Here is a 115,343-nt window from a genome sequence, read left to right as displayed (position 1 = left end):
CGACACGGATGCGCTCGGGCAGGGAACCCTCGCCGCTGACGCGGAACAACACGTCATCGGCGCGGGCGTCGGCGAACATCGCGCGGTACTGGGCCAACGGGCTCACCGCCTCGGCGATCTGGGCGTCGGGGCCGGCGGCGGAGCGCAGCACCTGCCGGTCGGCATCCCGCGCCACCCACGGCACGACCGCGGTCGTCGCCACCACCGCGACCCCGAGCATCGCCACCGCGAGAGCTGCGCGGCGACGGTCGGTGGCCGACCTGCCGGGCGCGACGGGAGCCGCCGACACGTCGCTCGCCCGCTGCAGCGCGCGGAGGCGCTCGTCGTGCGCGCGCCACGCCAGCCACAGCACCGCCACCAGCAGGGCGCACAGTCCGACCGCCGTCTCGACCGGTGACGCCAACGTCAGCGGACCGACGACGAGGGGCGCGCTGGTCGCGGTGCGGCCGAAGAACAGACCGAAGCCGACCATGGCCAGACCGCTCACGACGGCACCGGTCGCGCGACGGTCGCCGCGCCACGCCAGCGCGAGGGTCGCCCCCGTGCCGACCAGGAAGACGACGAGGGCGGGGACGAGCAGGTTGCGGTACGAGCCGACCGGCAGGTCGACCGTGACCAGGTCCTTCCACGCGACGACGAGCCCGGCGAGGGCCTCTCCGAGGCCGCGCAGCACGTCGAGCGGCGAGGTGAGGCGCGACGGCACGGCGAGCGGGACGGCGAGGAGCACGAACGCCCCCGCCAGACCGCCCGCGAGCGCCCACCCGCCCCCGCGCCGCCACGCGACGAGGGCGACCACCGCGGCCGCGACGATCGACGCCCCCACGACCAGCACGAGGAACGACGCCGACGCGTAGATCGGCCACGCCGCGACCGCCGCCAGCACGATGCATGCGGCGGTGAACAACGCCCCCGCGACCCGTCGCGGAACCGACGACGCCTCGCGTCGACGACGGGCCGAGGTGTCTCGGCGCCGCGCGCTCATGACGCGGCTCCCCGCGCGAGCAGTCCGGACAGATCGTCGAGGGTGCCGATGGTCAGCACCGTCAGACCCGCGATGCTCTGCATGCGCGGGTGAGCGCGTTCGTCGCAGATGACGGCGGCGACGGCCGTGTCGACCGGGAACGCCAACGCGGCCTGCCGCAGACGCCCGAGCGGGACGGCCGACCCGACGACGACGAACGCGATCGAGAGGCGCTCGTTGGCTTCGGATGCCAAACGGCAGACGTCTTCGACCGGCATCGTGTTCTCGTGCCGGTCGAGTGCGCTGAACCCGTCGAGCAGAGCACGCGGCGAGATCACCGGCACGTGGCGGATCGCGCGCAGGCGCCCCTTCACCACGCGCGGGATCTCGGACCCGGTGACGATGTCGATGTCGCGCGCGTCGCGGACCGCCCGGATACCCAGCGAGGCGGCGGCCGACACCGCGAGCTCGTACTCGTCGGCATCCGCGTACTCCTGGGTCGCGGCGGCGAGCACCACCGCCATGCGCGAGCGACGGGACTCCTCGTATTGGCGCACCATCAGCCGGCCCGTCTTCGCCGTCGACTTCCAGTGCACCTGACGCCGGGAGTCCCCCGGAACGTATTCGCGGATCGCGTGGAACGACATGTCGGCGTCGACCAGGCGGCGGGTGGCGTTGCCCTCGAGGTCGCGCATGAGGCCGGCGCTGGTGGAGGGGAGCCCCACCGTACGGGGGTGCACGAACACCTCGTGCACGTCGTCGAAGGCGTGCTCACGTCGGAGCAGACCGATCGGGTCGCTGCGCACGGTGGTGACGGGGCCGACCCGCACGACACCGCGCGGAAGCGGCGGGATCTCGAGCGGCTCGGTCGTGTCCTGACCCGGGCGGAGCAGCGGCACGCCGAACTCGACGAGCCCGCGACCGACCGGGATGTCGAGACGACCGGGGAGCGTGGGGCGCGCACTCTCGTTGCGCACGACGATCTCGCCGGTCACCCCGTGGCCCGCGACCACGCGTTCGTGGGTGAGGGCCAGGTCGACGGCGTACGCGCGCGCGCCGAACAGGAACGGCACGGCCATCACCAGCAGCAGCAGGGCGGCGCTGCCCGCGACCATCCACTCGACCCAGCCGAAGATCAGTCCGAACGCCAGCCCGAGCGAAGCGGCCACCACGACCACGGCACCGGCCGGGCGCACGGTTCTGCCCGCCCACCGCGCAGCCGCGGCCACCGCCTCGGTCGCCACGCGCCAGGCCTCGGCGACCTGCACGACCGCGCGCACGATCCGGCGCTGCCGGCGGGTCGACGTCGAGGTGATCGACGTGCGCGAGCCGGCCGCCATCGTGCCGGCCGACGTGCGCGTCAGACGCGACTCGGTGAGGTTCACATCGGGCATGACCCGACCCCCGGGGGTGCGGATGCCACGGCCACCGCCATCGTCACGCGCTTTCGCGCTGCGTGGGCGGCAGGGTGTCGAGCAGCACCTGACCCACGACGGCCTCCTGCGTCACGCCGTCGAACTCCGCCTCGGGGTGAAGGATCAGCCGGTGCGAGAGCACGGGCACGGCGAGCGCCTTCACGTCGTCGGGGGTCGCGTACGTGCGGCCCTGCGACGCCGCACGGGCGCGCGTCGCGCGGGTGAGGGCCAGCGCACCGCGGATGCTGACGCCGAGCCGCACCTCGTCGGCCGTGCGGGTGGCATCCACGAGTCGCACGATGTAGTCGAGCACGAGCGCGTCGACGTAGACGGATGCCGCGAGGTCGGCCATGCCGACGAGCGCCTGCGGCGTGATGATCGGGCGGAGGTCGGCCGTGGCGACGGCGCCGCCGTCGAGGATGCGGAGGGTCGCGGCGTGGTCGGGGTAGCCGAGAGAGGTGCGCAGGAGGAAGCGGTCGAGCTGCGCCTCGGGCAGGCGATAGGTGCCGGCCTGCTCGACGGGGTTCTGCGTCGCCAGCACGAGGAACGGCACGCCGACCTCGCGCGAGACGCCGTCGATGGTGACGCTGCCCTCTTCCATGACCTCGAGCAGCGCCGACTGCGTCTTCGGGCTCGCGCGGTTGATCTCGTCGGCGAGGACGATGTTGGCGAAGATCGGGCCGGTGTGGAACTCGAACGAGCCCGTCTTCTGGTCGTAGACCGTGATGCCGGTGATGTCGCCCGGGAGCAGGTCGGGGGTGAACTGGATGCGGGTGTTCGTGCCCTGCACCGACTGCGCGACGGCGCGCGCGAGCGAGGTCTTGCCCGTGCCGGGGACGTCTTCGAGCAGCACGTGTCCGTCGCTGAGCATGGCGGTGAGCACCAGTTCGACCACGTGCCGCTTGCCGAGGACGGCGCGCTCGACGTTGTCGGCGATCTGCGAGAAGGTCTGGGAGAACCAGGTGGCCTGCTCCTGGGTGATCGTCATGTCGGTGGTGTCTTCCTGTGGCGGGGGGGGCGGGGTGTCGGGTGCCGGACGTCGGCGGACGGGGCGTCAGTCGGGCGGGGTGTCTTTGGGAGGCTGGGAGGGCTCGGCGGCCTTGCCGGGATCGCAGGAGCCGTTGACCTCGAGAGTCGCGGATTCGAGCCCCCAGTCGCGCGACGACCAGTCGATCTTGACGGTCACGCCCGTGACGCTGACGGCGCCGCGGGGAACGGTGCGGGGATCGTCCTGGGGGTCGAGCTTCTTGCCGTTCTTGTCGCGGTAGGTCGCCCCGGCGTACGACGGGGTTCCGTTGCCGATGCCGTTGCTGGTGTCCCACTCCGCTTTCAGCTGGCTCCCGGCGACGCAGGAGTCGATGGAGGCGCGGGCCTGCACCTGGTAGGGCGCGCTGCCGGAGGCCGCGTCCACCGAGCCGCGATTCGACCGCGTCGGCCAGACCTTGTGCTGGAAGTAGACGCCTATGTTCGGGTCGCGGTCGTACACGCTGGTTCCGGGACCCCAGTTCTCGTAGACGGTCTCGTTGTTGCGCGGAGGATCGTCACCCTCCTGGATGCCGCTGATCCGCCAGTACGCCTCGTCGCCCTCCACGTCGGGGCTCGCTCCGACCCGGAAGGTGTACCCGCGCGGGGCGGTGGGGTCTTGCGTGGCGTCGACCGACTTCTCGATGGTCTCCGACCCGTACACGCGCCCGTCGTAGACCGAGTCGACGCACAGCCGCACCGTGTACGTCTGGCCGTCGTCCTTGCCGGGGAACTCGGCGCGCTTCTTCTCGCCGTCGACACGGCAGGCGCCGTCGAGGGCGAAGCCGTAGCGCAGGGTCGAGTCGTCGCCGTTGGTCGACGCGGAGCCCTCGGCGCTGATCGTGACCTTTCCGCCTCCGGTCTGCGTCGATGTGAGTTTCAGCTCCAGCTGCGTGGGCTTTCCCACCCCGTGGGCCGTGAACACCAGCGCCTGCCCGGTCTGCGATCCGCCGAGCCCGGGGGGCACCGTGAAGCGCGAGATGGGCGTGACCGACACCTCGGTGCCGGTGTTGCTGCCGACGGTGAAGCCCCGCAGCGTGACGCTGTCTTGATTGCGGCCGACGTCGACCTTCTTCGTCTCACCCGAGGCGCTCTTGACCTCGAGCGTGCCGGTCTCGGCCGATTCGATGCCGGTGATGGTCAGGTCGGCGACCTTGCCGTCGCCCCCGGTCTGCACGGGCTCGAAGCTCGCCCCCGCCGGGCGGTTGGGGGTGTCATAGGCCCAGGCGGTCGTGCGCACCGACGCAGTGGACTCCCCCACGCTGTTCACGGCGTTGACGACGTACTCGCGCTGCTCCCCGTTGGGGGCGGCGATGGTCGGGCAGGCGCCGTCGGGGCCGCACTGCGCGACGACCTCGCCGCGCCACCGCACCGTGTAGCCGGCCAGTGACGGGTAGGCGCGACGGGCCTCGCCCGGGTCGATGCGCAGGGTCACCGAGCCGTCGGAGTACGCGGTCTGCCGCACGCTCGCGGGGCCTCGAGGGTAGCCCAGCAGGTCGAGCACGACCCGCGCGTCGCGGGTGGCGGCGGTGGTGCGCCCCTGCGCGTCGCGCAGGGTGACGCTGGCGCTGCAGGTCGCACCGGGAGCATCGGCCGACCACGACGCGACGATGCTGGACGACGACGCCACCGAGAAGTTCACCCCGGTGCACGAGGCCGTCGGGCGCACGCCCAGGACCTCGAGCGGCGTGCGCGGCAGCGGGTTGACCTCACCCGTGATGCCGATGACGCCGATGCTGCAGCTCGACCCCGAGGCCTGCGAGCACTGCGACGACGTCGTGCCACCCTGCGGCAGGGTCGAGGGGGCCGCGCCCACGCGCAGCACGAGTCGGGCCGGGGCGACGGCGTTGTGGCTGGTGACCGAGATGATGGCGGCGTTGTCGGTACCCGGCACGGCGCGGTCGGTGCCGGTCACGGTGACCGTCGACCCGTCGAGCGCGACCTGGAAGGCCGAGCCCGAGTACTCCAGCGCGTAGCGGATCGCGCCCCAGTCCTCACGCCCCAGCTGCCACGAGGTCATGTTGCGCAGGTCGAAGGTCGCCGTCTCGCCCGGTCCGACGCTGAGCGCGCCCGGCCGCAACTCGGGCTGGGGATCGCGGGCGATCACACCGATCGGCACCGAGAGCACGGTCCAGTCCTGCGTGCCGGCGACCCGCACGGGCACCTGGCACGCATCGGTCCAGGGGGAACCGGTACCCGCGTCGTAGCGCACCACGGATCCGGTCACGCTGCAGCGGCCCTCGGCGCGGGCCCCGGTGGTCGTGACGTCGGGGCCGACTTCGAGGGTCGCGCGTCGAGGGAGGGCCACCAGCGAGGCCATGTCGAACTCGACCGAGGCGAGCTCGTCGACGCGCTGGGCCATGCCCGGGCGCAGCGACAGGCTCAGATCGTCGTCGCCCGGCACGCGCAGGAACGCGTACGTGGTGACGTCGGTGTCACCCGAGCGGCCCGAGACGGCGAACGGGATGACGCGGCGGGTGGCGGGCAGCTCGCCCGAGATCTTCCGCCCGTCGACGCGGAGGTCGGCGGGCTGTCCCCACAGCGCCACGTCGAGCGACCCGACGTCGCCCGCCGACCAGGTCGCCTTGCCCGCGAGCACGTCGACGCCCGAGGTGAAGTCGTCGCGGTTCTCGACGGTCAGCACGGTGTCGGCGACGACGGGGTAATCGGGCACGCTCTCGCGCACGACCTTCACCACGATGAGCCCGCGCCCGGTGTTGCCCGAGTCCGACTCGACGTCGTAGAGGAACGACATCGTGCCGGGCGACTCACCGGCGCGCAGGACCACGCCCGTGTCGGTCAGTGTCCGCACGAAACCGTTCAGGCGCGCGTACTCCGGGTTGTCGCTGCCGTCGACCAGGGTCTGCGGCAGATCGGGGCGCACCCCGGTGAGCGTGAGGCGGCCCTGCGTGGGGTCGATGTCGTTGGCCAGGGGACTGACGCGGATCTCGCTGTCGGCCCCCGCCTGCACCTGCACGTAGTCGGTGAAGGTGATGGGACTCGGGTTGGCCTCGGCGTCGAGGACTCCGATGCGCACCGTGCCCTCACCGGTCGCGCCGGAGGTGTCGGAGACCCGGTAGCGGAACGTGATCTGCCCCCGGTCGCCCGGTACCGACGAGTAGACGATCGACGAACCGTCCGGCGTCACGGATGCCGTACCCCGGTCGGGCTGGCTCACGATGCGATCGAGGGTGACGGCGTCGCCGTCGGGGTCGACGCCGAAGCCGTGGAACTCCACCGTGGTCGTCCCGCCGCTGAGGACGCGGCCCTCGAGCGTGTCGGGCAGCGGGGCGCGGTTGGCCTCGCCGCCGAGCACCGTGATGCGCACCGTCGCCTCGTCCCAGAGCGCCGGGGTGCCGGTCGTGAAGACGCGGTAGGTCACCTCGTACGACCCCGGCGCGGTGGGAGCGAGGTAGCGCAGCACCCCGGCCGACGCGAAGGCCAGCGCGTCGCTGGCCGGCTGAGCCTGCACGCTCGACGGGTCGAGGGTGGGTCGTCCCCCGGCGGGCGAGATGTCGTTGTCGAGCACGGGGATGTCGATCTGCGCGCCCGCGCGCACCGTCACGGTGTCGTCGACCGCGATGGGCGCGATCTCGGGGGCGGGCGGAAGGAGGTACACGGTGGCCTCGCCGGTCACCCGGGATCCCTCGTCGTCGGTGCCGTCGCTGACGGTGTACCCCACCGTTCCGAGCAGACCCGCGCTGCCGTCGGCCGTGCTGCCCGAGACGCGCAGATCGTTCTGCCCGACGGTGTCCACGGTCAACGACGCGCCGTCTTCGGCGGCCGGCTGCACGTCGCTGAGCAGCAGGACTCGGCCGGTGGGGTTGGACACGGCCGAGAACACGTCGAGAGTGGCGTCTTCTTGCGGTCGCACGAACGCCACGACCGGCGAGGTCGACAGCTGCGCGGGGGCATCGCCCGGGAGCAGCGTGATGCGCGCGGTGCCGTTGGCGTCGCGTCCTCCGCCGTTGACGGTGAAGTCGACGCGGTAGACCCCCGGCTGCGACGCCGAGAAATCGAACGTGGTGCTGCCGCCCACGACGGTGGCGTTGGCGGTGGCCTCGTCGAGCACGCGCACCGAGGTCAGGGTGACGTCACCGGCCGTTCCCGTCACGTGGGGCCCGACGTCGACGGTCAGCGACGAGCCGGCGGTGTCGAGCCGGGTGAACGACTGCACGGCCAGGGTGGGGTCGGGCGCCACCCGGATGATGAGCGGCTTCGTCGTGGTCGCTCCCGCGGTATCGGCCACGGTGACGTCGAGCTGGACGTTCTGCTCGCCGCCGGAGCCGTCGTCGGCGTGCTGGTAGACGACGTCGCCGGCGGGGGTCGCGGCGACCGTGCCGACGCCGCCCGGGTTGTCGACCGACAGCAGCAGCAGCGGGTCTCCGTCGGGGTCGACCCACCCGGGCAGCACCGGGACGGTGATGGTGCCCCCGCGCGCGACCTCGGGGGTCGGCCACTGCTGCAGACACGTCTCGACGCCGCACCAGACGGGGGCGGAGTTCGTGTCGGCGGGCGAGACGGAGAGGGTCACGGTGGTGGGGGGCGAGGTGAGCCCATCGGCCGTGGTGCCGTCGGTCACGGCGTACGAGAACGTCGCCGTCCCGGTCGCCCCGGGCGTCACCCGCACGGCCAGGCGCTGCCCGGCGTCGGTGACGGTGAGGGAGCCGAAGCCGGGGTCGAGACCGGTGACGCTCTCGGCCACGATGCTCAGCACGTCTTCGTTCGGGTCGTGGTCGTTCAGCAGCACCGGAAGCGTGACGAGGCGCCCGGCGCGCACGCCGAAGGAGTCGGGTTCGGCGACGGGCGGCTTCGGGTCGAGCACGACGCTGAGCTGTTCCTCGCTCTGGACGGCCGCCTGCTCGGTGCGGTCGTCGAGCGACCAGTTCTGGCTGGAGGCCACGAGGGCGCCGTCGGGCACCGTCCACACCCACCCCGATCGCGTCTCGTTGAGGATCACGGCGTGGTCGGTCGCGACGAAGACCGGTCGCCGTTGGTCGGGCATGGTCGCCCCGCCGTAGTCGAGGTCGGTCTCGCCCTGGTCGGAGCGCCACAGCGTGCCGCGCGCGTCTCCGGGCAGCAGCCATGCCGCGTACGCGACGCCCTGGTGGGTGAGCGGTCGCGCGGGCTGACCGAGCACGGCGCCGCCACCGCCCACCTCGCGACGGGGTTCCGATCCGTCGGCGGGAACGCTCCACAGCGACTGTTCGTCGGCGATGTACACCGACCGCGCATCGGCGTCGGCCTCACCGACGACCGTCTGCTCGCCCGTGTCGATGTCGACGGGGTCCGCCCCTCGGACCCAGACGCGTCCGGCGTCGGGGTCGACGAGCACCCAGGCGTCTCCCGCCGCCGACAGCACGGGGGCCGCCACGTCGACGTCGAGAACATCGCGGGCTCGAACCTCGTCGGCCTCGAGGTCGTATCGGATGACCGAGGCGTCCGCCGAGGAGTACGCGAAGAGCATTCCCCTCGCGTCGAGCGCGATGGCATCCGCGGTGTAGGACTGGGCGCCCTCGTCGCCGGCCGTTCCGAAGGGATCGAGTTCGGTCGTGCTCTGACCGGCCCGACTCAGCCGACCCGCGAACAGCGTGCCGGTGTCGGTGCGGTACACGGCGTAGTCGCCCGCCGTCACCACCGACGTCGTGCCGGCCGGGGTGTCGGGCGCGGACTCGAGCTGCTCCCGCTGCAGATCGATCGGCTGGGCCTCATCGATGCGGGTGAGCTTGCTGAAGCTGTCGGTGAAGAGGTACGCCCCGTCGCCGCTCTGGGCCACCTGGCTGGGGTTGCCCGCGGTGCGGACGGTGTCGAGCTCGCCCACCGTCGTGTTCACGCGGGCGTACCGCTGCCCCTCGCCCGTCTGCAGCGCCCACACCGACGTGTCGACCTCGGGCGTCTGCTGGGCGTCGAGACCGGGCCAGACGATGCTGGCGGTCACCACGAGGGCGACGGCCGCGAGGCTCGAGCCCAGACCGACGAGGGTACGGCGCTTCATCACAGCACCCCCGTGGCGTAGAGCGCGGCCACGGCGACGGCGCCCGCGGTCACGAGCGTGGCGCCGGCCAGCACCCAGGGCAGCACCCGGTACGTCGGCGAGGCGGGAGAGGCGATGTCGGTGTCCTCGTCGCGCGCGAGACCCGCCATGCCCGACGCGCCGCGGACCTTGCGGGATCCCTCGCGTTCGAGGCGCGAGCGCACCGGCCCGCGCTGGGTGGCGTCGGCGAAGTCGACCGTGCGCGCACCGGGCGTCCACTCGGCCGCCGGCACCTCGAGCGGAGTGGCCGGCGATCCGAGCTCGGACTGCACCCGCTGCAGGGCCTCGCCGAACGCGCGGGCACTGGGTTGGCGATCACCGGGGTTGCGCGACATCGCCGTCGCCAGCACCGCCTGCAGCGAGGGCGGGACGTCGGTGCGCGAGATGTCGGTGTACGTCGCCCGGGCGATGCGGCGGCGCAGCTGCTCGCGCGAGTTCTGCCCGCGTTCGCGGCGCTCGAAGGGGCTGTGCCCCGCCAGCAGCGAGTACACGGTGGCCCCGAGGCTCCACACCTCGCTCGCGACGGTTCCGGCGGTCTGCTCCGCGACCACCTCGGGAGCGCTCCACGGCACCGACATCGCCAGCATCTCGTCGGCACCGTGCGGCGCGAGCGACGACGAGATGCCGAAGTCGGCGAGCACCGGGGCACCGAAGGTGGTGACGAGGATGTTGCTGGGCTTGACGTCGCGGTGGATGAGCCCGGCGTGGTGGGCCGACTCGAGGGCTCCCGCCATGCGCACCCCGATCGAGAGCACCTCGGCCACGGGCATGCGCTCGACGCGGTAGCGCTGCGCCAGCGACCCCGGGCAGAACTCCATGACGATGTAGGGCCGCCCGTCGGCGGAGATGCCCGCCTGGTAGACGGTCACGATCGACGGGTGCGCCGACAGGTGCGCGAGCACGTCGGCTTCGGCGTTGAACATGCGCAGCAGGTCGGCGTCGCGCGCATCGCTGGGCAGGACCTTGACCGCGACGTCGCGGCGGGGCATGTCCTGCCCGTAGAGGAAGACGTCGGCGAAGCCGCCCGAGCCGAGCGGGCGGATGTAGGCCAGCCCGGGCAGGATGGGCGGCGACGACGGAAGCCGCTGCGGCATCGAGCCCCCTCCCGGACGACGCGCCCGCGACTCAGCGGGCGGACAACTGGAGCATGCTAACAAAAGCGCCTTTGTGTGCCCCGCAGCTCGTCCCCACCACCCCTCCCCCACAGCACGCCGCGAGCGCCGCGACCGCCTCGGGGAGCGTTTCCCGGGCCGTGAGATTCAGGATGCCGAGGGGCCCGGTTCGCGCGGATCGAACGGGGCGTCGAGCGAACGCGTCAGGTCGTCGAGCATCGCGGCGATCTGCGGTTCCACGTACTCGGCGACCGCCGCCTGGATGCGCAGCCGATGATGCAGCAACACCGTGCACACCTCGCGACCGATCATGTTGGCGTAGTCGTCGGCGAGGCCCACCTCTTGCCGCAGCGCCGCCTTCGCGGCATCCGACAGCGGGGGCAGGACCGGAAGCGACGCCTCCTCCTCGGCGGCCAGGCCCGTCAACGTGAACAGGAACGGCGAACCCGGCTCGGGGTCGGGGTCGAGCGGCATCCCCTCGAACTCCGGCTCGAGCCCCTCGGCCGGCCGATACGACCGCCGCCGGTTGCGATCGGCCTGCTGATCGAGCTCGTTCTGCAGCATGGGGAGGTTTCGGGCGGTGTAGTCGGCGACCGCGTGATCGACGATGGCCTTCACCCGCGTCGACAGGCCGTGCTGCACCCCGTGGGGCACGTCGGACCCGAGCCCCGCCGCCGAGAGCACGGGCGAACCGAAACAGCGACGGCACGGGGCGACCCGGCCGCGGTGATGCGCGGGCTCCCACCGGGGCAGCCAACGCAGCCAGGCATCCACCGCCTGACCGACCTGGCTTTCGAGCGACCGCTCCACGGCCCCTACGCTAGTGCGACACGCCCGGAGAAGTCAGGATGCCGCGACCGGGCGCGTCGGCATCCCCGGGCGGCACGACAGGCCCGCCCCGGTCGTCGACGTCTCAGCGCGTCTCGTCGTCGTCTTCCCAGCGCCACCGCGGGCCGTTCGACCGCGAGCGGACGAGCAGCACCCCGAACAGGCCCGCCAGCAGGCCCGCACCCGCGACGACCGCACCCGGGAAGCCGAGGGCGACGCTGCCGGCGGCGGCGAGCCCGCGGGCGGGGTCGGCACCCCCGACGATCGCGCCGACGACGATCCCGAGCACCTCGCCGACGTACGCGCCGACCGCACAGGGCACCGCCGTCAGGTACCCCGGCGGGTCGGCGCGCAGGCCCCACCACAGCACGCCGGCGAACGCCAGCAGCGCCAGCAGCTGCCCGATCACGCCGGGGATCGCGCCGAGCCCGCGCACGGGGATGACGTCGGCGTCGAGCACGAGGCTCATGACACCGAGCCCGCCGATCGACAACGCGATGAACGTCACCGACGCGAAAACGACCGCGACCGGCGGGGTCACCCCGGCCGGTCGCGGTTCGTTCGTCATGGCATCCGTCAGCCCGCGAGCTGAGGACCCGCTTCGAGCGTGCGCTCGTACTCGCGCTGCGCCTCGGCGTTGATCTCGGTGACGCGGCGACCGCGCGCGGCGACCCACGCACCGAACCAGATCGTCAGCTCACGGCCGAGCACGAAGGCGACGATGGCCAGGGGCACCAGCGCGTTGTCGCGGAGAAGTTCGGCCGACGCGCGCGCGGTGACCATCCAGAACGGGGCGGCCAGCAGCACGCCGAGCAGGTGCCCGAGCCACGCGATGACGCCCACGACGAGGCCCCAGACGACCCAGTGCCCCCAGCGTCCACGGTTGATGAGCGCGCCGAGGAACCAGAAACCGAAGTAGAACGCGACGGTCGGCACCCACAGGCCCCAGGTGGCCAGCGTCGACAGCGCGGCCTGGCCGAGGTCGGCGACCTGCACGTCACCGGTCAGCAGACGCAGACCGAGCGTGGCCGCCAGGTACAGCACGGCGAAGACGAGGGCGGCGAGCAGGCCGATCGCGCCGGCCGCGCCGCGGTTGCCGCGCGGGCGAGGCGCCTCGGGTGCCTGCACGAAGATGGGCTGAGGGCCCCCGACGACGCGGGTGGGCTCGTCGGCGACGGAGGACGCGACGGGGGTGGTCGCCGCGGTGGCGGCGCCGGCGGCGGTGACCCCCGCGGCGGCGGGATACGCCGTCGTGCGGTCATCGTCGTACCGGGGCGCCTCGGTGGTGGGCGTCGTGTCGGATGTGCGCGAGGTCGTGGTGGGCTCCGGCTCGGCCGACGCGGCGTAGGCGGCCCAGCGGGCGTCTTCGTCGTCGAGGTCGCCGGAGGACGAACCGGCGGATGCCGACGCGGTCACCGGCTCGACCGGAGACGCGTCGTGCACCACCGGGGCGGGGTGTTCGCCCCGCGCCGACGAGTCGCCGGCGTCCTGGTGCTCGACCGGGGCGTGCTGGCCGAGGGAGGTGGCGTCGCGCTCGTGCGCCTCGCGCTCGTCCCAGGCGGCCTCGGCGACCGCCGGGTCGACCGCGTCACGACGGGCGGCTTCGGCATCGGCGAGGCCTTCGTGGGCCTGCCCGACGACGTCGCGCGGCTCATCCTTGGGCTCGTCGACGGGGTTGCCGTACGACTGGTGGTCGCTCATCGGTGTCTCCTCACGCGGTGCTTGCGGCGCAAGGCTATCCCGGGCACCGCGCCCGAGCGCGCAGGCGTGCCGTGCGATCCGCGTCTCGACCGTGTCTGCGGCGGCGCTTAGGGTGTTCCCATGCCCCGTCGCCCGTTCCTCCAGGTCGCCACCATCGCGGTGATCGGCGTCGCCGCGCTGGCACTCAGCGCGTGCGCCCCCGAGACCGGCGGCGACGCCGCGCCCGCGAGCCCCAGCGCCGCGGCGACGAGCGCGAGCCCGACACCGATCCCCACGATCACCCCGTCCGCGAAACCCGTGACCCTTCCCACCGACTGCCGCGCCCTGCTGTCGGCCGACGTGCTGGCCCAGCTCGGATCCACGCCGCTGAACGATCCGGCGGCCGGCCCCTCGGGCACGCTCGACGACGGCACCCTCGTGTGCATCTGGCGCGACCCCGCCGCCGACACCACGGGACTCGTCACCCGCATCTCGGCGATGGACCGCGGACCCGCCCTCGACATGTTGAACGACCTCGTGGCCACGCAGGGCTTCAGTTGCTACACGCCCGACGACGGCACGCGCTGCGAGAAGACCTGGATCAACGACACCTACCCCGTCAACGACGGCCGCACCCTCTTCTGGCGCGACGGCGTGCTCATCGACACCCAGTACTCGAACCTTGCCCCCACGGGCTACACGGCGAGCGTCATCGCCTCGATCTTCCCCGCGGCGACCCCGTCGCCCACGGCATCCCCCTCACCGTCGGCCTGAGCGCCCCCTTCGCGCGCGGAGGAGTACTACTCGCCGAAGGCGTGGGATGCCACGATCGCGGCGTAGTCGGTCGGCATCCACCCCGAGAGGGTCGATGAGACCCAGCGGTCCGCGCGCAGGTCGTGCACCTCGACGAGATCCCCCACCTGCCGCTCGCAGTGCGTCGCGGCCTCGGCGGTCTCGCAGTCGAAGCCCTGTGCCGTCAAGACGGCGGGCACGGCCGTCGCCGCCTCGGGCGTCACGGTCGACACGGTCGTCTCGACGAAGCGTCCACTCTCGCCCCGCCAGTGGCACGTCACCACGACGGTCGGAGACGCCGCCGCCACGGCCTCGGGCGTCGACAGCGCCGGCGTGCGCCGCTGGGACAGCAGGGCCTCGGGCGACCAGACCAGCGACGACCAGAGGGGCTGCGAGTACAGATGCCGACAGTCTTCGGCGGGCCCGACCGGCTCGGGAGCGGCGGCGGGCGAGGACGAAGTGGCGGCGCGGAGGGTGTCACCGACGAACGTGACCAGCGCGGGGACCCCGGGGGCCGCGAGCACGAAGAGCGCGGCGACGGCGGCCGCCGACAGCAGTCCGGCCGGCCATGCGAGCCAGAGGCTCCGCCCCCCGATTCGAGCCATTCGTTCCTCCTCGACCACGGTAGGCGCACTCCCCCCGCCGAAGCGGTCCTCGACACGCCGTGGGAGCGAGCCCGACCCGCGTGCGCTTTCGCATCGACGGAACGGGGCGCGGTCGCGACCGCCGCCGTGCGCGGACATGATCCGGTCACGCACGCCATCCCCGCTGACACGACGAAGGCCCCCGGCGTGAACCGGGGGCCTTCGGGGAATCAGGATGCCGCACCGAGGTGCGGCATCCGTCGATTCAGTTGTACGTACCGGGCGTGAAGTCGTCCGACGAGAAGCTGTCGAAATCGACGTAGCTCAGGTCGGCGTCGCTGTACGCGCCGTCCGAGGCGAAGATGCGGTTGGGGTACCGCTCGCTCTTGGCCTCTTCCGTCGCCTCGACCGTGACGTTGCGGTACTTCGCAAGTCCGGTTCCGGCGGGGATGAGCTTTCCGATGATGACGTTCTCCTTGAGGCCGACGAGCGGGTCGCTCTTGCCCTCCATGGCCGCCTGCGTCAGGACGCGGGTGGTCTCCTGGAACGACGCGGCCGACAGCCACGACTCCGTCGCGAGCGACGCCTTCGTGATACCCATCAGCTCGGGACGACCCGACGCGGGGCGCTTGCCCTCGCCGACCGCCGCGCGGTTGATGTTCTGGTACCGCTTGAAGTCGACGAGCTCACCCGGGAGCAGGTCGGTGTCGGCGTGGTCGACGACGGTGACCTTGCGGAGCATCTGACGGACGATGACCTCGATGTGCTTGTCGTGGATCGGCACACCCTGCGAGCGGTACACGCCCTGGACACCGTTCACGAGGTACTTCTGCACCTCGCGGGCACCCTGCACGCGCATGACCTCCTTGGGGTCGAGCGTTCCGACCTGGAGGGGCTCACCCACCGAGACGTGCTGGCCGTCTTCGACCAGGAGCGTCGCGCGCTTCAGGACGGGGTAGACCACCGGCTCGTCGCCGTTGTCGGGCGTGAGGATGACCTTCTTGGCCTTGTCGGTTTCGTCGATCGTGATGCGGCCGTCGGCCTCGGCGATCGGCGACGCACCCTTGGGGGTACGGGCCTCGAAGAGCTCCTGCACGCGGGGCAGACCCTGCGTGATGTCGTCGGCCGACGCGGAACCACCGGTGTGGAAGGTACGCATCGTCAGCTGGGTACCGGGCTCACCGATCGACTGGGCCGCGATGATGCCGACGGCCTCGCCGATGTCGACGATCTTGCCGGTCGCGAGCGAACGGCCGTAGCACTTCGCGCACACACCGACGGCGGAGTCGCACGTCAGGACCGAGCGGACCTTGATCGACTCGATGCCACCGGCGACCAGCTTGTCGATGAGCACGTCGCCCACGTCGTCGCCGGCCTCGGCCAGAACCGTGCCCTGCGCGTCGACGACCTCGGTCGCCAGCGTGCGGGCGAACACGGAGTTCTCGACGTTGGCATCCATGACCAGCGCGCCGCTCGAGTCGGCCGCGGCGATCGGGAGCTCGAGGCCCTTCGACGTGCCGCAGTCTTCCTCGCGGATGATGACGTCCTGCGAGACGTCCACCAGACGACGGGTCAGGTAACCCGAGTCAGCGGTACGCAGAGCGGTGTCGGCCAGACCCTTACGAGCACCGTGCGTCGCGATGAAGTACTCGGCGACCGAGAGACCCTCACGGTACGACGAGATGATCGGACGCGGGATGATCTCACCCTTGGGGTTGTTCACCAGGCCGCGCATACCCGCGATGTTGCGGATCTGCAGCCAGTTACCACGGGCGCCCGACGAGACCATGCGGTTGATGGTGTTGTCGGCGGGGAAGTTGTCCCGCATCGCCTTCTGGACCTCGTCGGTCGCCTCGGTCCAGATCTTGATGAGCTCCTGACGACGCTCGGCGTCGGTGGTGAGACCCTTCTCGTACTGCGCCTGGACCTTCGCGGCCTGCTTCTCGTAGCCCGCGACGATCTCGCCCTTGTTGGGGGGCGTGAGGATGTCGCTCAGCGCCACCGTCACACCGGAGCGCGTGGCCCAGTAGAAGCCGGCGTCCTTGATGCGGTCGAGCGATGCCGCGACCTCGACCTTGGGGTACTCCTCGGCCAGCTTGTTGACGATCTGCGACAGCTTGCCCTTGTCGGCCTGCTCGCGAACGAACGGGTAGCCCTTGGGGAGGGTGTCGTTGAAGATCGCCTGACCGAGCGAGGCGTCGACGAGACCGTGCTTCTCGTAGCCCTCGGGCGCCTGGCCCTCGAGGAACGTCAGACCCGGGATGCGGATGCGCGCCTTGGCCTGCAGGTCGAGGGTGCCCTCGTCCTTGGCCAGGATCGCTTCGCCCACCGAACCGAACGCACGGCCCTCGCCCGACGCACCCTCCTTGAGGGTGGTGAGGTGGTGCAGACCGATGATCATGTCCTGCGAGGGCAGGGTGACCGGACGGCCGTCCGACGGCTTCAGGATGTTGTTCGACGCGAGCATCAGCACGCGGGCCTCGGCCTGAGCCTCGACCGACAGGGGCAGGTGGACAGCCATCTGGTCACCGTCGAAGTCGGCGTTGAACGCCGCGCACACGAGCGGGTGCAGCTGGATGGCCTTGCCCTCGACGAGCTGGGGCTCGAACGCCTGGATGCCGAGACGGTGCAGGGTGGGTGCACGGTTCAGCAGCACGGGGCGCTCGCGGATGATCTCTTCGAGCACGTCCCAGACCTCGGGACGGAAGCGCTCGACCGCACGCTTGGCGGCCTTGATGTTCTGGGAGTGACCCAGGTCGATCAGGCGCTTGATCACGAAGGGCTTGAACAGCTCGAGAGCCATCTGCTTGGGCAGACCGCACTGGTGGAGCTTGAGCTGGGGTCCGACGATGATGACCGAACGACCCGAGTAGTCGACGCGCTTGCCCAGCAGGTTCTGGCGGAAGCGACCCTGCTTTCCCTTGAGCATGTCGCTCAGGGACTTCAGGGCGCGGTTGCCGGTACCGGTGACGGGGCGACCACGGCGGCCGTTGTCGAACAGGGCGTCGACGGCCTCCTGCAGCATGCGCTTCTCGTTGTTGACGATGATCTCGGGGGCACCGAGATCGATCAGACGACGGAGGCGGTTGTTGCGGTTGATCACACGACGGTAGAGGTCGTTGAGGTCGGAGGTCGCGAAGCGGCCACCGTCGAGCTGCACCATGGGACGCAGCTCCGGCGGGATCACCGGAACGACGTCGAGCACCATGGAGGCCGGCGACATGCCGGTCTGCAGGAACGAGTTGACGACCTTGAGTCGCTTGATCGCGCGGATCTTGCGCTGGCCCTTGCCCTCGGAGATCTGCAGGTGCAGGTTCTCGCTCTCGGCGGCCAGGTCGAAGATCTCGAGGCGACGCTTGATCGACTCCGCGCCCATGTGGGCCTCGAAGTACTGACCGAAGCGGTCCTGCAGCTCGTGGAAGACGTCGTCCTCGGGCTTCAGGGCACCGACCTCGAGCGTGCGGAAGTCTTCCCACACGCGCTCCAGCTTGGCGATCTGCTCGTCGGCACCCTTGCGGGTGGCCGTCATCTCTTTCTCGGCGGCGTCCTTGACCTTCTTCTTCTGGTCGGCCTTGGCGCCTTCCGCCTCGAGGGCGGCGAGTTCCTCTTCGAGCTTGGCCAGGCGAGCGGCGATGCGGGCATCGCGGCGGTCGCCGAGCGTCTTCAGCTCGAGGCGGATGTTGTTCTCCTGCATGGCGAGGTCGCGGTGACGAGCATCTTCGTCGACCGAGATCACCATGTAGGCGGCGAAGTAGATGACCTTCTCGAGGTCCTTCGGCGCCATGTCGAGCAGGTAGCCCAAGCGCGAGGGGACGCCCTTGAAGTACCAGATGTGCGTGACGGGCGCGGCGAGCTCGATGTGGCCCATGCGCTCGCGACGAACGGAGCTCTTGGTGACCTCCACGCCGCAGCGCTCGCAGACGATGCCCTTGAAGCGCACGCGCTTGTACTTGCCGCAGGCGCACTCCCAGTCGCGGGAGGGCCCGAAGATCTGCTCGCCGAACAGGCCGTCCTTCTCGGGCTTCAGCGTGCGGTAGTTGATCGTCTCGGGCTTCTTGACCTCACCGAAGGACCAACGACGGATGTCGTCGGCGGTGGCCAGACCGATACGGATCTGATCAAAAGTGGTTGATTCGAGCACTGGTTCTCCTGTGTCGGAATTCTCTGAAATCTGAGCTGGGTCGCTGAGCTAGGAGCTCAGATCTCGTCGATCGACGAGGACTCGAAGCGGCTGGAGATGTTGATGCCGAGCTCTTCCGCAGCGCGGAAGGCGTCGTCGTCGGTGTCACGGAGGTTCACAACCGTGCCGTCGGCCGAGAGGACCTCGACGTTCAGGCAGAGCGACTGCATCTCTTTCATGAGCACCTTGAACGACTCGGGGATGCCGGGCTCCTGGATGTTCTCGCCCTTGACGATCGCCTCGTACACCTTCACGCGGCCGAGGATGTCGTCGGACTTGATCGTCAGGAGCTCCTGCAGCGCGTACGCGGCACCATAGGCCTCGAGCGCCCACACTTCCATCTCTCCGAAGCGCTGACCACCGAACTGCGCCTTACCACCGAGCGGCTGCTGGGTGATCATCGAGTACGGGCCCGTCGAACGCGCGTGGATCTTGTCGTCGACGAGGTGGTGCAGCTTCAGGATGTACATGTAGCCGACCGAGATGGGCGCCGGGAACGGCTCTCCGGAGCGGCCGTCGAACAGCAGCGTCTTTCCGGTGGAGTCGACCAGACGGTCACCGTCGCGGTTCGTGATCGTCGAGTCGAGCAGACCCGCGATCTCGGCCTCGAACGCACCGTCGAATACCGGGGTGGCGACCTTCGTGCCGGGGGCTGCTTCGCGAGCGGCCTCGGGCAGGTTCGTCGCCCACTCGGGCGTGCCCTCGACCTTCCAGCCCTGCTGCGCGATCCATCCGAGGTGCAGCTCGAGCACCTGGCCGAAGTTCATTCGACCCGGGATACCGAGCGGGTTCAGGATGATGTCGACCGGCGTGCCGTCGGACAGGAAGGGCATGTCCTCGATCGGGAGGATCTTGGCGATGACACCCTTGTTGCCGTGGCGGCCGGCGAGCTTGTCGCCCTCGGTGATCTTGCGCTTCTGGGCGATGTAGACCACGACGCGGCGGTTGACGCCCGAGCCGAGCTCGTCGTCACCGTCTTCGGCGTTGAACTCCTTGACGGCGATGATCGTGCCCTGCTCGCCGTGGGGCACCTTCAGCGAGGTGTCACGGACTTCGCGGCTCTTCTCGTTGAAGATCGCGCGGAGCAGACGCTCTTCGGCCGAGAGCTCGGTCTCGCCCTTGGGCGTGACCTTGCCGACCAGGATGTCGCCGGGGCGAACCTCGGCACCGATGCGGATGATGCCGCGGTCGTCGAGGTCCTTCAGCAGGTCGGGGCTGACGTTGGGGAGGTCACGGGTGATCTCCTCTTTACCGAGCTTGGTGTCGCGCGCGTCGACCTCGTACTCCTCGATGTGGATCGACGACAGCGTGTCGTCCTTCACGAGGTCCTGGCTGAGGATGATCGCGTCCTCGAAGTTGTGGCCTTCCCAGGTCATGAACGCCACGAGGAGGTTCTTGCCGAGGGCGAGCTCGCCGTTCTCGGTCGCGGGACCGTCGGCGATGACCTCGCCGGCCTCGATGCGCTCGCCGGCCGAGACGACCACGCGCTGGTTGTACGACGTGCCCTGGTTGGAGCGGTCGAACTTGCGGAGGAAGTAGTCCTGCGTGCCACCCTCGTCGAGCTGGACGGTCACGACGTCGGCCGAGACCTCGAGCACCACACCGGCCTTGTCGGCGGTGACGACGTCACCGGCGTCGATGGCGGCGAAGCCCTCCATACCGGTTCCGACGATGGGCGATTCACTGCGCACGAGCGGCACGGCCTGACGCTGCATGTTCGCACCCATGAGGGCGCGGTTGGCATCGTCGTGCTCGAGGAACGGGATGAGCGAGGTCGCCACCGACACCATCTGGCGCGGCGAGACGTCCATGTAGCCGATCTCGTCGTTCGGGAACAGGTCGACCTCGCCACCCTGACCGCGGCGGGCCAGGATGCGGTCCTCCACGAAGTGACCGTCGGCCTGCAGCGCGACACCGGCCTGAGCGACGATGTGGTCGCTCTCTTCGCTGGCGGTCAGGTAGTCGATCTGGTCGGTCACGCGACCGTCGACGACGCGACGGTACGGGGTCTCGATGAAGCCGAACGCGTTGATGCGCGCGAACGAGGCGAGCGAGCCGATCAGACCGATGTTCGGGCCTTCAGGCGTCTCGATGGGGCACATACGGCCGTAGTGCGAGGGGTGGACGTCACGGACCTCGACGCCGGCACGCTCACGCGACAGACCACCCGGGCCCAGCGCCGACAGGCGACGCTTGTGGGTCAGACCCGCGAGCGGGTTGTTCTGGTCCATGAACTGCGACAGCTGCGAGGTTCCGAAGAACTCCTTGATCGCGGCGACGACGGGGCGCACGTTGATCAGCGTCTGCGGCGTGATCGCCTCGATGTCCTGCGTGGTCATGCGCTCGCGGACGACGCGCTCCATGCGGGACAGACCGGTGCGGACCTGGTTCTGGATGAGCTCGCCGACAGCGCGGATGCGGCGGTTGCCGAAGTTGTCGATGTCGTCGGTGTCGAGGCGGATGTCGGCGGACTGGCCACCGCGCACGCCGTCGAACGACGCGTCGCCGCGGTGCAGACGCACCATGTACTTGATCGTGGCGACGATGTCGTCGACGGTCAGCACCGAGTCGCTCAGCGGCTTGTCGAGACCGAGCTTCTGGTTGATCTTGTAGCGACCCACCTTGGCGAGGTCGTAGCGCTTCGAGTTGAAGTAGAAGTTGTCGAGCAGCGCGCGGGCGGCCTCGGCGGCGACCTGCTCGCCCGGACGCAGCTTGCGGTAGATGTCGCGGAGGGCATCTTCCTTCGTGAGGATGGTGTCCTTCGAGAGCGTCTCTTCGATCGAGTCGAAGCCGGCGAACTCGGCGAGGATGTCTTCGCTGGTCAGGCCGAGGGCCTTGAGGAAGACGGTGACCGACTGCTTGCGCTTGCGGTCGATGCGCACGCCGACCTGGTCGCGCTTGTCGATCTCGAACTCGAGCCAGGCGCCTCGCGAGGGGATGACGCGGGCCGACACGATGTCCTTGTCGGACGTCTTGTCGGGGGTCTTGTCGAAGTAGACACCGGGCGAACGCACGAGCTGCGAAACCACGACACGCTCGGTGCCGTTGATGATGAACGTGCCCTTGTCGGTCTGGAGCGGGAAGTCGCCCATGAAGACCGTCTGGGTCTTGATCTCACCGGTCTGGTGGTTCATGAACTCGGCCTCGACGTAGAGCGGGGCGGCGTACGTCTTGCCGCGCTCCTTGCACTCTTCGATCGAGTACTTCTCGGGCTCGAGATAGGGGTTCGTGAACGAGAGCTGCATGGTCTCGCTCAGGTCCTCGATCGGGGAGATCTCCTCGAAGATCTCTTCCAGACCGCTGATCTCGGGGACGTCGGTCCGGCCGACGGCCTGAGCCTCGGCGACGCGCGCCTTCCAGGCCTCGTTACCGACGAGCCAGTCGAACGACTCGGTCTGCAGGGCGAGCAGATCGGGAACGGTCAGCTTGTCGGAGATCTTGGCGAACGAGAGGCGGGATGCGCCGCGTCCGCTCTTGGGGGTGGTGGTGGTGGATGCGGTGTTCGCAGCAGCCAAGGGAATAACCTCCAGAAGCCCGGGCGAGGGGCTCGTGATTCCTTGTCGTCAGGTGGAGTGCGTTCCTGCCCCGAAAACCCACCGTCGCACACCGCGATGATGCGGGGACGGGCAGGCTCAGCCGACCACCATATGAGGGCAGGGGGAATCGAGGAGCGCAAAGTCCAAGCATACGCGGGAGGACGCGCCGTGTCCAGTCCGATTCTTGACGACCTCGCACACCTGCGGTATAAACGCGCACGCCTGTCCGGCGGGGCGGCCGAATCGGCGGTCAGGCACGCCGGAATCGCACGGCATCACCCGGCCGCGCCTGCGCCAGCGCGTCGAGCGCGGCATCCGTCACCGCGGCGATCACGGGGTATCCCCCGGTCACCGGACCGTCGGCGAGCAGCACCACCGGTCGCCCGTGCGGCGGCACCTGGATCGCGCCGGGGCGCATGCCCTCGCTGGGCAGCTCGTCGTGACGCGTGCGCTCCAGCGGGGGTCCGTCGAGACGCATGCCCACGCGATCGGAGTGGGTCGACACGGTCCACTCCGCGTCGACCAGCGTCGGCCACGCCGAGGGAGCGAACCAGTCGGCGCGGGGACCGGCGGTGATGCGCACGTCGATCACAGTCGACGGCACCGACCACGGGAACGCGTCGACGACCGGGATCGGGGATGCCGGGTCCCCCGCGCGAACGCCCTCACCCGCGCGGAGGGGCGCGGGGCCGAGCCCGGCCAGCACGTCGGTCCCGCGCGAGCCCAGCGCCACCGGCGCGACGACGCCGCCCCGCACGGCGAGGTAGCAGCGCAGCCCGGCGCGGACGGCCCCGATCTGCAGCTCGGCTCCGGCGGGAACGAGCACCGGCGCGTAGGCATCCGCGGTCCTCCCGTCGACGCGCACCTCGGCGAACGCGCCCGTGACGCACACCCACGTGTCGCTCTCGGCCCGGGCGCCGAAACCGCCGAGGGCGATCTCGAGGCCCGCGGCACCCTCGTCGTTGCCGACGAGGCGGTTGGCGATGCGGAGCGCGGCGCGATCCACGGCGCCCGAGCGCGCGACGCCGAGGGCGGCACGGCCGGGTCGACCCAGGTCCTGCACGGTGGTGAAGCCGCCGGGGGCGAGCACGCGGAGGGCGGGCGGGGAGTCCGCCTCCGGCGTGGGGCGAAGGGAGGGCGAGGGAGGAGGGGAGGGCGAGTCACCGGCATCCCCTCCTCCGCTCGTCCCTCGCCCTCCGCTCGCCCCCGATCCCGGCGCGGAGGGTGCGGCGGCGGCGACGCGGGCGCGCTGCGCCACGAACCGCGCGCGCGAGCGAGGTGGGAGCAGCACCGGGTCGGCGGCATCCGGATCGAAGAGCACGGCGTCGGTCGAGGCGATCAGGCGCCAGCCGCCGGGGGTCTCGCGCGGATACGCTCCGCTGAACTCCGCGGCCAGACCCACCGCCCCCGCGGGCACGCGGGTGCGCGGCTGCGTCAGGCGCGGCACGTCGAACGGCCAATCGGCGCTGACGAGGTAGGCGAACCCGGGGGCGAAGCCCGTGAACGCCACCGTCCACTCCGCCCCGGCGTGGCGGGCCACGAGATCGGCGACGGGGATGCCGAGGAGCGCGGCGGTGTCGTCGAGGTCGGCGCCGTCGTAGCGCACCGGCACCTCGACGAGGGGGCCGGGTGCGACGGCATCCGGGGTCGTGCCGGCGGCGGCCACGATCCAGGAGCGGACGGCGTCGGCCGACGTGCGAGCGGGATCGAACCCCACGAGGACGGTCCGCGCAGCGGGGACGAGCTCGTCGACGCCGGCGGGCGGATCGGCGGCGAGTGCGGCGTGGAGCGCCAGGACCGCGGCGAGGTCGGCGACCTCGGCGAGCACGGCTCGCTCCCCCATCGGCCGGAGCGTCACCACGGCGCGCGCACCTCGATGCCCGAAGCGTCGAGGGCCCCGCGCACCGCCTGGGCCATCGCGACCGCCGAGGGAGTGTCGCCGTGCAGGCACAGGGAGGCCGCCTCGACCGCGATGCGCGTGCCGTCGACGGCCACGACCTCGCCCTCGCGCACCAGACGCAGCGCCCGCTCGGCGACGCGCGCGGGGTCGTCGACGAGCGCCCCCGGTTCCCCGCGGGGCACGAGCTGTCCGTGGGCGGTGTACCCGCGGTCGAGGAACGCCTCGCGCACGAAGGGCAGGCCCGCCGCTGCCGCGGCTTCGGCGATCGCCCCCGCAAGACCCAGCACCGGCAGGGCGCGGCCGAGCCGGGCGGAGAGGTCGGCGACCGCGGCGACGACGGCTGCGGCCTGCGAGGCGTCGTCGATCACCGCGTGGTACAGCGCCCCGTGCGGTTTGACGTAGCGCAGGTCGGCACCGGCCGCGGCGAGCGCGTCGAGCTGGGCGGCGATGCTCGCCCGGAGGTCGTCCGGGGCGGGGTCGCGCCGGACACGGCCGAAGTTCGCGCGGTCGTCGTACGAGGGATGCGCGCCGACCGCGACACCGAACCGCGCCGCCCGTTCGACCGAGGCGCGCATGGAGACGGCGTCTCCGGCGTGTCCCCCGCAGGCGACGTTGGCGCTGGAGACGACGGCGAACATGGCCTCGTCGTCGGCGGTCGGCATCCCGACGACGGTCTCGCCGAGGTCGGCGTTGAGGTCCACGCGCATGGAGCCACCGTAACGCCGCGATGCGCGCGTACGGGGGTCGGCGGCGCGGGCGCACCCGGGGGGGGGCGGCGGCGCACGGCGGCGCGGCCCGTCGCGGACGGTTGCCGGCGCACGGCGCGCACAGCTCCTGCACCGTCCGTGCGGCGGGCGCACACCGACGGTGAGCGGGCGCATCCGCCTGAGTCGTGCGGATCCGAGCGCGTTACGGGGGTGTGACGATCGGGCGGAAGGGGTGGGCAGAACGAGCAGCGCGGGCGAGGATGGTGGGATGACCTCCGATGTCGCCGGTCCCCCCGCTCCGGCATCCCCCCTGCCCCTTCTCTCGGTCCGTGATCTCGCGGTCGACTTCGCCACCATGGACGGCCCCGTGCGGGCCGTCGATGGGGTGGATCTCGACATCCACGCGGGTGAGACCATCGCCATCGTCGGCGAATCCGGCTCCGGCAAGTCGACGACCGCCATGGCGATCATCGGTCTGCTCGCCTCCGGGGGCCGCGTGGCCCGCGGCCAGATCCTGCTCGACGGCGAGGACCTCACCACCTTCGGCGAGGCCCGCATGCGTCAGGTGCGCGGCCGGCAGATCGGCCTGGTGCCCCAGGACCCGATGTCGAACCTCAACCCCGTCGCGAAGATCGGCACGCAGGTCGCCGAGACGCTGCTCGCCCACGGCCTGGCCGACCGCTCGAGCGTGAAGGGCAAGGTCGTCGAGGCGCTCGAGGCGGCGGGACTGCCGGATGCCGAGAAGCGGGCGACGCAGTACCCGCACGAGTTCTCGGGCGGTATGCGCCAGCGCGCGCTCATCGCGATCGGCCTGGCCTGCCGGCCGCGCCTGCTGATCGCCGACGAGCCGACGAGCGCGCTCGACGTCACCGTGCAGCAGACGATCCTCGACCAGATCGACAAGCAGACCGACGAGCTGGGCGCGGCCGTGCTCCTCATCACCCACGACCTGGGTCTCGCCGCGGAGCGCGCATCGAGAGTCGTGGTCATGCACCGCGGGCGCGTCGTCGAGCAGGGGCCCGCACGCCAGATCCTCGAGAACCCCCAGCACGAGTACACGAAGTCGTTGGTGGCGGCGGCGCCCTCGGTCGCGGCCGTGCGACTGCGCCCCGAGGACTTCCGCGGCTCGCGCGCCGCCGAGCCGGTGCGCGACCACATCGTCGAGATCTCGAACCTCACCAAGGTGTACCCGACGAGGGGGCGGGGCGACGACTTCCGCGCCGTCGACGACGTGTCGCTCGCGATCCCCCGCGGTCAGACCGTCGCCATCGTGGGCGAGTCGGGGTCGGGCAAGACGACGACCGCGCGCATGCTGCTGAAGGTCGTCGAGCCCACGAGCGGATCGATCACGTTCGACGGGCAGGACGTCGCGGCTCTGAAGGGCGACGCCCTGCGGCAGTTCCGCCAGAAGGTGCAGCCGATCTTCCAGGACCCGTACTCGAGCCTGAACCCCATGTTCACCGTCGAGCGCATCGTCGAGGAGCCCCTGTCGTTCTACAAGCGCGGCTCCAAGGCGGAACGCGCGAAGCGGGTGCGCCAGCTGATGGACGACGTGGCCCTGCCGGCATCCATGCTGCGCCGCTACCCCTCGGAACTGTCGGGCGGGCAACGGCAGCGCGTCGCGATCGCCCGGGCCCTCGCCCTCTCGCCCGAGCTGATCGTGTGCGACGAGCCGGTGTCGGCGCTCGACGTGCTCGTACAGGCGCAGATCCTCGACCTGCTGGGCGACCTGCAGCGCGAGTACGGCCTGAGCTACCTCTTCATCTCGCACGACCTGGCGGTGGTGCGCCTGATCAGCGACTACGTCTGCGTGATGAAGGACGGGCGCCTGGTCGAGGCGGCATCCAGCGAAGAGGTCTTCACCAACCCCCGCGACCCGTACACGCGCCGCCTGCTGGCGTCGATCCCGGGCAACGAGCTGGGCTTGGCGGGCTGAGGCAGCGCGCGGTGCAGCGGGCGATGTCCCCCGGCACCCGCTGGCCCACGGCCCCGCGGCACGTGCGCTGAGGCACGTCCCACTTGGTGCGAGAAACGGTCGGCAGACCTGCACGAAGTGGGACACGGCACCCACCGCCGGCGGCGCAGCGGCTCACGCGCCGGGGCATGTCCCACTTCGTGCGAGAAACGGTCGGCAAGACTGCACGAAGTGGGACATGGATGCCGCGCCGACGACGGACCGGCCCCGACCCGCGCGAGGCCGGGGACGGGCGCCCGCTACCGCGCGCGGGTGCGGGGGTCCATCGCCTCGCGGAGCGACTCGCCCAGCAGCGTGAAGCCCAGCGCGGTCACGGCGATGCAGATGCCCGGCAGGAACGCCAGCCACGGGGCGATCGCCAGCTCGGCCTGCGCGTACGTGAGCATGCGGCCCCACTCGGCGGTCTGAGGCAGCCCGCCACCGAGGCCCAGGAACGACAGTGCGGCCGCGTCGATGACGGCGGTCGCGAGGGTGAGCGTGCCCTGCACGATGACCGGCCCGACGCTGTTGGGCAGCACGTGGGTCATCGTGATCGTCCGTCGACTGAGGCCCAGGGTCTGGGCCGACAGCACGTAGTCGGCGCCGCGCTGCTGCAGCATCGAGGCGCGCAGGAGCCGTGCGAACACCGGCACCTGCGACGCACCGATCGCGATCATGATCGCGAGCTGGCTCTGGCCGAGGATGGCGGCGATCGAGACGGCGAGGAGCAGGTTCGGCACCGAGAGCAGGATGTCGACGAAGCGCATGACCACCGCGTCGACCCACCCGCCGAACATGCCCGCCAGCAGCCCCAGCGCCATGCCGCCGATGAGGCCCATCGCCGTCGAGATGACACCGATCTGCAGCGACGCCTGGGCGCCCCAGATGAGCTTCGACAGCACGTCGCCGCCGAAGCGGTCGAGACCGAGGGGGAACTCGGCCATCTCGCCCGGCCCCGGAATGTCGGTCGGCGTGATGAAGCGCTGTCCGGGCAGGGACTCGGCCGGGTACGGGGCGAGCAGCGGCGCGAGGGCCGCCACGAGCAGGAACGCCAGCACGATGATCGCGCCGATCCAGGCGACGGGACTGTGGCGGAGCCGCTGGAACACGTCCTGCCAGAATCCGCCCCCGCGCGCCTGGGCGGCGAGGAGCTGGCCGTCGACGATCGCGTTGTCGTCGACGGGACCGCCGCTGGGGGCGGGAGGGAGGATGCCGGAGCTCACTGGACTCTCACTCTCGGGTCGATGACGCTGTACGACAGGTCGACCAGCAGGTTGATGAGCGCGTACGCGATCGCGATGAAGATGATGAACCCCTGCAGCACGGGGAAGTCGCGCGTGAAGATGGCCCGCGCGAGGAACTGCCCGATGCCCGGGAAGGCGAACACCGTCTCGGTGAGCACCGCCCCCGAGATGAGCAGGCCCGCCTGCAGTCCCACGGTGGTGATGACCGGCAGCATGGCGTTGCGCAGGATGAAGCGGTTGCGCAGCGTCGAGCGGCCGATGCCCTTGGCGCGGCCGGTGCGGACGTAGTCGGCGTTCTGCACCTCGAGCACCGAGGCGCGCGTGATGCGCACGATGATCGCGAGCGGGATCGTGCCGAGCGCGACCGCCGGCAGGATCAGGTGCAGCACGGCATCCCACGACGCGTCGAACTCCCCGGTGATGAGCCCGTCGAAGACGTAGAGGTTCGTGTAGTGCGTCGCGTCGATGCGCGGGTTCTGGCGACCGTCGGAGGGCAGCCAGCCGAGCTGCACGGCGAAGACGTACTTGAGGATGAACGCCAGGAAGAACACCGGGATCGTGATCCCGATGAGGCTCAGCACGACGGCGGTGTGATCCCAGATCTTGCCGTGACGGCGCGCGGCCCAATAGCCGAGCGGGATGCCGATGCCCACCGCCACGATGAGCGCGCCGATCGACAGCTCGAGGGTGGCGGGGAAGCGGCGCACGAACTCCTCGAGCACCGGCCGGCCGGTCTGGATCGAGGAGCCGAAGTCTCCGGTCATCAGACGCCCGAGCCACGTGAAGTACTGCACGTAGAGGGGTTCGTTGAAGCCGTAGAGCTCGTTGATGCGAGCGACGGCGGCGGGGGTGGCCCGCTCACCCAGCAGGGCGACGGCGGGGCCGCCCGGGAGCGCGCGCACCCAGGCGAAGAGCAGGACGGACAGACCGAACAGAGTGGGGATGAGCAGGAGCAGGCGCCTGCCGATGGTGCGGAGCACGGGTTCTCACAGGGTGTCGGGAACGGGGGGACGCGGAACCGCGGGCCCCGGCGTCGTCACGACGCGGAGCCCGCGGCATCCGGATCACTCGGTGAGTTCGATCTCGTTGTAGACCTCGTCCTGCACGGGGCTGGCGGGGTACGACTTCACCCGGGGTGCGAACGCGAGCGTCGGCACGGGGTTGGCCAGCGGGATGCCGGGGAGGAACGTCGCGATCTGCTCGTTGACGGCCTGGTAGGCCGGGTCCTGCTCGGCCTCGGTCGCGAGGCCGCGGGCCGAGGTGAGAGCCGAGAACAGCTCCGCGTTGTCGAAGCCCCACTCGTTGGACGTGCCGCCGAAGAACGTGCCCACGAAGTTGTCGGGGTCGTTGTAGTCGCCGGTCCAGCCGAGCAGATGGATGCCGTGCTCGCTGCCGCCCTGGATCAGGTCGAGGTACTCGCCCCACTCGTTGGACACCGGGTTGAGCACGATGCCCACGGCCTGCAGCTGCGACTGGAGGTTCGTGAAGATCTGCTCGGGGTTCGGCATGTACGGGCGCGAGATGTTGACCGGGTAGTTGAAGGTCAGCGTCAGCGGGTTGGCGTCGGTGAAGCCGGCTTCGGCGAGCAGGGCCTTGGCGGCGGCCTGATCGAAGTCGTACGTGGTCACGCCGGAGTTGAAGCCGATGACGCTGTCGGGCATGAACTGCGAGGCCACCGTGGTGCCCTCAGGCAGCACCTGGGTGACCAGCTGCTGCTTGTCGATGGCGTGGGCGATGGCCTGGCGCACGCGGATGTCGCCGAGCGCCGGGTCGGCCTGGTTCATGCCGAGGTACAGGATGTTGAACGGGTCGCGGTTGGTGAGCATGTAGCCCGCGGACTCGAGCGCGCCGAGGTCGGCGGGGGCCACGAGGTCGTACCCGTCGATCGAGCCGGACTCGAGCGCCTGGCGACGAGCCGTGGTGTCGCCGATCACGCGGAAGATGACCTTCTGCACCTGGCCCTGGTCACCCCAGTAGCCCTCGTAGGCGTTGACGGTCGCCTCGGCGCCGGGCTCCCACGAGTCGAACTGGAACGGACCCGTGCCGGTGGGGTGGCCCTGGGCGTACTCGCTGAGGGTCGGCGCCTCGGCGGTTCCGCCCACCTCGTCGGCCTGGTACTCCTGCAGCGCGGTGGGGCTCTGCATCGCGAACGCGGGGAGCGACAGCGCGGGGATGAAACCGGCGAACGGTTCGGTCAGCGTGATGGTGACCTCGGTGGGGCTTCCCACCTCGCAGCCGCCGTAGATCGAGGTGCCGGTGTCGGCGTATCCGCGCATGATCTTGCCCCAGTAGTAGGACAGGCTCTCGGACTGCGCGATGCCGGTGAAGTTGTTCTGGCGATCGAAGTTGAAGCAGACGGCGTCGGCGTTGAACTCGGTGCCGTCGTGGAAGGTCACGCCCTCTTTGAGCGTGAAGGTGTACGACAGGCCGTCGTCCGACTGCTCCCAGCTCTCGGCGAGCATGGGGGCGGGGTCGGCGGTGCCCGACTCCACGCCGACGAGGCCCTCGAAGATCTGCCGCGAGATGCGGAACGACTCTCCGTCGCTGGCGAAGGCGGGGTCGAGGCTGGACGGATCGCCCGAGGCGCCGAACACGAATGTGGAGTCGACGTCACCGCCGGCGTCGCCGCCGCCGTCGTCGTCGCGCTGACTCGTGCAGCCCGACAGGGCGAGCGCGCCGATGGCGACGGTGGCGCCGCCGACGAGCAGACGTCGTCGAAGAGAACTGAGCATTTTCGGTACACCTTCAGGGGGGAAAGGGAGGAGAACGACGGCGCTGTCACGTCATCGTGCCGCGCTCCGCTTGCTGTGTTCCCCCGACCGTACAGGGCGGGCGGCGTCGTGCCCATTGCCCGCGTGTATCGATCGTGTTTCGAGAATCCGGCATCCTGATGCCCTCCCAGGCCACCGATGGCGCATTCCGCCCATCCCCCCGCCGCCGCGGTGCGCACCCTGCCCGCCTCGGGCAGCGCGAGGAGCCGAGAGTCGTCGCTTCGCGGCCAGGGCGTGCGTCGGGGTTCGGCATCTCGCGCGACGGGGCCCGGCTAGCGTGGAGGGATGGCACGCATGCGCATCGAACCCGACGACGCCCCCACGGCGCGACTGTCGGACGGATCGACCGCGCGGGTGTCGCCGTCGGGCTTCGTCTCGGGATGGGAGCTGGTCGTCGACGCGACCCCCCAGTCGCACGTCGACCTCGACGATCCCACCCACCTGCACTTCGAATACGTCGCGCGCATGGGAGCGGTCATCGACCGCCTGCGGATGCCGGGACAGTCGCTGACCGCGGTGCACCTGGGCGCGGGGGCCCTCACCCTCCCCCGCTACGTCGAGAGCACCCGCCCCGGCTCCCGCCAGCAGGTGATCGAACTGGAGCCGGCGCTCTGGGATCTCGTGCGCGAGAACCTCCCCCTTCCCCGCGGCGCCGCGATCCGCGTGCGCATCGGCGACGCGCGCGCCGGTCTCGCCAAGCTCCCCGCCGGGCTCACCGGCGCCGTCGATCTGCTCGTGAGCGACGTGTACTCGGGCGCGCAGACCCCGGCGCACCTGACCACGGTGGAGTTCTACCGCGACGCCGCGCGTCTGCTCGCCCCCGACGGCGTCCTGCTCGTCAACGTGTCGGACGGCCCCGGCCTCGCCTTCGCCCGACGACAGGTCGCCACGATCCGCGCGGTGCTGCCCGAGGTGATCGTGCTCGCCGAGGTGCAGGTGCTCAAGGGCCGCCGCTTCGGCAATCTCGTCGTCGCCGCCTCCGCCGCCCCCCTGCCCGTCGAATGGCTCCCGCGTCTCATGGCGGCCGGTCCCCACCCCGCGAAAGTGGCCCAGGGGGCCGAGATCGAGGAGTTCATGCGCGGGGCGCGGGCGTCGACCGATGCCGACGCGACGCCCTCACCCAAGCCCTCGGCGTCGATCTTCGAACGGTGACGGCGGCGTGTTCGCGCCCCGACCGCGTGGCGCGGGCGTTCTGAGCGCGCCTGCCACGCAAACTGGAACTCCTGCCCGACCGAGAGGAGCGACGGTGAGCTACATCCACGGGTACGACCCCGACACGTTGCGCGAGGTCACCGACTCTCGCGAGTGCGCGGAACGACTCGAGGAGATCGGTTCGCAGCGCAGCCTCCATGCCCTGCTCGAACGCGTGTGGCTGCTGAAGGTGCTCGACCGCTTCGACGAGGCCCTCGTCATCTCGGACCAGTCGGTGCGCGTCGCCCGCATGGCCGGCACCCGCCGCGACCTGCTGCGCGCCCGCATCCTGCACGCCACGATCCTGCAGTGCCGCGGGGCGTTCGCCGCCGCCGAGCAGGAACTCACCATGTGCGCCGACGAGGCCGAGGGCCAGGGGTGGGCCAGCATCGCCGCCTTCGCCCTGCAGCACCGCGGCAAGGTGCACTACGACGAGGGCGACTACGACGCCGCGCGCCGCGACTTCAAGCAGGCGCTCTTCCTGCGCCAGAACGCCGGCGCGACCGATGCGCAGCTCGAGTCGACCCTGCTGGCGATCGACGCCGCCGAGCGTCGACGCACGCGCGAGGTCGTCGCGAGCTGAGTGTCGTAGGCCCCGCCTAGGCTTCCCGTCATGTCCGATCTGCACCGCGTACGAGTCTGGGCCGAGGCGTTGATCGCCCTGCACCTCGACGCGTCGTGGACGTTCGCGTTCGACAACGCCAAGCGCCGCGCGGGTCTGTGCGACTACGGCCGCAAGCGCATCAGCGTCTCGCGCTACCTCACCGCGCGTTACGACGACGACACGAACCACCAGACGCTGCTGCACGAGGTGGCGCACGCCCTCGCCGGAGCCCGGGCCGGCCACGGCGCGGCGTGGAAACGCACCGCGCGCGAGCTCGGGTACGTCGGCGGAACGACGCACGCGGGCGAGACGGCCACCGAGCTCGCGCCGTGGGTCGGCACCTGTCCCGCCGGCCACGTCGCCTACCGGCACCGCAAGGCCACGCGTCCCACCTCGTGCGCGAAGTGCGCGCCCACTTTCGACCCGCGCTTCGCCCTGTCGTGGGTGCGGCGCGAGATCTCGCCCGCGGTGCGCCTGGCCGCCTCCACGCCGCGCTGAGCGCGCGTCAGGGGGCGACGAACGCTCCGTCGCGCAGCACCGGCACGACCGATGCGGCGTCGCGCGCGGCCGCGGCCAACACCTGCTCGCGCTGCCCGTCGGCGGCGAGCGCGCGCCCCGTGCCGCTGGCCGTGAGCAGGTGGCGCACGGCCCCGCCGAGAGCGCGGAAGCCCTCGCCGGCGACGGCGGCGTCGGGCGAGGCGTGGTCGATACCGAGGTCGCCCAGAGCGGCGACGACGGCCCCGGCGCCCAGCAGGTCGTCGACGGCGAAGCGGAGTCCCTCGGCATCCGTGCCGTCGGGGTACCCCGCCGCGACGATCGAGATGCTCGTGCGCTCGCCGCGCGTGCGCTGCACCTCGAGCACGTGCGCGGCGACGGCGGCAGCGTTGCGCAGACCTCCCACCACGACGTGCGCCCCGGTCGCGGCCGAGGCGCGGACGAGGGCCGCGGCCGCATCGTCGACGGCGTCGAGGGGTGCCCCGGCTTCGGCCGCCGCCAGGGCGCGCGCCGACAGGCCGAGGGTCTGCACGAGGACCACGACGTGGGCGTCGGCCAGGCGGGAGAGGCCCGCGCCACCCCACTCCAGCCGCACCTGGTAGTCGGACTGCGAGAGGGCGGGGTGTTTCGGCATCCTCCGAGCCTAGAACGGTGGAGCGTCACCGCGTGTTCGTCAAGCGGTACCGACGAAGACGGCCACGTCGGGCACGATCGGTGACATGCGCATTCTGCTGAAGTTCGTCATCGACTGCGACCCGGATGCCGCGTGGCGGGCGCTGCACTCCCCGCGCGCCGTCGCGGAACTGTACGGCCCCCTGCTCGAGGTCGACGCGCTCGGCACCATGCCCACCTCGTTCGAGTCGGGGGACGACGTTCCGGTGCAGATGAGCGTCGCCGGCATCTTTCCCGTCGGCCGGCAGCTGATCTCGGTCGCCGATCGTGAGACCCACGACGGCAACGGCCGCGTGCGGGTGTTCCGAGACTGGGGGGTCCCGTTGACCGGCCCGCTGGCGAGCCTCGATGTCTGGGACCACCAGATGGCGGTCTCGGCAGCCCCGGGCGAGGAGGGCCGCACCCTCTGGCGCGAGCGACTGACCATCGGCGGCGCCGCCGCCCCGGCGCTCTGGCCGGGACTGTGGGCGACGTGGCAGTGGCGCGCGGCACGCATCCGGGCGCTCGCCCCGACCTGGGCCCACGACCCCGAGGCATCTCCCTCCACGCCCTGACCGCTTCGCGCCGGCGTGGGGTGCAGGCAGGCGCGGACTCGACGCGGGGCGCGGGTCAGGCCAGGCCGTGGCGGAACGCGAAGACCACCAGCTGCACGCGGTCACGCAGGGCGAGCTTGGTGAGCACGCGGCTGATGTGCGTCTTCACCGTCGCCTCCGACAGGAACTCGCGCTCTGCGATCTCGGCGTTGCTCAAGCCCGCCGCGGCGAGCGCGAAGATCTCCCGCTCGCGGTCGGTGAGGCTCGCGTAGCTCGCGGGCACCGGCTCGGCGCCGCCTTCGGCGATGTGCGCGAACAGCGTCCGCGTCGCCTCGGCGGCGATCACGGCGGAGCCGGCGTGCACGGTGCGCACCGCCGAGAGCAGGAACTCGGGCTCCGAGTCCTTCAGCAGGAACCCGCTCGCTCCGCGTTGGATGGCCCGCGCGGCGGCCTCGTCGAGGTCGAAGGTGGTCAGCACGACGACGCGCGGGGGCGCGGGTTCGCTCAGGATCTCCGCCGTGGCGGTCAGGCCGTCCATGACCGGCATTCGCACGTCCATGAGCACGAGGTCGGGGCGGGTCGCCCGCACCACGTCGATGCCCTCGCGCCCGTCGGAGGCCTCGCCCACCACCTCGAGATCGGGCTGCGAGTCGATCACCATGCGGATGCCCGCGCGGAACAGGACCTGGTCGTCGACGAGGACGATACGGATGGGAGCGGTCATGCGCGCGGTTCCTCTTCTGGTCGAGCGAGGGTGCGGCATCCCCTGCGCCGATCGAGTCCGGCGGGGGCGGGGGCGGGGCTCACGCCGGGCGCCCGATCGGCAGGGTCGCCCGCACGACGAACTCGCCGTATTCGGGTTCGGCCGTGAGTCGGCCGCCGACCAACTGCGCGCGCTCGCGCATGCCGATGAGGCCGTGACCGCCCGGCGCGGCCGGGGCGACGGATGCCGTGGCACGGGCATTGCGGATCGACAGCTCCACCCGGTCGGGCCACCACGCCAGGTGCACGCGGACACGTGGGTCGACGCCGTGCCGCAGGGCGTTCGTGAGGGCTTCCTGCATGATGCGGTAGACCGCGAGCTGGATGGCGGCGGGCGGTTCGCCGGGCGGGGAGGGATCGACCTCGGCGGTGACCACGAGGCCCGCCGCGCGCATGCGGGTGTACAGCGTCTCGATGTCGGCGAGGGTGGGCTGCGGCCCCTCGGCCTGGCTGTGGCGCAGCTGCGTGAGCAGCAGGCGCACGTCTCCGAGGGCGGCGCGTGCCGTCGACGAGATCGTCGAGAGCGCAGCCGTCGTGGCCTGCGGGTCGGTCGCGGCAGCGTAGCGCGCACCGTCGGCCTGCGCGATGACGACGGCGAGCGAGTGGGCGACGACGTCGTGCATGTCGCGGGCGATGCGCACCCGCTGCTGCTCGGCGATCGTCTCGGCCTCGGCCGCCCGCTGCGCCCTGCTGTTGGCGGTCGCACGCATGGCCGTGCGCACCAGCGCCCCCGACACCCACGCCAGCATGAGCGCGAACCCGGATGCCAGCAGCAACGCGGCGACCGCGAACCACTCGTTCGCGGTGAGTGGCGCCGTCACCCCGCGACCGACGAGGTACAGCGGCACGATGATCGCCCCGGCGATCGCCGAGGCGAAGCCGCCCCAGAACACGCGGCGCGTCCCGTAGGCCGCGGTGGCGTAGAGGACCGCGAAGATGGCGACGTCGCTGGGCGACGGTTGCCGCCCGAAACCCATCTGCAGCAGCGCCCCCGCCCAGGCGAAGATCAGCGCCAGGGCCGGTTGCAGGCGGCGCAGCGCCACGGCCACGGTCAGGGCCACGGCCACCAGCATCCCGCCGAGCGTCTCGAGGGCCAGGTCCACGCCGGCGGTGGCGCCCGACCCGCCCGCGAGTTCTGTGGCGATGGCGAGCAGGCCGAAGACGAGGGCGATGCCGAGGTCGGTGACCAGTTGGTATCGCTGCAGCGGGCGCGGAGTGAACATCGCGGCCACGCTACGCGCCGCGGGTGGGCTGGGCATCCGTCTCGCGATGTATCTCGGCCGCGCTCACGCGGGGAAGGCGGCGGGCTCGATCGGGCGCGCCTCGAAGAAGGTCTGCAGCACCACCGTGGTGCGGGTGTTGACCTGGGCTGCCGCCCGGATGTCGCGGATGAGCGTCTCGAGGTCGCGCGGCGTGGGCACGCGCACGAAGAGCATGTACGCCGCCTCGCCCGCGATGGAGTGGCACGCCTCGATGGCGGTCAAATGCGACAGGAGTTCGGGGGCGTTGTCGGGCTGGGCCGGATCGAGCGGCGTGATCTCGACGAAGGCGGCGAGGGGCCGGCCGAGCGCCTCGGCGTCGAGCACGGGGCGGTATCCGCGCACGATGCCGCGCGACTCCAGTCGGCGCAGTCGGGACTGCACGGCCGACACCGACAGCCCGACGCGCTCCGAGAGGTGCGAGAGCGTGGCGCGCGCGTCGAGCGAGATCTCGCGGACGATCGCGGCATCGACGGAGTCCTCCAGGCGCGCGGCGCGGGCAGGGGCCTCGGTCATGCGCTCGACAGTAGCAGGGCGTGCGGGGGTCGACCTGGCGGTGTCCGTAAGTTTTCCGTTAGCATGCCACTTCAGCAGGAATATTTACAGCCTGATCGGAGGATGCCATGACCATCGCCACGCCTTCCCGTGCCGCGCACGATCTGCTCGACGGCCGAGCCGTCGACGACGTCGAACACACCCCCGCGTGGGCTCAGCTCAAACGAGCCGCCACCGCGCTGCACACGCTGCAGGCGAAGGACGGCTCGATCGACGACACCGCCGCCGCCGGTCCCCTCGTCGACGAGATCGTCGAGGCCATCGGCGCCCTCGCCCCGCTGTTCCCCCACGACGACGCCTACCTCACGGCCTCGGTCGCCGACTTCCGGCGCTGGCAGGACGAGGGCCTCGGCACACCCGACTTCCTCGACTCGCTCGTCGCCTTCCAGCCGCAGGAGCACCGGGTCGACGGCATCCGTCATCTCGTCGTCTTCCCGATGTATACCCAGAACGGCTCGAGCAATCGCCACGTCGAAGCGGTGCTCGTCGAGGCCATCTGGCCCGAGTTCATCGCGCGTCTCGAGACCGAGTACACCAACCGCCTGTTCGTCTCGCTGCGGCTGATCGACTTCACACCCGGGTACGACACGAACTCCGCGGTGCTCTTCCCCGAGACCGTCGCCATGCGCGAGGTCCCCACCTTCACGTGGGGGGCGATCTTCCAGGACCGCGAGGCCGCGCGCTACCGTCGCGTCACCCGCGCCGCCGCCGACATCACCAAGCTCGAGCTGCCCGCCGAGGCCGCGCGTCTGCTCGATGACCAAGACCTCGCCGAGCAGACGTTCGTCATGTGGGACCTCATCCACGACCGCACGCACATGCGCGGCGACCTGCCGTTCGACCCGTTCATGATCAAGCAGCGGATGCCGTTCTTCCTCTACTCGCTCGAGGAGCTGCGCTGCGACCTCACGGCGTTCCGCGAGTGCGTGTCGCTTCAGGCCCGACTGTCGGCCCGCGACGACCTGGATGCCGCCGAGATCGCCATGCGCGAGCACGCCGGCCTCGTGCAGTACGCCGTGATCTTCGACCGCATCTTCCGCTTCGCCATCACCGGCTCGCGCGTGCGCAACTACGACGGCCTCGGCGGACAGCTGCTCTTCGCCTGGCTGCACCAGCACCGCGTGCTGCACTGGACCGACACCTCGCTCGCGTTCGACTGGGACGAGGTGCCCGCCGCGGTCATCGCGCTGGCCGACGCGATCGACGAACTGTACTGGCGCTCGATCGACCGCCCCAAGGTCGCGCACTGGCTCGCCGCGTACGACCTCGTGCGCGCGGTCGTCACCCCGCACCCCGCCTCGGTGTGGGCGCGGGGACTCTCGGACGACGTACTCGCCGGGCTCCCGAAGGGGTACACCGACGCCGTCCTGGATGACGAGTTCCCGCTGTCGATGTTCTTCGAAGCGCTCGAGAAGAAGATGCGGCCCGTGATCGCATCGACCGAGGGGATCCGCGGGACGGACTGACGCGGGAGCGGGGTACGGCCGTACCCTGGCTCTCGCGGGATCGACGACGTGGGCGACGGGGCCCGCTGGGGGCGAGGGGATGACGATGACCGACGCACGCAACGACGACGAGGGAGTGCGGGGGCGCACGGTGCTGCTCGCGGGCGGAACGAGCGCCGCCGGACACGCCTGCGCGCGCGCACTGCTCGACACCGGGGCGCGCGTCGTCGTGGTGGGAAGCTCCGACGAACGTCTGGCGACGATGGCGGCGGATCTGCCGGGCATCGCCGTCGAACGCTGCGATCTGACCGACGAGCGCGCCGTCGGTGAACTGCGCGATCGCGTGCGCGCCGAGCACGGTCCCATCGACGGCTTGCTGCACCTGGTCGGTGGCTGGCGGGGCGGCGGGGGCCTGGCCGGACAGAGCGACGACGACTTCGCCTTCCTGCTGCAGTCGGTGACGGCGCTCCGGCACGTGAGCCGCGCGTTCGACGACGACCTGCGCGCCTCCTCCGCGGGGCGCTTGGCGATCGTGTCGTCGAACGCGGTGGAACGTCCGCTCGCGGGTGGGGCGAACTACGCGACGGCCAAGGCGGCATCGGAGACCTGGGTGCGCGCGGTTGCGCAGGGCTACGCGAAAGCGGCCCGCGACGCCGGGCGGGAGCCGACGGCCGCGGCGGTCATCTTCCGCGTCACCAGCCTGTCGGGGCTCGAGGACGCCCTCGCCGCGTCGTTCATCGCCCTGTGGGATGACGACGCGACCGCCTGGAACGACGTGACGATCGGTATCGACGCTCCCGCCTGACCGCGTCAGCGGTGCGGGTTCCGCGGCGTCGCGGATAGCTTCAGCCGCGCGCGTCTCGCGGCGTCGCGGACAGGGTCAGCCGCGCGGGTCGTCCGGCGTCGCAAGCGCGGTCGGCGTCGCGTGCGCGGTCGACGTTGCGGCGTCGGCGGTCCGCGCGGGAGACGCCGCGGTCGTCGCTGCGGCGTCGGCGATCGGCGGGGCGGCGGCGTTGTGCACCGACGCCTCGCGGTCATCGACGGGAGAGGGCCCGTCCGCCACGTCGGCGTTGACCTCGGCCGTGCGGTACTGCCGCGAGAGGGTGCGGTACGAGCGCGTGAGGAACGCGAGCGACGCGGCCACCACCATGAACAGTCCGGCGAAGACGAACACGAGCGCAATGCCGCGCGACGCTCCGTCGCCGACCAGCCAGCCCCACATCGCCTGACCCTCACCGCCCCGCATGTAGGGGATGATCGCGAACTCGGCGATCGGGGCGATGAGGAACGAGGTGACGGGCGCGGCCGCCGACTCGAAGGCGGCGGCGAAACCGAACACCCGCCCCTGCGTCTCGAACGGCACGACTTTCTGGATGATCGTCTGCTCGGCGGCCTCGACCGGGGGGATGAGCGCCATGTACACCCAGATGCCGGCGACGTAGAGCCACCACCAGTCGCGCAGGGTGAAGATCGCGCCGAGCGCCCCCATCGCGATGACGAGCCACAGCATCGTGCGGATGGGGTTTCGACCGAGTCCGAACCGCGCCACGAGCCCGCCGCCGATGATGAACCCCGTCGCGGTGACGCCGAGGACGACGCCCCAGACCTGCACGTCGAACAGCTCGAGACCGTAGGGGTCCATCAGGGCCATGTAGACGCCGCCGATGAGGTTGTTGAAGGTGGAGAAGATGAGCAGCGCGAAGAGTCCGGGAGCCGCTCGCACCGCGCGGATCGCCCCGCGCACGTCGACCAGGGGGCCGGGCTCGGCGCCCGCGGCCGGGCGCTCTTCGGGGATGCGGATGGTCAACAGGTGCACCAGCGCGACGAGTGTCAGCGCGATGGCGATGGCCAGGGTGCCGCCCATGCCGAGGAAGCCCACCGACAAGCCGCTGAAGACACTGGTGACCACGAAGGCCAGACCCTGCACCGTGCCGACCAGACCGTTCGCGTTCGCGTGGCGCTCGACGGGGACGAGGAGCGTGACCGTGGTCGACAGCGCGATGTTGCGCATGTTCTCGACGACCGCTCCGGCCAGGATGACGCCGGCGAAGAGCCAGAACCAGGGACCGCCCAGATCGAGCAGCGCCGCCTCGGGGAAGGCCAGCCACAGGGCGCCCGCGACGAGGAACGCCGTCAGGGTGACGAGCCCGGAGAACACCATGACCCGATGCTTGCGGTGGCGGTCGACGAGCGACCCGAAGAACATCGCGAAGACGGCGAGCAGCAGCATGTACGCCCCGCCGACGATGCCGGTGGCCAGCACCGAGCGGGTCTCGAGATAGACCCAGAACGTGAGCGCGAACCACAGGAAGCTGGTCGTGACGTTCGCCGCGGCGGTGTTGACGAGCACCGCGAGGAAGGTGCGGTTCCCGGTCGTCGGAGCGCCGGCCGGGGCGGTGGCGGAGGGCGGCGATGCGGACATAGCCACACGGTAGACCCGACCTCCGACATCGGCCAGACCCCGGCGCTCGGCGCCGCCGGCGGGACGGTCAGTCGAGCAAGCTGCGGATGTCGTCGGCGGTGAGGCGCGGGCCACCCGCGAAGACGCCGTCGCCCTCGTCGGAGCCCCCGTCGAGCACGCGCGAGAACAGGTCGGCTTTGGCCTCGCGCAGCGCCACCACCTTCTCTTCGACGGTGTCGGACGACACGAGCCGGTACACGATCACCGGGCGCGTCTGCCCGATGCGGTGGGCGCGGTCGATGGCCTGATCCTCGACCGCGGGGTTCCACCACGGATCGAGCAGCACGACGTAGTCGGCTTCGACGAGGTTGAGCCCCACGCCTCCCGCCTTGAGCGAGACGAAGAACGCGGGATCGGTGCCGTCGCGGAAGCGGTCGATCTCGGCCTGGCGGTGGGTCGTCGTGCCGTCGAGGTAGCCCGACGCGAGCCCGGCGTCGGTGCACCGCTGCCGCGCCGCGCGCAGGAACCGCGTGAACTGGCTGAGGACCAGGACGCGGTGCCCCTCGGCGGCGGCCTCGACGAGGAGCTCTTCGAGCGCGTCGAGCTTCGCCGACGGCGCTTCTCCTTCGTCGACGAGGGCCGGGTCGAGGGCGAGCTGGCGCAGCATCGTCAGGGAGCGGAAGATCGCGAAGCGATTGCCGTCGGCGTCGTCGAGCAGCCCCAGCAGCCGCTGACGCTCCCGGTGGAAGCGACGGTCGTAGAGCTTGCGATGCGCGGGGTGCAGGGTGACCTCGAGGATCGTCTCCTGCTTCGGCGGGAGTTCGGCGGCGACCAGCTCTTTGGTGCGTCGGAGCAGGAAGGGGCGGATGCGCCGGCGCAGCAGGTCGAGCCGTGCGCCATCGGAATGCTTCTCGATCGGCGTGCGGTACAGCGTCGTGAACGACTCGCGGGTGCCCAGCAGACCGGGAGCGACGAGCGACACCAGGGCCCAGAGCTCGAGGAGGTTGTTCTCCATCGGCGTGCCCGTGACCACGAGCGTGAAGGGCACCGACAGGGCCCGTGCCGCACGGTACCCGCGCGAGGCGGGGTTCTTGATCTGCTGCGCCTCGTCGAGCACCAGGCCCGACCACTCCCCCTCGGCGTACTGCTCCTGCTCGAGACGGAACAGCGCGTAGCTGGTCACCACGACGTGCGCCCCGGCGGCGGCCTCGGCGATGCTCGTCTTCCGTCGCGCCCGCGTGGCCGTGACCGTGACCGTCTGCAGCCCGGGGGCGAACGTGGCGCACTCCCGCGCCCAGTTGCCCACCACGCTGGTGGGAGCCACGATGAGGAAGGGGGGCATGAGCGGATCGGCTTCGAGCGCCGCCTGCATCATCGCGATCGTCTGCACCGTCTTGCCGAGGCCCATGTCGTCGGCCAGGATCCCGCCCAGCCCCTGCGCGCGCAGGAAGTGCAGCCAGTCGAGGCCCGCGCGCTGGTAGTCGCGCAGCGTGGCGCGGAGTCCGGCCGGCGGGTCGATCGAGGCGAGGGCGGCCTCGTCGGTGAGGCCCCGGACGCGCAGCCACCACTCGGCCTCGTGCGCGGCGATCATGCCCAACTCGGCCAGGTCGTCCCACAGTCCCACGTTGTAGCGGTTGAGCTTCATCTCCGCCTCGGGGCGATCGGCGAGGGTGCGCGCTTCGTCGATGACCGCGCGCAGTCGGTCGAACTCGGGGGTGTCGAGCCGCACGTACGTTCCGTCGCCGAGGAAGAGCGCCCGATCGCCGAGAGCGAGGGCCGTATAGAGGTCGGTGAAGTCGACCTCGGCGTCGCCCACGGTCACGCGGGCGTGGAGGTCGAACCAGTCGCTCCCGTCGTCGGCTCCCGTGCTCAGCTGCACGGACGGGGCCTCCGACGCGATCCGGTAGGTCAGCGCGTCGCCGGAGACGAGCACCCGCACGTGGTCGAGCGCCTCGAGGCGCGGTGCGGCCTCGACGGCGAGGATCGCGGCATCGGCCGCCGTCAGCGCCCGGGCGGGAGTCGTACCCGTCGCCGGGGGACGGGGAAGGGAGATGCGCAGGTCGGCGCCGATGGCGTCGACGGCGGCGATCACCCCGCGCTCGTGCTCGTCGTCGCGGCGTCCGCGCGTCGCCGAACGGTCCCACCGGGTGGCGAGCGTCGCCGAGCCCGAGCCGTGCGCCACGAGCACCTCGAGGACCGGCCGCGGCGCCGGGGGGAGCTCGACGGTGCCGCGCGGCGACACCACGGGCGCCTCGAGCTGGAGACGGGGCAGATACTCGCGCAGGAAGGTCTCGGACCCGCCATCGTCGATGGTGAGGGCTCCCGTGCGCGCGAGCAGACCGCGCAGCGGGTCGGCCACCGGCGTCGACAGGCGAGCGAGGGTGATGCGCTCGTCGTCTCCGTCGCGATCCGCGACGAAGGCCACCGCCACGGCGGGGTCTCCCACGACCCACGACGGCCGCGCCGCGACCTCGTCGGCCATCCCCTCGACGATCCCCCGCAGGAGCACCGCGGAGCCACGGCGATCGACGGCCATCGCGGGCACCGCCGGGTCGTCGGGGAGGTGAACCGGGTGGTGGGCGCCCGCGCTCGACACGATCGGCACCCCGGCCGCGAGCACGTTCTCGAGGTGCAGCCACAGCGAGTGCGGGGGAACGGCGGACAACGGCATCCACTCGTCGGACAGGAAGGCGCCGGGGCCGGATCGACCGACTCGGCCCAGACTGTCGAGGGCGGCGCGCGCCCGCGGATCGGCGGGGAGCGACGACAGCGCCGCCCAGCCGGCCCGCCCCTTGATCCAGGTTCCGCGCGTTCCGCGCATGCCGGGACGTGCCGTGAGGGTGAGGGCTGTGCTGCGGCCGTGCCCACCCCCGCGACGGACGGCGAGGAACAGGCAGAGCTCGACGGGGTCTTCGTCGGTGGCCGCCGCGGGCGCGACCGCGAAGAGCTCGTCGAGCGATCGCTGCCATTCCGGGCGCGTCGGGCGCCCCGCCGACAGCACGCGGTCGAACAGCACGAGCGCGGCCGCGCACCCGTGCTCGCACTCGGGTCCGCGCCCGCACGAGCACCACCCGGCGAGGCGGGAGAGATCGGTGGGCACCCGCAGCTCGAGGTGCTCGTAGCCCGCGGCTCCGAACGACTGCGCCGTCACCACGAGGACACCGTCGAGCGTCCTGACCTCGCCGACCTCGACGGAGCCGTACACGAGGAGCCGGTCGGCACGTGCCATCGCCGACGGCGAGAACAACTCGCCGGCGATGCTGAGCGCCTCGGGGTCCATGTGCATCCCTTCATTCTCGTCGGGTCCGACGACCTCCGGTCGGCGCGCCGGGCCGAATGGGGAGCGGAGTCCGACTTCGCGCCCTGGGGAGGAGGGGTTGGCCCCCTGGTCGTTACGCTGGAGCGGTGACTCCCCTCCACGACGCATCGGTGCGCGGCTTCGCCTCCGACAACTACTCCGGCATCCACCCCGACGTCCTCGCCGCGATCACCGCGGCCAACGAGGGCCACCAGGTGGCCTACGGCGAAGACGTCTACACCGCCCGCCTGCAGGAGCTGTTCACCGGCCTGCTCGGCGACGGCGTCGAGGCCTACCCGGTCTTCAACGGCACGGGCGCCAACGTCGTCGGGCTGCAGTCGATGCTCCCCCGCTGGGGCGCCGTGATCACGGCATCCACCGCGCACATCAACGTCGACGAGGGCGGCGCCCCCGAGCGCGTCGGCGGGATCAAGCTGCTGACCGTCCCCACCGACGACGGCAAGCTCACCCCCGAACTGGTCGACCGGGAAGCCTGGGGCTGGGGCGACGAGCACCGCGCCCAGCCGCTCGTGGTCTCGATCACCCAGTCGACGGAGCTCGGCACCCTGTACACCGTCGACGAGATCAGCGCCCTGGCCGCTCACGCGCACGGGCACGGCATGCGCCTGCACATGGACGGCGCGCGGATCTCCAACGCCGCCGCAGCCCTCGACGTGCCGCTGCGGGCGTTCACCCGCGATGCCGGCGTCGACGTGCTGAGCTTCGGCGGGACCAAGAACGGAGCGATGATCGGCGAAGCCATCGTCGTTCTCGACCCGGCGGCCTCGACCGGCCTGACCTACCTGCGAAAGCTCGACATGCAGCTGTCGAGCAAGATGCGCTTCGTCTCGGCACAGCTGGTGGCTCTGCTCGAGGACGACCTGTGGTTGCGCAACGCCCGCCACTCCAACGCGATGGCGCAGCGCCTGCGCGCCGGCGTCGAAGCGGGGCTCGCCGACGGTTCGATCCAGGGCGTGCAGTTCACCCAGCCGACGCAGGCGAATGGTGTCTTCGCGACCCTGCCGGCCGGTGTCGCGGACCGCCTCCGCCAGAGCTTCCGCTTCTACGATTGGGACGAGCTGCGCCGCGAGGTGCGCTGGATGTGCTCGTTCGACACCACCGCCGAGGACATCGACGCGTTCGTCGCCGCGATCGCCCGCGAGACGACGGCCTAACCCCACCGACGGCCTGACCCCACCGACGGCCTGACCCCGCCGACCGTGAGGGCCGCGGCATCCGATCCAGGATGCCGCGGCCCTCACCGCATCACGCCCCCGCCAGCCAGTCGCGGTAGGCGTCGAACGTGCTCTCGCGACCCAGGAAGGCCTCGACCAGGTCGCGCGCGTCGCGGGTTCCGCCGGGCTCCAGGATCTCGCGCCGGTAGCGGAGCGCCGTCTCGACGTCGAACAGGTCGCCGGCGAAGGCCGACAGCAGGTCGCGCGCGATCACGAGGCTCCACTGGTAGGTGTAGTAGCAGGCGCCGTAGCCCGTGAGATGGCCGAAGCCGGCGTACGAGTGCGACCCGGGGAGGGGTGTGACCGGGCTCGCCGACCGGTAGTAGCCGTCGACCGCAGCCTGAAGGTCGGTCGGACGCTCGACGTGCAGGCGGTACGACGTCGTGGCGTGTCCGAGCTGCCGGGTCACCTCGAGGGCGCGGCCGAACGCGTCGGCGGTGCGCATGCGCGCGACGAGGTCGGCGGGAATGGCCCGGCCCTCGTCGTTCACCGCGAACGATGCCAGGACCTCGGCATCCCACGCCCATTCCTCGAGCAGCTGACTCGGTGCCTCGACGAAGTCCCACTCGGTCGCGATCCCCGTGAACGACGCCCAGCGGTGATGACCGCCGAGGATGTCGTGCACGAGGTGACCGAACTCGTGGAAGAAGGTGACGACCTCGTCGTGCTCGAGCAGACCGCGCGAGAAGTTGCACAGCAGCGCCCCCTCGGGCAGCGCGTGCCCCGTGATGCCGGGCACGAGCCCGAAGCACGCGGCGTGGTTGTACTTGCCGTCGCGAGGATGCAGGTCGAGGTGGATGCGGCCGAGCCGCTCGCCCGCGCGGACGACGTCGTAGGTGCGCACGTCGTCGTGCCACGAAGGCGCGTCGACCGGGACGTACTCGACGTCGAGAAGTCGCGCCGTCGTGGCGAGGACGCCGTCGAGCACGCGATCGAAGCGGAAGTACGAACGGACGAGCTGTGCATCGACGTCGTACTCCTCGCGCTTGAGCGCGCTGAGCAGATACCAGAAGTCGGCGATCGTGACCTCGGTGGCGTCGGGCTCGTCGCGGCGGAGGCGCTCGAGCACGCGGGCGTACTCGGACGCGGCGGCGGGGGCGACGGCCTCGGCCACCCGATCGAGGAACGCGCGCACCTCGGCGCTCGACCCGATCATGCGCGTCTCGGTCTCGTAATCGGCCCAGTCGCCGTAGCCGAGGAGGGCCGCCCGCTCGGCACGGACGGCGAGCAGATCGGCGAGCACGGCCTCGTTCTCGGGCCACGCCAGATCGTTGTACGCCCCGACGAGGGCGTGACGCACGGAGATGTCGCGGGCGTACTCGCGCACCGGCATGAGGTCGGTGTACTCGGTGGTCAGCGTCACCATGGCCTCGTCGTCGGCGGGGTGCTCGGCCAGGAAATCGGCCGGGAGTCCCTCGAGCGAGGCGGCCGGGACGCGGATCTCGCGGCGTCCTTCGCGGATGTGGCGCGAGAACGTCTGCGACAGAGCGGTGTCGCGGTCGGCGAGCTCTTGCACGCGCGCGCGGCCCGCGTCGTCGAGGTCGACACCACCGCGGCGGAAATCGCGCCGGAGGTGGTCGAGCAGGCGCTGCTGCGCGGCGTCGAGGCCCGCGGCGTCGGCGTCGGAGAACACGTGCCACAGGTCGCGATCGAGCAGCCGGCGCGCCTGCGCCGCGTCGATCGCCTGGGCCTGCGCCTCGGCGGCGGCGCGCACGTCGGAGTCGGGGTGGCACTCGCTGAGCAGGTGCGACGGCGCGGCGGCCTCGGCGAGCGCGATGTCGGCGTCGTTCCAGAGGTCGAGGCGCTCGCTCGTGGTCAGCGCCGTCTCGGCGACGAGACGGCGGTCGATCTCGGCCACGCGGGCGAGACGCTCGGCCGGGCGCTCCCCGGCGAAGCTCAACCAGCCGGCGCGGTCGAGCGGAAGGGACAGGGGTTCGAGGGGAGGATGCGGCATCCTCCGACCCTAGGGACGACCTCCGACACCGGCAACGTCGAGGACCGACGCCACCGCCGCCAGGCCGCGGAACGGCATCCGCGAGAGGATCAGCGCAGCGCGCCGACCGAGGCGAGCGCCAGGCGGATGAGCGTGCCCCGCCCGCCCTCCATCTCGTCGGAGAGGGCCTCGGATGCCGCTTCCTGCGGCGACAGCCACGTCACTTCGAGGGCGTCCTGACGCGGTTCGCAGGTTCCCGTGACGGGGACCACGAAGGCGAGCGCGACGGCGTGCTGGCGATCATCGTGGAACGCGCTGACGCCCGGTATCGGGAAGTACTCGGCGACGGTGAACGGCGTCGGCGACGGGGGCAGGGAGGGGAAGGCCATGGGGCCGAGGTCGTTCTCGAGGTGGCGGAACAGTGCGTCGCGCACGGTCTCGCCGTAGCGCACGCGCCCCGACACGAGCGTGCGGGTCATCTCGCCGAGAGGCGTCGCCCGCAGCAGGATGCCGACCTGGGTGACGGCCCCCATGCCGTCGGTGCGCACGGGGAGCGCCTCGACGTACAGCATCGGCAGGCGGCGGCGGGCCTCGGCCAGCTCCACCTCGCTCAACCACCCCGGGTTGGGGTTCGGGCCCCCCGAGGCGCCCGAGAAGGACGCCGACAACGATTCGTTCTCGTCGCCGTTGTCGCCGGAATCGGGGTCGGGGGTGCGTACGGGCATGATCCCTGTATATCAACCGTCCGCCCCGGATGCCGCGTGTCTTCGCCCACAGCGGATGTCGGAGGCCTTTGCGACAATGGGCCGCATGAGCACCCACCCTCCCCTCGACTCCGCCCTCGTGCGCTGGTCCGCGCCGCCCGAGGAACGCGGCGATCGGCCGGTGCTCCTGCTGCTGCACGGCTACGCGTCCGACGAGCACGACCTCTTCGGGCTCGTGCCGCACCTGCCCGCCGACTTCGTGATGGCCAGCGTGCGCGCGCCGCTCACCCCGCCGTGGCCCACCCCCGGGGCGTCGTGGTACCCGATCGAGGGTCTCGACGGCCGCGACCCCGTCGCGATCACGCGCGCCGCCGAGGGGCTGCTCTCCTGGATCCGCGAAGAGGTCGGGCCGCGGCCGGTCGGGCTGCTGGGGTTCTCGCAGGGCGGCGCCGTCGCGGTGCAGACCCTACGCGTCGACCCCGACGCGGTGGCCTTCACCGTCGTGCTGGCCGGGTACGCCGCCGCCGGCGAGCTGCCGGGCGACGCCGTGCTGGCCGAGCGGCGACCGCCCGTGTTCTGGGGACGCGGTTCGCGCGACGACGTCATCCCCGCGCACCTCGTCGACATGACGGCCCAGTGGTTGCCGGCCCACAGCGAGCTGAGCGGTCGCGTCTACCCCGGGCTGACCCACTCGGTCTCGCAGGACGAACTCGACGACGTGCGCGCGTTCCTCGAGGCGCGTCTGGCCGAGGGGGGCACCCCGACCGAGGGGTGACGACAGGGGTCGATCGTTCGGTCGAGAGGCCGCGAAGCACGGGACGGGCACCCGAGGGCAGCGGCCGTTCCGCGACGGGCGAACGTCAACCCCGACCCGATGTCGGAGGTCCGAGAGAGGATGGCGGCATGGCTGACGTACTCGACAGATTCGGGCCCGCCACGCGGGACTGGTTCCGCGGTGCGTTCCCCGCTCCGACCAACGCGCAGAAGGGCGCGTGGGAGTCCGTGTCGTCGGGGCGCAACGCGCTCGTGGTCGCCCCCACCGGCTCGGGCAAGACGCTCTCGGCGTTCCTCTTCGCGATCGACCGCATCTTCCGCGAAAAGGCTCCCGACGGGCCCGAGGCCGCTCCCCCGCCGCGTCGCCCGCGCGGCGCCGCGAAGACCACCCTCGCGAAGACCCCACCGACCACCACCCGCGTCCTCTACATCTCGCCGCTGAAGGCGCTCGGCGTCGACGTCGAGCGCAACCTCCGCTCGCCGCTCGTCGGCATCGGTCAGTCCGCCCGCCGGCTGGGCATCGAGGTGCCGTCCGTCACCGTTGGCGTGCGCTCCGGAGACACGAGCTCCAGCGACCGCCGCAAGCTCGTCACCGCCCCGCCCGACATCCTCATCACGACCCCCGAGTCGTTGTACCTCATGCTCACCAGCCAGGCGGCAGAGACCCTGCGCGGCGTGCACACGGTCATCATCGACGAGGTGCACGCGGTGGCCGCGACCAAGCGCGGCGCCCACCTGGCCGTGAGTCTCGAGCGCCTCGACGCGCTGCTCGACAAGCCCGCGCAGCGGATCGGCCTGTCGGCGACCGTTCGACCCATCGACGAGGTCGCGCGGTTCCTCGGCGGTGCCCAGCCGGTCGACATCGTGGCCCCCAAAGCCACCAAGGCGTTCGACCTGTCGGTCGTCGTGCCCATCGAAGACATGCTCAACCCGCCTCCGCCGCCGGGCAGCCCCGCCCCCGACGAGGCCGCCGACGGCGAGTGGTTCTCGGATCGCCCCGAGAGCACCGAGATGGCCGGGTCGGTCTGGCCGCACGTCGAAGAGGCCATCGTCGACCGGATCCTCGAGCGGCGGTCGACCATCGTCTTCTCGAACTCCCGCCGCCTGGCCGAGCGGCTCACCGGGCGCTTGAACGAGATCTACGCCGAGCGGGTCGGCATCGAGGTGCCCGATCCGACCGTGCCGGCGGCGCAGATGGCGCAGGCCGGCTCGTCGGCGGGCGTCGCCGCGATCCTCGCGAAGGCCCACCACGGCTCGGTCTCGAAGGAGCAGCGCGCCCAGGTCGAAGACGAGCTGAAGTCGGGCGTCCTGCGCTGCGTCGTCGCGACCAGCAGCCTCGAGCTCGGCATCGACATGGGTGCGGTCGACCTCGTCATCCAGGTGGAGTCGCCCCCGAGCGCGGCCTCCGGGCTGCAGCGCGTCGGACGCGCGGGCCACCAGGTGGGCGAGGTGAGCCGCGCGGCGCTGTTCCCCAAGCACCGCAGCGACGTGCTGCACACGGCCGTCGTGACCGAGCGCATGCTGGCGGGGCGCATCGAGGCCATCTCGGTGCCGCAGAACCCGCTCGACATCCTCGCTCAGCAGACGGTCGCCGCCTCCGCCCTCGGCTCGATCGACGTCGAGGAGTGGTTCGAGACCGTCAAGCGCAGCGCGCCGTTCCGATCCCTCCCCCGCTCGGCCTACGAGGCCACCCTCGACCTGCTGGCCGGGCGGTATCCGTCCGACGAGTTCGCCGAGCTGCGCCCTCGCCTGGTGTGGGACCGCGACGCGGGCACGCTCACCGGTCGGCCGGGCGCGCAGCGGGTGGCGGTCACCAGCGGCGGCACGATCCCCGACCGCGGCCTCTTCGGAGTCTTCGTCGCGGGCGAGTCGCAGAACGCCCGCGTGGGCGAGCTCGACGAAGAGATGGTCTACGAGTCGCGCGTCAACGACGTCTTCACCCTGGGCACGACCAGCTGGCGCATCGTCGAGATCACGCACGACCGGGTGAACGTCGTGCCCGCCTTCGGCCAACCGGGCAAGCTGCCCTTCTGGCACGGCGACGGCATCGGCCGCCCCGCCGAGCTCGGTGAGGCGCTCGGCGCCTTCTCGAGAGAGCTGGCGGGGGGCGACCGGTCCAAGGCCGAGAAGCGCCTCCGCGAATCCGGTCTCGACGACAACGCCATCTCCAACCTGCTCGCCTACCTGGCCGAACAGCGCGAAGCCACCGGCAGCCTGCCCACCGACCGCACGCTCACCGTCGAGCGCAGCCGCGACGAGGTCGGCGACTGGCGCATCATCCTGCATTCCCCGTACGGCATGCAGGTGCACTCCCCGTGGGCCCTCGCGGTGAACGCCCGCATCCGCGAGCGCCTGGGCGTCGAGGGGGCCGCCGTCGCGAGCGACGACGGCATCATCGCGCGGGTTCCGGATGCCGCCGCCGAGCCGCCCGGGGCCGACCTCTTCGTCTTCGAGCCCGACGAGCTCGAGCAGATCGTCACCGACGAAGTGGGCGGCTCGTCGCTGTTCGCCTCGCGCTTCCGCGAATGTGCGGCACGCGCCCTGCTCCTGCCCCGACTCAATCCGAACCGTCGCTCCCCCCTGTGGCAGCAGCGCCAACGCTCGGCGCAGCTGCTCGAGGTCGCGAAGCGCCACCCGGCGTTCCCGATCATCCTCGAGACGCTCCGCGAGGTGCTGCAAGACGTCTACGACCTTCCCGCGCTGCTGCGCCTGACCCGGCAGATCGGCGAACGGCGCATCCGCCTCGTCGAGATCACGACCTCGCAGCCCTCGCCGTACGCCCGCGATCTGCTCTTCGGGTACGTCGGGGCGTTCATGTACGAGGGCGATTCGCCCCTCGCCGAGCGCCGCGCCGCCGCGCTGTCGGTCGACCCTGCTCTGCTGAGCGAGTTGCTCGGCAAGGTCGAGATGCGCGAGCTCCTCGACCCCGACGTGATCGCCCAGTTCGAGCGCGAGGCCCAGCGGCTCGACCCCGACCGTCGCGCGCGAGGCGTCGAGGGCGTCGCCGATCTGCTGCGCATCCTCGGCCCGCTCGACGCGAGCGAGGTGGCCGCGCGACTGGACGCCGAGACCGACGCCCTGGCCGAGGCGGAACGTCACCTCGCGACCCTCGTCGACGACCGCCGCGCGATCCGCCTGACGATCGCGGGCGTCGCTCGGGTCGCCGGTATCGAAGACGCCGGGCGTCTGCGCGACGCGCTGGGCGCCGCACTTCCCGTCGGCATCCCGAACGCCTTCCTCGAGCCCCTTGCCGACCCGCTCGGCGACCTGGTCGCCCGATACGCGCGCACGCACGCGCCGTTCACCACCGACGCGGTGGCCGCTCGCCTGGGCGTGGGGATCGCGGTCGCGCGACTGACGCTGCAGCGCCTCGAGTCGCAGGGGCGCCTCGCGAGCGGCTTCTTCCTTCCCGAGGCGTCGGGCGGGAACCGCGGCGACGCCACCGAGTGGTGCGACGTCGAAGTGCTGCGCCGGTTGCGCATGCGCTCGCTGGCGGCGATCCGCGGCAGCGTGGAACCCGTCCCTCCCGCCGCCTACGCGCGGTTCCTGCCGGTCTGGCAGCACCTCGGTCGCCCGCTCGAGGGCATCGACGGCGTGCTCGCGGTGATCGAGCAACTCGCGGGTGTTCCCCTCCCCGCGAGCGCGTGGGAATCCTTGGTGCTGCCGTCGCGCGTCGCCGACTACTCCCCCGCCCTGCTCGACGAGCTGACCGCGACGGGCGAGGTCGTCTGGTCGGGACATGGCACCCTGCCCGGCCGCGACGGCTGGATCGCCCTGCACCCGGCGGAGGCCGCCCCCTTCACGCGTCAAGACCCGGATGACGCCGACGATCCGGCGCCCGATTCGCTGGAGGCGCGGATCCTCGGCGCTCTCGACGGCGGGGGCGCGTACTTCGCTGCCCAGCTCAGGCAGTTGGCCGGCGCCGAGAACGAGCAGTCGGTGAACGACGCCCTGTGGGCCCTCACCTGGGCGGGACGCGTCACGAACGACACCTTCGCGCCGGTGCGCACCCTGTTGAGCGGCGGCGGGCAGTCCCACCGCGTCGCCCGTCGGGCTCCGCGCGCACGCATGTACCGGGGCGCGACGATGCCGCGCGCAACCTCGGCTCCTCGCCCGCCGTCGCTGGGCGGCCGATGGTCGCTGCTTCCCGAACGCGAGCCGGACCCCGCCGCCCGGGCCACCGCCACCGCGAGCCTGCTGCTCGATCGGTACGGCGTCGTCACGCGAGGGGCGGTGCAGTCCGAGGGGGTCCCCGGCGGTTTCGCGCAGGTGTACCGCATCCTGGCGGGCTTCGAAGAGGCGGGCCACTGCCGCCGCGGGTACGTCATCGAGAAGCTCGGGGCGGCGCAGTTCGCCGCCTCCGCCACCGTCGACCGTCTGCGCGAGTTCGCGGCGGTCGCCGACCCCCCACCGCGACGCGCGATCACCCTCGCCGCCACCGACCCGGCCAATCCCTACGGTGCGGCCCTCGGGTGGCCGTCGATCGAGGGCGTCACGCACCGCCCCGGACGCAAGGCCGGCGGACTCGTCGTGCTCGTCGACGGCGACCTGACGCTGTACCTCGAGCGTGGCGGCCGCAGCGCGCTGGCTTTCACCGACGACGAGGCGCAGCTGCAGTCCGCGACACGTGACCTCGCCGAGACGGCGAAGAGACGTCGCCTCGAGACCCTGACGGTCGAGCAGGTCAACGGCGCGTTCGTGTACGGCACCGCGGTCGGACGCGCGCTCCGCGAAGCGGGGTTCGTCGAGTCCCCGAAGGGGCTGACCCTGCGCAAACTCACCGCCGGCGACGCCATTCGCGAGGCCGCTCGTGCGTGAGCGCGGCGGGCCGGTGGCCCGCACCGCCCCCGCACCGACGTCGCCCGCGCCGTTCGTCCGGCCGCGTCGGCCCGAACGCGGATCCGGCGGGACCGACGCCGCGGCGGCCTCGGCCCAGACCCAGACCCCGGCGAACCCCTCCGCGCCCCACGACCCGGGAGTGCACCGTGCCTGAGGGCGACACCGTCTACCGCGCCGCCGCCAAGCTGTCGGCGGCACTGACCGGCAAGGTCGTCACGCGGTTCGACATCCGCGTGCCCGGCAGCGCGACCGCCGATCTGCGCGGTGAGACCGTGCACGAGGTCGCCGCGCGCGGTAAACACCTGCTGCACCGCATCGGCGGCTACACGCTGCACTCCCACCTCAAGATGGAGGGCCGGTGGGACGTCTACCGGCCCGGCGAACGGTGGCGACGTCAAGCCTTCAAGGCACGCGCGATCGTCGGGGTGAGCGGGGCGGATGCCGTGGGCTTCGACCTTGCGATGGTCGAGGTCCTCCGCACGGTCGACGAGCACACCGTGATCGGGCATCTCGGACCCGACCTGCTGGCCGATGACTGGGACGAGGCAGAGGCCGTCCGCCGCGTCGCGGCCGACGATCGCGCCGCGCACGTCGCACTCCTCGACCAGCGCAACGTCGCAGGGTTCGGCAACGTCTACGCGAACGAGTTGCTCTTCGTGCGCGGAATCGCGCCGACCACCCCGGCGAACGAGATCGACGTGCAGGCCACCATCACCCTCGGCGAGCGCATGATCCGCGCCAACCTCCCCCGCCCCGAACGCACTTTCACCGGAGACAGTCGCCCCGGGCGACGGTTCTGGGTCTACGGCCGCGACGGAGCCCCGTGCCGGCGCTGCGGCACGCCCATCCGCGCCACGAGCCTCGGCGCCTCGTCCACCAGCGAGCGAAACGTGTACTGGTGCCCCACCTGCCAGCCCGGGTGAGGTGTCCCGCCGCGTGACGGCAGCAGAGTGGACCGACCCGCGCACGCCGACGCCACGTCACCCCACCCGCACGCCCCGCGTGTCAACCCGCCCGCGCCTTTCGCTTCCCCGTGGGAGAACGGGGGAAGACACCGACGCCGGGAACCGTGCCGCACTTTCTCTCGACGTCGAGCAAACCGATCATGGCACGGGCGACGAAGAAGCATTCGAGGGAATGAAGCCGATTCTGCACCCGTTGTCATACATGTCGGCTGACCCGATAGCCGTCCGGAGGGGATCGTGGGTAAGAACTACATCGACATCGAAAACGACCATGGCGAGACGCTGCGTTACCGCAAGCACGTCAACGGTCGCGGACTCGTCGCGCACGGCGCGAAGGTCCACCCGTCGGCGCTGGTCGAGAACGGTGCCTACGTCGAACCCGGCGTGCAGATCGCCGCGGGCGTCCGCGTCGGTCGTGGGGTCTGGATCGAGTCCGACGCCGTCATCGGACCCGAGGCGCACATCGAGCCGCACGCGCACATCTGCGCGGGCGCGGTGATCGGCGCGGGTGCTCACATCGGCGTGCGAACGCAGGTGGGCCACAACGCCCGCATTGCCACCGGCTCGCTGATCGGCGACGACGAGATCATCAACGACGGCGAAGCCGTCGCCACCGACCGTCGGGGGCTGCGCCTGGCCGCCTGACTCCGCCGTTTCATCGGCATCCACGACCCGCACGATTCTTCGGAGCGTGCGGGTTTTCGTGTACCCGACGGGCTCGGCCGCCGTCGGCTCCGCGCGGGCGGAGCTCAGGCGAGGAACGTCAGCACGAGCCCGATGAGAGGCAGGGTGCCCTGCATCACCGCGGGGCGCAGGTTCTTGCGGCCCGTGCTCCCGAGCACCAGAGCCGCGGCCAGCATCGAGCCGAGCGAGAAGGCCAGCAGGGTGCGCCCGACCGGGTCGCCGATTCCGCTGACGACCCAGACGATGATCCCGATGATCGCGCCGATCGCCAGGAACAGGTTGTAGAAGCCCTGGTTGTAGGCCATCGACTTCGTGATCTCAGCGGTCTGCTGGTCGGGAATGCCGAAGACCTTCCGCGTACGGGGGTTCGTCCAGCGCACGCTCTCGAGCACGAAGATGTACACGTGCAGCAGGGCCGCGAGTCCCGCGACGACGAGCGCCAGGATGCCGATCATGCTCTCACGTTACTCCCGCGGCTAGCCTGGAGTCATGGTGAACGGCAAGGGCTCTCGGGGACGCGGCGGCGCGCCCCGGCGCGGCGGTCCCGCCCGTCCCGTCGCCGCGGGCCGCGCACGACCCGCGAAGAAGAGCGTCTCCCGCCCGGCCCCGCCCCCTCGGGAGGAGCCGCGCACCTTCGTCCTGGGCGCCGTCCCCGGCGCGACGCCCGGCAAGTGGATCGATCTGTGGCGTGAACGCATGCCCCACGTCTCGCTGGAGCTTCGAGAGATCACGGTCGAGCACCAGCGCGCGGCCATCGACGACCTCGATGCCGCCCTGGTGCGCCTGCCTCTGGCGGCATCCGAGGACCTGCACGTGATCGAGATCTACGAGGAGCAGCCGGTCGTGGTGATGTCCACGGATTCCGAGCTCACCGCCGCCGACGAGCTCGCACTCGCCGACCTCGCGGGGCAGGTGGTGATCGCCGCGGCCGATGACGTCTTGCACGTCGTCGTCCCGGATGCCGTGCCCCCCGCGTTCGCGCCGCCGGGCGACACCGCCCAGGCGATCGCCACCGTCGCCACCGGCGTGGGTGTGGTGATCGTGCCGATGTCCCTCGCTCGCGCGCACCGTCGTCGCGACGTGGAGTACCGGATCCTGCGGGACGGACCCGTGTCCACGGTCGCGCTGGCCTGGCTGCGGGAGAACACGACGCCCGATGTCGAGGCGTTCGTGGGCGTCGTGCGGGGCCGCACGGCGCGTTCCTCCCGCTGAGCCGGGGCAGCTCGCGCTCTCGCATCCGCGCATCCGCCGCGCGATAACCTGCGGGGGAAAAGGGAGTGGGAATGCGGGGTCGAACGGCCGGGCTCATCGTCACGTCGAGCGTGGTGATGACGCTGCTCTGGGCGGGCGGTGCGTCCGCGGCGACCCCCGACCTCGACATCGCGCCGACACCCGCGGCATCCATCGCCCCTGCGACGCCGACGACGACGACCTCCGCCTCCGACGTGGCCTCCGGCGTCACGCACGCGCAGAACCCCTCCGTCCCCGAGGGGGCCGTGTGGACCGAGCAGTACCTGCCCTCGCCCGCCGCCTCCACCGACGGCGACCCCGTCGAGCTGCACGCCGACGTGCTGCGGCCGGCGCACCTGCCTCCGGATGCGCGCACCCCCGTCATCCTCTCGATCGGTCCCTACTTCTCGCACAGCGGCGCCGCCGCCGACGAGCACCGGCCCTTCACCGGTCCGACACAGCGCCATCGCGCGCTCATCGACGAGGGCGGCCTCCTGGCCGCCGGGTACACGATGGTCTTCGTCGACCTGCGCGGTTTCGGCGGCAGCACCGGGTGCCTCGACTTCGCCGGTCCGGGTGAGCAGGCCGACGTGACGGCGGCCGTCGAGTGGGCGGCGAGCGCCGCCTGGTCGACGGGCAGGGTCGGGATGTACGGGAAGTCCTACGACGCGATGACGGGCCTGATGGGGGTGGCCGCGCGTCCCGCCGGCCTCGCCGCCGTCGTCAGTCAGGAACCGGTGTGGGATCCGTACTCGTACCTGTGGGAGAACGGCATCCCGACCGAGAACAATCGGGCCACGCCCGAGGCGTACCTGCAGATGGCCGCCCTTCCCGGCATCGCGACCCCGGGACACGTCGACGGCCTCGTCATCCCGCCCGACACCGACCGCTACCGCGACAACGCCGCCTACGAGAAACGTCACCCCGAGTGCGCGACGTCGCTGCTCGCCGACACCCTCGTCGCCGAGCGCGCGTCACCCGAATGGGCCGCGCGCGATCTCGCGAGCCGGGCGGAGGGGGCGACGGTACCGCTGCTGTTCACCCAGGGCTGGACCGAGCGCAACACCCGCGCCGACGGACTGGTCGACGTCGTCGACGGCCTGGAAGGGCCGGTGTCGGCCTGGGCGGGGCCGTGGGACCACGTCGCCGGAAACGACGTCGACTCCGCCGGTCGCCTGCAGATGGGGCGCGCCGACTGGTTCGGCGAGGTGCGCGCGTTCTTCGACGCCCACCTCCGCGACGAGGAGGGTCCCGCGCCCTCGTTCGCCCTGCAGGACAACCTCGGGCGCTGGCGGGCCCAGGCGGAGTGGCCGGGGACGACGCGCGAGGTCACGTCCGCCCTCGCCCCCGCGCAGTACGTCGACACGGGCGAGGGCGCCGGTGCTCTGCCCGACGGCGACGACGGCGACGGGTCGTTCTTCGGAACGGCGCCGCGAACCGTCGAAACGCTCGGTGCCTCGCAGACGCTGTCGGTCCCCGTCGCCGAGGAGACGCGCCTGACGGGCAGCGCCGAGGTGGTGCTGCAGACGCGCGGCGAGGGTGCGGCGCATGTTCGGCTGTGGGACGTCGGTGTCGACGGCATCCCGACCCTGATCGATGAGACCCTCACCCCGGTGGATGCCGGCGGCACGACGGTCGTGACCCTTCGCGCCATCGACTGGACACTGTCCCCGGGGCACGCCGCGCTGCTGACGGTGGGGACGACGGACTCCCTCCTCTGGCGGCCCTCCCCTCGCGACACCACCGTCACGATCGACGGCGGCATCCTGACCCTGCACGCGCAGGGCACGTCGGCCGATGTGCCGACCGCCGGGGATCGGGCCCCCTTCCTCGACGCCTACCTCGCGGACGCCCGGTGGCCGGTGGCGATCGGCGCGGTCGCACCGAGCTTCTCGCTGGCGGACCCGGTCCCCTCCCCCACGGCGGCCACGGGCGGGGAACTCGCCCGCTCCGGTGGGGAGCTCTCGTCGGCGGCCGCGCTCTGGGCGATCGCCGCCCTCGCACTGGGCGCCGCGCTGGTGCGCCGTCGCGCGACGCGTTCCTCCCGCTGAGCACCGCCCGACGCCCTCGCCTCGTCCCCCATCCGTTTCGACGGCGGACGAGCCGAGTTCACCCGTCCCGCTCCGAATGGTCACGGGCCGCCCATAGCTTTCCTCCGTCTCGTATCGGCGTCCCCGTCGATCCCCCGAGAGACACGAGAGGAAATCCATGTCATTCCCGCGCCTTTCCCCCGGCCGGTCCATCGCCGGTATCGCCCTCGTCACCGTCGCGGCTCTGTCGCTCGCCGGGTGCGCCGGCGGCAGCTCCGCCTCCTCGTCCGAGGGTGGCGTCGACGCCGCCACGGCCACGAGCCTCGCCGATTTCGGAACCCTCACCGACCTCGAGGCGGCCGCGAAGGCCGAGGGCCAGCTCAACGTCATCGCGCTGCCGCGCACGTGGGCCAACTACGGCGAGATCCTCGACCTGTTCGCCGAGCGGTACCCCGAGATCACGATCAACGAGCAGTCGCCCGACGTGTCCAGCGCCGAGGAGATCCAGGCGGCCACGGCCAACCAGGGCCTCGACACCGCCCCCGACGTCTTCGACCTCGGTCTCGCCGTCGCCCTGCAGAACACCGACTCCTTCGCCGCCTACAAGGTCGCGACCTTTGACGAGATCCCCGACGCGCTCAAAGAGAGCTCGGGCCTGTTCGTCGGCGACTACGGCGGGTACATGTCGGTCGGCTACGACTCCGCCCGCTTCCCCGCGCCCAGCCAGCTGAGCGACCTGCTCAAGCCGGCCTACAAGGGCGCCGTGGCCATCAACGGCGACCCGACGCAGGCGGGCTCGGCCTTCGCGGCCGTCGGCCTGGCGACGGTTCAGCAGAAGGGAACGCTCGACGACTTCACGCCCGGCATCGACTTCTTCGGGCAGCTCAACGCCGCCGGGAACTTCCTCAAGGTCGACCCGACCGACGCCACCATCGCCAGCGGCGAGACCCCGGTCGTCTTCGACTGGGACTACCTCAACGCCGCCCAGGCCTCGGCCGTTCCCACCTGGAAGACCGTCGTGCTCCCCGGCACCGGTTACGCCGGCTACTACAACCAGGCCATCAACAAAGATGCGCCGAACCCGGCCGCAGCGCGTCTGTGGCAGGAGTTCCTGTACAGCGACGACGTGCAGAACCTGTGGCTCAAGGGCGGCGCGCGTCCGGCCCGCATGGAGGCCATGACCTCGGCCGGCACGATCGACGCGACGCTCGCCGCAGCCCTGCCCGCCGCCCCCGACGACACCGTCGTGCCCACCGAGGCGCAGTCCACGGCCGCCGGCGAGACGCTCGGGCAGAAGTGGGCGACGGCGCTGCAGTGACCGTCCTTCACCAGGTCGTCGCCCCCGCGGCGCCGGAGCCCTCCGCTCCGGCGCCACGGGGTGCGGCGCGCCGCAGCTGGGCCTGGCTGGGTCTGCTCCCCTTCGTCGCCTACGTCGCGCTGTTCCTGGCCCTGCCCACGGTGCTCGCCGTGGCGTCGGGGTTCGTCGACGGCGACGGGGCGTTCACCCTCGCCAACCTCGCCGCTCTGGGCGACCCGCTGGTGGTGACCACCTTCGTCAACTCTGCGGCGCTGTCGCTCGTCACCGCGATCGTGGGGGCGATCGTGGGAGCGCTGGTGTGCCTGGCCCTGCTGGGGCTCCCCGAGACGGGGGCGATCCGCACGGCCGTCGACGCGGCATCCGGAGTCCTCGCCCAGTTCGGCGGCGTCATGCTCGCCTTCGTGCTCATCGCCGCGATCGGGGCGCAGGGAGTGGTGACGGTGTTCGTGCGGCAGCTGACCGGCATCGCGTTCTACGAGAACGGCGTGTGGTTGTACGACCTGCCGGGCGTCGCGCTGGCCTACCTCATCTTCCAGGTGCCGCTCATGATCATCACGTTCATGCCTGCCCTCGCCGCGCTGAAGCCGCAGTGGGTGGAGGCGCACCTGACCCTCGGCGGAACCCGCGCCGGCTTCTGGCGACACGTGGGGATGCCGGTGCTCGCCCCCTCGTTCCTGGCGAGCCTGCTGCTGCTGTTCGCCAACGCCTTCTCGTCGTACGCGACCGCCGCCGCCCTCGCCAGCCAGGGGTCGCAGATCGTCCCGCTGCAGATCCGCACCGCGTTGACCAGCGAGACGGTCCTCGGGCGCGAGAACCTCGCGGGCGCCCTCGCGCTCGGCATGATCGTGGTCGTGGCCATCGCCATGGCGCTGTACTCGCTCGTCCAGCGTCGCGCGGCGAGGTGGCAGTCGTGAACCCCCTCGCTCCCCCGCGCGCGGTGCGCGTGATCATCGGCCTCGTCGTCGGCGTGGTGTTCGCCGTCCCCTTCGTGGCCACGGTGCTCTTCACCCTGACCCCGCTGCCGGGCGGCTCGGGCCTCTCTCTCGACCGGTGGGCCGGCCTGTTCGACCCCGCCAACGCCGCCGAGTACCGCCCCGTCTGGACGGGCCTCGGCAACTCCCTGCTCCTCGCGGGGGTGACCGTGCTGCTGGTGGTGGGGCTGTTCACCCCGACCATGGTGCTGGTGGCGCTCGCGTTCCCGCGCCTGCGACGCGTCTTCGAGTTCGTCGCCCTGCTGCCGATCTCCCTGCCCGCGATCGTGCTCGTGGTGGGGCTGACCCCCATCTATCTGCAGATCGGTCGCACTCTCGGGACCGGGGCCTGGACGCTCGCCTTCGCGTACGGCATCCTCGTGCTCCCCTTCGCCTACCGCTCGATCCAGGCCTCGATCGACGCCATCGACGTCACGACCCTCGCCGAGGCCGCGCGCACCCTCGGCGCCGGCTGGGGTTCCGTGCTGCTGCGCGTGATCGTGCCGAATCTGCGGCAGGGCCTGCTCGCCGCCGCGCTCATCTCGGTGGCGGTGGTGCTGGGCGAGTTCACGATCGCCTCGCTGCTGAACCGTCAGACCCTGCAGACGGCCCTCGTGGTCGTCAACAAGCAAGACGGCTGGGTCGCCGCCATCTTCACCCTGCTCGCACTGGCGTTCGCGTTCGTGCTGCTCCTCGTCATCGGCCGCGTCGGACGCATCGGCGCCGGAAGGAAGACCCCATGACCGCCGCCGACACCCCCATCCGGGCGCTCCCCGACGCCGCCGCGAGCACCCTCGCCACCGGCACCCGCGCGGGGGTCGAGCTGCGCGGCGTCGTCAAGGAGTACGGATCCACCCGCGTGCTGCACGGCGTCGACCTCGACGTCGCCCCCGGGGAGTTCGTCTCGCTGCTCGGGCCCTCGGGCTGCGGCAAGACCACGGCGTTGCGCGTGCTCGCGGGACTCGAGCACGCCGACGGCGGCGAGGTGCGCATCGGCGGGCGCGACGTGTCGCGCGTGCCCACGAACAAGCGCGACATCGGCATGGTGTTCCAGTCGTACTCCCTGTTCCCGCACCTGCGGGTGCTCGACAACACGGCGTTCGGACTGCGCCGCCGCGGGGTCGGCGCGACCGAGGCCCGCCGGCGCGCGGGCGATGCCCTCGACCTCGTCGGGCTCGGCCACCTCGGCGATCGATACGCCCACCAGCTCTCGGGCGGTCAGCAGCAGCGCGTGGCCCTCGCCCGCGCTCTGGTGACCGAGCCGCGCGTGCTGCTGCTCGACGAGCCCCTCTCGGCCCTCGACGCCAAGGTGCGGGTGCAGCTGCGCGACGAGATCCGGCGCATCCAGCTGCGGTTGGGCACCACGACCGTCTTCGTCACGCACGACCAGGAGGAGGCCCTGGCGGTGTCGGACCGCGTAGCCGTGATGGGCGCCGGTCGCATCCTGCAGGTGGGGAGCCCCGAAGACCTCTACTCGCGGCCCGCCGGCGCCGAGGTCGCGGCGTTCGTGGGAGCGTCGAGCGTGGTGCCCGGGATCGTCTCCGCGGGGACGGTGTCGGTCTGGGGTCAGCGGCTGCCGCTGCTCGCCCCCGCCCCTGACGGCCCGTGCGAGGTGTTCGTGCGCCCCGAGAACGTGCGCGTGGTGTCGCCCGGCGACTCCGGCGTCGACGCGGTCGTGGAATCCAGCACGTTCCTCGGGAGCATGCGGCGCTCGATGCTGCGCGCCGACGACGGGACGGGCGTGCACGTGCAGCACCCCGCCGAGGTGCGTCTCACGCCCGGCGACCGCGTGCGGATCCGGGTCGACGCGGTGCCCGCTCTGACCCGACCCGTCACGTCGTCGTCGGCCCCGGTCGGCGGCTGACGCGGGCGGGCGGCGCGATCGCGTGTCGCCGTATGTCCAGGGCCTGCCCGCCGCGCACTCACCCGCATACAATTTCGGGATGACCGCACGCCTGCTCTACGTCTGCGCCCGGCCGCAGCGCACGGCGGCTGCGGCCGAGTGGGCGTCGTTCCGCGACGGCCTGGGCGTCGGCGACGACGACCTCATCCACCACGACCTGGTGCGTCATCCCCTGCCCGACGACCTCGACCGCTTCGCTGCCGTGGTCGTGGGCGGCAGCCCCTTCAACGTCACCGACCCCGACAAGACCGACGCGCAGCGCCGGCTCGAAGGCGACCTCGAGCGTCTGGCCGCGACGGCGATCGAGGGGCGCACGAACGCGCTGTTCACCTGCTTCGGCATCGGAGTGGTCACGCGCCTGCTCGGCGGGGAGGTCACGCTGATGCACCCCGAGGGCACCGGACCGACCGACATCACCCTGACCGCGGCCGGTCGCGACGACGAACTCTTCGGCGTCCTGAGTCCGCGGTTCGAGGCCTTGACCGCCCACAAAGAGGGAACCGCGAGCGTGCCGCCCACCGCCACTCTGCTCGCCGAGAACGACGCCTGCCCCGTGGAGGCCTACCGCGCGGGCGCGGGGCTGTGGGCGACGCAGTTCCACCCCGAGCCCACAGCCGACGCTTTCGTGGCGCGCATGGTCGTCTACCGCGATGCGGGCTATTTCGACGCCGACGCCTTCGACGAGGTCTCGGCGCACGTGCGCACCGCCTCGGTCGAGCAGCCCACCCGGCTGCTGCGTTCCTTCGCCGCCCGCGTCGTCTCGGCCTGACCGGGCCGCACCCGAGCTCCTCGGCATCCCGTTCCGCGCGGTCGAGCCGTGCCGCCCCGCGTCGATACCGGATGCCGTGATGTCAAGCCCGATGCGTAAAACTCGCTAGCTTATCTAGTCTTCTAGACATGAACGCCTCCACACCATCACGCGGGGTCGACCTCGCACGCCAGATCGTCGTCCTCTCCGCGCTGTCGTTCATGCTCATCGCGGCGGTCATCGGAGCCGGAGCCTTCGGCAACTCCGCCGTCGAGGACCAGCAGGGCGGCGCACTCGACACCGACGGTTCGTATCTCGCCCCCGCCGGCCCCGCCTTCTCGATCTGGTCGCTCATCTACCTCGGACTGATCGTCTACGCGATCTGGCAGGCCCTCCCCCGACAGCGCGCGAATCCGCGCCAGCGGGCGCTCGGCTGGCTCATCGCCCTCACCATGACGCTGAACGGGCTGTGGCTGGTCACCGCGCGCTTCGGCACGCTGTTCCTCACGGTCGTCGTGATCGTGCTGCTGCTCGCCGCCCTCGGGTGGACCTTCCGCGTCGCCGTCGCCACGCGCGAGCCCCGCGGCGGAGTGGTCGATTCGGTGCTGATCGACGGTGTCACGGGCCTTCACCTGGGCTGGGTCACCCTCGCCACCGTCGCGAACACGGCCGCCTGGCTCACCACCGTCGTCCCGCCCAGCTGGGAGCAGGGGGCGGATGCCATCGGCATCACCGTTCTGATCGTGGTGGCCCTCATCGGACTCGCCATCGCGTGGCGCAGCTCCTGGCGCGTGGCCCCGGCCCTGGCCCTGGCCTGGGGTCTCGGCTGGCTCGCGGTCGAGCGCTTCTCGGGCTCCCCGCAGAGCACGCCGATCGGCATCACCGCGATCGTCGTGGCCGTCGTCGTGCTGGTGGTGCCGGTGGCCGTGAGCGGCATGCGGCTGCTGCGTCCGAGCATCGACTGACACCGCGGCCGCGCGCCGGCGGTGCGCCTCCGCGTGGACCGCTCCGGCCTCCCGCCCGGGCACACGGGCCGCAGCTCGCTCGATGTCTGAGCCGCGCACGACGACGGCCCCATCCCGCGCGGGGATGGGGCCGTCGTGGTGTCTTACCGCGCGGGGGCGACGATCGCGCTGGCTCCCGCGGGCACCGTCAGCGTGTCGCCGTCGAGCACCACGCCCTCGGTCGTCGCGAGCAGCACGCGGGCCTCGCGGGCCACGGATGCCGTGATCTCGACCTCGGACAGGTTCACGATCACCGAGAGGTCGTGGCGCCGCAGCTCGTAGACGCGACCGCCCGACGCCTCGCGGGTCGACGCCGACAGTCCCTCGCGGGACGGGTCGGTGAGCTCGGGACGCTCGCGGCGCAGTTTCGCCAGCTCGCGGTACAGGCCCAGCAGCTGCGCGTGATCGCCCTCGCCGACCTCGTCCCAGTCGAGCTTCGAGTTCTCGAAGGTCGACGGGTCCTGCGGGTCGGGGACGGTGGATTCGTCCCAGCCCATCTTCTCGAACTCGGCGATGCGCCCCTCGGCGGTGGCCTTGCCGAGCTCGGGCTCGGGGTGAGAGGTGAAGAACTGCCACGGGGTGGTCGCGCCCCACTCCTCGCCCATGAACAGCATCGGCGTGCCGGGCGCCGTCAGCGTCAGCACGGCGGCCGCCGCGAGGCGGTCGTAGGGCAGCGACTGCGACAGCCGGTCACCGGCGGCCCGGTTGCCGATCTGGTCGTGGTCCTGGGCGAAGGTGACCAGACGCCAGTTGGGCACGGCATCCGGAATGGGGTGACCGTGCTTCTCCTCGCGGAAGGTGGAGTAGCTGCCGTCGTGGAAGAAGCCGCCCTCCGAGACCTTCTCGAACGCGTCGAGCGCCGCGAAGTCCTCGTAGTACCCGATGGTCTCGCCGGTCAGCGCGACGTGCGCGGTGTGGTGCCAGTCGTCCGACCACTGCGCGGTGAGGCCGTAGCCCCCGGCCTCGCGCGGCAGGATCAGCTTCGGGTCGTTCATGTCGCTCTCGGCGATGGTCGTGAGCGGCAGGCCGCGGTGCGCCGACAGGGCGTCGGTGCGCTCGGCGATCTCCTGCAGCACGTGCACCGGGCGGTGATCGAGCAGCGCGTGCACGGCATCCAGGCGCAGACCGTCGACGTGGTAGTCGCTCATCCACATCAGGGCGTTCTCGACGATGTAGGAGCGGACCGCGTCCTCGTCGAGGTTGACCGAGTCTCCCCACGTGTTGCGGCTGCCTTCGCGCAGGTACTCGCCGAACTCGGGCAGGTAGTTGCCTGAGGGGCCGAGGTGGTTGTAGACGACGTCCTGGATGACGGCGAGCCCCGCCGCGTGGGCCGCGTCGACGAAGCGCTGGTACGCTTCGGGTCCGCCGTAGGCCTCGTGCACGGTGTACCAGAGCACCCCGTCGTATCCCCAGTTCCAGGTGCCGTTGAAGCCGTTGACCGGCAGCAGCTCGACGTGGGTCACCCCCAGGTCGACGAGGTGTTCGAGGCGGCCGATCGCGGCATCCAGGGTCCCCTCGGGGGTGAAGGTTCCCAGGTGCAGCTCGTAGATCAGGCCGCCCGCGAGCTGCTTGCCCGTCCAGGCGGTGTCGTTCCACGTGTAGACCGACGGGTCGAACCACGCCGAGGCCTCGTGCACGCCGCCGGGCTGGCGGCGCGAGCGCGGGTCGGGACGCAGGTCGTCGCCGTCGCCCAGCACGAAGCCGTAGCGTTCGCCGTCGGCGAGGCGCGTCGGAGCCGTCCACCAGCCGCCGTCACCGGCCGCCATCTCGATGTCTTCGACGACGGTGTCGCCGCTGTCGTCGAGTCGGCGCAGCCGCACCCGCGTGCTCTTCGGTGCCCAGACGGCAATGCTCATGAGGTCATTCCTTACGCGTGAGGTGCCAAGAATCGTCGCTTCGGGGGCGCGTGAGGCGACGATTCTCGGCGCCTCACGCGAGAGGTCAGCGGACCAGGAGGGCGACGGGGTATGTCGCGAGCAGGGCCGACAGAGGGGTGGGGCCGCCGGGGAACTCGCGGCCGGTCAGCACGTCGGTGACCGGCGTCTCGGGCAGCAGCAGCACGGTGTCGCCCCAGCCCCCGCGCTCGGCCAAACCCCACGGCAGACGGGTCGCCACGGCGAACACTCCGCCGCGGTCCAGGGCGACGACGTGATCGGATGCCACTCCCGCAGCCTCGAGCGCCCGGTACACGTCGAGGGGCTTCTCGCGCCGCACGCGCAGGGCGCGCGAGGTCACGAGCAGCTTGGCCGCGCCCGTCTCATCGACCGCGGGGCTTGCGGCACCCTCGGCGTCGATCGAGGCGAGCAGTCGGCGACGCTCGGCGAAGTCCACCGCGCGGCGGTTGTCGGGGTCGACGAGCGACTGCTCCCACAGCTCCGAGCCCTGGTACACGTCGGGCACACCCGCGCCGAGGAGCTGCAGCAGCTTGGCCGACAGGCCGTTCGACCAGCCGGCGGCCGAGATCTCGTCGACGAACGCGCGCACGCGGTCGGCAGCGCGACCGGTGGCCGCGTCGACCACGGCGTGCATGCGCTCCTCGAAGGCCTCGTCCTGCTCCCACCAGCCGGTGACCTCCGACGCCTCGCGCGCGGCCTTCTCGGCGTACGCGTGCAGGCGCTCGCGGTACTCCGACAGCCCGTGACGCGTGGACGCCGTGGCGGGCCACGCTCCGACGATGGCCTGCCACAGCAGGGCGTCGAAGGGCCCGTGCCCGGTCGAGGCGATGCCGAGGAACTCCTCGAGCACCTCGGCCCAGCGCTCGGGGATCTCGGCGAGCACCGCGATGCGGGCACGCGTGTCCTCGCCGCGCTTGGTGTCGTGGGTCGAGAGCGTCGTCATCGCGGTCGGCCACGAGGCGTGCCGCGCGGCCTGCGCCGCGTGGAAGCCGTCGACGTCGAGCGAGAACTGCCCGGGGTCGCCGCCCACCTCGGTGAGCGAGCCGAGACGCGTGAAGCGGTAGAACGCCGTGTCTTCGACGCCCTTCGCCATCACGGGCCCGGTGGTCTGCTGGAAGCGCCAGGCGATCTCGAGCGCGGTGTCGGCGAGCGCGGGCACGAGCTTCTCGATCACGTCCCCCAGCTCGGGGCGGCGCACCTCGGCCTCGCCCGCGGCGGCGTCGAGGTGCGCGCGACCGGCGGGGAGGTACGAGCGGTAGGTTGGGAAGCACGCGAGGATCTCGGCCAGGGCGTCCTGCAGCACCTCGACCTCGAACTCCTCGCGGAGCGACGCGGGAAGGCCGCGCACGATCCGGCGGATCTCCGACACCTGGATGGAGTCGGCGATCTTGCGCTTGGTGTCGTGGATGAGGTCGTGCCAGCCGGTCAGCGGTGCGAGATCGCTGGCGGCGCGCAGTCGCGCGTCGAGGGCGTCGAGCGCCGCCTCTCCGGCGGGGTCGGTGAGCACGCGGTCGATCTCGGCGAGGGCGTCGTATCCGGTGGTCCCGGCCGTCTTCCACCACGAGGGCAGGGCTTCGCCGTGCTCGAGGATCTTCTCCACGAGGACGTACCCGGCATCCGGGCCGCCGGCCTCGGTGAGAGCAGTCGCGAGCTGGTCGAGGTAGCCGCCCGGGTCGACGAGGCCGTCGGGGTGGTCCACGCGCAGGCCGTCGGCGAGGCCCTCGCGCACCCAGCGGAGGATCTCGGCGTGGGTCGTCTGGAACACTTCGGGCCGTTCGACGCGCACGCCCGCGAGGGTCGTGACGGCGAAGAAGCGGCGGTAGTTGAGCTCGGCCGCCTCGTCCTGCCAGAACCGCAGCTCGAAGTTCTGCGCGTCGAGCAGCGCCTCGATGGCATCGCGCGAGCCCGAGGCCGCGGCATCCGTCCCCGTTCCCGGTGCGACCGGGAAGGCGTGGTCGTAGTACCGGATGAGCCCGTCGGGGGCGTCGTCGGCCGGCGTGGGGTCGTACGAGATCTCGTCGATGACGGCGTCGAGGTGGTCGCCGAGCACCGGCACGCGCACCTTGCCGCCACCGAACTCCCAGTCGATGTCGAAGGCGGTCGCGTGCGCCGAGGCGCGCCCCTGACGCAGCACGTCCCACCACCAGGCGTTCGAGCGCGGCTCCGAGACGCCCATGTGGTTGGGCACGATGTCGATCAGGATGCCGAGCCCTTCGGCGCGCGCCGCGGCGGCGAAGCGGTCGAGACCCTCCGCACCTCCGCGGGCGGGATCGACGCGCGTGACGTCGACGACGTCGTAGCCGTGGTCGGAGCCGGGGGTGGCCTCGAGGATCGGCGAGAGGTACGCCCACGAGACCCCGAGGTCACGGAGATATCCCGTGACCTCGGCGGCGTCGTCGAGGGTGAACGATTCGCGGATCTGCAGGCGGTAGGTCGAAAGCGGATGCCGCATGTCGCTCACAGCTCCGGCTTGGGTGCTTGACCTGGCAGGTCGTCGTTGCCGATGACCTGGATCTGCGCCGTGAGCGAGGCCGCGACCGAATGGTCGATCTCGGGCTCGGGAAGGTGGTGCTCGCGCAGCACCATGAGCGACTTGGGCTCCAGCGGCAGCGTCTCGCCGGGGTTGAGCGGCTCGGTGTTGGCCCGCTCGCCCGCCGTGTCGACGTAGGCGTCCCACTTGGGGGCGTACTCGAAGTCGGGAAGCCGGAAGTCGACTTTGTCGTCACCCGCGTTGAAGAGCACGAGGAAGTGGTCGTCGCTGATCGACTCGCCGCGACGGTCGCGCTCGCGGATCCCCTGGCCGTTGAGGAACACGCCGACCGCGAGCCCGAAGCCGTTGTCCCAGTCCTCGGGCTGCATGAGCGAACCGTCGGGACGCAACCACACCACGTCGGGGATCGGGGCCCCCTCCTCCATCTTCACGGGACGACCGTCGAAGAAGCGGCTGCGCCGGAAGGTGGGGTGCTGCTTGCGCAGGCGCGCGAGGGCGGCGGTGAACTCGATGAGCGGGTGGTCCACGCTCGACCAGTCCACCCACGTGATCTCGTTGTTCTGCGCGTAGCCGTTGTTGTTGCCGCCCTGCGTGCGACCCAGCTCGTCACCGTGCAGCAGCATCGGGACGCCCTGGCTGAGCAGGAGCGTCGCGATGAAGTTGCGCTGCTGCTGCGCACGGCGCTTCAGCACGTCGGGGTCGTCGGTCGGCCCCTCGACGCCCATGTTGCTGGAGCGGTTGTGCGATTCGCCGTCGTTGTTGTCTTCGCCGTTGGCGTCGTTGTGCTTCTCGTTGTACGACACGAGGTCGCGGAGCGTGAAGCCGTCGTGCGCGGTGACGAAGTTGATGGATGCCACCGGGAAGCGCCCCGAGTGCTCGTACAGGTCGGCCGAACCCGTGAGGCGCGACGCGAACTCCGCCAGGGCCTGCGGCTCACCGCGCCAGAAGTCGCGGACCGTGTCGCGGTACTTGCCGTTCCACTCGGTCCACTGGGGCGGGAAGTTGCCGACCTGGTAGCCGCCGGGGCCGACGTCCCAGGGCTCGGCGATGAGCTTCACCTGCGAGACGATCGGGTCCTGCTGGACGAGCTCGAAGAACGCTGCGAGGCGGTCGACCTCGTAGAACTCGCGGGCGAGCGTGGAGGCGAGGTCGAAGCGGAAGCCGTCGACGTGCATCTCGAGCACCCAGTAGCGCAGCGAATCCATGATCAGCTGCAGGGTGTGGGGGTTGCCCACGTTCATGCTGTTGCCGGTACCGGTGTAGTCGGTGTAGTACCGCTTGTCGTCGTCTTCGAGGCGGTAGTACGCCTCGTTGTCGATGCCGCGCATCGAGAGCGTCGGGCCCATGTGGTTGCCCTCGGCGGTGTGGTTGTAGACCACATCGAGGATGACCTCGATGCCCGCCGCGTGCAGCGCCTTGACCATCGCCTTGAACTCCTGCACCTGCTGACCGTGGTCACCGGTCGAGGAGTAGGTGTTCTGCGGAGCCAGGAACGCGATGGTGTTGTAGCCCCAGTAGTTCGACAGGCCCTTCTCTTCGAGGGTCGAGTCGTTGACGAACTGGTGCACCGGCATGAGCTCGATGGCGGTGATGCCGAGCTTCTTCAGGTGGTCGATGACGGCCGGGTGGGCGATGCCGGCGTAGGTGCCGCGCAGTTCCTCGGGCACGTCGGGGTGCAGCTGGGTGAGACCGCGCACGTGGGCCTCGTAGATGAAGCTCTCGGCGTACGGGATCTTGGGCTGGCGATCGCCCGACCAGTCGAAGAACGGGTTGACGACCACGCCCTTCATCATGTGCGGGGCGGAGTCCTCGTCGTTGAACGAGTCGGGGTCGCCGAACTCGTAGCTGAAGACCGGCTGGCCCCAGTCGATCTGCCCCTCGACGGCTTTGGCGTACGGGTCGAGCAGGAGCTTGCTCGCGTTGTAGCGCTTGCCGCTGGCCGGGTCGTACTCCCCGTGCACGCGGTAGCCGTACCGCTGTCCGGGCTGGATGTTGGGGAGGTAGCCGTGCCACACGAACGCGTCGACGTCCACGAGCTCGAAGCGCGTCTCCGTTCCGTCTTCTTCGAAGAAGCAGAGCTCGACGCGCTCCGCTCCTTCGCTGAACAGGGCGAAGTTCGTCCCGTTACCGTCGTAAGTGGCCCCGAGGGGATAACTGGATCCTGGCCATACCTGCTGCACGTCGCTCACGATAGACCAGCGTCGCTCGCGGAACAGACCGGGGACGCGAGAGTTGACACCCGGCGAACCCCCGACTATGCGCGGGGCGTCACGCGCGCTCAGGTGGATGACGCAGCAGCTCGATGCGCTCCTCGAGGTATCGGGCGAGCGGCTGGTATCCCCCGGCCGCGCTCCAGCGCACGAGCGCCTCTCCCCCGCGGACGGCGAGGGGGCTCGATGCCGCATCGAGGGCGGCGAGGTCGATGGGGTGCCACCCGATGTGCACCGTCTCACCCTCGGGCACTCCGCCGCGCGCCGCCGCTGCCGACAGCTCGGCGCGGCGGCGTTGCGATTCGGCGGCGAAACCGCGGCGCACCTCTTCGTGCGAGCGCACGATGTCGCCCGTGGCGAGCACGCCGTCGTCGATCACGAGCAGCACCCCGAGGTGCCACGCCGTCCCGCGCTGCGCGATGCGCGCCGCACGCGGGATGCCGAGCAACCGCCGCCCCTCCTGCAGTTCGCCGATGCGCTCGCGCGGGGCGTCGGTCAGGCGCCGACGCGCGGCGTCGAGGATCGCCGTCACCGTGGACTCGGTCATGCGCTCTCTCCGTCATCGCTCGCAGCTTCCGCCCGTTCGAGCGCTCGGGCCGCCGACCGAGCGGTCTCGACGGCCGAGGCGCGCTCGCCCTCACGCGCATCGACCGCGGCGGCCGCGGCCGCGGCGTCGCCCTCCGCCCGCTCGAGGTCGGCGCGCAGCGCGTCGACCCGCTCGTTCGCCCGATCGGCCTTCTCTCGCGCCGAGTCCAGCCGCTTGTCGGCGCCGGCCAGGTCGCGATCGGCCTCGGCGCGCGCACGCTCGGCTTCGCGCACGGCCCGCTCGGCGGCTTTGCGCGCGCGGCGGGCCGCGAGATCGTCGTGGGGAGCGGCGGCGGGCACCACGCCGGGGACCGACCCGGCGACCGCGGCCCCCAGGGCATCGGCCTCGAGATCGGCCAGGTCGACGGGCGCCACGAGCCGTCCCGTCAGTACGGCCGCCGCGACCGTGGAATCGACGACGGCGGCGTTGATGGTCTTCTGCACCGCGTCGATCATCGCGCCGCTCAGCGGCGTGCCCTCCGCGGCGGCGAGCTCTCCCGCGCGCCGGGCGAGGGCGGTGACGAGCTGACGCCGCTGACGTCCGAGGCGGGCGAGCTCCGCGGCATCCAGGTCGTCCTGCGCCTCGTGCAGAGCGCGGGAGAGCTCCACGGCCTCGCCCAGCTGCCCGTCGCGCACGAGCAGGTTGACCGCCCACGCGGCGACCGTGGGCTTGCGCAGTTGCGCGATGCGGCGACCGACCGGTCCCGCCACGTCGGCGGCTCGCGCATTACGGGCCGCGGTGAATCGCGCGGGCGGCAGGACGAGCAGTTCGGCTGCGACCTCGTCGAGGAGGCCGGCGTCGTCGCTCATCGTTCCATTCTGACGGGCTCGTCAGAGCGAGACCACCCCCGGCTGCGCTCCGCGGATCTCGCGGTGCAGCCGTTCCATGCGCGCGTCGAGCTCGGCCGCGGTGTCGGCGGCGTTCTTCAGCTCGGCGAGCAGATCGTCGGGCACGAGTCGGTCGTACTTGTAGTAGATCTTGTGCTCGAGGCTGGCCCAGAAGTCCATCGCGATGGTGCGGAACTGCACCTCGACGGGAACGTCGACCCGGCCGGTCGAGAGGTACACGGGCACCTCGACGATCACGTGCAGACTCTTGTAGCCGTTGGCCTTGGGCTCGGCGATGTAGTCCTTCACCTCGCGCACGGTGATGTCGTCCTGCCGGGTGAGCAGGTCGGACAAGCGGTAGGCGTCATCGACGAAGCTGCAGGTGATGCGGATGCCGGCGATGTCGGTGATCGCTGCGCGGATCGAGTCGAAGTCGGTCTCGACGCCCTTGCGCCGCACCTTGTCGACCAGGCTGTCGGGTGACTTCACCCGGCTCGACACGTGCTCGATCGGGTTGTAGGCGTGCATCTCCTGGAACTCTTCGCGCAGGATCGAGATCTTTGTCTCGACCTCGGCCAGCCCGAAGCGGTACTCCATGAGGAACCTTTGGAAATCGTCCCTCAGGGCTCGCAACGCCGCACCCGAGACGGTGATCTGCTGTTCGTCCAGCGAGTCCGTCATGACCTCGACGTTATCCAGCGCGCCTACGAGGGCCCTGGGAGCATCAGCGGCGTGGCGGCTCCGAGGCGCGGGGGACGAGCTCGCCGTCGATGACGTCGATGCCGATGAGTCCGTCGAAGACGTGGGGGAGATCGTCGGATTCGTCGCCGGGTTCCGGGTGCCAAGGCGTGGGGGGATGAGTCATGGCGCCCTCCTTCCGTGAAGGTCCCACGATCTCAGGGGCACCCCGTCCCGTCCGGCGGTCTTGACACCGGGCAATCCTCGGCGTATCCGGCGAGACCCTCGCGTATCGTGGGCCGCATGGGGACCATTCATTACGGCGGAAGCGGCACGATCGTCCACATCGAGGATCGCGCGCTCGCGCATCTCAAGGTCGTGATCTCGACGAAGCTCCGTCGTGGCGAGAGCTTCACGCTCTCGTGGCGTCACCGCGACGACGAGGAGCGCGGCCGCAGCACGCTGTGGCTGCACCCGGCCATTCCCTTGCGCTTCGTCTTCGACGAGGCGGAACCCACGATGCTGAGTCGCGAGTGGATCGAGCGGCTGGCCGAATCGGCGAACTCCTCGGGCGGCATCATGCTCGTCGCCGAAGACATCGCGCCGTCCGCCGAGGCCGACGCCTCGTCATCGGCGCACTGAACGCGCCCGACCCGCGGCACTCTCGGCGCCGCGCCGACGATCAGCCCTCTTCGACGCCCGCGTCTTCGCTGGGCTCGGGCGTGATGGCCAGGCCGTTGGGTCCGGATGCCGCGAGCATGAGGTCTTCGACCCACACGCGGTTGATGCGGGGCTGACGGCTCCCGTAGAAGTGGAACTGGATGGGCACCGACGGGTGCATCCAGAAGCTGCGGCGGCCACTGCCGTCACCGACCTCGACGTCGAACATGAACGATTCCGAGCGGCGCAGCTTGTTCATCACGACGATGCGCAGGTGTGCGAGCGTGCGGTCATCGATGTCGACGGCGTTCGCGACGGTGTCGTAGATGAATCTGCCCATGCGTCCGAGCCTAGCCGAGGAACGCAGAGCGGCATCCGCCATCCGGTGCCACGGCGCGGGGCGGTGAGGCAACCCCGACGGGCTCCACGCTCCACACGACTAGCGTGAGCGTGTGGGAACGCTTTACTACGGAGACGCCGCGACACCGATCGACATCGAGGATCGCGCGCTCGCGCACCTCAAGGTGGTCATCGCCACCAAGCTCCGCCGTGGCGAGAGCTTCACGCTGTCGTGGACGCACGGTCCGGGGCAGGACGTGGGTCGCAGCACGGTGTGGCTGCACCCGTCGATCCCCCTGCGCTTCGTCTTCGACGAGCCGGAGCCGGCGTTGCTGAGCCGCGCGTGGGTCGAAGACCTGGCGAACTCCGCGAACTCCTCGGGCGGCCTCCTGCTGGTGCCCGAGCCGGAGCACCCGGAGTCCTGACCCGGACCGGCGGACTGCCGCCCGGATGCCCCGAGCGTCACCCCGCTGACGTCGGTCGGCGACTCACCGCTCGGAGTCGACCGGTTCCGGGTGCGGATCGACCTGGTCGACGGCATCCTGCAGGCGGCCGAGGCACGCGATGACCGCGGCGCTCTCTTCCGGCGTCATGTCGACGACGGCGCTCATCATGCGGGAGTGCATCGTCCCGAGCGTCGCGCGCACCTCGTCGTCGCTGGCCGCGGTGGCGACGATGAAGATGCTGCGCCGGTCGGTGGGGTGGGGCGTGCGGGTGACGTGGCCGGACTTCTCGAGACGGTCGACGATGGCGGTCGTCGACGCCGTCGAGACACCGAGGTACCGCGTCAGCTCACTCGGTGAGACCTGACGCTGCTGTCCAGCGGCCCGCAGCAGGTAGCGCAGCACGAGGAGCTCGTTCTCGCCCATCGACATCGACTCGCGGGTGCGTCGGCGCATCGCCACCTCGGCGGCGCGGTACACGCGGAAGGCCTGCAGCACCTCGATGGCGCGTCGGCGACGATCCTCGTCCGCGGCGCCGTACCAATAGCGCGTTTCGCCCGAGTCGTTCTCCACCTGGGCATCCTATGACAGGGAATCGCCCAGCCCCCTGCCCCTGCGCGAGGCGGACAGCTACCATGGTTAGTAGCGAGGCTGTCTACTTGATCGGCCTCGGAGACACTAGGCCGCCGAGAGATCGCGGGAGGCGAGATGGAAGACACCACGTCGGCAGACGACGTCGTCAAGGCCCTCACCGACCTCACCGAGTCCGGGGTCGCCTCCGAGCGGGCCGCACTCCAGTCGCTCGGCATCGGCCCCAACGACGCCAAGGTGCTGCGGTTCCTGCTGCAGCGCGACGCCGACGATGCCCCCGTCACCCCGCGCCTGCTGGCCGAGATGCTGGGCATCTCGTCGGCGGCGACCACCGCCCTCATCGATCGACTGGCCGAAGCCGGGTGGGTGGAGCGCGGACCGTACCCGGGCGACCGCCGTTCGATCGTCGTGCGCGAGACCATCGACGCCGACTCCCCCGCCCGCCGCGTGCTGGCGGTGCGCCACTCCTCGGCCTCCGCGGCCGCCGGGCGTCTGGGTGCCGCCGAGCGGCGCATCGTGGCCGACTTCCTCGACGACATCGCCCGCGGTGAGACCCACGACATCGACGAGCTGCGGCTCCACGACAGAGCGTCCCGCACGACCTGACCAGCAGGTCGGACGGGACGCCCGGGTCGCGAGGCGACCGTCAGTTGGTGGAGCGGCCGGTCTCGGCCTGCAGACGCTCGATCTGCTCCGACGCCTCGGCCTTGTTCAGGTCGGCGGGGATCTCCTCGCCGGCTTCGCGTGCCAGCGTGTCGAGGTAGCTGCGCTGCGGGGCGGTCATCGGCTCGTCGCCGGTGACCCAGTCCGAGGGGTCCTTCTCGGCGGGGTTGTCGCTGTCGCGGACGGCACCCAGGGTCTCTTCTTCTCGGGAGGAATCGCTCATGGGTCGAGGCTAGGCCGACGCGGTCGACACGGCCCCCGGGATTGACAGAGCGCCCAGGCGAGTACGGCATCCTGGATCGATGCCCCGCGACCCGAGACCCGCCGACGTCCAGGTCGAGACCTATCGGCGCGGCGACGCGCGAACCAGGGTCACCCGCGTATCCAGCGGGGCCACGACGGGGCGCTCGTTCGTGCTCGTGGCCGGCATCGGGGTGGCATCGACGTACTTCGAGTTCCTCGCACCGCTGCTCGCGAACGAGGGCGACGTCTTCGCCCTCGACCTGCCGGGCTTCGGCGGGGTCCCCGCCTCGGGGGAGCAGCCCACCGCCTCCTTCTTCGCCGACCAGGTCGAGGGGGTGCTCGACCACTACGACCTCGACGACCCCGTGCTCATCGGGCACTCGATGGGCACGCAGGTGGTCACCGAGGTGCTCGCGCGGCGGCCTGACCTCTCGCACGCGGTGCTCGTGAGTCCCGTCGTCGACGAGAGCGAGGCCCACGCCCTCACCCAAGCGGTGCGTTTCGTGCAGTCGACGCTGCGCGAGTCCGTGCACATCGCGTTGCTGGCGGTGTCGGCCTACCTGTTGTGCGGGTTCCTCTACTTCTTCGAGACGTTGCCGCACATGCTGCGCTACCGCATCTCGGACCGCATCGGTGCGGCTCACGCGACCCTGCTGCTCGTGCGCGGCGAGTTCGACCGCCCCTCGCCGCGCCGGCTGCATTCGCGTCTGGTCGCCCGCGCCCGCTCCGCGCGCCGGTGGGAGATCGAGGGGGCCGCGCACTGCGTCGTGAACAGTCACGCCGTCGGCGTGGCCGACCTGGTCGTGCGGCACGTGCGCGACGAGCTGGCGGCGAAGGGCCGGATGCCGGCGGCCGACGCCGTGGTTCCCCCGGCCTCGCACGCCGACGTGCGCATGGTGCTCGGCGCCATGGCCAGCCGCGCCGCCGAGTGGGTCAGCGCGGCACGCAAAGACGAAACGGGCGTGGAGAAGGCCAAGGCGCGCCACACCCGGGTGCTGTGGGAGGCCTACCGCCCACGCAGCTGAGGGGTACCTCGCCCGCCGCGCCACGGCAACCCCCGCGACCGCGCGTCGCGACGCCCGCAGGATGGGTTCGGTGTCGACTCGCCCGCGCACTCATCGCTCATGAGATTGTCCCCGTCCCTCGATCCGCGACGGTGGTTGTCCGACGCGGTCACCCCCGACCGCCTTCTGCTGGCCGCCAAGACCGCTGCGGCGGCCGCCCTCGCCTGGTATCTCGCGCCCCTCGTGCCCTTCGCGCAGAGCGAGTACTCGTACTACGCCCCGCTGGGCGTGGTCGTCAGCATGTACCCCACCGTCGCCCGCTCCGCCTCGAGCGGGGTGCAGGCGGTCGTCGGTCTCGCGCTCGGCATCGGGCTGGGCCTCGCGAGCCTCGCCGTGGTGGGAGCGGGCCTGCCGCGCATCGTGGCGGTCGCGGTCGTCATCCTGATCGGCGTGCTGCTGGCCGGCGTACGCGCGCTCGGCGTCGGCCGCGACTGGGTGGCCATCGCGGGACTCTTCGTGCTGCTGCTGGGCGGCGCCGACCCCGACGGCTACTCGTCGTCGTACCTGATCACGATGGCCTTCGGCGTCGTGGTCGGTGTGGTGGTGAACCTCGTGGTGGTGCCCCCGCTGCGGGTGCAGCGGGCCGACGACCGGCTGGGCCACCTGCGCGATGCTCTCGGCGACGCCCTGCGCGCGATCGCCGATTCGCTGGCCGGTCACGCCTTCGACCCCGCCGCCGCCGACGCGGCCTCGGAGGGTCTCACCGGCACCCTCGCCGACGTGAAAGAAGAGGTCGAGCTCGCCGACGAGAGTCGCCGGTACAACCCCCGCGGCCGGCGCCTGCAGGCTCCGCGTGACCTGAACCGCCGTCGCCTCGACGCCCTCACCGGCATCGCCGACGCCACCCGCGAGTTGGCGGCCGCCCTCGGCCGCCTGACCGCCGGACCCGACGTCGACACACGCCTGCCCCCGGACGCCCGGCGCGCGCTCGCCCAGGCCATCGAGAGCGTGTCGCACCTGGCCGTCACTCCGCCCGACCCGCAGAGCACGGGCCCGCAGCTGCACGAGGCCGAAACGGCGCTCACGGGGTACACCGATCGGCTGCGTGAGCTCGCGGCCGACGAGGAGCCCCTCGACGCATGGGAGGCGGCGGTGAGCCTGCGCCGCGTGATCGCCGCGTGCGGCCCCTTCTCCGACCCCGACGCCGACACCGCGACGCGCTGACGGGGCGTCGCTCGTCACGCGCGGAGCGCCCAAGGCAGTGCGCGCTCGTCCGCCCCGGTCAGGACGCGGTCGCCGCCGCGTCGAGCGCACGTTCCAGGGCGACCCCCGTCGCCGTGCGCGCCGCAGCCGGCACGGCGGCCAGGAATCCGCCGACGAACGTGTCGCCCAGGCCGATCGTGGTGGGGTGGGCCGTGTCGACGACGAACGCGGGCACGCCGATAGTCCCCAGGCGCTCGCGGAGCGCTGCCACCACAGCCGCCCCACCCGCGTGGCGGGGAAGACGGGCGGTCTCGTCGAGGTCGGCGGCCGTGCAGGCATCGCCGAGCCGGTACCGGGTCGCGGCGGTGCGCACCGCGCTGTCGAGACCGGCGCGGTGCGCGGCGGCCGCGGGACCCACGGCGATCGCCCAGTACTTCGTGTGCACCACCAGAGTGCGCGCGGGAATGAGCACGTGCACCTCGGCGAGGGCGGCGGCCACGTCGTCGGGCGAGAGCAGGTCGACCGGACGGCCGAAGTACTCCTGCAGCTCGTCTTCGTTCATGCCGTACACGTCGATGCGCTCGAGCAGGCGGGCGCGCACGAGGGCAGACAGCTCCCGCTGGTAGAAGCCCGCGTCCTCGTAGTACACGAGGGCGTCGGCGGGCAGGTGGCCCATCGCCGCGTCGAGGTCGTCGAGCCGACGCGCGAGCAGGTCGGCATCCTGCATGGTGTTGAAGCCCGAGATCAGGAACGCCGCGGCTCCCTCGAGCACCTCGCCGAGTCCCTCGGCGATCGCCATCTCGCGGTTGGGGGCGTCGTTGGCGAAGATCAGGCGATTGGATGCCGGAGCGGTCACCGCCGCGTCCGCGAGGTGCACGGTCGTCCCCTCGGGGTACTGCACGATCAGGTGCGGGTCGAGGGTGTCGCGCGTCGCCGACGACACCACCCGCATCGTGGCCGGCAGCAGGCGCCGCACGTTGTCGTCGATGCTCACGAGGTGCTGCACGGTGGGGACGCCGATGCGATCGAGGGCGATGCCCGCGCGCACGCCCGTGCCGCCGAGGGTGATCTCCTTGTCGAAGTGGGCCGCGAACTGCTCGACGATCCGCGACGACAGGACGAAGCGCTCGCCTCCCCCGCCGGTGGCGAGGAAGGCGAGCACCGTGATCACGAGCGAGCGCTCGTCGATGATCGGCGTCGTGGTGGTCAGCTCGTCTCGACGGATGCCGTGCTCCTGCGCGAGCGCGGAGAGCACCGCGGCATCCCATCGGATCTCGTAGTCGACGGTGCCGCCGAGTCCGAGGACGAGGTCTTCTGCCATGACGTCGGTCACCGTCCGATCAGTACAGGTCGGCCTTGCCGGCGGCGCCGAACAGGTCGATCTTCTCCGCCGCGGTGATCTTCATCGCGGCGATGGGCTCGGGCTGGATCGCGTTGGGCTCGCGCAGGCGCCGGTCGGTGCCGAGGATCTCGCGCATGCGGTCGTGGTAGGCCACCTTGATGTCACTGGAGATGTTGATCTTGTTCACGCCCAGCTCGACCGCACGGCGAAGCTCCGCATCCGGGTTGCTCGAGCCGCCGTGCAGCACGAGGGGAATGCCGACCGCGGCCTTGATCTGCTCGAGCAGGTCGTGACGCAGTTCGGGGCTCTTCTCGGCCGGGTACAGACCATGGGAGGTGCCGATCGCGATCGCGAGGCTGTCGACACCGGTCTGCTCGACGAAGCGCACCGCGTCGTCGACGTTGGTGTAGATGATCTCGGCGGCGCCGGATTCTCCGTAGCTGTCGTTCGCGCCGATGGTGCCGAGCTCGCCCTCGACCTGCACGCCCACGGCGTGCGCGGCCTCGACGACCTTGCGGGTGAGGGCGACGTTCTGCTCGAAGGGCTCGAGCGAGGCGTCGATCATCACCGAGGTGAAGCCCGACTGGATCGCGACGATCATCTGCTCGTAGGTTCCGCCGTGGTCCCAGTGGATGGCGACGGGCACGCTCGAGCGGTGCGCGCGGGAGCGCATCGCGGCGATCAGGTCGGTCGTGATGTGCGAGACCTCGTCGGGGTGGATGGCGATGATGACCGGAGCGGACTTCTCTTCGCTGATGTCCATGATCCCGGTGAACATCGACCAGTCGCTGATGTTGAAGGCCGGGATGGCGAAGCTGTGGGCATTCGCCACGTCGAGGATGGACTTGCCGGTGTAGAGCACGGAGATTCTCCTTGTTGGGTGGGGTCGGGTGGCTTAGCTCTTCACCGAGCCGGCCGTCAGGCCGCTGATGAAGAAGCGCTGGAAGAACAGGAAGAGCAGCAGCACGGGGATCGAGCCGAGGATGCTCATCGCCATGATCTGGTTCCACTCGTACGAGTGCTGTCCCATGAGCAACTGGATGCCGATCGGCACCGTGCGCATGTCGATGGTGCGCGTGAGGGTCAGCGCGAAGAGGAACTCGTTCCACGCGATCATGAACGTGTAGATGCCCACCGAGACGATCCCGGGGATCGAGATGGGTACGAGCACGCGCCAGAGAGCGGTGAAGGATCCGGCCCCGTCGACGCGGACGGCCTCGTCGAGCTCCTTCGGCAGGGTGTTGAAGTACCCGGTCATCATGATGATCGCGTAGGGCAGCGTGAACACCATGTAGGTGAAGATGAGGCCCGGGTAGGTGTTGTACAGCCCCAGTCCCACCATGAGCCCGAAGTACGGGATGAGCAGGGTGATGGGCGGCACGGCCTGGACGCTGACGATGATGACGTTGACGATGCGCTTGCCGCGGAACTCGAAGCGGCTGAAGGCGTACGCGGCCTGGATCGCCACCAGGAGCGTGAGGATCGTCACGGCTCCCGCGACGACGTAGCTGTTGATGAAGAAGCGCACCGTCTCGGGGTTGGTGAAGATCGAGATGTACGCGTCGAACGAGAACGTCTCGGTGATCAGGCGCGGCGGGAGCTCGAAGATCTGCGTGTTCGACTTGAACGAACTCGACAGCATCCACAGCACCGGCCCCGCGGCGAAGACCGCACCGAGGAGGAGGCCGATGAACACGCCGGTCTGGGCGAACCGGCGGCGTGCGACGGTGCTCATGACGCGCGGGCGCGCGGGGGTGGTCAGGGCCATGTCAGTCCCTCGCCTTCTGCTGGCGGACGTAGAGCACCGCGATGATCATCGACATCGCCAGGACCAGCACCGCCGAGGTGGAGGCCATCGAGAAGTCGTACTTCGCGAATGCGAGCTTGTAGGTGTAGGTGCTGAGCATCTCGGTGACGTCGATCGGACCGCCGCCCGTGGTCAGCCAGATGAGGGCGAACTGCTGCGACGTCCAGATCAGGTCGAGCAGCACGAGGCTGACGATGATGGGGCGCAGCTGCGGGATGGTGACGTTCCAGAACCGCTGCGCGGGGCTGGCACCGTCGACGGTCGCCGCCTCGTACAGGTCGCTCGGAATCCCCTGGAGTCCCGCGAGCAGGCTCACCATGAAGAAGGGGTAGCCGGCCCAGATGTTGATGAAGGTCACCGTGCCGAGCGCGAGCGACGGAGAGGCGAGCCACTCGATGTCGGTGTTCAGCAGGAAGTTCACGATGCCGTTCGGCGAGAGCAGCATGCGCCAGAGCACGGCGATGACGGCGACGGTGAACAGCCACGGCAGCACGTACAGGCCGCGGAAGATCGCCCGGGGGATCGCGCCGATGAGCCGGCTGTTCAGCAGCATCGCGAACGAGAGTCCGAGCACGAGGTGTGCGGCGACGCTGGTGAGGGTGAAGAAGAGGGTGTTGCCGGTCGCCTTCCAGAAGCCCGGGTCGGTGAGGATCGCGACGTAGTTGTCGACGCCCACGACCTCGGGACTCTTGTTCAGGATGACGTTGTCTTGGAACGAGTAGCCGATCACCATGACGATCGGGACGATCATCAGGACGAACAGCAGGATCAGGGTCGGCGACAGGAACGCGTAGGCCTCGCCGGCCTTGCGGAGTTGGCGGGTGCGGCGCGAGAGCGGTCGTCCGGTGACGATCACCTCGGTGTCGGGGGGTGTGAGGGTGCGCATGGTCATGATGTGCGGCTTTCGCTGAGCGGGATGCCGCACCGTGCGTGGGGGCGGTGCGGCATCCCGGTTCGGGGTCGGATCAGAACTCCGACGTCCATTCGTCCTGCGTCTTCTTCAGCGCGTCGCTCATCGACTGCTGACCGTCCAGAGCCGACTGGAACTGGGTGCCGAACTGGCGCATGAGTTCCTCGGCGACGGGGAGGCCCGTGAACTCATTGGCGGGGTAGCCGGCCTTGTAGATGTCGAAGGCCGTCTTGAACAGCGCGTCGTCTTCGACGAAGGTCGGCACGCTCTCGGTGTTGCCGGGGAAGGCCTTGGCCATCGTCGACAGCTCGCTGTTGACGTCGGTGCCCATCAGGAACTGCACGAGCTTGAACGCGGCGTCCTTGTGCTCGGAGTTCTCGGCGACGCCGATCCCCCACGAGGCGTAGGGGATGCCCCGCTCACCGGTGAAGCCGTCTTCGGCGGGGATCGCCGAGATCGAGAAGGTCAGGTCGGGGTTGGACTCGCGGATGAGGTTGATGTGCGCGAGCGAGTCGATCATCATGCCGACGCGTCCGTTGGTGAACTCCTCGACCTTGTCCTGCTCCTTCATCGTGAAAGAGCCGGGGGCGATGACCCCGTCCTTCCACAGCTGCTGGATGTAGTCGGTGGCCGAGGTGACGTCGGCGTTGGTGAGGTCGGGCTGCCCGTCCTTCAGCATCGAGCCGCCCGAGGCCCAGGCCCACGACATGACGTCGTTCTGCACGCCGTTGGGGGCTTCGAGCGAGAGCGGAAGCACCCACCCCGAGACGTCGCCGCCGAGCGCCGAGATCTTCTTGGCCGCGTCGGCGAACTCGGAGCGCGTCGACGGCGGTGCGCTGACACCCGCCTCCGCGAGGATGCCGTCGTTCGTGAACATCGGGTACACGAAGTTCACGACGGGGATCATGTACGTGCTGCCGTCGACCTGGATCTGGCTGGCCAGCTGGCTGTCGTCGTAGCCCGAGTCGCCCATGAGCTTCGTCAGGTCGGCGATGACGCCCTGCTTGGCGAAGTCGCTCACCCACGCGCCGTCAAGGCCGACGACGTCAGGCATGGTGCCGGAGGCGGCTCCGGCGAAGAGCTGCTCCTTGGTCGACGCGTAAGGTCCGCTGACCAGGTCGACCTTGATGCCCGGGTTCTCCTGCTCGAACTGGTCCATGAGGCCACGGAACTGGCCGTCTCCCAGCTCGGGCTCCCACCACTGGGCGAATTCGATCGTGACGTCTCCGTCTGCCGAGGTGGCGGCGCCGTTCGACGAGCACCCCGCCATGGCCAGGAGGGTCGAGGCCGCTGCTGCGACACCGACGAGCTTGATGGCGTTCCGACGCCGGCGCCCGCTGTTGTCCATCGTTTCTCCTCATTGAGATTTGCTGTATTTAGCGCTGTTGTGCGCGTTATTGCTGCTTTCAGCACGAGTATGCGCTCACCTGCGGGGTCGGTCAAGCGTTCGATGCAGATTCGTGACAATTGCCGCATCGAACTGCGCGACAAGCAGCAAAAAACGCGTCTTTACTGCGTTTCCATGCCGTTTTCACACAACGAGTGCCGATTCGGTTGCCGCTCTGTGCTAGAGATGACGGCATGGACGCAGCCACAGCCACGACGAAGAGGCGACTGCCCGCGGGACGCAAAGCCGAGCTGGCCGCCTACGTCGCCGAGTCGGGTCAGGTCACGGTCGTCGACCTCGCCTCGCATTTCGGCGTCTCGATCGACACGGTGCGCCGCGACCTCGATCAGCTCGACCGCGAGGGCATCGTCGTCCGCACGCACGGCGGCGCCGTCAGCGCCATGTCGGTTCCCGGCCGCGATCGGGGCCTCGATGTGCGCCTGCAGATGCAGATCTCCGAGAAGGAACGCATCGCCACGCTGGCCGCCGACCTCATCGAAGACGGCTCGGTGCTGGTGCTCAACGCCGGCACCACCACGCTCGCCGTCGCCCGCGCCCTGCGCAACCATCGCAACCTGACGATCGCGACGAACAACCTGCGCATCCCCGCCGAGATCTCCCCCAGCGTCTTCCGCGACCTCTTCCTCTTCGGCGGAGCGGTGCGCACCATCACGCAGGCGACGACGGGGCCGGTGACCCTCGCGATGAACTCGCACACCCCCGAGGTCGAGATCCGCTGCGACTACGCGCTCATCGCGGTGGGCGCGGTCGACGCCTCGGGCTTCTCGACCAGCAACCTCGGCGACGCCACGATGATGAGCGAGATGATCCAGCGCGCCGATCGCACGGCGATCCTCGCCGACTCCTCCAAGCTCGACCGGCGCCTGTTCGCCCAGGTCGCCCCGCTCGAGAAGGCCGACTACCTCATCACCGACGCTCCGCCCTCTCCCGACCTCGCCGCAGCGTTGGCCGACGCGGGGGTCACGGTGCTGACGCCGTAGGGCGCGCTCCGACTCCGGTGACCGGACGAGCCGCTCAGCCCGCCGTCAGCGGCACCCGCAGCACGGCGTCGTCGCCGCCCCCGCCGCGGTCGGTGTTGCTCGTGACGATCCAGAGCGATCCGTCGGGAGCGAGCACCGCGTCGCGCAGGCGACCGAACTCCCCGACGAAGAACTCCCGTGCGCTCGTGGGGTCGGCGGTGGGGACCACCCGCAGGCGCTGGCCCCGCAGGTTCGCGATGAGCACCGAGCCGTCGACGACCGCGAGACCGCTGGGGCTGGCATCCACCGGCGCCCACTGCTGCACGGGATCGACGAACCGGTCGTCGCCGCCGGTGCCCTCCACCTCGGGCCAGCCGTAGTTCGCGCCGGGCTCGATGACGTTGAGCTCGTCCCAGGTGTTCTGGCCGAACTCCGACGAGAACAGCGTGCCCTCGGCATCCCACCCGAGGCCCTGCGGGTTGCGGTGCCCCATGCTCCACACCGGCGAGCCCACGAGGGGGTTGTCGGCGGGCACGTCACCCTCGGGGGTCACGCGCAGGATCTTGCCGCCGAGCGACTCCGGGTCCTGCGCCGCGTCGGGATCGCCGGCATCGCCCGCGGTGACGTAGAGCATGCCGTCGGGACCGAAGGCGAGGCGGCCTCCGTTGTGGGTGTTCGCGGAGGGGATGCCGTCCACCACCGTCTGAGCGGCCCCGAGGGCGAAGGATCCGGCCGAGCCCTCGAGCGCGAAGCGTGAGACGCGGTTGCCGTCGGGGGTGGTCACGAAGGCGTAGAGCATGCCGTCGGCGTGGGCGATGCCGAGCAGCCCGCCCTCGCCGCGCGCCGCGAGGTCGGGCACCTCCCCCACCACGCGGGTGTCGTCGCCCACGATCTCGAGGATCTCGCCGGTGTCGCGCTGGCTGACGAGGGCGGTGTCCCCGACGAAGGCCACCGACCAGGGGGTGGTGAATCCGGATGCCACGACCTCGGGCTCCCCGTCGGGGACGACGAACCCGGGGGTTCCGGCCGTCGGGGTCGACGCGGGCGTCGCCGCGGGGGACGCGGTCCTCTCCCCCGTGCAGCCGGCGAGCGCGATCAGTGCGAGAGCGAGGCCCGCCGCCGCCCCCGCGCGACGTCCCCGCGTCGCGGTCGTCATGGGATCGTCAGCAGCACTTTGGTGGCGCGGCGCTCGTCCATGGCCTTGTACCCCTCGGCTGCTTCCTCGAGCGGAAGGGTCAGGTCGAAGACGGCGCCGGGATCGATCTCGCGGTCCCAGATGAGCTGGATGAGCTCGGGGAGGAACCGCCGCACGGGAGCGGGACCGCCGTGCAGGTGCACGGCCGAGCGGAACAGCTCCTGCCCCTCGAGGGTCACGTCGTGCGAGACGCCGACGAAGCCGACGTGACCACCCGCGCGCGTGGAGCGCACGGCCTGTTCCATCGACTGCTGCGTGCCCACGGCCTCGATCACCGAGTGCGCGCCGAGACCGCCGGTGAGCTCCTTCACGCGGGCGATGCCCTCGTCTCCCCGCTCCTCGACGATGTCGGTCGCGCCGAACCGCCGGGCGAGCTCCTGCCGATCGGCATGCCGCGACATCGCGATGATGCGCTCGGCGCCGAGCTGCTTCGCGGCCAGGATGCCGAGCAGTCCCACCGCTCCGTCGCCGACGACGGCGACGGTCTTGCCGGGGCCGACCTCGGCCGCCACCGCGGCGAACCAGCCGGTGCCCAGCACGTCGCTCGCGGCCAGGAGCGAGGGGATGAGGTCGTCGTCGGGGTGCCCTGGGGTGGCGACGAGCGTGCCGTCGGCGTGCGGGATGCGCGCGAACTCGGCCTGGGTGCCCACGCGCCCCATCGGCACGACGTGAACGCAGCGCGACTGGTAGCCCGCCTGGCAGATCTCGCACGTGTTGTCGGAGGCCATGAACGACCCGACGACGAAGTCGCCGACCGCGACGTTCTTCACGTCGGAGCCGATCTCGGTGACGACGCCGACGTACTCGTGGCCCATGGGCGTGGCATCCACGTCGTCGGATCCGCGGTACGGCCAGAGGTCGGAGCCGCAGATGCAGGAGGCGGCCAGGCGGATGACGGCGTCCGTCGGTTCTTCGATGACCGGGTCGGCGCGGTCCTCGACGCGCACATCTCCGGCGGCGTGCATGATGACTCCCCGCATGGCGGTTCCTCTCGATCGGAAGGTTCGACTTCCGGAATACCCGCCGCACCTGGAAACGGCCCGGGGGTTGCGCCCCCACGGCGAAGCGCCCGACCCCGGCGAGGGGCGGGCGCTTCGTCGTGGGCGTCAGGCGACGATGCGCTCGGGCGCCGGTGCCTCGTCGTCGAATTCGACCTCGGGCGGGCGGCGGCGGAACCCACGGGTCAGCACCGCGAGCCACACGATTCCCACGCCGATCCAGACCAGGCCCACCGTCAACGCCAGAGCCGACAGGCTGAACCACAGCCAGGCGGTCAGCGCGAAGCCGAGCGCCGGCAGAACGCCGAAGCGGAGGATCGCGGCACCGCCGCGGCGACGCTCGTCGATGAGGAAGTGCTTGATGACCGACAGGTTCACGAGCGAGAACGCCGCGAGGGCACCGAAGCTGATGAGCGAGGCCACCGTGTTGAGGTCGGCCACCAGCGCCGCCAGCGAGACCACGCCGACGAAGAGCGCGGCGCCGACGGGGGTCTGGTACCGCGGACTCAGACGGGCGAAGAACGCGGGCAGCACTCCGTCGCGTCCCATCGCGAACAGGATGCGCGCGACGCTCGCCTGCGAGGCGAGGGCGGCGGCGATGCAGCCGGCGATGTAGGCGATGAGGAAGAAGACCTCGAGCCAGCGACCGGCGGCGACCTCCATGATCTGGTTGGCGGCGGCATCCGGGTTCTCGAGGTCGGCGACGCGGGGGATGACGAGCGTCGACACGTACGCGATGACCGTGAAGATGAGCCCGCCGATGATCGTGGTGAGGATGATCGCGCGGGGAACGGTGCGCTCGGGGTCGCGGGCCTCTTCCGACAGCGTCGAGATGGCATCGAATCCGAGGAACGACAGCGCGAGCATCGCGGCTCCGGCGAGCAGGCCGGGGAAGGTGAGGCCGGCGTCGTACAGGGGCTGCAGCAGCGAGACGCCGGGGTTCTGGGCGACGTGCAGCACCGCGCAGACGACGAAGACCGCGGCGAACACCAGCTGCAGACCCACCAGGACCAGGTTGGCGTTGCGCACCACGGTGATGCCGACGACGTTCAGCCCCGTGATCAGCACGACACCGGCGAGGGCGAACACCCACGGCGGGATGCCGGGGAGCTGCGCGTTCAGGTAGATGCCCATGAGCACGTAGTTGATGAGCGGCAGCAGCAGGTAGTCGATCATCAACGACCAGCCGGTGAGGAACCCGACGTGGCCGCCGAAGGCTCGGCGGGCGTACGTGTACGCGCTGCCCGCGCGGGGGAAGGCCTTCACGAGGGCGGCGTAGCTGAAGGCGGTGAAGAGCATGGCGATGAGGGTCACCAGGTAGGCAGTCGGCACGTGACCGCCGGTGGTGACGGCAACGAGGCCGTAGGTCGTGAACACGGTGAGGGGCACCATGTACGCCAGACCGAAGATGACGAGGGAGGGGACCCCCATGACTCGCCGCAGCGAGGTGTCGGATGAGGACATGCGATTTCCTGTTCGAGTCGGAAAGAGCGGTTCAGAAGGTGCGGACGCCACGGCGCCAGGTGCCCCGGATACGGGCATCGGCGATGCGGTCGGCGGGACCGCGACGGATGTCGCGGTCGAGCCAGACGAGGTCGGCGGTCATTCCGGAGCGCAGAGCCCCCCGGTGGTCCTGATCGCCGGCCTGGAAGGCGACGCCGCTCGTGGCGGCATCGAGGGCGTCGTCCACGGTGAGACGTTCGTCGGGTTGCCATCCACCGGTGGGCGCCCCGTCGGGGTCCTGGCGGGTGACGGCGGTGCGGATCCCGGCGAGCACGTCGGGAGAGGTGACGGGCCAGTCGCTGCCGAAGCTCAGTCGAGCCCCCGCGGCCTGCGCCGCGCGCATGCGGTACTGCCGCTCGCGGCCGGGCCCGAGGCGCGGCAGGGTCAGGTCGGTCATGACCGCGTCGGCCATCGCCCACTGCGGTTGGAAGCAGAAGGTGACCTCGAGGTCAGCCAGCCGGGGAAGATCGGCGGGGTCGACGACCTGGGCGTGGGCGATGGTCAGTCGGCGGCCGCGGCGGAGGCTGTCGGCGATCCCCTCGGCCGCGTCGATCGCCGCGCGCACGGCGGCATCGCCGATGGCGTGCAGGTGCACGTCGAAGCCGGCCGCATCGCACGCGGCGACCGCGTCGCGCAGGTGCTCGGGCTGCCAGTTCGGCAGGCCGCGCGTCTCGGCGTCGTGGTAGCACTCCAGCAGGTGGGCGGTGTGGTTCTCGATGATGCCGTCGACGAAGAACTTCACCGTGCGGCAGGTGAGTCCGGGTTCGCCGGCGACGGCATCGGCGGTGCGTCGCAGCTCCGCGAGCTGCGCCGGCCACCGCGTGGGTTCGGCGCGCAGGGCGAGGTCGGCGTCGACGCGGAGCCGGCCGCTCCGCGCGGCGGTGACCCACGCGGGCACGTCGTGCGCTTCGGTCCACGCCTCCTGCACCCACGAGATCCCGCGGGCGGCCAGCTGCTCCCCCGCCCAGACCAGCGCCTCGACGTCGGCGGCGACGACGGCGTGGGGCGCGCGATCGAGCACGAGGTCGATCGCCGGTCGCTCGACGAGCGTGCCGAGAGGCGAACCGTCGTCGCGCCGCACGATGCGTCCGAGCGGCGGGTCGGGGGTGTCGGCATCCACTCCGGCTTCGCGAAGCGCCGCCGTGTTGACCCACGCCGTGTGATAGTCCCAGGCGTGCAGCACCACGGGGCGATCCGGCACCGCCTCGTCGAGCCAGCGGGCGTCGAACATGCCCCCGGGCACGATGGTGGCGTCGTAGCTCCCGCCCACGAGCCACGGCGCCTCGGACCGTGGGGCCCATGCTCCGACCCGCGCGACGATCTCGGCGACGCTGGCCGCATCGCGGAGCTCCGGGCCGCGGCGCTCGCGTCCCGCGAGCAGCGGGTGGGCGTGACCGTCGCCGAACGCCGGGAGCAGGAGCCCTCCCTCGAGGTCGACGTGCTCGGCATCGTCGGGCACCGGATGCCAGGACTCGGCGATCGTGCCGTCGACGACGACGAGCCGGTCGACGTCGGGCTGGTGCCCGTCGATGCGCACGGTTCCGCCGCGGAAGACGACGACTGCCATGGAAACCTCCTCGTGACCTGAGCTGAATGAAACATACAGCGTAGGTTTTACGAAATCTACGGCGTCCGGAGCCGCGTCGACGGCGGTTTCGCAGACTCGTCACTCACGCCTTACATGGCCGAAACACGACGGGTCGCGTAGCGTGGACAGACCCCCATCGGAAGGCGTCGACATGCCCCGGCCGTCGCATCCCAAGCTCTCGCGCGAGGCCATCGCGCGCGCCGCCCTCGCGCTCGTCGACCGCGACGGAGCCGACGGGGCGAGCATCCGCAGGGTCGCCGACCGCCTCAAGGTGCACCCGACGTCGCTCTACAACCACGTGCCGAACCTGGCCGCCCTCATCGAAGACGTGCGCGCCCTCGTGTCGTCGCGCATCGACTCGTCGTTCCTGCGGGAGGGCGAGTGGGAAGAGGGCCTCGCGCTCTGGGCGCGCTCCTACCGCGATGCTTTCCGGCGACACCCGCGCACCATCCCGCTGCTCATGTCACACCGGTCGTCGACGCCGTTGCTCATGTCGCAGTACGAGGACTTCGCGGTCGCGGCCGAACGCGTGGGCTGGACGAGCGACGACATCCTGCCCCTGCTGACGGCCTTCGAGTCCTTCATCCTGGGCAGCGTGCTCGACATGTCAGGGCCATCGGTCATGTTCGACCCGACGGGTCAAGAAGACACGGTTCCGCGCTTCGCCGCCGCCTACGCGACGCTCGCCGACCACGATCCGTCCGACCCCGTGGCGACCCGCGCCTTCGAGCGCGGTCTGGCGCTGCTCATCGCCGGCGCCCGACCCCCCTCACGGGGGTGAGGCGCCGGCGGAGCTGACCGTCACATGCGCGCGTAGCGCGCGCGGGCGAAGCAGAACAGGCCGTACACGATCAGCCCCGCGCCCACGAGCCACAGCACGACCTGGCCGAACGGCAGAGCGGCGAGCGAGCGCAGGGCGGCGTCGATCCCGCCCGCGGCGTTCGGGTCGTGCGTGACGGCGGCCACCACGAACAGCACACCCGCCACCCCCACGGCGACGCCCTTGGCGATGTATCCGACCGTGCCGAAGACCCGGATGCCGCGACCGGCGGTCCCCGCGGGGATCGACAGGTTCTTCGTGAAGGCGCGCGTGCACCCGCGCACGACGAACGCGACGCCGACGGCCGCGACCGCCACGCCGACGACGACCAGCAGGGCGACGCCACCCGGCATCGCGAGGACGCGCGCGCTCAGGGTCTGCGACGACTCCGACGAGTCGGAGCTGCCGCCCATCGCCAACGTCACCGCGGTCACCGCGATGGCCACGTACGCGATCGCGGTGCCGACGAACTTCGCGCGATGCGCCCAGCGCTTCTTGGCATCCGGGTCGCGCTCGACGAAGGCCTCGGCGATCTGCCAGACGGCCAGGGCGGCGAGACCGACAGCGATCACCCAGAGCAGGGCGAGACCGGCGGGAGCATCGCGCACCTGCTGCAGGGCGCCGCTCTGGTCGGCGCTGTCACCTCCCCCACCGGTGGCGATGCCGACGGCGATCACGCCGATGAGCAGGTGGAGCAGTCCGAGCACGACGTAGCCGACGCGTGCGGCGGCCTCGAAAGCGCGGGAATCCTGGGCCTTGCCGGCGGCGGCGGATGCGGAGGTCATCCGCGAACGATAACGCTCACTCGCCCGTCGCGACCAGGCGTTGCGCTCGACGCACGCGCCACACCTCGACCAGCGCCCACACCAGGGTCGAGACCGCGATCCCCTCGAGCAGGCCCGCCGTCACGTCGGACAACCAGTGCGCGTGCAGGTACGTGCGGCTCCACATCATCACCACGACCCACACCACCCCCGCCGCCCACACCCAGCCTCGGCGCAGGATCAGGCCGAGGACCACGGCGATGGTGGTCGCCACGGCGGTGTGCCCCGAGGGGAACGAGGTGGCCACGGTCTCGGCCAGCGAATCCGCGGGCCGGGCGCGGGCGATCACGGCGGCGAGCGGCGCACCGATCAGCACGACCAGGGCGATGGAGGACGCGACGGCGAGCGCGTCCCAGGGGCGCCGCCGCAACAGGAAGACGACGGTGGTCGCGACCCCGATGACGATCATGCCGATCGTGCCGCCGACGATCGCGGGGATCCAGGCGACGATGACCGCGACGGGGTTCGCCAGGTCGGCCATCGCGTCGTCCCACCACTGGTCGATCGGCAGCGGCGCCGATCCGCTCAGCTCGACGGCGAAGCGCAGTCCGACGAAGAGCACCGCGGCGACGACACCCACCACGAGGGCGATCGGACGGCGGTGATCGACCCGCGGCCGGTCGGGCAGCAGGGCGGCGTCGGTGGTGGCATCCATCCCGGAATCGTCGCAGGTCCGATGCCGTGACGGCGAGGTCTTGCTCCGGGGCGTCGAACCACTCCTCAGCGCGGACGCGCCGAGGCGATGAGCATGTCGAGCCCCAGCTCGAACGCGCGGGTGGCGACCGGGTCGTCGGGATCTTCGTCGGCGAGCGCGGCGAACGCGGCCGCGAAGCGCGGCACCGTCTCTTCCTGCCCGGTGGGATCGAACACCACGCTCGGACCCGACATGTCGAGCACGCTCCCGAGGATGAACGACTCGAAGACCGTGAGCAGGGGGAGCAGGTCACGCTGCGGCCACCCGACCGCCTCGGCGGCGACGGCGAAGTGCTCGTACCCGGCCAGCAGCACCGGCGCCGACGCGCGCTCGGTCATGAGCAGGGGGATCGCCCGGGCGTGACGGGCGAACGCGCGGCGGTACGACCGAGCCCAGGCGCGCAGGCCCTCTTCCCAGGGGAGGTCGCGCAGCGGCGCGAAGTCGATGTGCTCCGACACCAGCGCCCGCACATCTTCGACCATGGCCGCGCGGTTGGGCACGTGGTTGTACAGCGAGGCGGGGTTCACCCCGAGACGGGCGGCGACCCGGCGCACGCTCGCCCCGTCGGGGCCGTGACGGTCGACGAGCGCGAGCGCCGTGCGCGCGATGAGATCGCGGTTCAGCAGCGGGGTCGTGGGTCGAGCGATGGTGGCCTCCGGGGTTCGTCCCGAGCCTACGCATCGGGGTGTCGGAAAAGCCTGGTTCCCGTAAAACAAACGGTGTATGTTTACCGCCATGACCACCGAGGCCTTCACCGTCGTCGAGGCGGACATCGACCGACTGCACGCCGCCCTCGACGCCGGCGTCGTCACCAGCGTCGAGCTCGTCGCCCGTTACCTCAACCGCATCGGCGCCTACGACCGCTCGGGCATCCGCCTCAACTCCGTCCCCGTGCTCAACCCGCGCGTCTTCGACGAGGCGCGCGCCGCAGACGCCCGCCGCGCCCGTGGCGAGCAGCGCGGTCGCCTCGACGGCATCCCCTTCACCGCGAAGGACAGCTACCGGGTCGAAGGCCTGCCCGTGGCATCCGGATCCCCCGCCTTCCGAAACCTCATCGCCCAAGACGACGCCTTCGCGATCGAACGCCTCCGGGCCGCGGGCGCGGTGTTCCTCGGCCTGACCACCATGCCGCCGATGGCTGCCGGGGGCATGCAGCGCGGCGTCTACGGCCGCGCGGAGTCGCCCTACAACGGCGAGTACCTCACCTCGGCGTTCGGCTCCGGCTCGTCGAACGGCTCGGGCACGGCCACCGCGGCCAGCTTCGCCGCCTTCGGCCTGGGCGAGGAGACGTGGTCCTCGGGGCGCGCGCCGGCCTCGCACAACGCCCTCGTCGCCTACACCCCCTCGCGCGGCGTCATCTCGGTGCGCGGCAACTGGCCGCTCGTGCCCACCATGGACGTCGTCGTGCCGCACACCCGCTCGATGACCGACCTGCGTCACGTCCTGGATGCCGTGATCTCCGACGACGCCGTGACCGAGGGCGACCTGTGGCGCACGCAGCCCTGGATCGCGCTCCCGCGCCCCTCCGAGGTGCGCCCCGCCTCGTTCGCCGAGCTCCAGACCCCGTCACTCGCGGGTCTGCGCTTCGCCGTGCCCCGCATCTACATCAACGGCGACCAGGGCAACGCGATCCCGATCGCCACGCGCGCGAGCGTCATGCGGCTGTGGGAGTCCCTGCGCGCCGACCTCGAAGCCGCCGGCGCCGAGGTCGTCGAGACCGACTTCCCCGTCGTCGACCGTTACGAGAAGCTGCACGACGGGGACGAGGACTTCCTCGACCGCGGGTTCGTCACCCGCGAGTTCCTCGACGACGAGGTCGGGGACCTGGCGGTCTGGGCGATGGACACGTTCCTGCGTCAGAACGGCGACCCCGAGCTGCACCGCCTCGCCGACGCCGACGCCGCACTCATCTTCCCCCCGCCGCCCGGCTCCCTGCACGACCGCTACGGCATCTGGCACTTCGACATCTCGTACGACATCGCCGACTACGTGCAGCGCGCCCGAGAGTGGCAACCCGACTGGCACGACGTCGCGAGCCTCGAGCGGGGCCTCCGGGGCCTCGAGCACACCCGCCGCGTCGACTTCGAGGACTGGCTCGAGGCCGAGGGCTTCGACGCCGTGATCTTCCCCACGCAGTCCGACGTCGGTCCCGCCGACGCCGACGTGAACCCCGCCTCGGCCGACATCGCGTGGCGCAACGGCGTCTGGGTCTCGAACGGCAACCTCGTGCCCCGCCACCTCGGCATCCCGACCGTCACCGTGCCGATGGGCACCATGGCCGACACGGGGATGCCGGTCGGCCTGACGATCGCCGGGCCCGCGTACAGCGACACCCGGCTCGTGCAATTGGGCTCGGCGATCGCCGACCTCGGCGAGCGGCGCACCGCACCGCCGCGCACGCCCGCCCTGCCCGACGAGACCCTGTTCGCCGACCCTAAGCCGGCCGCGCAGGGCGCGCTCTCGCTGCGCATCGACGAGGTCTCGCTCGACGGCACGCGCGTGCGCTTCACCGCGATCGTGAGCGGGGGCCCCGCCGCCGACGTGGTCGCCTACGTCGACGGCATCCGCATCGAGACGAGCCGCGAGGGCGACCGCGTGAGCGGCTCGACCGAGGTGGCCCCCGGCGCCTACGGTGAGGCCGTGAGCGAATGGGTCGCCCCCACCGGTCCGCTCGTCGTCGTCGTCGCCCGCGACTCGGCGGGCGCCGTCGCCGGTGCCGTCGCGACCACCCCGCACGCCTCTCTCTGACATCCCGAGTCTCCGAGGAATCGACATGACCACCGACACGACCGCCGTCTTCGACTACTTCTCGCAGGTCGATCTGCCCACGCCCACGCTGTCCGACGACGAGGTGCGCCGTCTGTTCGCCGACGTCTTCGGCGTCGAGATCGACGTGCACGCCCTCGGCAGCCAGCAGGATCAGAACTTCCGCGTGTTCCCCCGGGGCGAGAGCGATCCGCTGGGCGTGCTGAAGCTCAGCAACCCCGTCTTCAGCGAGGCCGAGATCGACATGCAGGACGCCGCGGCCGCCCTCGTGGCCGAGCGCAGCCCGCACGTGCGCATCCCCCGCATCGTCGAGGGCCCGCGCGGCGTCATGTCCGCCTGGTGGGAGTCGTCGCAGGGCCGCATCCATGCCCGCGTGATCGAGAACATCTCGGGCCGCACCCTGAACGGCTCGGGCTACCTCTCCCCGACCGTCGTCGCGGCGCTGGGCGCGCTCTCGGGCGCCGTGAGCCTCTCGCTCGCCGACTTCACCCACCCCGCCAGCGGCCGGGTGCTGCAGTGGGACCTGCGGCACGCCGGTCGCGTCATCGACACGCTGCTCCCCCTCGAACCCGACACCGAGGTGCGGGGCGTCGTGCAGCGGGCCTCCGACGCCGCCCGTGCGGCGCTGGCCCCGGTGGCCGACGCCCTGCCGGTGCAGGCCGGGCACTTCGACGTCACCGACGACAACGTGCTGCGCGCCGACGGCACGGTCGCGCCCGACGCGGTCATCGACTTCGGCGACGTGTGCACGTCGTGGCGCGTGGGTGAGATCGCGACGACCGTGTCGTCGGTGCTGCACCACGACGGCGCCTCCCCCGAGTCGGCGCTCCCCGCCATCCGCGCGTTCGACGAGCTGCGCGATCTCACCGACGACGAGATCACCGCGCTCTGGCCGCTCGTCATCCTGCGCGGCGCCGTGCTCGTGCTCAGCGGCCGCGCCCAGGTGCGCCTCGACGACGAGAACGCCTACGCCACCGACGGACTCGACCGCGAGTTCCGCATCCTCGTGCAGGCGGCATCGGTCCCCCTCCCGGTGATCACCGCCGCGACGCGCGCCGCCCTCGGTCGCCCCGCGCTCGACGCGCGCGGCTGGACGGGTCGGACCCTGCTGCCCTTCGCCTCACCGCGGGGGGAACTCGACGCCACGACCGAATCGCCCCTGAACGACGCGGGAGCCTGGCTCGATCCGTCGACCCTGGATGCCGCGGCCCTCGACGCCCTCGACACCGGTGCCGCGATGGTCACCGTGCCCGCCGGGCGCGCGCAGCTCACCGGCACCGTCGCCCCCCTGCCGTCGACGACGGCGACCATCCCGACGGGCGTCACGCTCTGGCTCGCCGAGCCGACCCCGCTCGCCCCCGGTGAGATCTCCGTCGACGGCGACGCCGTCACCTGGACCTCGGGCGACGAGACGGTGATCGTCAGCGGCACGCCCGAGGACTCGGCATCCGGAATCCTGCCCGCGCGCACCCGCCTCGTCGTCCGGCGCGCAGCCGACGGTGTCGTGCCGCCCGCGCGCGTCTCGCCCTCGCTCGCCGCGGCTTGGCGGAACGTCGCCGGCGACCCCGGCGAGGCCCTCGGCATCCCCACCGCGATCCCGGCCGACGACGACGTGCTCGCCCGGCGGCACGAGGTGCTCGCCGAGGTGCAGGAGCACTACTACTCCGCTCCCCCGCGCATCGAGCGCGGCTGGCGCGAACACCTCATCGACGTCGACGGCCGCGTGTACCTCGACATGGTGAACAACGTCGCGTCGGTGGGCCACGCCCACCCGCACGTCGTCGAAGCGGGCTCGCGGCAGATGCGCCTGCTCAACACCAACTCGCGCTTCCACTACCGCGCGATCACCGACTACGCCGACCGTCTGGCGGCGACGCTGCCCGACGGATTCGACACGGTGTTCCTCGTCAACTCCGGCTCCGAGGCCACCGACCTCGCCCTCCGCCTCGCGATGGCCGCGACCGGCCGCCCCGACATCGTCGCGATGCGCGAGGCATACCACGGCTGGACCTACGCCAGCGATGCGGTGTCGACCTCGGTCGCCGACAACCCCTTCGCCCTCGACACGCGCCCCGCGTGGGTGCACACCGTCGACGCGGCCAACTCGTACCGCGGCCGCCACCGGGGGACGGATGCCGAGAACTACGCGCCCGAGGCCGTCGCCGTCATCGACGAGCTCGCGGCATCCGGTCGCGCGCCCGCGGGATTCATCGCCGAGACGTACTTCGGCAACGCCGGCGGCGTTGCCCTGCCCGAGGGGTACCTCACCGACGTCTACGCCGCGATCCGTCGCCACGGCGGCCTCGCGATCGCCGACGAGGTGCAGGTGGGGTTCGGCCGCCTGGGCGAGTGGTTCTGGGGCTTCCAGCAGCAGGGCGCCGTGCCCGACATCGTCGCGGTGGCGAAGTCGATCGGCGGCGGGCACCCGCTCGGAGCGGTCATCACGCGCCGCGAGATCGCCGACCGCTACCGCACGCAGGGCTACTTCTTCTCGTCCACGGGCGGCTCCCCCGTCTCGTCGGCGATCGGCCTGGCCGTACTCGACGTCATCGAGAGGGAAGGCCTGCAAGAGAACGCGCGCGTCGTCGGCGCGCACCTCAAGGGCCGTCTCGAAGAACTCGCGCAGGCGCATCCGATCATCGGCACCGTGCACGGCTCGGGGCTGTACCTGGGTGTGGAGTTCGTGCGCGACCGCGAGACCCTCGAGCCCGCTTCGGCCGAAACCGCCGCCATCTGCGATCGCCTGCTCGAGCTCGGCGTCATCATGCAGCCCACCGGCGACTTCCAGAACGTCCTCAAGATCAAGCCGCCGCTGGTCATCACGCGCGCCTCGGTCGACGTCTTCGTCGACGCCCTGGATCGCGTGCTGACCACCGGTTTCTGACCGACCCGTCCGCGCGACTCGTCGACACGACCGACCGAACAAGGAGCACGACATGTGGCGCATGCCCGCAGAATCCGCCCCGCACGAGCGCACGTGGATGGCGTTCCCCCGCGAGGGCATCACCCTCGGCGAGGGCGCCGAGACGTGCGAAGAGGGCTACCGCGCCTGGACCGACGTCGCCCACGCCGTCGCCCAGTTCGAACCGGTGAGCATGGTCGTCGACCCCACCGAGATGGCCCGCGCCCGCCGCATGCTCGACTCGTCGATCGAGATCGTCGAGGCCCCGCTCGACGAGTTCTGGATGCGCGACATCGGACCGACCTTCGTCGTCGACCCCGACCGCCCGGGGGTCCTCGGCGCCGTCGACTGGATCTTCAACGGGTGGGGCGCCCCCGACTGGGCCGAGTGGCAGACCTCGGCCGGCATCGCCCGCGTCGTCGCCGAGCATCTGGGCGCCGAACGGATCGACTCGCTGCTCGTGGCCGAGGGCGGCGGACTGCACGTCGACGGCACCGGCACCGTGCTGCTCACCGAGACCGTGCAGCTCGACCCCCGCCGCAACCCCCACGCCGACCGCGCCCGCGTCGAGGCCGAGATGGCGCGCACGCTCGGTGCGACCGAGGCCATCTGGCTCTCGCGCGGCCTCACCCGCGACTACGACGACCTGGGCACCAACGGCCACGTCGACATCGTCGCCACGTTCGCTTCGCCCGAGCACGTGCTGCTGCACGAGCAGACCGATGCCGCACACCCCGACTTCGAGGTCTCACGCCTCATCCGCGGCGAGCTCGAGACCGCCTTCGCGCGACTCGGGCGCACGGTCGCGATCACCGGAGTGCCCGCGCCGACGACGCTGCGCGACGACCACGGGTGGGTCGACTGGAGCTACATCAACCACCTCGTCACCAACGACGGCGTCGTGCTGTGCGGCTTCGGCGACCAGGCGGCCGACGCACGTGCCGGCGAGATCATGGCCGACGCGTACCCGGGACGGCGGGTGGTCACTGTCGACGCGCGTGCGATCTTCGCCCGCGGCGGCGGCATCCACTGCATCACCCAGCAGCAGCCGCGGGTGGGCTGACCGGGCGGGGATGGGGCGCTGGTCCTGCGCCGAGCTCGACACGTCGCCGGGGTCATCGCGACGTCGCACAGGAATGACGAAGGCCCCGGATCCGTGAGGATTCGGGGCCTTCGTGGTGGCGGTGACGGTGGGATTTGAACCCCCGTGGCGGCGTCGACATTGCGCGAGCGCAGCCGCCATGCCTTTCATTGTGGGCTTACTGGATCACCAAACTTGCAGTTGAACTGGTGTCAATCACACGGTTTGTTGCCATACCGTTGCCACCCACACCTAACCACGCGCCAGTGGTCGGCCGTGCGCGGAATGCAGTTGGGGTCTCGGCGGACCTCAGAGGCCATTCGCGCCTCTCATCGCGCGGAACGCTCTCGCTCGACTATCAGCGATCCAACTCGACACCCAGTCGTGCGGCTTGCGCACCTCGATCAAGCCGGGGAGGCCCGCGTCGAGGAAGAACCGGTCGCGAGTGAGGCAGACCCTCTCATAGAAGACATCCTGATACCCAGCCGCCTTGACCGTTGCGTAAACGCAGCCGTCCTCGTGGCTCAGTGGCGGCGAGCCGTAAGAGATCGATACCGGCCCAACCGATGAACCTCCCGTGTCTCGAAGCAGGTCCACAATCAGATCGTCGACCAACCCCTGAGCGTTCTCTCGAGACCAACCCAATCCGCGGTCGCGCTCGTCGGCAGCGTCCGTTGGCTGGAATGCCTTCACAGCGACTAATCGATCGATGTGATCGCTCGTCCACACTTCGACGGGGCGACCGTCGGGATGCTGGCCGCCTCGAAGCAGTTGCACTGCCCGAACGCTCGCGCCCGCATGCGTTCCTGGAGTGTTCGCCGCCACTGCGGCGAACTTGGCCCATGTGAAGGGCTCGCCCACAAGCGTCGCTACGTCCAGGAGCACATTCGCGTCGAGCACGACGAGGAGGCGCCCCGGGTCGACGTGGGGCTCAGATTCAGGCACTCCTGAGGCGAGTAGACGCCGGCGCGAATAGTGAGGCCAGTTCAGAAGTAGGGGATCCTACGAATTCGCCCTGGCCACGGCCGATCACGGTGGAAGGCGTTGGATTGTTCCTGATTCGAAGCGCTTCTGCCAGATACGCAGTCCATGCGTCGCCCAGCTCTTGATTAGGAATAGCAATGTTCAGAGTGTCACTGCGAAAGTGGCGCTGCCAAGGTCCAACCGTGTGCGTCAGCTTCCATAGATCAGCAGCAGAAAGCGAGCCGGCCACATCCCAGACCTCGGCTATCAGCTGCCCTACGCCCTCGCTCGTCTCGAGAGGAGACGAGGGGCGTTGGATGACCGTATCGCCGTAGCCCTTGTAGAGCCCGTAGAGCGGCTTGATGACGGGTCCGTTCTTCCACGCCTGAACCGGTTCCGCGAACGCAGGCACGTGGTCGGAGTACACCGCCAGACTCTGCGTCAGAGTGACGAGCTTCTGCAGCTGCAAATTGGAGATCGGACGGCATTGACGCAACGCCACATCCACGAAGCTTGCCGCGATCTTCGCTGCCGAGGAATGAGCCACCCGCCATCACCCCCCAATTCCTGTCGTCGCGATAACAGATCAGCCTGTAATTTCTTCGACCATACATGCTCGAAACCCTGATGCCCGGCACCGCCAAAGCTCTCAATTATACTCACGGAAAAGTTGCCTGAGGGCCGCACGTGTGATCGGCCCCGTGGGGGCGCTCGCCACCGCACCGCCGATGGCCCGCACCGCGCTGGAGCTGAGGCCTTCTGGTGTCACGTCTTGTCGTCGTACTGGACGTCGCCGCCTTGCATGGCCTCGTAGATGGCCTTCATCCCGTTGATTGCGGCATCTTTCGACGTGTAGGTCTCGCTGACCGCTAGCGTCTTGCCGTTCCCCGGCGAGATGACGGTGAAGTAGTACGGCTGGGTCGTGCTGTTCGATCGAAGCAGGTGGAACGCGGTAGCCATGACTTGCCCCCCTTGGCATTTGTGGCCAGAGCGTAGCGCGATGGGCCCCTGCCGCAACAGGGTGTTCACCCCGGTAAGAGTGCCCGTGACAAACACAGACGCCCCTTGAGGGAGTCGCGTATCGCTACCCCCTCTGTCGACTAGGAGGTGCTGTCGCGGGTCTCGTGTCGCGTCGACATGACCCACGCAACGACGTCCGACTCGAGATAAACGACTGTTCGGAGCGACGGCTTATGCCATGGCGCGCCGCGACGGTTCTCCCGCAGATCTGCCAGCTTTGCTTTCGTCATGCCGGGCACCATCTCGCACACCATCTCGGGCGAGAGGAACCGATCCCCCGTTATCCACGCTTGGACCACAAAGGCAGGCTACCGAAGGCGTCTAGATCACGGTCTCAACGCGATCTCGGTCTCGCCGAGACGAAGATTGGCTGGCCAACCTCTCGCCGGCAGCGAGGTCCGAGGGTGTCGGCTCAATCGACACCCTCGGACCTCGCCGGGAACGCTTGGGTGCTGTCGTCGCGGCATGAGACGCAAGACATCTCGACCTCATAGAGGTGCTTCTCGATAGCGGCGCGCATGAGGATCACGGCCGCGGTGATGCTGGGCTCGTCCGAGCTAATCGGTGATGCGTCTCGCGCGGCGTGAGCGCTCGGACTGCTCCCACATCTGACGTGGCGCCGTCAGGTGTTCGATCACCTTTGACTCGAAGAACCGCCACTCCCCGCCGACCTTGAACGCCGGGATGGCACCCGACCTGGCCATTCGGTAGATGGTGTCAGGGGACTTCAGCAGCAGCTTGGCGATGTACTCGACGTTCACCATGGTCTCAGTCGGGCCCCCGACGTTGGCTTGCATGCGGCTCACTGTTCCGCCTGGTCTCTTCTTGGTCAAGAGCGCAGTCTGAAACAGCCCCGCCTCACTCATGTTCGTGCAGCGCGCAACCCATCGAAGCGGAGCGCTCGTCCCCGTTCGTTGACGGCCACATCTCGACGGCCCACAACTCGACCTCGGACCGGAGATAGCGGCCCAGTCGGACCGGCATTGGACCAACGCCCGTTTCGGACCATGCGTGGAGCGTGCGTGTATGCACGCCGAGCATGAGGGCGGTTGCGCGGGGGCTCAGGGTCTGTCTCACATCGTCGACCGTACGAATGCCGCCGTCCCGGTTTGACGGTCTGGCGGGCAATCTCACCCGGCCGGCGCTCGCACTTCACCCGGTGTCGGGGGTCTCACATAGCCTGCCCTCTGGCCGGGGAAGGGGACCGGTCTATGGGTTCGACGAAGGTCAGCGACGAGAAGCTGGCGCGCGTGGCGACGTCGGTGAAGCCGATCACGCTCCCGATGCAGGCGTACGGCCCGCAGAAGGTCGAGTGGTTCGAGCGGAAGCACCCCGTGTGGGCGTGGGTGTCCTGGCCCAACCGGGCGGCGGAGCGCATGGAGGCGTGGGCGCTCGGCGCGAACGACCGGGTCGTCATCCTCGAAGTCCCCTGCGACGGTGGGCACTGGTCACCCGTCGTCTGGCGCAACGCCGTCACCGTGAGATCGATTAGCCGGCAATTATTCGCTGGGTGGCTGCGCTGGTCTTGCGGTCACTCGCGATGCCACCAGCCGTGCACGAATGTCGAGAACCTCCAGCCTCACACAGGGGACGCGACCCACACGAGTCATTGCGTAGATAGGGTGGTCGAATGTCGATCGTTGCTGCGGGGAGCTACGTACCGAGCCGCCCTGTTGGCGCGCGAAGCTCGAGTGGCATGTATGACGAAACGGACGAGAACCGCCTGAACTGGGTCCACCATCCCGGGTGCCATGGCGAGATCGGCGCTCTCTTTCGGAACGCGCTCGACCCTGCGTTGTCCTATGAGGAGCATGTCGAGTACTGGGGCCAACTGCGCGATCTGATGCGGTCGGCAATGACCGGGCGTGTTGTGGCAAGGCGAGGGGGAGACGCGACCGTGATTCGCGATCTGATCCTCGAGCTCCGGCCCATCCTGGAAACTCAGCGGGCTCCCTTTGGAAGAAAGATCCGGCAACTACGGTTGTACTACGGTGAGCCCGAGGTCCTCGCGAACGCGTTGCTGGCTCTGCGGCTGGCGACGAAGGCAGCGAGCGACGAAGGTTTTGACGAGCAAGACGAAGACATCGAGATCGCGATCCAGAGGGCTCACGACTGGCAAGCCGGTCGATAGACGTGCTCGCTATCATCAAGTAGGAGATTGGAGGATTCAGATTGAGCGATGTAGCGAACTACGCCTCTGGGCTGGAACAGTTTGAGCAAGATCTGACATCCGAGGCTCGCCATGCAGGACGCGTCAATGACGTCAACAGGCACAACCAACTTCGGATGCTTCAAAATGTCGCGCTCACTCAGATGGTCCACGGGGGATCCCACGAGACTGTCGCGAGGCGGCTAGGTGTAGGGGAAGATGTAGTCCAGGACGCCGTGTCGGGGCGTACCGACCTCAGTCTCACAGAAATGCGGCTGCTCTTTGGCGCCTGTGAAGTAGTGGTGGACTATGTCGTTCGCCCGGCTGGCCGACTTGTTAGCGTCGCAACCTGGATAGACCGCTTCCACGCACGCACGGTCAGACAGGAGCGCGACAACGACGGAAGCTGGGAAGACGTGCACGTCCTCCTCCAACGGAAGTACTTGAAGGATTGATGATCGTCTCTCTCGCGACACCCCAAATTTTACGAGTGCGCGCATCCCGGGGCGATGATCCTGAACCTACTATCGATTGGACCGTCCGTCTCGGTGACTTCGAATACGAGAGGAACGGCGTCAGAGGAGATAAAGTTTACCTTCGACCGTTCGTAGGACATTTGCGCGTAGACGGTGCGTCGGCGTGGGGTGACATCGACGTCACGAGTCTGCTCGTTTCAAACGAAGCAACTGATTTCGACGAAGTAATGGAAACGATCGAGACGACGGATGCTATCGAGACGCTGTACCGATTTGCCCGTGCCACCCTCGCCCCGCTAGTTCTTGGACTAGACGACTCGGCAGCGATCCCTGAGTTTTCTCCCGCTGCGACCGTAGAAAAGCTCGAATTGTCCGACGAAGAGCCTGATTCCGGAGATGCGCCTAACCCTGTCGATTGAAGATTCGACGTAGCGCGCACCACGCCATGTTCGAGTTCTTGGGCGCGGGCTTCCTCTTCTGGCAACCCACATATTGCGAGAAGCCATGAGCGGCAAGCGAGCTAGAGCTGCCAGACGCACGCAGGACGAAGATTGGGCTGCGCTCGATCGCGCCATGCTGTGCGATGACATCGATTGGATCTCCTCGATGGCGCAGGCGGGCGCGTCCACGGAGGCCTCGGGGATGCTAGGGCTCGTTCATCTGCAGTACTTTGCCCGTGTCACACACGAGGGCATGCAACTCGCGAAGCGGCAGCGCCCAGTCGATGCCAAGAAGTTCGAGTTGGTGAACGCAGAAGTTGTCGCAGCGGCGCGCCACTCGACGAAACTATTGGACGATTCGCACAAAGACCTTGATCAGATCGTGGCAGAATTCGATGCCATACGCCTCGATCACAGGCGCCACTTTGGCCCGCTTCTCAGTGTCGTCACGGCGGATGGTCGCCTGATCACTTCGTCCCGCACTTTTTCATATCAAACCCGCTGGCCCCTCGACAAGGCGATGCAGGCGCAAGGCAAGAATAACCCGCATTACATTGCCTCTTACGAGATGGGCCAGAAGCTAGCCTCCATCTCCATAATGTTCGGCCATCACCCTCGTCTCTACGAACTCGATTCAAGATCCATCGCGCCTGACCTTAGAATGAAGGACGCAAACACCTCAGAATTTGCCGCATCACACCTTGGCAAAAGACTTCCAGTTTCTGTGGCCGACGTGCTCATCATGACCCAAGCGTCAATAAATTCTGCGCTAATCATGCTGGAGCCTGCTCGCATTCGCTTTGAGAGCCAAGTATTCCGCGCGCGCTTCGTGGCTCTGGCGCATGCGCTGAGCGCCATCGAGCAAGTCCTCAGCAAATGGGGCAGGTTCGTCAATCATTCGTCAGCGCTTGAGGAGGTGCTTGCTTCCCCAGAGGCGATCGAGCTCCGGAGCATGCGAGCCTTGCGGAACCGATCGATGCACTACGGCGCTCCTGCATCGCTAAAAAACCTCGGACCGCGACAGATTGGCTACGGCCTCGTTGAGGCAACCTGTCCCGGGCGAACCTTCCGAGACGTGGAAGAGAAAACTACCTCCGTGTTGCGACGACTCTCGGACGCGTTCGGAGACGTATCTCAGTGATCTAGCTCAAACGCAGCAAGCGGGCGACGAAACCTTCCCCTGCGATGTATCCGCCTGCGGCGCTCTCTGCGGCACTGACGTTGCTGCGGGAGCGTCAGGTCATCCACGACTCCTCGTTTGACCTGCACGCTGGGAGGAGTCCAGGCTCGTCGGCGTTCCGATAGTCGGATTGGCGATAGCGACAGCGAATCCGGTCACCACCAAAGTCGAACCCGTCGTGCACGCTGTCCTGGCGACGCTGCGGACGCGTGGACCGTGTAGCTCATGAGGGTGCCGCCGGCATCCGTCGCAGGCGACCGGCGCTGGTAGTGCCGAGGGGAGTCGCCTCACCTTCGGCTGCAATGCCCACGACTCCTGGGCTTACCCGCACTCCGTCAGCGTCGATCTGGAGGACGTTGCCGCCGTACTGCAGGCGTGCGTAGCTGCCGCTGACTTGGACAACGGCGTTGCCCTTGAACACCTGGATGGTGTCCGCGTCGGTGAACACCTGGGCGCCGTTGGCGAAGGTGAGCGCGCCACCGGAAACGCCCGGGTCCATTGTCATGTCGCCGGCGCTGATCTTGCCCTCCACCTCGAGCTCACTCAGCAGGCGGGTGCGTCCCTCGATCGTCGTGTCACCTCGGAGGCGGGTCTCGGCAGTGACGTCGAGGGTTCCGGTGATCTCGACGGGGCCACTGAAGTCCACGTCGCCGGTCCAGTCGATCGTCCCGTCGCCGCGAAGCGCACCGGAGATCTGCGCGTACCCGCTGACCTCAAGGCCGCCATTCTCGATCTTGATGTAGCCGCCGTTGTAGACGCGGATGCCGCCACTGCCGATCGAGGCGCTCTGCAGGGGTGTGGCGACCTGCAGGCGGTCAACGTCATGGCGCAGGCGGCGGAGTTCGCCCCAGAAGTCGGAGAGGTCATCAACCATTTTCATGGTCCTTTCTGTGGTGGTTTCAGACGGCCGGGAATCGGCCGCGCGGCCAGGCGGGGCAAGGGAACGCCCGTTCGAACGGTGCCCTCACAGCCCCTGGTGGCATCGTGGAAAAAAACCGGGGAGAGACATCGGCAATACCCGGAGACCTTCCGTGAGGCGGGTTGGGGGCACCCCTCCCACCCCATCGAACATATGTTCGAATGGGCTCGCCTTGGTCGTCACTCGTGTCACCATCCGGCCTGGTCGTCGGCGACGCCGAGCTCGGCGAGGAAGGCTTGCCGATTGTCAGTGCTGCTCGTGTGCCTGACGGGCTGGCCTTCCTTGCGGGCGATGGGTCCGCGTGACTGTCGTTCGCCTGCGCGTTCCTGCAGGCGCTGCGCCTGTGCAGTGAGGGTGGCTTCGTCTTCCCCGGTGAGGAGTACTGCGTCGTCACGGGTGAGGTTGTGGTCGCTGATGAGACGGGCGATGAGCGCGTCCCGTCGAGTGGTGGTGAGTTCCTGCTCGAGCGCGGCGATGCGCTGTGCTGCGGCGTCTACACGCTCGGCTGCTTCCCGTGTCGCCGCATACTCGGCGCTCTCGGCGCCCAGGCGTTCGCGGACCTGGTGGTCGAGCTCTGCCTGCGTGTACGTACGGGGGCGGGCGATGTCGGCCGGCGTGGGGGTCCAGGTGGTGTCGGTCATCGCACCAGCCAGGCGTACGTGGCGGTGCGCTCGAAGGTGTTCTCCTTGCGGGTGACCAGGGCGCGCAGCTCACTGACGGCGTCGGCCAGGTCGGGGTGGTCCTGGGTGAACCGGTCGGTGACCTGACGCCAGTTGGCCTCGAGGCCTCGGCGGAAGATGGCGTGCGCGAGGCTGGTGTCTTTCTGGCGCAGGGCCCGGTCGATGACGGGGAGCGCGTCGGCCTGCTTCTCGATGCGATCGGCGCGATCCTGCGCGTCACGGAACGCGATGATGTCGGTCGAGCTGGCGCCGCTGCGGGACTCGATGCGGAGCATGCGTTCGCTGATGCCCTGCTCGATCAGCTGCTCCTCCTGAGCGCGGAGGGCGGACAGCTGGGAGCGGATGTCGACGCGGACCTCTTCGCGTTCGCCGGCCTTGCCCGCTTCGGAGAGGTTGGGGTCGCTGTCGATGTTACGGACGGTGGCCTGGTACGACTTGGAGAGGGTGTCGGCCTTCTCGCGGAGGGCCTGCACTTTGGCTTCGAGGATGTCGAGGGACATGGTCAGGGTTTCTTCTTCCGGTCGATGTACGTGAGGGCTTCGTCATTCGGGATCATCCAGGGCCCGTTCTCGTGGGCGTGGACCGCGGGGAGGGTTGCGTCTGCGCAGTGGTTTCGCACTGTGCGTTCGGAGACTCCTGCTGCCCGAGCGACCTGTGTTGTGTTCCAGTACTCACGTTCCTCTGTTGCCGCGCTTTGCCGCGGTTCGTTGCCGCGCGCGGCATCCTCGAGCAACGTGCCCTTGTAGATGTTCAGAAGGACGTCGTACAGGCGGGGGTCGCCGCGGTGCTTCACCCGGAGATCGTCGAGACGGGCGGCCTGCCACAGCATCCGCGCGTCGGTGGGCGTGAGGATGACGACAGGACCGTGCGTGAAAGCGCTCACCGTGCGAGACCCTTCGTCACTGCCTGGCCGTGGTGTCGGCCTGCCCAAAACCCAGCGTCGGGTTGCGCGGTGCGTGCATAGTCGGCGCACAAGTCGAACAATGGGCACCGGGTGCACACCATGCGCATGCGCTGCGTGTCGGTGGGGATGATGTTCACGCGCTCGGCAATGAACATCTCGTCGCTCTCGCACGCCGGCGGTGTATCTACACCGGCGAAGATGAGGGCTTCAAGCTTGTGGGCCGCTTCGTCCGCGCGACTGCGTCGACTCATGCGGCGTGCTCCCGTCGCGCTGCATGCCAGGCAGGTGAGTACTCGGCGACCTGACCGTCGTCGCGGGTGCCGCATACGCACCAGCCGGAGAGAGGGTCGAAGCGGTGTCGGTGGCCGTCGTGCCCGAACGCCGGTCGCATTTCGGATGCGACCGCGCCACCGCCGAGGTCTGCGTACGTTTCGCTGGTCATGCGCTCCCCCTCTCGGGTCTCATCTCGCAGTTCATGCATGTGCCGTCGCCGAGGATGCGGTGTTGGCCGGGTGGGCAGTACTCGCCGGGTTGGGTGGTCACGAGGGTCTTCGCTGGTAGTCGGTACGAGTCGATCGACGTCACCCCGTTGTCCCTCAGATTCCTGTTCTTTTCTCTTCTCTTCTCTTCGTGGCGAGGATCCTCGCCAGTTAGCTCGCCAGTTAGCTCGCCAGTTAGCTCGCCAGTTAGCTCGCCAGGTCGAGATGAGTTATCCACAGGCCCAGTGGCGAGGATCCTCGCCATGTCTACGGATCGTGAAGTGGCGAGGATGCTCGCCACCGGGGCGAGAATCCGCCATGCGGTCGAGCGTGAGCGAGAGGGAGTACGTTCGATCAACTTCGCCTCGACGAGAGCATCGAAAACGTTGCGAACGGTGCGACGGTTGAGAGACAGGCTCTTCCCGAGACTCTCCGAGGAAGGCCACGCGATGCGGTCGAGGTTGGCGTGCATGGCGAGCGCCGCGAGCACGCGGTTCATTCGGTCCTCGCCGATGCGGTGGCTGGTTTCTGGGATGGGCACTGTGAGCGCCCACCAGACGAGTTCGTCGTCTGCGACGACGCGAGCTCCCGTCATGTCTGGTGTGCCTTTCGGTTGGGTTATGGGTGCCCGTCGTGCCCTACGGGCGCCCGAAGTTCCGTTGTTGTGGAGGGTCAGACGTCTCGATTGCGGAGATGCTCGTCGATGTCGGGAACACGGCGCAGCTGCGGCCGCGCTTCGAGACGGTCCCATTCGTCGGCTAGCGCTAAGAGGCGGAGCGCGATGGCGCGGGCTCCGGGACGGTTGAGGAAGGGGTCGTTGAGGTCGACGTAGATTGCTGAAACGTTGTCGGTCTCGACGTCGCGCGTCAGGTGAATGACCTCCTCGGCATCCTCTTCGTCGAACGGTTCGGGCTCGGGGACGGTGATGGTTCTCATACGCGTGCCTGCTCTCGTGCTCGGTCGATGCCGCCGCGTCGGGCGCTGACAGCCTCGACCGCAGCGCGGAGTGTGTCGTCACCGACCTCGACGTAGAACCTGGATGTGGTGTCCGCGGAGGCATGGCCCATAAGCCGTTGCGTCGCGAACGTGTCTTTTGTGGCCGCGTAGGTGTCGGTGCCGAACTTGTGACGCAGCTTGTGAGCCGTCACCCCCGGTGGCAGTAGCCGGCTGATCTTCTTGGACACGTACGCCGCGGAGATGTGCCCGTTCGCCTGGCCGCGGAACACGAACCCCGCGCCACGGGAGTGAATCGCTCGAGCCAGATCTTCAGTGACGGGCATGATCCGAACCTTCGCCCCCTTCCCGTTGACACGGAGGGAGTACAGCCCGTCGCGAACGGTCAGGTCGTTGGCATGGATGCTGGCGACCTCGGCACAGCGCAACCCGAGCTCGGCCATGATGCGCAGCATGAGCTTCTCGTCCGCGTCGGCCAGGCCCATCGCGATAGTGAGGTCATCGTCTGACGCGGGCTGTGGCTTACCGTCCTCGGCCCTGATGATTGGCCACTTCTTCGTCACGTCTTTCTTGACGAGTCCGCGGTCTTTCATGAAGGCCCAGAGCTGGCGACACACGACGCGCTCTGCGCGCATCCGCCCGCGGGACCACCCCTTTGTCGCTACACGGTCCATCAGGTCGTCGAGGGTGATGTCTGCCGGGCTGAGGCCCGCGAAATCGCGACTTAGAGAGACGATCGCGCGGCTACGTGCCGTCACCGTGGACGACTCCTTGCCGGATCCGCGCAGGTGTCGGATGAACAGGTCGTGCTCTCGAGCCCATTCCGGTGTCGCAGGTACCCGCTGGCACCGGAACGTTTCCGTCATTGGGTCCTCGGCGAGCAAGCCCGCTTCGGCCGCCCACCGAGTGAGCACACGAATGCTGCTGACGAAGTTGCTTCGGGTCGTCTTGTTGGCGTAGCCCATCGCCACGACCATGACGCGTTCGTTAGTGAGCTCGCGAAAACCGATGTCGAGGACCGTCGCAAGCTTGCGCCAGTGCCCGAGACGGTTCTCGATTACAGGCTCAGTGATCCCCGCTGCACGGCACGCCATCTCACAGCGTGCAAGAGCTGTATCCCACCCCGGCGGCAAGCCTTGGTGGTCGCTTGGCGTGACAATGGCGCCGCGAGGCATCAAGACGCACCGCCGAGCAAGCGCCCCGTCATCTGCAGGAGATCGCCAGTTCCGACGCCGGCGGTGACCGCCGTCTTGCGGAGCTTGCTTACGGTGACGTGCTCGCCGAGAACGGCAGCCGCAGCGATAATGTCAACGCCGATAGTCGCCGCCTGCTCGACGGTGAAGACTCCGCCCTCTTCGCAAAATTCTCCGGCGAGGCAGATGCGCGGCCCCTCGCGATCGCAACTGAGGGCGTCGCCATCGACCGTGAACCACTGCTCGATGCTTGCTCCGCCGACCTTCCGCACAAACACGATGGACTCGACATGTTCGCCGTAGCCGTCAAGGTAGGTCTCCTGTGCGTCCGCCCACGCAGGCCGAACCTCGGCGATGAGATTGGCACGCGATGCCAGCCACCGTCCCTTCACGACATGCTCAGCGGCTTCGTCGGCGACGTTGCTGTCGCGGAGGCTCGCCCATGAGACGAATCGGTCGGTGCCTGGCAATCGACCCCACCCGCCGCCGGAGACGAACAGGTATCGACCGTTGGTGACGTAAGCGTTCGAGTCGTGCCGTCCGAAGGCGCCGAAGTCGAACGCGCCGACCTGATCCATCCACCACTGCACGCTCATCTGGATTCCGAGATTGATCGGCTCCCCGGTGAGGACGTCGTAGATGCGGATGACGTACAAGGTTGCGTCTGTGTATTCGGCCGGCTCAACGCGGTGCACATTCTGGTCGATCCAGAGAGGGTGCCCCTCGGGCAGCGGGGCGGGCGCGCCGTCGCCGCGGATGTTGAAGTTCACCGGCGCGTCGAAGAGAGACCGCAGGGACTCATGGATGACGGCGGTCTGGGTTATGGTTTTCACGACTGATCCTTCTGCTTTCTGGCGGTTGCCTTGGTCTTGCCCTCGCCCTGGCCGGCGGGGGCTTTGTTATTTCTCATGACGCCGCCGCTGTGCTGGTGCGTTCTGATGCCTCCAGCCAGGCAATGCAGTCGCGCTCGCGATAGACCACCGTGCGCGGCGTCGGCTTCAGATACTTCGGTCCACGGCCCGTGAATCGAAGTTGCGCCAGGTTGGCCACCGTCATACCCGGGATGAGCGCGGCCACCTCCTTCGGACTCAGGTACTTCTCCATCCGACCCTCCCTCGTGAGACACCTTTTCAGTGTTTATTGAGTACACCATAAGCGGGTTTAGTGTGATCACGCAACCCCGATCTTGATTAAGCTGGAGCCGTGGCCATACACGACGAACAGATCGCCCGAAGACTGCGAAGCACGCGGGAGGGCCTAGGCGTATCCCAAGAAGCGCTGGCCGAACTGATGAGTGTGCGGGGCCACGATTTTCGTCAGCAGACGGTCAACAAGATCGAGAAGAACCAGCGCCGCGTGCTGGCGTCCGAACTGGTCGCCCTCGCCGATTCACTGGGCGTCTCCGTCTCGGACCTGCTGGGTTTGGGGTCAGATCGCGCACCGTTGCTACTGTCGGGCGCTCGTCTCGAGGAGGCGACTCGCAATCTCCAGCACGCCTCGCTGGCATATGCGCGAGCGATGCTCAGCTTCGCTCTGGCCGCAGACGCTGCAAGCGACCTTCACGCGAATGATGCCTACTTCGCAACCGAACCCTTGGTCAAGCAGACGCCCGGATGGATCGCCACCGCGGATGTGGTGGGGAGTATCGAGGCGACATTGAAGAACACCCTGTCTGAGTCGCTCGGGGAGCACGCATCGAAGGTCTTGCGCGCCCTGAAGACGGAGCACGACTATTTCCACCGGGAAACCGATGGGTAGCGTCTACCCCTACGAGACGGCAGCCGGCAAGAAGCTTTATCGAATCGTCTACCGGCGCCCCGACAACACCCAGACGCAGGAACGCGGCTTCGCCCGAAAGCGGGACGCTGAAATCCGGCTTGCCGAGGTCGAGGTCTCGAAGGCCAAGGGCGACTACGTGAACCCGGCCGATGCGCAAGTTACTGTGGCGGCTATCGCTACGCCGTGGCTTGCCGGTCGCGAGCACGTCATGAAGGCCTCGTCCTACCGGTCACTCTCGAGCGCCTGGCAGACCCACGTCGCCCCGAAGTGGGGCGCGCGCCGCGTCGGCTCAGTGAAGTACTCCGAGGTCGAGACGTGGGTAGCCGAGCTCACCCGAGACCGGTCGGCGACGACCGTGCTCCGCGCGTACGGCTTGCTCGCGGCCGTGCTCGACGTCGCCGTGAAGGACAAACGGATCAGCCGCAACGTCGCGCGCGGCGTCACACTCCCGCGCAAGGTTGCGAAGTCGAAGCCGTACCTCACGCACCGCCAGGTCGCGGCCCTGGCGACGGCATCCGCGCATCCGACCCTGGTGACCTTCCTGGCTTACACGGGCCTCAGATGGGGCGAGGCGACCGCGTTGCGGGTTCGACATGTTGATGCGCTGCGGCGCCGTGTCAGCGTCGAAGAGAACGCCGTGATGGTCGGAACGGTGATCCACGTCGGCACGCCGAAGACACACGAGACCCGCTCTGTGCCCTACCCGGCGTTCCTGGCCATGTCGATCGCGAAGCTCTGCGCGGGGAAGGGCCGAGACGATCTTCTGTTCGGTGACGGCAGTCTTCACATGCGTCTCCCGAACAGCCGGGACGGGTGGTTCGCGGCCGCTGTGCGCCGTGTTCTCGACGACGAGACGCGCGCTGCGGCCGAGGCGAACGCTCGACGCGAGGATGAGCCGGCGCGGATGCCGCGCGTCACCCCGCACGACCTGCGCCACACGGCCGCTTCACTCGCGATCAGCTCCGGCGCCAACGTGAAAGCCGTGCAACGGATGCTGGGTCACGCGTCCGCGAGCATGACGCTCGACACCTACGCCGACCTCTTCGACGACGATCTGGACGGCGTTGCCACGGCGCTCGACGAGGCTCGGCGCTCAGCAGGTGTTGCCGAAATGTTGCCACAGACGCCCGCGACCTCATGACGAAGGCCCCGCCTGCCGCGTAATTTCGCGGGAGTCGGGGCCTTCGTGGTGGCGGTGACGGTGGGATTTGAACCCACGGTAGGGGTGAACCTACACAACATTTCGAGTGTTGCACCTTCGGCCGCTCGGACACGTCACCGCCGAACAGCTTACGACACTCGACGGGATGCCGCGAATCCGAGCGGGTCGACGGGCCCTCGGCGTCGGCCGCGGGCCGAACTCCTGAGAAACCAGGCCGCCGACGCCCGCTACGCGATGCGGAGCCCACCGCGCACCGCATCTCAGGACTTCGGCCCGGCCCGCGCCGCCACCGCCCGCACCGCCGAGCCCCCGGCATCCGTTCGTCCACCGTCGAAGCACCCCCCTGGAACCGGTTCGCGACCGCTGCCAGGATCGGAGCATGAGCGTGATCGAGAACTCCAAGCTGACGGTCGTGGGCGCGGGAAGCGTGGGGGCGAGCGTGGCGTACGCGGCCCTCATCCGCGGATCGGCGCGGCACGTCGCGCTCTACGACATCGCCACCGAGAAGGTCGAGGCCGAGGTGCTCGACCTCGCCCACGGCACGCAGTTCACCGGCACCAGCGACATCACCGGCGGCAGCGACGTGTCGGTGGCCGAGGGGTCGCACGTCGTCGTCATCACGGCCGGCGCGAAGCAGAACCCGGGCCAGACCCGCACCGAGCTCGCCGCCACGAACGCCGGGATCATCCGCGACATGATGCCGGAGTTGCTCGAGGTCGCACCGAACGCCGTCTACGTCATCGTCACGAACCCCTGCGACGTGCTCACGGTGCTCGCGCAGCAGGCGACCGGCCTGCCGACGCGCCGCATCTTCGCCTCGGGCACGGTGCTCGACACCTCGCGTCTGCGGTGGCAGCTCGCCCAGCGGGCGGGGGTCAGCACCGCGAGCGTGCACGCGTGGATCGTCGGCGAGCACGGCGACACCGAGTTCCCCCTGTGGTCGACCGCCACGATCGGATCCGTCCCCATCACCGAGTTCGAGCTGCCCGGAGGGGGCCGCTTCACCACGGAGGAGTTGGATGCCATCGCCGTCGACGTGCGCGATGCCGCGTACAAGGTCATCAAGGGCAAAGGGGCGACGAACTACGCGATCGGCCTGTCGAGCGCGCGCATCGTCGAGGCGATCCTGCGCGACGAGCACGCCATCCTCCCCGTGAGCACCGTGCTACAGGACTTCCACGGCATCGACGGCATGGCCCTGTCGGTGCCGTCGATCGTCTCGGCCCGCGGCGCGGTGCCCCTCGTCGGCACGCCGTTCTCCGACGCCGAGCTGGGGCTTCTGCGCCGCTCGGCCGACGCGTTGACGACGGTGGCGGAGTCGCTGCGCGACTGACGCGGGGCTCTTCACGGCGGGCCGGGCGTCGGGCGCGGAGTGCGGCACGGCGCGGCGCGGCGGTTCGCGCATAAACGCTATCCGTGCGCATAAACGCTCTCTCACCGCGTTTACGCGCGGGAATGGCGTTTGTGCGTGGGGGCCGCCGGCAGCGGGGCACGGATGCCGCCCCGGCCCAGCCCGCCGCCGCGCCCGGTCGGGCCACACCCGCCCCGGCCACACCCTCGCCCAGCCGAGCACGCCCCGCCCAGTCGCACCCCCGCCCGGTCGCACCCCGCCGCGCTACACCTCAAGCCCGGCGCGGCGCGACGACTCACCCATAAACGCCGTTCCTGCGCATAAACGCTCCCCCACCGCGTTTATGCGCAGGAACGGCGTTTATGCGCGAGCGGCCGCCCGACAGCAGATCCCGGATGCCGCGGCCCGGCGCCGGCGATGTCGGGGGCCCCGCGTAGCCTGATGCCATGGCATCCCGACGTCCCGCTGCAGCCCCCGCTCCGTACCGCTGCACCGAGTGCGGGTGGACGACGGTCAAGTGGGTCGGCCGGTGCGGGGAGTGCCAGTCGTGGGGCACCGTGGTCGAGGCCGCCGAGCAGACGGGCATCGTCCGATCGATCGTCCCGGTCGCTCCGGGCGCGGCCCGGATGGCCCGGCGCATCACCGAGATCGACACGCAAGACGCCCCCCGGCGCACCAGCGGCGTCGGCGAGTTCGACCGCGTCCTGGGCGGCGGCATCGTTCCGGGTGCGGCGATCCTGCTCAGCGGCGAACCCGGCGTCGGAAAGTCGACGCTGCTGCTCGAGGTCGC

General features: G+C 70.3%; 98 protein-coding genes, 1 tRNA gene and 1 pseudogene (2 of these 100 cut by a window edge). 38 read left to right on the top strand and 62 right to left on the bottom strand.

The features are described from left to right. From ASF96_RS03385 to ASF96_RS17315, 8 genes are all read right to left on the bottom strand, one after another. Positions 1-982, bottom strand: partial view of a transglutaminaseTgpA domain-containing protein gene (locus tag ASF96_RS03385; RefSeq protein ID WP_082509254.1) — the beginning only. The gene continues 1,532 nt to the left of window position 1, outside the view; 982 of the gene's 2,514 nt are visible here — the first part of the coding sequence; its start codon is at positions 980-982; its stop codon lies off the left edge, out of view. Next, complete coding sequence (locus tag ASF96_RS03380; protein WP_055935950.1) at positions 979-2,355, bottom strand: DUF58 domain-containing protein; 1,377 nt, start codon at positions 2,353-2,355, stop codon at positions 979-981. Before ASF96_RS03380 ends, ASF96_RS03385 begins: the two co-directional genes overlap by 4 nt. A gap of 43 nt (positions 2,356-2,398) precedes the next feature. Continuing rightward, positions 2,399-3,364 (bottom strand): AAA family ATPase, encoded by a 966-nt coding sequence (locus ASF96_RS03375; RefSeq protein WP_055935947.1) that lies wholly within the window; start codon positions 3,362-3,364, stop codon positions 2,399-2,401. 66 nt (positions 3,365-3,430) lie between these two features. Beyond that, positions 3,431-9,394, bottom strand: a complete 5,964-nt coding sequence (locus ASF96_RS03370) for an Ig-like domain-containing protein (protein WP_055935944.1) — start codon at positions 9,392-9,394, stop codon at positions 3,431-3,433. Then, on the bottom strand, positions 9,394-10,527 hold the full coding sequence (locus tag ASF96_RS03365) for a serine/threonine-protein kinase (RefSeq protein ID WP_055935941.1): 1,134 nt from the start codon (positions 10,525-10,527) through the stop codon (positions 9,394-9,396). Before ASF96_RS03365 ends, ASF96_RS03370 begins: the two co-directional genes overlap by 1 nt. A gap of 165 nt (positions 10,528-10,692) precedes the next feature. Then, on the bottom strand, positions 10,693-11,355 hold the full coding sequence (locus tag ASF96_RS03360; RefSeq protein ID WP_055833574.1) for a hypothetical protein: 663 nt from the start codon (positions 11,353-11,355) through the stop codon (positions 10,693-10,695). Between the two features lie 103 nt (positions 11,356-11,458). Continuing rightward, positions 11,459-11,941, bottom strand: a complete 483-nt coding sequence (locus tag ASF96_RS03355; RefSeq protein ID WP_055833572.1) for a hypothetical protein — start codon at positions 11,939-11,941, stop codon at positions 11,459-11,461. A gap of 8 nt (positions 11,942-11,949) precedes the next feature. Then, a complete protein-coding gene (locus tag ASF96_RS17315; RefSeq protein ID WP_055935938.1) occupies positions 11,950-13,074 on the bottom strand; it encodes a hypothetical protein in 1,125 nt (374 codons plus the stop codon). Positions 13,075-13,194: 120 nt separating this feature from the next. On the opposite strand from ASF96_RS17315, the gene ASF96_RS03345 reads away from it, so the two are divergent. Then, entirely contained in the window at positions 13,195-13,827 is a 633-nt protein-coding gene (locus ASF96_RS03345; RefSeq protein ID WP_055935934.1) for a hypothetical protein, read from the top strand. 26 nt (positions 13,828-13,853) lie between these two features. On the opposite strand, the gene ASF96_RS03340 is transcribed toward ASF96_RS03345, so the two are convergent. The 5 genes from ASF96_RS03340 to pxpA all read right to left on the bottom strand — a co-directional run bounded on the left by ASF96_RS03340 (position 13,854) and on the right by pxpA (position 24,752). After that, positions 13,854-14,450, bottom strand: coding sequence for a hypothetical protein (locus tag ASF96_RS03340; protein ID WP_055935931.1), 597 nt, complete (start codon positions 14,448-14,450; stop codon positions 13,854-13,856). Between the two features lie 244 nt (positions 14,451-14,694). Then, the gene (gene rpoC / locus ASF96_RS03335) at positions 14,695-18,570 is read right to left on the bottom strand and encodes a DNA-directed RNA polymerase subunit beta' (RefSeq protein ID WP_055833560.1); all 3,876 of its coding nucleotides are present in this window, start codon (positions 18,568-18,570) and stop codon (positions 14,695-14,697) included. A 56-nt stretch (positions 18,571-18,626) separates the two neighbouring features. After that, positions 18,627-22,124: a DNA-directed RNA polymerase subunit beta gene (rpoB, locus tag ASF96_RS03330; protein ID WP_055833556.1), complete on the bottom strand. Its 3,498-nt coding sequence runs from the start codon at positions 22,122-22,124 to the stop codon at positions 18,627-18,629. Between the two features lie 271 nt (positions 22,125-22,395). After that, positions 22,396-23,988 carry an urea amidolyase family protein gene (locus tag ASF96_RS03325; RefSeq protein WP_200934061.1) on the bottom strand — a complete coding sequence of 531 codons (1,593 nt, stop codon included), beginning with the start codon at positions 23,986-23,988 and terminating at the stop codon, positions 22,396-22,398. Positions 23,989-23,999: 11 nt separating this feature from the next. Continuing rightward, positions 24,000-24,752 carry a 5-oxoprolinase subunit PxpA gene (pxpA, locus tag ASF96_RS03320; RefSeq protein ID WP_055935928.1) on the bottom strand — a complete coding sequence of 251 codons (753 nt, stop codon included), beginning with the start codon at positions 24,750-24,752 and terminating at the stop codon, positions 24,000-24,002. Positions 24,753-25,020: 268 nt separating this feature from the next. Between pxpA and ASF96_RS03315 the strand changes: the two genes are divergently transcribed. Next, positions 25,021-26,688 carry an ABC transporter ATP-binding protein gene (locus ASF96_RS03315; protein WP_055935925.1) on the top strand — a complete coding sequence of 556 codons (1,668 nt, stop codon included), beginning with the start codon at positions 25,021-25,023 and terminating at the stop codon, positions 26,686-26,688. A gap of 278 nt (positions 26,689-26,966) precedes the next feature. Here ASF96_RS03315 and ASF96_RS03310 read toward each other — a convergent pair whose 3' ends face one another. From ASF96_RS03310 to ASF96_RS03300, 3 genes are all read right to left on the bottom strand, one after another. Further along, positions 26,967-27,872: an ABC transporter permease gene (locus ASF96_RS03310; RefSeq protein WP_235560547.1), complete on the bottom strand. Its 906-nt coding sequence runs from the start codon at positions 27,870-27,872 to the stop codon at positions 26,967-26,969. A gap of 53 nt (positions 27,873-27,925) precedes the next feature. Beyond that, positions 27,926-28,930, bottom strand: a complete 1,005-nt coding sequence (locus tag ASF96_RS03305; RefSeq protein WP_055833544.1) for an ABC transporter permease — start codon at positions 28,928-28,930, stop codon at positions 27,926-27,928. A gap of 84 nt (positions 28,931-29,014) precedes the next feature. Continuing rightward, positions 29,015-30,682 (bottom strand): ABC transporter substrate-binding protein, encoded by a 1,668-nt coding sequence (locus ASF96_RS03300; RefSeq protein ID WP_055935922.1) that lies wholly within the window; start codon positions 30,680-30,682, stop codon positions 29,015-29,017. Between the two features lie 324 nt (positions 30,683-31,006). On the opposite strand from ASF96_RS03300, the gene ASF96_RS03295 reads away from it, so the two are divergent. The 3 genes from ASF96_RS03295 (at position 31,007) to ASF96_RS03285 (ending at position 33,014) form a co-directional block, all read left to right on the top strand. Further along, positions 31,007-31,873 (top strand): spermidine synthase, encoded by an 867-nt coding sequence (locus ASF96_RS03295; RefSeq protein ID WP_055935918.1) that lies wholly within the window; start codon positions 31,007-31,009, stop codon positions 31,871-31,873. A gap of 94 nt (positions 31,874-31,967) precedes the next feature. Then, complete coding sequence (locus ASF96_RS03290) at positions 31,968-32,495, top strand: tetratricopeptide repeat protein (RefSeq protein ID WP_055833535.1); 528 nt, start codon at positions 31,968-31,970, stop codon at positions 32,493-32,495. A 30-nt stretch (positions 32,496-32,525) separates the two neighbouring features. Next, positions 32,526-33,014: a SprT-like domain-containing protein gene (locus tag ASF96_RS03285; RefSeq protein WP_055833532.1), complete on the top strand. Its 489-nt coding sequence runs from the start codon at positions 32,526-32,528 to the stop codon at positions 33,012-33,014. A gap of 7 nt (positions 33,015-33,021) precedes the next feature. Here the strand turns inward: ASF96_RS03285 and ASF96_RS03280 are convergent, their stop codons facing one another. After that, the gene (locus tag ASF96_RS03280) at positions 33,022-33,645 is read right to left on the bottom strand and encodes a 2-phosphosulfolactate phosphatase (RefSeq protein ID WP_055935916.1); all 624 of its coding nucleotides are present in this window, start codon (positions 33,643-33,645) and stop codon (positions 33,022-33,024) included. A gap of 85 nt (positions 33,646-33,730) precedes the next feature. Here ASF96_RS03280 and ASF96_RS03275 point away from each other — a divergent pair, with 85 nt between their 5' ends. Next, positions 33,731-34,237: a hypothetical protein gene (locus ASF96_RS03275; RefSeq protein WP_055935914.1), complete on the top strand. Its 507-nt coding sequence runs from the start codon at positions 33,731-33,733 to the stop codon at positions 34,235-34,237. Between the two features lie 55 nt (positions 34,238-34,292). Here the strand turns inward: ASF96_RS03275 and ASF96_RS03270 are convergent, their stop codons facing one another. From ASF96_RS03270 to ASF96_RS03260, 3 genes are all read right to left on the bottom strand, one after another. Beyond that, positions 34,293-34,940, bottom strand: coding sequence for a response regulator (locus ASF96_RS03270; protein WP_055935912.1), 648 nt, complete (start codon positions 34,938-34,940; stop codon positions 34,293-34,295). A gap of 79 nt (positions 34,941-35,019) precedes the next feature. After that, positions 35,020-36,201: a sensor histidine kinase gene (locus tag ASF96_RS03265; RefSeq protein WP_055935911.1), complete on the bottom strand. Its 1,182-nt coding sequence runs from the start codon at positions 36,199-36,201 to the stop codon at positions 35,020-35,022. Positions 36,202-36,264: 63 nt separating this feature from the next. Next, a complete protein-coding gene (locus ASF96_RS03260; protein ID WP_181016003.1) occupies positions 36,265-36,753 on the bottom strand; it encodes an Lrp/AsnC family transcriptional regulator in 489 nt (162 codons plus the stop codon). 107 nt (positions 36,754-36,860) lie between these two features. Between ASF96_RS03260 and ASF96_RS03255 the strand changes: the two genes are divergently transcribed. Together ASF96_RS03255 and ASF96_RS03250 are read left to right on the top strand one after the other, a co-directional pair. Continuing rightward, positions 36,861-38,258 carry a DUF6421 family protein gene (locus ASF96_RS03255; protein ID WP_156458696.1) on the top strand — a complete coding sequence of 466 codons (1,398 nt, stop codon included), beginning with the start codon at positions 36,861-36,863 and terminating at the stop codon, positions 38,256-38,258. An 85-nt stretch (positions 38,259-38,343) separates the two neighbouring features. Continuing rightward, positions 38,344-39,042, top strand: a complete 699-nt coding sequence (locus tag ASF96_RS03250; RefSeq protein WP_055937647.1) for an SDR family NAD(P)-dependent oxidoreductase — start codon at positions 38,344-38,346, stop codon at positions 39,040-39,042. A gap of 75 nt (positions 39,043-39,117) precedes the next feature. On the opposite strand, the gene ASF96_RS03245 is transcribed toward ASF96_RS03250, so the two are convergent. Both ASF96_RS03245 and ASF96_RS03240 read right to left on the bottom strand, forming a co-directional pair. Then, positions 39,118-40,659 carry an MFS transporter gene (locus ASF96_RS03245; RefSeq protein ID WP_082509253.1) on the bottom strand — a complete coding sequence of 514 codons (1,542 nt, stop codon included), beginning with the start codon at positions 40,657-40,659 and terminating at the stop codon, positions 39,118-39,120. Positions 40,660-40,726: 67 nt separating this feature from the next. Continuing rightward, on the bottom strand, positions 40,727-43,924 hold the full coding sequence (locus tag ASF96_RS03240) for a DEAD/DEAH box helicase (RefSeq protein WP_200934060.1): 3,198 nt from the start codon (positions 43,922-43,924) through the stop codon (positions 40,727-40,729). A 119-nt stretch (positions 43,925-44,043) separates the two neighbouring features. Here ASF96_RS03240 and ASF96_RS03235 point away from each other — a divergent pair, with 119 nt between their 5' ends. Then, complete coding sequence (locus tag ASF96_RS03235) at positions 44,044-45,111, top strand: threonine aldolase family protein (RefSeq protein WP_055833516.1); 1,068 nt, start codon at positions 44,044-44,046, stop codon at positions 45,109-45,111. Between the two features lie 91 nt (positions 45,112-45,202). On the opposite strand, the gene ASF96_RS03230 is transcribed toward ASF96_RS03235, so the two are convergent. Beyond that, a complete protein-coding gene (locus tag ASF96_RS03230) occupies positions 45,203-47,125 on the bottom strand; it encodes a M3 family metallopeptidase (protein WP_055935906.1) in 1,923 nt (640 codons plus the stop codon). An 89-nt stretch (positions 47,126-47,214) separates the two neighbouring features. Continuing rightward, the gene (locus ASF96_RS03225) at positions 47,215-47,829 is read right to left on the bottom strand and encodes an NUDIX hydrolase family protein (protein WP_055833509.1); all 615 of its coding nucleotides are present in this window, start codon (positions 47,827-47,829) and stop codon (positions 47,215-47,217) included. An 85-nt stretch (positions 47,830-47,914) separates the two neighbouring features. Here ASF96_RS03225 and ASF96_RS03220 point away from each other — a divergent pair, with 85 nt between their 5' ends. The 4 genes from ASF96_RS03220 to ASF96_RS03205 all read left to right on the top strand — a co-directional run bounded on the left by ASF96_RS03220 (position 47,915) and on the right by ASF96_RS03205 (position 55,031). Then, positions 47,915-48,583 carry an alpha/beta hydrolase gene (locus tag ASF96_RS03220; RefSeq protein ID WP_055937644.1) on the top strand — a complete coding sequence of 223 codons (669 nt, stop codon included), beginning with the start codon at positions 47,915-47,917 and terminating at the stop codon, positions 48,581-48,583. A gap of 128 nt (positions 48,584-48,711) precedes the next feature. Then, entirely contained in the window at positions 48,712-53,400 is a 4,689-nt protein-coding gene (locus ASF96_RS03215; RefSeq protein ID WP_055833506.1) for an ATP-dependent helicase, read from the top strand. Between the two features lie 167 nt (positions 53,401-53,567). Continuing rightward, entirely contained in the window at positions 53,568-54,344 is a 777-nt protein-coding gene (locus tag ASF96_RS03210; protein WP_055935903.1) for a DNA-formamidopyrimidine glycosylase family protein, read from the top strand. 279 nt (positions 54,345-54,623) lie between these two features. Continuing rightward, complete coding sequence (locus ASF96_RS03205; RefSeq protein ID WP_055833497.1) at positions 54,624-55,031, top strand: transferase; 408 nt, start codon at positions 54,624-54,626, stop codon at positions 55,029-55,031. Between the two features lie 104 nt (positions 55,032-55,135). On the opposite strand, the gene ASF96_RS03200 is transcribed toward ASF96_RS03205, so the two are convergent. Continuing rightward, entirely contained in the window at positions 55,136-55,525 is a 390-nt protein-coding gene (locus tag ASF96_RS03200) for a DUF1304 domain-containing protein (protein WP_055935899.1), read from the bottom strand. A gap of 34 nt (positions 55,526-55,559) precedes the next feature. Here ASF96_RS03200 and ASF96_RS03195 point away from each other — a divergent pair, with 34 nt between their 5' ends. The 8 genes from ASF96_RS03195 to ASF96_RS03160 all read left to right on the top strand — a co-directional run bounded on the left by ASF96_RS03195 (position 55,560) and on the right by ASF96_RS03160 (position 64,235). Further along, a complete protein-coding gene (locus ASF96_RS03195) occupies positions 55,560-56,282 on the top strand; it encodes a LysR family substrate-binding domain-containing protein (protein ID WP_055935897.1) in 723 nt (240 codons plus the stop codon). Positions 56,283-56,353: 71 nt separating this feature from the next. After that, positions 56,354-58,351, top strand: coding sequence for a CocE/NonD family hydrolase (locus ASF96_RS03190; protein WP_055935895.1), 1,998 nt, complete (start codon positions 56,354-56,356; stop codon positions 58,349-58,351). A 157-nt stretch (positions 58,352-58,508) separates the two neighbouring features. Beyond that, a complete protein-coding gene (locus ASF96_RS03185; RefSeq protein ID WP_055833486.1) occupies positions 58,509-59,648 on the top strand; it encodes an ABC transporter substrate-binding protein in 1,140 nt (379 codons plus the stop codon). Next, complete coding sequence (locus ASF96_RS03180; protein WP_055937641.1) at positions 59,645-60,562, top strand: ABC transporter permease; 918 nt, start codon at positions 59,645-59,647, stop codon at positions 60,560-60,562. Before ASF96_RS03185 ends, ASF96_RS03180 begins: the two co-directional genes overlap by 4 nt. Next, positions 60,559-61,362, top strand: a complete 804-nt coding sequence (locus ASF96_RS03175) for an ABC transporter permease (RefSeq protein WP_055935891.1) — start codon at positions 60,559-60,561, stop codon at positions 61,360-61,362. The genes ASF96_RS03180 and ASF96_RS03175 overlap by 4 nt, the downstream gene beginning before the upstream one ends. Continuing rightward, complete coding sequence (locus ASF96_RS03170) at positions 61,359-62,483, top strand: ABC transporter ATP-binding protein (protein ID WP_055935887.1); 1,125 nt, start codon at positions 61,359-61,361, stop codon at positions 62,481-62,483. The genes ASF96_RS03175 and ASF96_RS03170 overlap by 4 nt, the downstream gene beginning before the upstream one ends. Positions 62,484-62,562: 79 nt before the next feature. After that, positions 62,563-63,291, top strand: a complete 729-nt coding sequence (locus ASF96_RS03165; protein WP_055937639.1) for a glutamine amidotransferase-related protein — start codon at positions 62,563-62,565, stop codon at positions 63,289-63,291. A 128-nt stretch (positions 63,292-63,419) separates the two neighbouring features. Next, positions 63,420-64,235, top strand: coding sequence for a tryptophan-rich sensory protein (locus ASF96_RS03160; protein ID WP_055935885.1), 816 nt, complete (start codon positions 63,420-63,422; stop codon positions 64,233-64,235). Between the two features lie 143 nt (positions 64,236-64,378). On the opposite strand, the gene treZ is transcribed toward ASF96_RS03160, so the two are convergent. The 7 genes from treZ to ASF96_RS16705 all read right to left on the bottom strand — a co-directional run bounded on the left by treZ (position 64,379) and on the right by ASF96_RS16705 (position 73,148). Continuing rightward, positions 64,379-66,130 carry a malto-oligosyltrehalose trehalohydrolase gene (gene treZ, locus ASF96_RS03155; protein WP_055935883.1) on the bottom strand — a complete coding sequence of 584 codons (1,752 nt, stop codon included), beginning with the start codon at positions 66,128-66,130 and terminating at the stop codon, positions 64,379-64,381. An 85-nt stretch (positions 66,131-66,215) separates the two neighbouring features. Next, on the bottom strand, positions 66,216-68,621 hold the full coding sequence (gene treY, locus ASF96_RS03150; protein ID WP_055937636.1) for a malto-oligosyltrehalose synthase: 2,406 nt from the start codon (positions 68,619-68,621) through the stop codon (positions 66,216-66,218). A 5-nt stretch (positions 68,622-68,626) separates the two neighbouring features. Then, positions 68,627-70,849 carry a glycogen debranching protein GlgX gene (gene glgX, locus ASF96_RS03145; protein ID WP_235560516.1) on the bottom strand — a complete coding sequence of 741 codons (2,223 nt, stop codon included), beginning with the start codon at positions 70,847-70,849 and terminating at the stop codon, positions 68,627-68,629. A 79-nt stretch (positions 70,850-70,928) separates the two neighbouring features. Further along, the gene (locus tag ASF96_RS03140; protein ID WP_055833468.1) at positions 70,929-71,417 is read right to left on the bottom strand and encodes a hypothetical protein; all 489 of its coding nucleotides are present in this window, start codon (positions 71,415-71,417) and stop codon (positions 70,929-70,931) included. Further along, complete coding sequence (locus ASF96_RS03135) at positions 71,414-72,265, bottom strand: hypothetical protein (RefSeq protein ID WP_055935881.1); 852 nt, start codon at positions 72,263-72,265, stop codon at positions 71,414-71,416. The genes ASF96_RS03140 and ASF96_RS03135 overlap by 4 nt, the downstream gene beginning before the upstream one ends. Positions 72,266-72,286: 21 nt before the next feature. Beyond that, on the bottom strand, positions 72,287-72,964 hold the full coding sequence (locus ASF96_RS03130) for a GTP pyrophosphokinase (protein WP_055833460.1): 678 nt from the start codon (positions 72,962-72,964) through the stop codon (positions 72,287-72,289). A gap of 43 nt (positions 72,965-73,007) precedes the next feature. Next, on the bottom strand, positions 73,008-73,148 hold the full coding sequence (locus ASF96_RS16705) for a hypothetical protein (RefSeq protein WP_156458694.1): 141 nt from the start codon (positions 73,146-73,148) through the stop codon (positions 73,008-73,010). A gap of 116 nt (positions 73,149-73,264) precedes the next feature. Between ASF96_RS16705 and ASF96_RS03125 the strand changes: the two genes are divergently transcribed. Beyond that, entirely contained in the window at positions 73,265-73,603 is a 339-nt protein-coding gene (locus ASF96_RS03125; RefSeq protein WP_055833458.1) for a DUF7882 family protein, read from the top strand. 40 nt (positions 73,604-73,643) lie between these two features. On the opposite strand, the gene ASF96_RS03120 is transcribed toward ASF96_RS03125, so the two are convergent. After that, on the bottom strand, positions 73,644-73,961 hold the full coding sequence (locus ASF96_RS03120) for a DUF7882 family protein (protein WP_055833454.1): 318 nt from the start codon (positions 73,959-73,961) through the stop codon (positions 73,644-73,646). Between the two features lie 112 nt (positions 73,962-74,073). Between ASF96_RS03120 and ASF96_RS03115 the strand changes: the two genes are divergently transcribed. Next, positions 74,074-74,385, top strand: a complete 312-nt coding sequence (locus ASF96_RS03115; RefSeq protein WP_055935878.1) for a DUF7882 family protein — start codon at positions 74,074-74,076, stop codon at positions 74,383-74,385. Positions 74,386-74,448: 63 nt separating this feature from the next. Here the strand turns inward: ASF96_RS03115 and ASF96_RS03110 are convergent, their stop codons facing one another. Then, a complete protein-coding gene (locus ASF96_RS03110; protein ID WP_055833449.1) occupies positions 74,449-74,976 on the bottom strand; it encodes a MarR family winged helix-turn-helix transcriptional regulator in 528 nt (175 codons plus the stop codon). 135 nt (positions 74,977-75,111) lie between these two features. Here ASF96_RS03110 and ASF96_RS03105 point away from each other — a divergent pair, with 135 nt between their 5' ends. Further along, positions 75,112-75,600 (top strand): MarR family winged helix-turn-helix transcriptional regulator, encoded by a 489-nt coding sequence (locus ASF96_RS03105; RefSeq protein ID WP_055935875.1) that lies wholly within the window; start codon positions 75,112-75,114, stop codon positions 75,598-75,600. Positions 75,601-75,640: 40 nt separating this feature from the next. Here ASF96_RS03105 and ASF96_RS03100 read toward each other — a convergent pair whose 3' ends face one another. Continuing rightward, a complete protein-coding gene (locus ASF96_RS03100) occupies positions 75,641-75,880 on the bottom strand; it encodes a DUF3072 domain-containing protein (protein ID WP_055833442.1) in 240 nt (79 codons plus the stop codon). Positions 75,881-75,959: 79 nt separating this feature from the next. Here ASF96_RS03100 and ASF96_RS03095 point away from each other — a divergent pair, with 79 nt between their 5' ends. Both ASF96_RS03095 and ASF96_RS03090 read left to right on the top strand, forming a co-directional pair. Next, the gene (locus tag ASF96_RS03095; RefSeq protein WP_055833440.1) at positions 75,960-76,925 is read left to right on the top strand and encodes an alpha/beta fold hydrolase; all 966 of its coding nucleotides are present in this window, start codon (positions 75,960-75,962) and stop codon (positions 76,923-76,925) included. A 99-nt stretch (positions 76,926-77,024) separates the two neighbouring features. Then, on the top strand, positions 77,025-78,128 hold the full coding sequence (locus ASF96_RS03090) for an FUSC family protein (RefSeq protein WP_156458693.1): 1,104 nt from the start codon (positions 77,025-77,027) through the stop codon (positions 78,126-78,128). Between the two features lie 58 nt (positions 78,129-78,186). Here ASF96_RS03090 and ASF96_RS03085 read toward each other — a convergent pair whose 3' ends face one another. The 5 genes from ASF96_RS03085 to ASF96_RS03065 form a co-directional block, all read right to left on the bottom strand. Further along, positions 78,187-79,440: an ADP-dependent glucokinase/phosphofructokinase gene (locus tag ASF96_RS03085; protein WP_235560515.1), complete on the bottom strand. Its 1,254-nt coding sequence runs from the start codon at positions 79,438-79,440 to the stop codon at positions 78,187-78,189. Positions 79,441-79,447: 7 nt separating this feature from the next. Beyond that, complete coding sequence (locus ASF96_RS03080; protein WP_055833435.1) at positions 79,448-80,311, bottom strand: ketose-bisphosphate aldolase; 864 nt, start codon at positions 80,309-80,311, stop codon at positions 79,448-79,450. A 33-nt stretch (positions 80,312-80,344) separates the two neighbouring features. Beyond that, positions 80,345-81,217: a carbohydrate ABC transporter permease gene (locus ASF96_RS03075; RefSeq protein WP_199858689.1), complete on the bottom strand. Its 873-nt coding sequence runs from the start codon at positions 81,215-81,217 to the stop codon at positions 80,345-80,347. A gap of 1 nt (position 81,218) precedes the next feature. After that, positions 81,219-82,148, bottom strand: coding sequence for a carbohydrate ABC transporter permease (locus tag ASF96_RS03070; RefSeq protein ID WP_055935870.1), 930 nt, complete (start codon positions 82,146-82,148; stop codon positions 81,219-81,221). A 73-nt stretch (positions 82,149-82,221) separates the two neighbouring features. After that, positions 82,222-83,514, bottom strand: coding sequence for an ABC transporter substrate-binding protein (locus ASF96_RS03065; protein ID WP_055935867.1), 1,293 nt, complete (start codon positions 83,512-83,514; stop codon positions 82,222-82,224). 233 nt (positions 83,515-83,747) lie between these two features. Here ASF96_RS03065 and ASF96_RS03060 point away from each other — a divergent pair, with 233 nt between their 5' ends. Further along, positions 83,748-84,554 (top strand): DeoR/GlpR family DNA-binding transcription regulator, encoded by an 807-nt coding sequence (locus ASF96_RS03060; RefSeq protein ID WP_055833427.1) that lies wholly within the window; start codon positions 83,748-83,750, stop codon positions 84,552-84,554. 34 nt (positions 84,555-84,588) lie between these two features. Here ASF96_RS03060 and ASF96_RS03055 read toward each other — a convergent pair whose 3' ends face one another. From ASF96_RS03055 to ASF96_RS03040, 4 genes are all read right to left on the bottom strand, one after another. Further along, positions 84,589-85,689: a PQQ-dependent sugar dehydrogenase gene (locus tag ASF96_RS03055; RefSeq protein WP_055935863.1), complete on the bottom strand. Its 1,101-nt coding sequence runs from the start codon at positions 85,687-85,689 to the stop codon at positions 84,589-84,591. Then, positions 85,686-86,708 (bottom strand): zinc-dependent alcohol dehydrogenase family protein, encoded by a 1,023-nt coding sequence (locus ASF96_RS03050; protein WP_055935860.1) that lies wholly within the window; start codon positions 86,706-86,708, stop codon positions 85,686-85,688. Before ASF96_RS03050 ends, ASF96_RS03055 begins: the two co-directional genes overlap by 4 nt. Before the next feature lie 126 nt (positions 86,709-86,834). After that, entirely contained in the window at positions 86,835-88,190 is a 1,356-nt protein-coding gene (locus ASF96_RS03045) for an APC family permease (RefSeq protein ID WP_055935857.1), read from the bottom strand. A gap of 31 nt (positions 88,191-88,221) precedes the next feature. Then, a complete protein-coding gene (locus ASF96_RS03040) occupies positions 88,222-89,796 on the bottom strand; it encodes an amidohydrolase (RefSeq protein ID WP_055935854.1) in 1,575 nt (524 codons plus the stop codon). Positions 89,797-89,968: 172 nt separating this feature from the next. On the opposite strand from ASF96_RS03040, the gene ASF96_RS03035 reads away from it, so the two are divergent. Further along, entirely contained in the window at positions 89,969-90,598 is a 630-nt protein-coding gene (locus tag ASF96_RS03035) for a TetR/AcrR family transcriptional regulator (RefSeq protein ID WP_055935851.1), read from the top strand. Between the two features lie 20 nt (positions 90,599-90,618). Here ASF96_RS03035 and ASF96_RS03030 read toward each other — a convergent pair whose 3' ends face one another. From ASF96_RS03030 to ASF96_RS03020, 3 genes are all read right to left on the bottom strand, one after another. Continuing rightward, a complete protein-coding gene (locus tag ASF96_RS03030) occupies positions 90,619-91,422 on the bottom strand; it encodes a DUF1206 domain-containing protein (RefSeq protein WP_055935848.1) in 804 nt (267 codons plus the stop codon). Between the two features lie 16 nt (positions 91,423-91,438). Further along, on the bottom strand, positions 91,439-92,116 hold the full coding sequence (locus ASF96_RS03025; protein ID WP_055935845.1) for a phosphatase PAP2 family protein: 678 nt from the start codon (positions 92,114-92,116) through the stop codon (positions 91,439-91,441). Between the two features lie 65 nt (positions 92,117-92,181). Then, positions 92,182-92,892 (bottom strand): TetR/AcrR family transcriptional regulator, encoded by a 711-nt coding sequence (locus ASF96_RS03020; RefSeq protein WP_268768482.1) that lies wholly within the window; start codon positions 92,890-92,892, stop codon positions 92,182-92,184. On the opposite strand from ASF96_RS03020, the pseudogene ASF96_RS03015 reads away from it, so the two are divergent. From ASF96_RS03015 to ASF96_RS03005, 3 genes and pseudogenes are all read left to right on the top strand, one after another. Then, positions 92,891-94,564: pseudogene (locus ASF96_RS03015) on the top strand (amidase); the annotation flags it as partial. The gene ASF96_RS03020 and the pseudogene ASF96_RS03015 overlap by 2 nt on opposite strands. A 364-nt stretch (positions 94,565-94,928) precedes the next feature. Beyond that, positions 94,929-97,805, top strand: coding sequence for an aminotransferase (locus ASF96_RS03010; RefSeq protein ID WP_055935839.1), 2,877 nt, complete (start codon positions 94,929-94,931; stop codon positions 97,803-97,805). A 52-nt stretch (positions 97,806-97,857) separates the two neighbouring features. Continuing rightward, positions 97,858-98,886 (top strand): agmatine deiminase family protein, encoded by a 1,029-nt coding sequence (locus ASF96_RS03005; protein WP_055935836.1) that lies wholly within the window; start codon positions 97,858-97,860, stop codon positions 98,884-98,886. A 327-nt stretch (positions 98,887-99,213) separates the two neighbouring features. Here ASF96_RS03005 and ASF96_RS16700 read toward each other — a convergent pair whose 3' ends face one another. The 4 genes from ASF96_RS16700 to ASF96_RS02985 form a co-directional block, all read right to left on the bottom strand. Continuing rightward, a complete protein-coding gene (locus tag ASF96_RS16700; protein WP_156458692.1) occupies positions 99,214-99,849 on the bottom strand; it encodes a hypothetical protein in 636 nt (211 codons plus the stop codon). Continuing rightward, entirely contained in the window at positions 99,842-100,414 is a 573-nt protein-coding gene (locus ASF96_RS16355) for a Panacea domain-containing protein (protein WP_082509251.1), read from the bottom strand. Before ASF96_RS16355 ends, ASF96_RS16700 begins: the two co-directional genes overlap by 8 nt. A gap of 218 nt (positions 100,415-100,632) precedes the next feature. Continuing rightward, positions 100,633-100,827, bottom strand: coding sequence for a DUF1508 domain-containing protein (locus ASF96_RS02990; RefSeq protein ID WP_055935829.1), 195 nt, complete (start codon positions 100,825-100,827; stop codon positions 100,633-100,635). A 617-nt stretch (positions 100,828-101,444) separates the two neighbouring features. Then, positions 101,445-101,684 carry a helix-turn-helix domain-containing protein gene (locus ASF96_RS02985; protein WP_055935826.1) on the bottom strand — a complete coding sequence of 80 codons (240 nt, stop codon included), beginning with the start codon at positions 101,682-101,684 and terminating at the stop codon, positions 101,445-101,447. A gap of 899 nt (positions 101,685-102,583) precedes the next feature. Here ASF96_RS02985 and ASF96_RS02975 point away from each other — a divergent pair. The 3 genes from ASF96_RS02975 to ASF96_RS02965 all read left to right on the top strand — a co-directional run bounded on the left by ASF96_RS02975 (position 102,584) and on the right by ASF96_RS02965 (position 105,093). Beyond that, a complete protein-coding gene (locus ASF96_RS02975; protein WP_055935819.1) occupies positions 102,584-103,018 on the top strand; it encodes a hypothetical protein in 435 nt (144 codons plus the stop codon). 472 nt (positions 103,019-103,490) lie between these two features. Continuing rightward, positions 103,491-103,931, top strand: a complete 441-nt coding sequence (locus ASF96_RS16695; RefSeq protein ID WP_156458691.1) for a hypothetical protein — start codon at positions 103,491-103,493, stop codon at positions 103,929-103,931. Between the two features lie 85 nt (positions 103,932-104,016). Next, entirely contained in the window at positions 104,017-105,093 is a 1,077-nt protein-coding gene (locus ASF96_RS02965) for a hypothetical protein (protein ID WP_156458690.1), read from the top strand. 262 nt (positions 105,094-105,355) lie between these two features. Here the strand turns inward: ASF96_RS02965 and ASF96_RS02960 are convergent, their stop codons facing one another. The 10 genes from ASF96_RS02960 to ASF96_RS02920 form a co-directional block, all read right to left on the bottom strand. Further along, complete coding sequence (locus ASF96_RS02960; protein ID WP_055935809.1) at positions 105,356-106,006, bottom strand: polymer-forming cytoskeletal protein; 651 nt, start codon at positions 106,004-106,006, stop codon at positions 105,356-105,358. Between the two features lie 233 nt (positions 106,007-106,239). After that, positions 106,240-106,692 (bottom strand): hypothetical protein, encoded by a 453-nt coding sequence (locus ASF96_RS02955; protein WP_055935807.1) that lies wholly within the window; start codon positions 106,690-106,692, stop codon positions 106,240-106,242. Then, positions 106,689-107,231, bottom strand: a complete 543-nt coding sequence (locus tag ASF96_RS02950) for a hypothetical protein (protein ID WP_055935805.1) — start codon at positions 107,229-107,231, stop codon at positions 106,689-106,691. The genes ASF96_RS02955 and ASF96_RS02950 overlap by 4 nt, the downstream gene beginning before the upstream one ends. A 2-nt stretch (positions 107,232-107,233) precedes the next feature. Continuing rightward, positions 107,234-107,614, bottom strand: a complete 381-nt coding sequence (locus ASF96_RS02945; RefSeq protein WP_055935802.1) for a hypothetical protein — start codon at positions 107,612-107,614, stop codon at positions 107,234-107,236. Then, entirely contained in the window at positions 107,611-107,886 is a 276-nt protein-coding gene (locus ASF96_RS02940) for a WhiB family transcriptional regulator (protein ID WP_055935799.1), read from the bottom strand. The genes ASF96_RS02945 and ASF96_RS02940 overlap by 4 nt, the downstream gene beginning before the upstream one ends. A 187-nt stretch (positions 107,887-108,073) precedes the next feature. Then, positions 108,074-108,709 (bottom strand): helix-turn-helix domain-containing protein, encoded by a 636-nt coding sequence (locus ASF96_RS16690; protein ID WP_156458688.1) that lies wholly within the window; start codon positions 108,707-108,709, stop codon positions 108,074-108,076. A 77-nt stretch (positions 108,710-108,786) separates the two neighbouring features. Continuing rightward, positions 108,787-109,050: a hypothetical protein gene (locus tag ASF96_RS02935; protein ID WP_055935795.1), complete on the bottom strand. Its 264-nt coding sequence runs from the start codon at positions 109,048-109,050 to the stop codon at positions 108,787-108,789. Further along, positions 109,047-110,162 carry a tyrosine-type recombinase/integrase gene (locus ASF96_RS02930; RefSeq protein ID WP_162239386.1) on the bottom strand — a complete coding sequence of 372 codons (1,116 nt, stop codon included), beginning with the start codon at positions 110,160-110,162 and terminating at the stop codon, positions 109,047-109,049. The genes ASF96_RS02935 and ASF96_RS02930 overlap by 4 nt, the downstream gene beginning before the upstream one ends. A gap of 80 nt (positions 110,163-110,242) precedes the next feature. Next, a complete protein-coding gene (locus ASF96_RS02925) occupies positions 110,243-111,094 on the bottom strand; it encodes a hypothetical protein (protein WP_055935789.1) in 852 nt (283 codons plus the stop codon). A gap of 73 nt (positions 111,095-111,167) precedes the next feature. Beyond that, complete coding sequence (locus ASF96_RS02920; protein ID WP_055935786.1) at positions 111,168-111,365, bottom strand: helix-turn-helix transcriptional regulator; 198 nt, start codon at positions 111,363-111,365, stop codon at positions 111,168-111,170. A gap of 99 nt (positions 111,366-111,464) precedes the next feature. Here ASF96_RS02920 and ASF96_RS02915 point away from each other — a divergent pair, with 99 nt between their 5' ends. Together ASF96_RS02915 and ASF96_RS02910 are read left to right on the top strand one after the other, a co-directional pair. After that, positions 111,465-112,019, top strand: a complete 555-nt coding sequence (locus ASF96_RS02915; RefSeq protein WP_082509248.1) for a helix-turn-helix domain-containing protein — start codon at positions 111,465-111,467, stop codon at positions 112,017-112,019. Then, entirely contained in the window at positions 112,012-113,181 is a 1,170-nt protein-coding gene (locus ASF96_RS02910) for a tyrosine-type recombinase/integrase (RefSeq protein ID WP_055935780.1), read from the top strand. Before ASF96_RS02915 ends, ASF96_RS02910 begins: the two co-directional genes overlap by 8 nt. A gap of 49 nt (positions 113,182-113,230) precedes the next feature. Here the strand turns inward: ASF96_RS02910 and ASF96_RS02905 are convergent. Further along, positions 113,231-113,320 (bottom strand) — tRNA-Ser (locus ASF96_RS02905). Between the two features lie 261 nt (positions 113,321-113,581). Here ASF96_RS02905 and ASF96_RS02900 point away from each other — a divergent pair. After that, entirely contained in the window at positions 113,582-114,535 is a 954-nt protein-coding gene (locus ASF96_RS02900; RefSeq protein ID WP_055935777.1) for an L-lactate dehydrogenase, read from the top strand. Between the two features lie 464 nt (positions 114,536-114,999). Further along, positions 115,000-115,343, top strand: the beginning of a protein-coding gene (gene radA, locus ASF96_RS02895) for a DNA repair protein RadA (protein WP_055935774.1). The gene runs 1,024 nt beyond the window's last position; 344 of the gene's 1,368 nt are visible here — the first part of the coding sequence; the start codon lies at positions 115,000-115,002; its stop codon lies off the right edge, out of view.

Origin of the sequence: Microbacterium sp. Leaf179, assembly GCF_001423785.1 — a bacterium.
GTDB lineage: Bacteria > Actinomycetota > Actinomycetes > Actinomycetales > Microbacteriaceae > Microbacterium.
Note: the sequence above shows the minus strand (reverse complement) of the source record. Positions and strands in the feature narration are given on the sequence as shown.

What these genes read in the sequence shown, in the direction of transcription:
- ASF96_RS03380 (WP_055935950.1), bottom strand. Translation starts at nt 2,355, where the DNA reads ATGCCCGATGTGAACCTCACCGAGTCGCGTCTGACGCGCACGTCGGCC.
- ASF96_RS03375 (WP_055935947.1), bottom strand. Translation starts at nt 3,364, where the DNA reads ATGACGATCACCCAGGAGCAGGCCACCTGGTTCTCCCAGACCTTCTCG.
- ASF96_RS03370 (WP_055935944.1), bottom strand. Translation starts at nt 9,394, where the DNA reads ATGAAGCGCCGTACCCTCGTCGGTCTGGGCTCGAGCCTCGCGGCCGTC.
- ASF96_RS03365 (WP_055935941.1), bottom strand. Translation starts at nt 10,527, where the DNA reads ATGCCGCAGCGGCTTCCGTCGTCGCCGCCCATCCTGCCCGGGCTGGCC.
- ASF96_RS03355 (WP_055833572.1), bottom strand. Translation starts at nt 11,941, where the DNA reads ATGACGAACGAACCGCGACCGGCCGGGGTGACCCCGCCGGTCGCGGTC.
- ASF96_RS17315 (WP_055935938.1), bottom strand. Translation starts at nt 13,074, where the DNA reads ATGAGCGACCACCAGTCGTACGGCAACCCCGTCGACGAGCCCAAGGAT.
- ASF96_RS03345 (WP_055935934.1), top strand. Translation starts at nt 13,195, where the DNA reads ATGCCCCGTCGCCCGTTCCTCCAGGTCGCCACCATCGCGGTGATCGGC.
- ASF96_RS03340 (WP_055935931.1), bottom strand. Translation starts at nt 14,450, where the DNA reads ATGGCTCGAATCGGGGGGCGGAGCCTCTGGCTCGCATGGCCGGCCGGA.
- ASF96_RS03325 (WP_200934061.1), bottom strand. Translation starts at nt 23,988, where the DNA reads ATGGGGGAGCGAGCCGTGCTCGCCGAGGTCGCCGACCTCGCCGCGGTC.
- pxpA (WP_055935928.1), bottom strand. Translation starts at nt 24,752, where the DNA reads ATGCGCGTGGACCTCAACGCCGACCTCGGCGAGACCGTCGTCGGGATG.
- ASF96_RS03315 (WP_055935925.1), top strand. Translation starts at nt 25,021, where the DNA reads ATGACCTCCGATGTCGCCGGTCCCCCCGCTCCGGCATCCCCCCTGCCC.
- ASF96_RS03300 (WP_055935922.1), bottom strand. Translation starts at nt 30,682, where the DNA reads ATGCTCAGTTCTCTTCGACGACGTCTGCTCGTCGGCGGCGCCACCGTC.
- ASF96_RS03295 (WP_055935918.1), top strand. Translation starts at nt 31,007, where the DNA reads ATGGCACGCATGCGCATCGAACCCGACGACGCCCCCACGGCGCGACTG.
- ASF96_RS03285 (WP_055833532.1), top strand. Translation starts at nt 32,526, where the DNA reads ATGTCCGATCTGCACCGCGTACGAGTCTGGGCCGAGGCGTTGATCGCC.
- ASF96_RS03280 (WP_055935916.1), bottom strand. Translation starts at nt 33,645, where the DNA reads ATGCCGAAACACCCCGCCCTCTCGCAGTCCGACTACCAGGTGCGGCTG.
- ASF96_RS03275 (WP_055935914.1), top strand. Translation starts at nt 33,731, where the DNA reads ATGCGCATTCTGCTGAAGTTCGTCATCGACTGCGACCCGGATGCCGCG.
- ASF96_RS03270 (WP_055935912.1), bottom strand. Translation starts at nt 34,940, where the DNA reads ATGACCGCTCCCATCCGTATCGTCCTCGTCGACGACCAGGTCCTGTTC.
- ASF96_RS03265 (WP_055935911.1), bottom strand. Translation starts at nt 36,201, where the DNA reads ATGTTCACTCCGCGCCCGCTGCAGCGATACCAACTGGTCACCGACCTC.
- ASF96_RS03260 (WP_181016003.1), bottom strand. Translation starts at nt 36,753, where the DNA reads ATGACCGAGGCCCCTGCCCGCGCCGCGCGCCTGGAGGACTCCGTCGAT.
- ASF96_RS03255 (WP_156458696.1), top strand. Translation starts at nt 36,861, where the DNA reads ATGACCATCGCCACGCCTTCCCGTGCCGCGCACGATCTGCTCGACGGC.
- ASF96_RS03250 (WP_055937647.1), top strand. Translation starts at nt 38,344, where the DNA reads ATGACCGACGCACGCAACGACGACGAGGGAGTGCGGGGGCGCACGGTG.
- ASF96_RS03245 (WP_082509253.1), bottom strand. Translation starts at nt 40,659, where the DNA reads ATGTCCGCATCGCCGCCCTCCGCCACCGCCCCGGCCGGCGCTCCGACG.
- ASF96_RS03240 (WP_200934060.1), bottom strand. Translation starts at nt 43,924, where the DNA reads ATGCACATGGACCCCGAGGCGCTCAGCATCGCCGGCGAGTTGTTCTCG.
- ASF96_RS03230 (WP_055935906.1), bottom strand. Translation starts at nt 47,125, where the DNA reads ATGCCGCATCCTCCCCTCGAACCCCTGTCCCTTCCGCTCGACCGCGCC.
- ASF96_RS03225 (WP_055833509.1), bottom strand. Translation starts at nt 47,829, where the DNA reads ATGCCCGTACGCACCCCCGACCCCGATTCCGGCGACAACGGCGACGAG.
- ASF96_RS03220 (WP_055937644.1), top strand. Translation starts at nt 47,915, where the DNA reads ATGAGCACCCACCCTCCCCTCGACTCCGCCCTCGTGCGCTGGTCCGCG.
- ASF96_RS03215 (WP_055833506.1), top strand. Translation starts at nt 48,712, where the DNA reads ATGGCTGACGTACTCGACAGATTCGGGCCCGCCACGCGGGACTGGTTC.
- ASF96_RS03200 (WP_055935899.1), bottom strand. Translation starts at nt 55,525, where the DNA reads ATGATCGGCATCCTGGCGCTCGTCGTCGCGGGACTCGCGGCCCTGCTG.
- ASF96_RS03195 (WP_055935897.1), top strand. Translation starts at nt 55,560, where the DNA reads ATGGTGAACGGCAAGGGCTCTCGGGGACGCGGCGGCGCGCCCCGGCGC.
- ASF96_RS03190 (WP_055935895.1), top strand. Translation starts at nt 56,354, where the DNA reads ATGCGGGGTCGAACGGCCGGGCTCATCGTCACGTCGAGCGTGGTGATG.
- ASF96_RS03185 (WP_055833486.1), top strand. Translation starts at nt 58,509, where the DNA reads ATGTCATTCCCGCGCCTTTCCCCCGGCCGGTCCATCGCCGGTATCGCC.
- ASF96_RS03170 (WP_055935887.1), top strand. Translation starts at nt 61,359, where the DNA reads ATGACCGCCGCCGACACCCCCATCCGGGCGCTCCCCGACGCCGCCGCG.
- ASF96_RS03165 (WP_055937639.1), top strand. Translation starts at nt 62,563, where the DNA reads ATGACCGCACGCCTGCTCTACGTCTGCGCCCGGCCGCAGCGCACGGCG.
- ASF96_RS03160 (WP_055935885.1), top strand. Translation starts at nt 63,420, where the DNA reads ATGAACGCCTCCACACCATCACGCGGGGTCGACCTCGCACGCCAGATC.
- treZ (WP_055935883.1), bottom strand. Translation starts at nt 66,130, where the DNA reads ATGAGCATTGCCGTCTGGGCACCGAAGAGCACGCGGGTGCGGCTGCGC.
- treY (WP_055937636.1), bottom strand. Translation starts at nt 68,621, where the DNA reads ATGCGGCATCCGCTTTCGACCTACCGCCTGCAGATCCGCGAATCGTTC.
- ASF96_RS03140 (WP_055833468.1), bottom strand. Translation starts at nt 71,417, where the DNA reads ATGACCGAGTCCACGGTGACGGCGATCCTCGACGCCGCGCGTCGGCGC.
- ASF96_RS03135 (WP_055935881.1), bottom strand. Translation starts at nt 72,265, where the DNA reads ATGAGCGACGACGCCGGCCTCCTCGACGAGGTCGCAGCCGAACTGCTC.
- ASF96_RS03130 (WP_055833460.1), bottom strand. Translation starts at nt 72,964, where the DNA reads ATGACGGACTCGCTGGACGAACAGCAGATCACCGTCTCGGGTGCGGCG.
- ASF96_RS16705 (WP_156458694.1), bottom strand. Translation starts at nt 73,148, where the DNA reads ATGACTCATCCCCCCACGCCTTGGCACCCGGAACCCGGCGACGAATCC.
- ASF96_RS03125 (WP_055833458.1), top strand. Translation starts at nt 73,265, where the DNA reads ATGGGGACCATTCATTACGGCGGAAGCGGCACGATCGTCCACATCGAG.
- ASF96_RS03120 (WP_055833454.1), bottom strand. Translation starts at nt 73,961, where the DNA reads ATGGGCAGATTCATCTACGACACCGTCGCGAACGCCGTCGACATCGAT.
- ASF96_RS03105 (WP_055935875.1), top strand. Translation starts at nt 75,112, where the DNA reads ATGGAAGACACCACGTCGGCAGACGACGTCGTCAAGGCCCTCACCGAC.
- ASF96_RS03100 (WP_055833442.1), bottom strand. Translation starts at nt 75,880, where the DNA reads ATGAGCGATTCCTCCCGAGAAGAAGAGACCCTGGGTGCCGTCCGCGAC.
- ASF96_RS03095 (WP_055833440.1), top strand. Translation starts at nt 75,960, where the DNA reads ATGCCCCGCGACCCGAGACCCGCCGACGTCCAGGTCGAGACCTATCGG.
- ASF96_RS03090 (WP_156458693.1), top strand. Translation starts at nt 77,025, where the DNA reads ATGAGATTGTCCCCGTCCCTCGATCCGCGACGGTGGTTGTCCGACGCG.
- ASF96_RS03075 (WP_199858689.1), bottom strand. Translation starts at nt 81,217, where the DNA reads ATGGCCCTGACCACCCCCGCGCGCCCGCGCGTCATGAGCACCGTCGCA.
- ASF96_RS03070 (WP_055935870.1), bottom strand. Translation starts at nt 82,148, where the DNA reads ATGACCATGCGCACCCTCACACCCCCCGACACCGAGGTGATCGTCACC.
- ASF96_RS03065 (WP_055935867.1), bottom strand. Translation starts at nt 83,514, where the DNA reads ATGGACAACAGCGGGCGCCGGCGTCGGAACGCCATCAAGCTCGTCGGT.
- ASF96_RS03060 (WP_055833427.1), top strand. Translation starts at nt 83,748, where the DNA reads ATGGACGCAGCCACAGCCACGACGAAGAGGCGACTGCCCGCGGGACGC.
- ASF96_RS03055 (WP_055935863.1), bottom strand. Translation starts at nt 85,689, where the DNA reads ATGACGACCGCGACGCGGGGACGTCGCGCGGGGGCGGCGGCGGGCCTC.
- ASF96_RS03050 (WP_055935860.1), bottom strand. Translation starts at nt 86,708, where the DNA reads ATGCGGGGAGTCATCATGCACGCCGCCGGAGATGTGCGCGTCGAGGAC.
- ASF96_RS03045 (WP_055935857.1), bottom strand. Translation starts at nt 88,190, where the DNA reads ATGTCCTCATCCGACACCTCGCTGCGGCGAGTCATGGGGGTCCCCTCC.
- ASF96_RS03040 (WP_055935854.1), bottom strand. Translation starts at nt 89,796, where the DNA reads ATGGCAGTCGTCGTCTTCCGCGGCGGAACCGTGCGCATCGACGGGCAC.
- ASF96_RS03035 (WP_055935851.1), top strand. Translation starts at nt 89,969, where the DNA reads ATGCCCCGGCCGTCGCATCCCAAGCTCTCGCGCGAGGCCATCGCGCGC.
- ASF96_RS03030 (WP_055935848.1), bottom strand. Translation starts at nt 91,422, where the DNA reads ATGACCTCCGCATCCGCCGCCGCCGGCAAGGCCCAGGATTCCCGCGCT.
- ASF96_RS03025 (WP_055935845.1), bottom strand. Translation starts at nt 92,116, where the DNA reads ATGGATGCCACCACCGACGCCGCCCTGCTGCCCGACCGGCCGCGGGTC.
- ASF96_RS03020 (WP_268768482.1), bottom strand. Translation starts at nt 92,892, where the DNA reads ATGGCGGTAAACATACACCGTTTGTTTTACGGGAACCAGGCTTTTCCG.
- ASF96_RS03010 (WP_055935839.1), top strand. Translation starts at nt 94,929, where the DNA reads ATGACCACCGACACGACCGCCGTCTTCGACTACTTCTCGCAGGTCGAT.
- ASF96_RS03005 (WP_055935836.1), top strand. Translation starts at nt 97,858, where the DNA reads ATGTGGCGCATGCCCGCAGAATCCGCCCCGCACGAGCGCACGTGGATG.
- ASF96_RS02990 (WP_055935829.1), bottom strand. Translation starts at nt 100,827, where the DNA reads ATGGCTACCGCGTTCCACCTGCTTCGATCGAACAGCACGACCCAGCCG.
- ASF96_RS02985 (WP_055935826.1), bottom strand. Translation starts at nt 101,684, where the DNA reads ATGCAAGCCAACGTCGGGGGCCCGACTGAGACCATGGTGAACGTCGAG.
- ASF96_RS02975 (WP_055935819.1), top strand. Translation starts at nt 102,584, where the DNA reads ATGTATGACGAAACGGACGAGAACCGCCTGAACTGGGTCCACCATCCC.
- ASF96_RS16695 (WP_156458691.1), top strand. Translation starts at nt 103,491, where the DNA reads ATGATCGTCTCTCTCGCGACACCCCAAATTTTACGAGTGCGCGCATCC.
- ASF96_RS02965 (WP_156458690.1), top strand. Translation starts at nt 104,017, where the DNA reads ATGAGCGGCAAGCGAGCTAGAGCTGCCAGACGCACGCAGGACGAAGAT.
- ASF96_RS02960 (WP_055935809.1), bottom strand. Translation starts at nt 106,006, where the DNA reads ATGGTTGATGACCTCTCCGACTTCTGGGGCGAACTCCGCCGCCTGCGC.
- ASF96_RS02955 (WP_055935807.1), bottom strand. Translation starts at nt 106,692, where the DNA reads ATGACCGACACCACCTGGACCCCCACGCCGGCCGACATCGCCCGCCCC.
- ASF96_RS02950 (WP_055935805.1), bottom strand. Translation starts at nt 107,231, where the DNA reads ATGTCCCTCGACATCCTCGAAGCCAAAGTGCAGGCCCTCCGCGAGAAG.
- ASF96_RS02940 (WP_055935799.1), bottom strand. Translation starts at nt 107,886, where the DNA reads ATGAGTCGACGCAGTCGCGCGGACGAAGCGGCCCACAAGCTTGAAGCC.
- ASF96_RS16690 (WP_156458688.1), bottom strand. Translation starts at nt 108,709, where the DNA reads ATGACGGGAGCTCGCGTCGTCGCAGACGACGAACTCGTCTGGTGGGCG.
- ASF96_RS02935 (WP_055935795.1), bottom strand. Translation starts at nt 109,050, where the DNA reads ATGAGAACCATCACCGTCCCCGAGCCCGAACCGTTCGACGAAGAGGAT.
- ASF96_RS02930 (WP_162239386.1), bottom strand. Translation starts at nt 110,162, where the DNA reads ATGGCGTGCCGTGCAGCGGGGATCACTGAGCCTGTAATCGAGAACCGT.
- ASF96_RS02920 (WP_055935786.1), bottom strand. Translation starts at nt 111,365, where the DNA reads ATGGAGAAGTACCTGAGTCCGAAGGAGGTGGCCGCGCTCATCCCGGGT.
- ASF96_RS02910 (WP_055935780.1), top strand. Translation starts at nt 112,012, where the DNA reads ATGGGTAGCGTCTACCCCTACGAGACGGCAGCCGGCAAGAAGCTTTAT.
- ASF96_RS02900 (WP_055935777.1), top strand. Translation starts at nt 113,582, where the DNA reads ATGAGCGTGATCGAGAACTCCAAGCTGACGGTCGTGGGCGCGGGAAGC.